This window comes from Nissabacter sp. SGAir0207 (genome assembly GCF_005491205.1).
GTDB lineage: Bacteria > Pseudomonadota > Gammaproteobacteria > Enterobacterales > Enterobacteriaceae > Chimaeribacter.
Map to the genome: position 1 here is coordinate 341077 of NZ_CP028035.1, position 115343 is coordinate 456419.

The 115343-nt window shown below is 58.8% G+C and carries 96 protein-coding genes, 6 tRNA genes and 2 pseudogenes (2 of these 104 only partly in view); 65 read left to right on the forward strand and 39 right to left on the reverse strand.

What is annotated here, in order from left to right; genetic code table 11:
* The 3 genes in view from actP to acs are tightly spaced (at most 52 nt apart) and all read right to left on the reverse strand, a layout consistent with a single transcriptional unit that may run on beyond the window.
* Positions 1-29, reverse strand: partial view of a cation/acetate symporter ActP gene (gene actP / locus C1N62_RS01600; RefSeq protein ID WP_137761979.1) — the start only. Its footprint begins 1624 nt before the window's first position; the window shows 29 of its 1653 coding nt (coding positions 1-29); its start codon is at positions 27-29; its stop codon lies off the left edge, out of view.
* Positions 26-337, reverse strand: coding sequence for a DUF485 domain-containing protein (locus C1N62_RS01605; protein WP_137761980.1), 312 nt, complete (start codon positions 335-337; stop codon positions 26-28). Before C1N62_RS01605 ends, actP begins: the two co-directional genes overlap by 4 nt.
* A 52-nt stretch (positions 338-389) precedes the next feature.
* On the reverse strand, positions 390-2351 hold the full coding sequence (gene acs / locus C1N62_RS01610) for an acetate--CoA ligase (protein ID WP_137761981.1): 1962 nt from the start codon (positions 2349-2351) through the stop codon (positions 390-392).
* An 879-nt stretch (positions 2352-3230) separates the two neighbouring features.
* On the opposite strand from acs, the gene gltP reads away from it, so the two are divergent.
* The 8 genes from gltP (at position 3231) to pqqF (ending at position 11593) form a co-directional block, all read left to right on the forward strand.
* Positions 3231-4547 carry a glutamate/aspartate:proton symporter GltP gene (gene gltP, locus C1N62_RS01615; protein WP_137764873.1) on the forward strand — a complete coding sequence of 439 codons (1317 nt, stop codon included), beginning with the start codon at positions 3231-3233 and terminating at the stop codon, positions 4545-4547.
* 156 nt (positions 4548-4703) lie between these two features.
* Positions 4704-5741: a dipeptidase gene (locus tag C1N62_RS01620; protein ID WP_137761982.1), complete on the forward strand. Its 1038-nt coding sequence runs from the start codon at positions 4704-4706 to the stop codon at positions 5739-5741.
* Between the two features lie 222 nt (positions 5742-5963).
* Positions 5964-6035: a pyrroloquinoline quinone precursor peptide PqqA gene (pqqA, locus tag C1N62_RS01625; RefSeq protein ID WP_071822147.1), complete on the forward strand. Its 72-nt coding sequence runs from the start codon at positions 5964-5966 to the stop codon at positions 6033-6035.
* 57 nt (positions 6036-6092) lie between these two features.
* A complete protein-coding gene (pqqB, locus tag C1N62_RS01630; RefSeq protein ID WP_137761983.1) occupies positions 6093-7004 on the forward strand; it encodes a pyrroloquinoline quinone biosynthesis protein PqqB in 912 nt (303 codons plus the stop codon).
* Positions 7005-7013: 9 nt separating this feature from the next.
* Entirely contained in the window at positions 7014-7778 is a 765-nt protein-coding gene (gene pqqC / locus C1N62_RS01635) for a pyrroloquinoline-quinone synthase PqqC (protein ID WP_137761984.1), read from the forward strand.
* Positions 7775-8056 carry a pyrroloquinoline quinone biosynthesis peptide chaperone PqqD gene (gene pqqD / locus C1N62_RS01640; protein ID WP_137761985.1) on the forward strand — a complete coding sequence of 94 codons (282 nt, stop codon included), beginning with the start codon at positions 7775-7777 and terminating at the stop codon, positions 8054-8056. Before pqqC ends, pqqD begins: the two co-directional genes overlap by 4 nt.
* A complete protein-coding gene (gene pqqE, locus C1N62_RS01645; protein WP_137761986.1) occupies positions 8025-9185 on the forward strand; it encodes a pyrroloquinoline quinone biosynthesis protein PqqE in 1161 nt (386 codons plus the stop codon). Before pqqD ends, pqqE begins: the two co-directional genes overlap by 32 nt.
* Positions 9185-11593, forward strand: a complete 2409-nt coding sequence (gene pqqF / locus C1N62_RS01650; protein ID WP_137761987.1) for a pyrroloquinoline quinone biosynthesis protein PqqF — start codon at positions 9185-9187, stop codon at positions 11591-11593. Before pqqE ends, pqqF begins: the two co-directional genes overlap by 1 nt.
* A 104-nt stretch (positions 11594-11697) precedes the next feature.
* Here the strand turns inward: pqqF and C1N62_RS01655 are convergent, their stop codons facing one another.
* From C1N62_RS01655 to aspA, 8 genes are all read right to left on the reverse strand, one after another.
* The gene (locus C1N62_RS01655) at positions 11698-18942 is read right to left on the reverse strand and encodes an Ig-like domain-containing protein (protein WP_137761988.1); all 7245 of its coding nucleotides are present in this window, start codon (positions 18940-18942) and stop codon (positions 11698-11700) included.
* Positions 18943-20004: 1062 nt separating this feature from the next.
* Positions 20005-27249 carry an Ig-like domain-containing protein gene (locus C1N62_RS01660; RefSeq protein WP_137761989.1) on the reverse strand — a complete coding sequence of 2415 codons (7245 nt, stop codon included), beginning with the start codon at positions 27247-27249 and terminating at the stop codon, positions 20005-20007.
* A 1394-nt stretch (positions 27250-28643) separates the two neighbouring features.
* Positions 28644-28719 (reverse strand) — tRNA-Phe (locus C1N62_RS01665).
* Between the two features lie 141 nt (positions 28720-28860).
* Positions 28861-29436, reverse strand: coding sequence for a transcriptional regulator (locus C1N62_RS01670; RefSeq protein ID WP_137761990.1), 576 nt, complete (start codon positions 29434-29436; stop codon positions 28861-28863).
* A gap of 41 nt (positions 29437-29477) precedes the next feature.
* On the reverse strand, positions 29478-31193 hold the full coding sequence (locus C1N62_RS01675) for a protein-disulfide reductase DsbD (RefSeq protein ID WP_137761991.1): 1716 nt from the start codon (positions 31191-31193) through the stop codon (positions 29478-29480).
* On the reverse strand, positions 31166-31492 hold the full coding sequence (cutA, locus tag C1N62_RS01680; RefSeq protein WP_137761992.1) for a divalent cation tolerance protein CutA: 327 nt from the start codon (positions 31490-31492) through the stop codon (positions 31166-31168). The genes C1N62_RS01675 and cutA overlap by 28 nt, the downstream gene beginning before the upstream one ends.
* A 122-nt stretch (positions 31493-31614) precedes the next feature.
* Positions 31615-32931: an anaerobic C4-dicarboxylate transporter gene (locus C1N62_RS01685; RefSeq protein WP_137761993.1), complete on the reverse strand. Its 1317-nt coding sequence runs from the start codon at positions 32929-32931 to the stop codon at positions 31615-31617.
* 133 nt (positions 32932-33064) lie between these two features.
* Positions 33065-34501: an aspartate ammonia-lyase gene (gene aspA, locus C1N62_RS01690; protein ID WP_137761994.1), complete on the reverse strand. Its 1437-nt coding sequence runs from the start codon at positions 34499-34501 to the stop codon at positions 33065-33067.
* 354 nt (positions 34502-34855) lie between these two features.
* Between aspA and C1N62_RS01695 the strand changes: the two genes are divergently transcribed.
* The 4 genes from C1N62_RS01695 (at position 34856) to C1N62_RS01710 (ending at position 38148) form a co-directional block, all read left to right on the forward strand.
* Complete coding sequence (locus C1N62_RS01695) at positions 34856-35329, forward strand: FxsA family protein (protein ID WP_137761995.1); 474 nt, start codon at positions 34856-34858, stop codon at positions 35327-35329.
* A 238-nt stretch (positions 35330-35567) separates the two neighbouring features.
* Entirely contained in the window at positions 35568-35861 is a 294-nt protein-coding gene (locus C1N62_RS01700; protein WP_137761996.1) for a co-chaperone GroES, read from the forward strand.
* 45 nt (positions 35862-35906) lie between these two features.
* The gene (groL, locus tag C1N62_RS01705) at positions 35907-37556 is read left to right on the forward strand and encodes a chaperonin GroEL (protein WP_137761997.1); all 1650 of its coding nucleotides are present in this window, start codon (positions 35907-35909) and stop codon (positions 37554-37556) included.
* A 247-nt stretch (positions 37557-37803) separates the two neighbouring features.
* Complete coding sequence (locus C1N62_RS01710) at positions 37804-38148, forward strand: DUF4156 domain-containing protein (RefSeq protein ID WP_137761998.1); 345 nt, start codon at positions 37804-37806, stop codon at positions 38146-38148.
* A 53-nt stretch (positions 38149-38201) separates the two neighbouring features.
* Here C1N62_RS01710 and epmB read toward each other — a convergent pair whose 3' ends face one another.
* Entirely contained in the window at positions 38202-39230 is a 1029-nt protein-coding gene (gene epmB, locus C1N62_RS01715) for an EF-P beta-lysylation protein EpmB (RefSeq protein ID WP_137761999.1), read from the reverse strand.
* Between the two features lie 43 nt (positions 39231-39273).
* On the opposite strand from epmB, the gene efp reads away from it, so the two are divergent.
* The 3 genes from efp (at position 39274) to C1N62_RS01730 (ending at position 40256) form a co-directional block, all read left to right on the forward strand.
* Positions 39274-39840, forward strand: coding sequence for an elongation factor P (gene efp, locus C1N62_RS01720; RefSeq protein WP_137762000.1), 567 nt, complete (start codon positions 39274-39276; stop codon positions 39838-39840).
* A gap of 50 nt (positions 39841-39890) precedes the next feature.
* On the forward strand, positions 39891-40022 hold the full coding sequence (locus C1N62_RS01725; protein ID WP_137762001.1) for an entericidin A/B family lipoprotein: 132 nt from the start codon (positions 39891-39893) through the stop codon (positions 40020-40022).
* A gap of 102 nt (positions 40023-40124) precedes the next feature.
* Positions 40125-40256 (forward strand): entericidin A/B family lipoprotein, encoded by a 132-nt coding sequence (locus C1N62_RS01730; RefSeq protein WP_137762002.1) that lies wholly within the window; start codon positions 40125-40127, stop codon positions 40254-40256.
* 47 nt (positions 40257-40303) lie between these two features.
* Here C1N62_RS01730 and blc read toward each other — a convergent pair whose 3' ends face one another.
* From blc to frdA, 5 genes are all read right to left on the reverse strand, one after another.
* Positions 40304-40828, reverse strand: a complete 525-nt coding sequence (blc, locus tag C1N62_RS01735) for an outer membrane lipoprotein Blc (protein ID WP_137762003.1) — start codon at positions 40826-40828, stop codon at positions 40304-40306.
* Between the two features lie 110 nt (positions 40829-40938).
* Positions 40939-41298, reverse strand: a complete 360-nt coding sequence (gene frdD, locus C1N62_RS01740) for a fumarate reductase subunit FrdD (protein ID WP_137762004.1) — start codon at positions 41296-41298, stop codon at positions 40939-40941.
* Positions 41299-41310: 12 nt separating this feature from the next.
* Positions 41311-41703: a fumarate reductase subunit FrdC gene (gene frdC / locus C1N62_RS01745; protein WP_137764874.1), complete on the reverse strand. Its 393-nt coding sequence runs from the start codon at positions 41701-41703 to the stop codon at positions 41311-41313.
* 11 nt (positions 41704-41714) lie between these two features.
* The gene (locus C1N62_RS01750) at positions 41715-42440 is read right to left on the reverse strand and encodes a succinate dehydrogenase/fumarate reductase iron-sulfur subunit (RefSeq protein WP_137762005.1); all 726 of its coding nucleotides are present in this window, start codon (positions 42438-42440) and stop codon (positions 41715-41717) included.
* The gene (gene frdA, locus C1N62_RS01755) at positions 42433-44220 is read right to left on the reverse strand and encodes a fumarate reductase (quinol) flavoprotein subunit (protein WP_137762006.1); all 1788 of its coding nucleotides are present in this window, start codon (positions 44218-44220) and stop codon (positions 42433-42435) included. Before frdA ends, C1N62_RS01750 begins: the two co-directional genes overlap by 8 nt.
* A gap of 254 nt (positions 44221-44474) precedes the next feature.
* Here frdA and epmA point away from each other — a divergent pair, with 254 nt between their 5' ends.
* Complete coding sequence (gene epmA, locus C1N62_RS01760; RefSeq protein WP_137762007.1) at positions 44475-45452, forward strand: elongation factor P--(R)-beta-lysine ligase; 978 nt, start codon at positions 44475-44477, stop codon at positions 45450-45452.
* Positions 45453-45493: 41 nt separating this feature from the next.
* Here the strand turns inward: epmA and mscM are convergent, their stop codons facing one another.
* From mscM to rsgA, 3 genes are all read right to left on the reverse strand, one after another.
* Positions 45494-48790: a miniconductance mechanosensitive channel MscM gene (mscM, locus tag C1N62_RS01765; protein WP_240775755.1), complete on the reverse strand. Its 3297-nt coding sequence runs from the start codon at positions 48788-48790 to the stop codon at positions 45494-45496.
* 59 nt (positions 48791-48849) lie between these two features.
* A complete protein-coding gene (gene asd, locus C1N62_RS01770; RefSeq protein WP_137762009.1) occupies positions 48850-49734 on the reverse strand; it encodes an archaetidylserine decarboxylase in 885 nt (294 codons plus the stop codon).
* 168 nt (positions 49735-49902) lie between these two features.
* Entirely contained in the window at positions 49903-50946 is a 1044-nt protein-coding gene (gene rsgA, locus C1N62_RS01775) for a small ribosomal subunit biogenesis GTPase RsgA (protein ID WP_137762010.1), read from the reverse strand.
* A gap of 175 nt (positions 50947-51121) precedes the next feature.
* Between rsgA and orn the strand changes: the two genes are divergently transcribed.
* The 4 genes from orn to C1N62_RS01795 all read left to right on the forward strand — a co-directional run bounded on the left by orn (position 51122) and on the right by C1N62_RS01795 (position 52183).
* Positions 51122-51667, forward strand: coding sequence for an oligoribonuclease (gene orn, locus C1N62_RS01780; protein WP_137762011.1), 546 nt, complete (start codon positions 51122-51124; stop codon positions 51665-51667).
* Positions 51668-51857: 190 nt separating this feature from the next.
* Positions 51858-51933, forward strand: a tRNA-Gly gene (locus C1N62_RS01785).
* A 55-nt stretch (positions 51934-51988) separates the two neighbouring features.
* Positions 51989-52064, forward strand: a tRNA-Gly gene (locus C1N62_RS01790).
* A gap of 43 nt (positions 52065-52107) precedes the next feature.
* Positions 52108-52183: transfer RNA gene (locus C1N62_RS01795), tRNA-Gly, on the forward strand.
* A 302-nt stretch (positions 52184-52485) separates the two neighbouring features.
* On the opposite strand, the gene queG is transcribed toward C1N62_RS01795, so the two are convergent.
* Positions 52486-53640: a tRNA epoxyqueuosine(34) reductase QueG gene (queG, locus tag C1N62_RS01800; protein WP_137762012.1), complete on the reverse strand. Its 1155-nt coding sequence runs from the start codon at positions 53638-53640 to the stop codon at positions 52486-52488.
* Here queG and nnr point away from each other — a divergent pair.
* From nnr to C1N62_RS01875, 15 genes are all read left to right on the forward strand, one after another.
* Complete coding sequence (gene nnr / locus C1N62_RS01805) at positions 53639-55150, forward strand: bifunctional ADP-dependent NAD(P)H-hydrate dehydratase/NAD(P)H-hydrate epimerase (RefSeq protein WP_137762013.1); 1512 nt, start codon at positions 53639-53641, stop codon at positions 55148-55150. The genes queG and nnr overlap by 2 nt on opposite strands.
* 13 nt (positions 55151-55163) lie before the next feature.
* Positions 55164-55634, forward strand: a complete 471-nt coding sequence (tsaE, locus tag C1N62_RS01810) for a tRNA (adenosine(37)-N6)-threonylcarbamoyltransferase complex ATPase subunit type 1 TsaE (protein WP_137762014.1) — start codon at positions 55164-55166, stop codon at positions 55632-55634.
* Positions 55635-55640: 6 nt separating this feature from the next.
* On the forward strand, positions 55641-57338 hold the full coding sequence (gene amiB / locus C1N62_RS01815; protein WP_137762015.1) for an N-acetylmuramoyl-L-alanine amidase AmiB: 1698 nt from the start codon (positions 55641-55643) through the stop codon (positions 57336-57338).
* Between the two features lie 49 nt (positions 57339-57387).
* Positions 57388-59313: a DNA mismatch repair endonuclease MutL gene (mutL, locus tag C1N62_RS01820; protein WP_137762016.1), complete on the forward strand. Its 1926-nt coding sequence runs from the start codon at positions 57388-57390 to the stop codon at positions 59311-59313.
* Entirely contained in the window at positions 59306-60247 is a 942-nt protein-coding gene (gene miaA / locus C1N62_RS01825; RefSeq protein ID WP_137762017.1) for a tRNA (adenosine(37)-N6)-dimethylallyltransferase MiaA, read from the forward strand. Before mutL ends, miaA begins: the two co-directional genes overlap by 8 nt.
* Before the next feature lie 113 nt (positions 60248-60360).
* Positions 60361-60672, forward strand: coding sequence for an RNA chaperone Hfq (gene hfq, locus C1N62_RS01830; RefSeq protein WP_137762018.1), 312 nt, complete (start codon positions 60361-60363; stop codon positions 60670-60672).
* A 95-nt stretch (positions 60673-60767) separates the two neighbouring features.
* Complete coding sequence (hflX, locus tag C1N62_RS01835) at positions 60768-62048, forward strand: ribosome rescue GTPase HflX (protein WP_137762019.1); 1281 nt, start codon at positions 60768-60770, stop codon at positions 62046-62048.
* Between the two features lie 56 nt (positions 62049-62104).
* A complete protein-coding gene (hflK, locus tag C1N62_RS01840) occupies positions 62105-63346 on the forward strand; it encodes an FtsH protease activity modulator HflK (protein ID WP_137762020.1) in 1242 nt (413 codons plus the stop codon).
* Positions 63347-63349: 3 nt separating this feature from the next.
* Positions 63350-64351, forward strand: a complete 1002-nt coding sequence (hflC, locus tag C1N62_RS01845; RefSeq protein ID WP_137762021.1) for a protease modulator HflC — start codon at positions 63350-63352, stop codon at positions 64349-64351.
* Between the two features lie 58 nt (positions 64352-64409).
* Positions 64410-64610, forward strand: a complete 201-nt coding sequence (locus C1N62_RS01850; RefSeq protein ID WP_137762022.1) for a DUF2065 domain-containing protein — start codon at positions 64410-64412, stop codon at positions 64608-64610.
* A 144-nt stretch (positions 64611-64754) separates the two neighbouring features.
* On the forward strand, positions 64755-66053 hold the full coding sequence (locus C1N62_RS01855) for an adenylosuccinate synthase (protein ID WP_137762023.1): 1299 nt from the start codon (positions 64755-64757) through the stop codon (positions 66051-66053).
* A 222-nt stretch (positions 66054-66275) separates the two neighbouring features.
* The gene (gene nsrR / locus C1N62_RS01860; protein ID WP_137762024.1) at positions 66276-66701 is read left to right on the forward strand and encodes a nitric oxide-sensing transcriptional repressor NsrR; all 426 of its coding nucleotides are present in this window, start codon (positions 66276-66278) and stop codon (positions 66699-66701) included.
* Between the two features lie 44 nt (positions 66702-66745).
* Complete coding sequence (gene rnr / locus C1N62_RS01865) at positions 66746-69184, forward strand: ribonuclease R (protein WP_137762025.1); 2439 nt, start codon at positions 66746-66748, stop codon at positions 69182-69184.
* Positions 69185-69287: 103 nt separating this feature from the next.
* The gene (rlmB, locus tag C1N62_RS01870; protein ID WP_137762026.1) at positions 69288-70028 is read left to right on the forward strand and encodes a 23S rRNA (guanosine(2251)-2'-O)-methyltransferase RlmB; all 741 of its coding nucleotides are present in this window, start codon (positions 69288-69290) and stop codon (positions 70026-70028) included.
* A gap of 111 nt (positions 70029-70139) precedes the next feature.
* The gene (locus tag C1N62_RS01875) at positions 70140-71768 is read left to right on the forward strand and encodes an isovaleryl-CoA dehydrogenase (protein WP_137762027.1); all 1629 of its coding nucleotides are present in this window, start codon (positions 70140-70142) and stop codon (positions 71766-71768) included.
* Between the two features lie 38 nt (positions 71769-71806).
* Here C1N62_RS01875 and C1N62_RS01880 read toward each other — a convergent pair whose 3' ends face one another.
* The 3 genes from C1N62_RS01880 to C1N62_RS01890 form a co-directional block, all read right to left on the reverse strand.
* On the reverse strand, positions 71807-72082 hold the full coding sequence (locus C1N62_RS01880; RefSeq protein WP_137762028.1) for a DUF1471 domain-containing protein: 276 nt from the start codon (positions 72080-72082) through the stop codon (positions 71807-71809).
* A 39-nt stretch (positions 72083-72121) separates the two neighbouring features.
* Positions 72122-72430, reverse strand: coding sequence for a biofilm peroxide resistance protein BsmA (bsmA, locus tag C1N62_RS01885; protein ID WP_137762029.1), 309 nt, complete (start codon positions 72428-72430; stop codon positions 72122-72124).
* 65 nt (positions 72431-72495) lie between these two features.
* Positions 72496-74418, reverse strand: coding sequence for a methyl-accepting chemotaxis protein (locus C1N62_RS01890; RefSeq protein WP_137764875.1), 1923 nt, complete (start codon positions 74416-74418; stop codon positions 72496-72498).
* Between the two features lie 108 nt (positions 74419-74526).
* On the opposite strand from C1N62_RS01890, the gene C1N62_RS23110 reads away from it, so the two are divergent.
* From C1N62_RS23110 to rplI, 5 genes are all read left to right on the forward strand, one after another.
* On the forward strand, positions 74527-74925 hold the full coding sequence (locus C1N62_RS23110) for a hypothetical protein (protein WP_168195781.1): 399 nt from the start codon (positions 74527-74529) through the stop codon (positions 74923-74925).
* A gap of 113 nt (positions 74926-75038) precedes the next feature.
* Positions 75039-75434, forward strand: a complete 396-nt coding sequence (gene rpsF / locus C1N62_RS01895) for a 30S ribosomal protein S6 (protein ID WP_137762030.1) — start codon at positions 75039-75041, stop codon at positions 75432-75434.
* 5 nt (positions 75435-75439) lie between these two features.
* Positions 75440-75757 (forward strand): primosomal replication protein N, encoded by a 318-nt coding sequence (gene priB / locus C1N62_RS01900; RefSeq protein WP_168195793.1) that lies wholly within the window; start codon positions 75440-75442, stop codon positions 75755-75757.
* A gap of 4 nt (positions 75758-75761) precedes the next feature.
* Entirely contained in the window at positions 75762-75989 is a 228-nt protein-coding gene (rpsR, locus tag C1N62_RS01905; RefSeq protein ID WP_005974788.1) for a 30S ribosomal protein S18, read from the forward strand.
* Between the two features lie 41 nt (positions 75990-76030).
* Complete coding sequence (rplI, locus tag C1N62_RS01910) at positions 76031-76480, forward strand: 50S ribosomal protein L9 (RefSeq protein WP_137762032.1); 450 nt, start codon at positions 76031-76033, stop codon at positions 76478-76480.
* Between the two features lie 86 nt (positions 76481-76566).
* Here rplI and C1N62_RS01915 read toward each other — a convergent pair whose 3' ends face one another.
* Complete coding sequence (locus C1N62_RS01915; protein ID WP_370465582.1) at positions 76567-77199, reverse strand: LysM-like peptidoglycan-binding domain-containing protein; 633 nt, start codon at positions 77197-77199, stop codon at positions 76567-76569.
* A gap of 406 nt (positions 77200-77605) precedes the next feature.
* Between C1N62_RS01915 and C1N62_RS01920 the strand changes: the two genes are divergently transcribed.
* Entirely contained in the window at positions 77606-78226 is a 621-nt protein-coding gene (locus tag C1N62_RS01920; protein ID WP_137762034.1) for a peptidylprolyl isomerase, read from the forward strand.
* A gap of 73 nt (positions 78227-78299) precedes the next feature.
* Here C1N62_RS01920 and C1N62_RS01925 read toward each other — a convergent pair whose 3' ends face one another.
* Positions 78300-80249, reverse strand: a complete 1950-nt coding sequence (locus C1N62_RS01925; RefSeq protein WP_137762035.1) for a bifunctional 2',3'-cyclic-nucleotide 2'-phosphodiesterase/3'-nucleotidase — start codon at positions 80247-80249, stop codon at positions 78300-78302.
* Positions 80250-80474: 225 nt separating this feature from the next.
* Here C1N62_RS01925 and cysQ point away from each other — a divergent pair, with 225 nt between their 5' ends.
* A complete protein-coding gene (cysQ, locus tag C1N62_RS01930) occupies positions 80475-81215 on the forward strand; it encodes a 3'(2'),5'-bisphosphate nucleotidase CysQ (protein WP_137764876.1) in 741 nt (246 codons plus the stop codon).
* Here the strand turns inward: cysQ and C1N62_RS01935 are convergent.
* The gene (locus C1N62_RS01935; RefSeq protein WP_137762036.1) at positions 81209-81772 is read right to left on the reverse strand and encodes a YtfJ family protein; all 564 of its coding nucleotides are present in this window, start codon (positions 81770-81772) and stop codon (positions 81209-81211) included. The genes cysQ and C1N62_RS01935 overlap by 7 nt on opposite strands.
* Before the next feature lie 335 nt (positions 81773-82107).
* Here C1N62_RS01935 and C1N62_RS01940 point away from each other — a divergent pair, with 335 nt between their 5' ends.
* Positions 82108-82311, forward strand: coding sequence for a DUF1107 domain-containing protein (locus C1N62_RS01940; protein ID WP_137762037.1), 204 nt, complete (start codon positions 82108-82110; stop codon positions 82309-82311).
* An 83-nt stretch (positions 82312-82394) separates the two neighbouring features.
* On the opposite strand, the gene C1N62_RS01945 is transcribed toward C1N62_RS01940, so the two are convergent.
* Entirely contained in the window at positions 82395-83738 is a 1344-nt protein-coding gene (locus tag C1N62_RS01945) for a hemolysin family protein (RefSeq protein ID WP_137762038.1), read from the reverse strand.
* Positions 83739-83924: 186 nt separating this feature from the next.
* Complete coding sequence (msrA, locus tag C1N62_RS01950; protein WP_137764877.1) at positions 83925-84569, reverse strand: peptide-methionine (S)-S-oxide reductase MsrA; 645 nt, start codon at positions 84567-84569, stop codon at positions 83925-83927.
* Positions 84570-84788: 219 nt separating this feature from the next.
* Between msrA and C1N62_RS23540 the strand changes: the two are divergent.
* From C1N62_RS23540 to C1N62_RS01965, 4 genes and pseudogenes are all read left to right on the forward strand, one after another.
* A pseudogene (locus C1N62_RS23540) lies at positions 84789-85113 on the forward strand (POTRA domain-containing protein); the annotation flags it as partial.
* Between the two features lie 77 nt (positions 85114-85190).
* Positions 85191-86525: pseudogene (locus tag C1N62_RS01955) on the forward strand (autotransporter assembly complex family protein); the annotation flags it as partial.
* Positions 86522-90304 (forward strand): translocation/assembly module TamB domain-containing protein, encoded by a 3783-nt coding sequence (locus C1N62_RS01960; RefSeq protein ID WP_137762040.1) that lies wholly within the window; start codon positions 86522-86524, stop codon positions 90302-90304. The pseudogene C1N62_RS01955 and the gene C1N62_RS01960, both read left to right, overlap by 4 nt.
* A gap of 2 nt (positions 90305-90306) precedes the next feature.
* Complete coding sequence (locus C1N62_RS01965) at positions 90307-90657, forward strand: gamma-glutamylcyclotransferase (RefSeq protein WP_137762041.1); 351 nt, start codon at positions 90307-90309, stop codon at positions 90655-90657.
* 62 nt (positions 90658-90719) lie between these two features.
* On the opposite strand, the gene ppa is transcribed toward C1N62_RS01965, so the two are convergent.
* On the reverse strand, positions 90720-91247 hold the full coding sequence (gene ppa / locus C1N62_RS01970; RefSeq protein ID WP_137762042.1) for an inorganic diphosphatase: 528 nt from the start codon (positions 91245-91247) through the stop codon (positions 90720-90722).
* Positions 91248-91525: 278 nt separating this feature from the next.
* Between ppa and C1N62_RS01975 the strand changes: the two genes are divergently transcribed.
* Complete coding sequence (locus tag C1N62_RS01975; protein WP_137762043.1) at positions 91526-93085, forward strand: methyl-accepting chemotaxis protein; 1560 nt, start codon at positions 91526-91528, stop codon at positions 93083-93085.
* A gap of 65 nt (positions 93086-93150) precedes the next feature.
* Here the strand turns inward: C1N62_RS01975 and fbp are convergent, their stop codons facing one another.
* Positions 93151-94149 (reverse strand): class 1 fructose-bisphosphatase, encoded by a 999-nt coding sequence (gene fbp, locus C1N62_RS01980; protein ID WP_137762044.1) that lies wholly within the window; start codon positions 94147-94149, stop codon positions 93151-93153.
* 170 nt (positions 94150-94319) lie between these two features.
* On the opposite strand from fbp, the gene mpl reads away from it, so the two are divergent.
* On the forward strand, positions 94320-95687 hold the full coding sequence (gene mpl / locus C1N62_RS01985; protein ID WP_137762045.1) for a UDP-N-acetylmuramate:L-alanyl-gamma-D-glutamyl-meso-diaminopimelate ligase: 1368 nt from the start codon (positions 94320-94322) through the stop codon (positions 95685-95687).
* Between the two features lie 110 nt (positions 95688-95797).
* Here mpl and C1N62_RS01990 read toward each other — a convergent pair whose 3' ends face one another.
* The 4 genes from C1N62_RS01990 to argR form a co-directional block, all read right to left on the reverse strand.
* Positions 95798-96031 carry a hypothetical protein gene (locus C1N62_RS01990; RefSeq protein ID WP_137762046.1) on the reverse strand — a complete coding sequence of 78 codons (234 nt, stop codon included), beginning with the start codon at positions 96029-96031 and terminating at the stop codon, positions 95798-95800.
* Between the two features lie 72 nt (positions 96032-96103).
* Positions 96104-96364, reverse strand: a complete 261-nt coding sequence (locus C1N62_RS01995) for a YdgH/BhsA/McbA-like domain containing protein (RefSeq protein WP_137762047.1) — start codon at positions 96362-96364, stop codon at positions 96104-96106.
* A 121-nt stretch (positions 96365-96485) separates the two neighbouring features.
* Positions 96486-96749, reverse strand: a complete 264-nt coding sequence (gene yhcN, locus C1N62_RS02000; protein WP_137762048.1) for a peroxide/acid stress response protein YhcN — start codon at positions 96747-96749, stop codon at positions 96486-96488.
* A 405-nt stretch (positions 96750-97154) separates the two neighbouring features.
* A complete protein-coding gene (gene argR, locus C1N62_RS02005; RefSeq protein WP_137762049.1) occupies positions 97155-97625 on the reverse strand; it encodes a transcriptional regulator ArgR in 471 nt (156 codons plus the stop codon).
* Positions 97626-98079: 454 nt separating this feature from the next.
* Here argR and mdh point away from each other — a divergent pair, with 454 nt between their 5' ends.
* Positions 98080-99018, forward strand: a complete 939-nt coding sequence (gene mdh, locus C1N62_RS02010; protein WP_137762050.1) for a malate dehydrogenase — start codon at positions 98080-98082, stop codon at positions 99016-99018.
* 24 nt (positions 99019-99042) lie between these two features.
* Here mdh and C1N62_RS02015 read toward each other — a convergent pair whose 3' ends face one another.
* Together C1N62_RS02015 and ispB are read right to left on the reverse strand one after the other, a co-directional pair.
* On the reverse strand, positions 99043-99342 hold the full coding sequence (locus tag C1N62_RS02015) for a helix-turn-helix transcriptional regulator (protein WP_137764878.1): 300 nt from the start codon (positions 99340-99342) through the stop codon (positions 99043-99045).
* A 333-nt stretch (positions 99343-99675) separates the two neighbouring features.
* Positions 99676-100647: an octaprenyl diphosphate synthase gene (gene ispB, locus C1N62_RS02020; RefSeq protein WP_137762051.1), complete on the reverse strand. Its 972-nt coding sequence runs from the start codon at positions 100645-100647 to the stop codon at positions 99676-99678.
* 260 nt (positions 100648-100907) lie between these two features.
* Here ispB and rplU point away from each other — a divergent pair, with 260 nt between their 5' ends.
* The 4 genes from rplU to cgtA all read left to right on the forward strand — a co-directional run bounded on the left by rplU (position 100908) and on the right by cgtA (position 103736).
* The gene (gene rplU / locus C1N62_RS02025; RefSeq protein WP_137762052.1) at positions 100908-101219 is read left to right on the forward strand and encodes a 50S ribosomal protein L21; all 312 of its coding nucleotides are present in this window, start codon (positions 100908-100910) and stop codon (positions 101217-101219) included.
* Positions 101220-101233: 14 nt separating this feature from the next.
* A complete protein-coding gene (gene rpmA / locus C1N62_RS02030) occupies positions 101234-101491 on the forward strand; it encodes a 50S ribosomal protein L27 (protein ID WP_072927085.1) in 258 nt (85 codons plus the stop codon).
* A gap of 85 nt (positions 101492-101576) precedes the next feature.
* On the forward strand, positions 101577-102548 hold the full coding sequence (locus tag C1N62_RS02035) for a DMT family transporter (RefSeq protein ID WP_137762053.1): 972 nt from the start codon (positions 101577-101579) through the stop codon (positions 102546-102548).
* A 15-nt stretch (positions 102549-102563) separates the two neighbouring features.
* Positions 102564-103736: an Obg family GTPase CgtA gene (gene cgtA / locus C1N62_RS02040; protein ID WP_137762054.1), complete on the forward strand. Its 1173-nt coding sequence runs from the start codon at positions 102564-102566 to the stop codon at positions 103734-103736.
* A 42-nt stretch (positions 103737-103778) separates the two neighbouring features.
* Here the strand turns inward: cgtA and dacB are convergent, their stop codons facing one another.
* Entirely contained in the window at positions 103779-105212 is a 1434-nt protein-coding gene (gene dacB, locus C1N62_RS02045; RefSeq protein WP_137762055.1) for a serine-type D-Ala-D-Ala carboxypeptidase, read from the reverse strand.
* Positions 105213-105473: 261 nt separating this feature from the next.
* Between dacB and greA the strand changes: the two genes are divergently transcribed.
* On the forward strand, positions 105474-105950 hold the full coding sequence (gene greA / locus C1N62_RS02050; RefSeq protein ID WP_137762056.1) for a transcription elongation factor GreA: 477 nt from the start codon (positions 105474-105476) through the stop codon (positions 105948-105950).
* 108 nt (positions 105951-106058) lie between these two features.
* Here the strand turns inward: greA and yhbY are convergent, their stop codons facing one another.
* Positions 106059-106352 carry a ribosome assembly RNA-binding protein YhbY gene (gene yhbY, locus C1N62_RS02055; RefSeq protein WP_137762057.1) on the reverse strand — a complete coding sequence of 98 codons (294 nt, stop codon included), beginning with the start codon at positions 106350-106352 and terminating at the stop codon, positions 106059-106061.
* Between the two features lie 167 nt (positions 106353-106519).
* Between yhbY and rlmE the strand changes: the two genes are divergently transcribed.
* The 10 genes from rlmE to infB form a co-directional block, all read left to right on the forward strand.
* Entirely contained in the window at positions 106520-107149 is a 630-nt protein-coding gene (rlmE, locus tag C1N62_RS02060) for a 23S rRNA (uridine(2552)-2'-O)-methyltransferase RlmE (RefSeq protein WP_137762058.1), read from the forward strand.
* A 56-nt stretch (positions 107150-107205) separates the two neighbouring features.
* Positions 107206-109137 (forward strand): ATP-dependent zinc metalloprotease FtsH, encoded by a 1932-nt coding sequence (gene ftsH, locus C1N62_RS02065; RefSeq protein ID WP_137762059.1) that lies wholly within the window; start codon positions 107206-107208, stop codon positions 109135-109137.
* 99 nt (positions 109138-109236) lie between these two features.
* A complete protein-coding gene (folP, locus tag C1N62_RS02070) occupies positions 109237-110064 on the forward strand; it encodes a dihydropteroate synthase (RefSeq protein ID WP_137762060.1) in 828 nt (275 codons plus the stop codon).
* Between the two features lie 15 nt (positions 110065-110079).
* Positions 110080-111417 (forward strand): phosphoglucosamine mutase, encoded by a 1338-nt coding sequence (gene glmM / locus C1N62_RS02075; protein WP_137762061.1) that lies wholly within the window; start codon positions 110080-110082, stop codon positions 111415-111417.
* A gap of 239 nt (positions 111418-111656) precedes the next feature.
* Positions 111657-111989 carry a preprotein translocase subunit SecG gene (gene secG / locus C1N62_RS02080; protein ID WP_137762062.1) on the forward strand — a complete coding sequence of 111 codons (333 nt, stop codon included), beginning with the start codon at positions 111657-111659 and terminating at the stop codon, positions 111987-111989.
* Positions 111990-112071: 82 nt separating this feature from the next.
* Positions 112072-112158, forward strand: a tRNA-Leu gene (locus C1N62_RS02085).
* 59 nt (positions 112159-112217) lie between these two features.
* Positions 112218-112294, forward strand: a tRNA-Met gene (locus tag C1N62_RS02090).
* A 212-nt stretch (positions 112295-112506) separates the two neighbouring features.
* Positions 112507-112959 carry a ribosome maturation factor RimP gene (gene rimP / locus C1N62_RS02095; RefSeq protein ID WP_137762063.1) on the forward strand — a complete coding sequence of 151 codons (453 nt, stop codon included), beginning with the start codon at positions 112507-112509 and terminating at the stop codon, positions 112957-112959.
* Positions 112960-112980: 21 nt separating this feature from the next.
* Positions 112981-114468 (forward strand): transcription termination factor NusA, encoded by a 1488-nt coding sequence (gene nusA / locus C1N62_RS02100; RefSeq protein WP_137762064.1) that lies wholly within the window; start codon positions 112981-112983, stop codon positions 114466-114468.
* A 24-nt stretch (positions 114469-114492) separates the two neighbouring features.
* On the forward strand, positions 114493-115343 hold the start of the coding sequence (gene infB, locus C1N62_RS02105; RefSeq protein WP_137762065.1) for a translation initiation factor IF-2. The gene runs 1840 nt beyond the window's last position; only the first 851 of its 2691 coding nucleotides appear in the window; the start codon lies at positions 114493-114495; the stop codon falls past the right edge of the window.

A 115343-nucleotide genomic window follows, 5' to 3' on the forward strand; every position in this document is an offset into this window, starting at 1 on the left:
GCCAGCGAAGCGATCAACTTGGCATTCATGGCTTCACCCCACGCACCAGCTCCTGCGTCAGGCGATCAAACTCGCCATTGGCCCGGAAGACGTAGATCCCAGTCAGGATGAAGGAGATCAGGATCAGCCCGATCCCAACCGGAATACCGCGGGTGATCACCGTGTCCGTCCCGATGGGGGTGCCCAGCCACTGCGGATCGAACGCGATCAGCAAAATAAAGCTGACATACAACACCAGCGTGATGATTGAGAGCAGCCAGGCAAAGCGGCCACGTTTTCGCACCAATTCCCTAAAGCGCGGGTCCTTTTCAATCCCTTGATAAATCGCATCATTCATCGGAGTCTCCTGTGAGGCATTGATTGAGAACACCGCCCTCAGGGCGGTGTAATTACGATGCAGCGTTCATTGATTGTTTTTCTTCCAACAGCTTCTCGACGACGCCGGGATCGGCGAGGGTAGAGGTATCACCTAAGTTAGCGGTGTCACCGGCGGCAATTTTGCGCAGGATACGGCGCATGATCTTGCCGGAGCGGGTTTTTGGCAGGGCATCGGTCCAGTGCAGAATATCGGGCGTGGCAATGGAGCCAATCTCCTTGCGAACCCAGTTACGTACTTCTGTGTAAAGCTCAGGCGAAGGCTCCTCACCATGGTTGAGGGTGACATAGGCGTAGATTGCCTGACCTTTAATGTTGTGGGGAATGCCAACCACCGCGGCCTCTGCAATTTTCGGATGCGCCACCAGAGCCGACTCAATCTCCGCCGTCCCAAGGCGATGCCCGGAGATATTCAGCACATCATCCACCCGGCCGGTGATCCAGTAGTAACCATCTTCATCCCGGCGCGCGCCATCACCGCTAAAGTACATGCCTTTGAAGGTGGAGAAGTAGGTCTGCTCGAAGCGCTCATGGTCGCCAAACAGCGTACGTGCCTGTCCCGGCCAGGAGTCGGTAATCACCAGGTTGCCTTCACAGGCTCCCTCTTGCGGATTGCCCTCATTATCAACCAGTGCGGGCTGTACCCCGAAGAACGGGCGGGTCGCGGAACCGGCCTTCAGCTCTGTGGCGCCCGGCAGAGGGGTGATCATGAAGCCACCGGTTTCGGTCTGCCACCAGGTATCAACGATTGGGCAGTTGCCATTGCCGATCTTGTTGTAGTACCACTCCCAGGCTTCCGGGTTGATTGGCTCCCCGACCGAACCCATGATGCGCAGTGAATCGCGGGAGGTGCCCTCAATCGCTTTGTCCCCCTCGGCCATTAAGGCGCGGATGGCGGTCGGTGCGGTATAGAGGATGTTGACCTGATGCTTGTCGATCACCTGTGCCATACGGTTTACGGTAGGGGAGTTGGGTACCCCCTCAAACATCAGCGTAATGGCGCCGCAGGCCAGCGGCCCATAGAGCAGGTAGCTGTGGCCGGTTACCCAGCCGACATCCGCGGTGCACCAGTAAATCTCGCCGGGATGGTAATCAAACACATATTTGAAGGTCATGGCGGCATAGACCAGATAGCCGCCGGTGGTATGGAGCACCCCTTTCGGCTTGCCGGTCGAACCCGAGGTATAGAGGATGAACAGCGGATCTTCCGCCTTCATCTCCTCCGCCGGGCAATCATCGGACACATCACGGATCACATCGTGCCACCAGAGGTCGCGTCCCTCCTGCCATTCACCCTGCTTACCCGTACGGCGCAGGACAATGCTATGGGTAATGGACGTGACAGAGGCATTCTTCAGCGCGTCATCCACATTCTTTTTCAGCGGGATGGTGCGGCCCGCGCGCAAACCCTCATCGGCGGTGATCACCAGTTTGGCGCTGGAGTCGATAATGCGTCCGGCCACGGCATCCGGTGAGAAGCCACCAAAGATCACCGAGTGCACGGCACCAATACGGGCGCAAGCCAGCATCGCGACAGCCGCTTCCGGCACCATCGGCATATAGATGGCGACCACGTCGCCCTTGCGGATGCCCAGTTTTTTCAGGGCATTGGCGAAGCGGCACACCTGTTGATGCAGTTGCCGGTAAGTGAGGCTCTGGCTCTCCTCCTGCGGATTATCTGCTTCCCAGATAATGGCAGTCTGGTCACCGCGCTCGGCAAGATGGCGATCGAGGCAGTTGGCTGCCAGGTTCAGCGTGCCATCTTCAAACCAGCGAATAGAGATATTGCCCGGTACGAAAGAGGTATTCTTCACCTGGCTATAAGGCGTGATCCAGTCAATGATTTTGCCGTGTTCCCCCCAAAAGGCTTCCGGGTCTTCAACGGATTGTTTGTAATACTGCTGATATTGCTCTGGATTGATCAGGGCATGCTCTGCAATGGCGGCAGGGACAGGGTGCTTATGAATCTGGCTCATCGTCATTTCTCCTTGAGAATGTTAATAGTATGTCAACCATAAGTTAATTGTAGTTTGCCTTGGTTCTTTGTTCTCTTTTTGGGCGACAGATCACGCAACACGTAACTTTTTGTGAAAATCTCAATAAATTAATCACTTCTGTGATGAGAAAGGGCAGATTAATAGGTAAAAAGTTGCTGGGTAAAAACGTGAATAAGCAGGGAAAAACGGGCTATTTAAATGAAAAAGCAGTAAAGCCGCCATTTGACGCTGTTCATTTCTAATTTAGTCAGTACCTATCAATGACATCGATAAAAAGTATCGGCATCTCAGGAATAAATAGGGCGCTGATTTTTTACTCGTCATGAATAAGCATTAGGGCCGCCAAGATTTCCCGCATGAATAGCAGTCAGACAGAGCACGATGGCTAGGGGAAATTATTGTCTTGGCGTGATTTAGTGGAAGTTGAAGCAAAATGGCAGCAAACGCCTATTTGCCCTGTTAATAGTGTGGATATAACGGCGCGAGCTATATTAACATTTTATAAACATAATAGCGGTGGGCGATGGATAAATAGTGAGCGGGAGGGCGACTTTTTTTTAATTCTATTTTCAGAGTGACGCCTATGGATATTTGCGACAAAGAGAAAATTATTTAAGCGATAACATAAACTTATGACAGTATGGTTACTACATAAGCATAATGTATGGCTTTTGTGGGTAAATTGCATACGAAATCAACGCTTGCAGTGCAACGGTGCAAAATGATACTGATTTAGCCGGCTTGCATCTGACGGGAAGTTGCAGCGCCCATCTCATTAACTATAGCCCGTATGTAACGATTAAGTACTCTTTTCACCAAATTAAAATGGGGAAAGGAGGCTTTGAGGACTTTTTCGGTATGAGAAATGTTAAAATCAGCCTCGCCTGGCAAATCCTGATTGCATTGGCATTAGGCATTATTGTTGGTGCCGTACTGCATAACCAACCTGAATCAAAAACATGGTTGGTGGATAATATTCTTAATCCGGCAGGAAGTATTTTTATCCGCCTGATTAAAATGATTGTCGTGCCTATTGTGATTGCCACTCTGGTTGTTGGTATTGCCGGCGTGGGTGACGCAAAAAAACTTGGCCGCATCGGACTGAAAACCATTATTTACTTTGAAGTGGTTACCACCATTGCCATTGTAGTGGGAATTACCCTGGCTAATGTTTTTCAACCCGGTCACGGTATCGATATGTCGACGCTCTCTGCGGTCGATATTTCCCAATATGAAAAAACCACTGAGGCAGTTGAGAGCAGTGGCCACAGTCTGGTAGGGACAATCCTGTCGCTAATTCCGTCGAACATCTTCTCTTCGATGGTAAAAGGTGACATGTTGCCGATTATCTTCTTCTCTGTGCTGTTTGGTCTGGGCCTCTCCTCCCTGCCGACAGAGACTAAAGAGCCGCTGCTGAAAGTATTTAAAGCGGTTTCGGAAACCATGTTCAAAGTGACCAACATGATCATGCGTTATGCACCGATTGGTGTATTCAGCCTGATCGCGGTGACAGTGGCAAACTTTGGCTTTGGTTCACTGCTGCCATTGGCCAAACTGATGCTGTTGGTCTATTTCGCCATTATTTTCTTTGCGCTGGTGGTGTTGGGCGGCATTGCGCGGATGTGTAACTTACGCATTATGACGCTGATCCGTATTTTGAAAGATGAGCTAATCCTCTCCTATTCTACCTCCAGTTCAGAGACTGTTCTGCCGCGTATTATTGAGAAGATGGAAGCCTATGGCGCGCCGAAAGCCATCACCAGTTTTGTGGTGCCGACCGGTTACTCCTTTAACCTTGATGGCTCGACGCTGTATCAGGCAATTGCCGCCATCTTTATTGCCCAGATGTATGGCATTGACCTGTCGCTGAGCCAGGAGATCATTCTGGTGCTGACGCTGATGGTCACCTCCAAAGGCATCGCTGGTGTACCGGGCGTCTCCTTTGTGGTGCTGCTGGCGACGCTGGGCAGCGCGGGCATTCCGCTGGAAGGTCTGGCCTTTATCGCTGGTGTTGACCGCCTGCTGGACATGGCGCGCACCGCGCTGAACGTGGTGGGCAACGCGCTGGCGGTGCTGGTGATTGCGAAGTGGGAGAACCAATTCGACAGCGCCAAAGCGGCCCGTTATGAAAAGCGCATGATGTTGCAAAAAGCGCGTGAGCTGAAACAGTCCTGATTCAGCCTCACCCAGAGAGGGAACTGCCGATGCAGTTCCCTTTTTTATTGGCCGCTGCCAGCGGCTTTTGTTGCATAACTAAAGACTTTCTTACTTGCGCCCCCCTTGGCCTTTCCGTATAACAAAACCGAAATTCCACCTGCCATATTGAATCCTATGCCGAATGCTCCCGCTTTCCCGGTCTTTGATGGCCATAACGATCTCTTGCTGAATCTCTGGCTGCACCATGATGCGCAGCCGGCCGCCGCATTTTTACAGGGGGGCATTCAGGGCCATCTCGACTTGCCGCGAATGCGTCAGGGACGTTTCGCGGGTGGCATGTTTGCGGTATTCGTACCGCCAGCTGAGCACGCTGCCAAAATAAAGCCAGCAGTGGCAGACGCCCCCCACGATCCGCTCGGCATCACTCGCCAGCAGATCGCCATCCTGCAAAAGCTGGAGACGGACTCCGCAGGGCAGGCGAAAATTTGCCGCACGGCAACTGAGATTGAGCAGTGCATGGCCGCCGGTCAGCTGGCGATGGTGCTGCATATCGAGGGAGCGGAGGCGCTGGATGATGAGCTGGCGCTGCTGGATGAGTTCTATGACGCGGGGCTGCGCAGCCTGGGGCCATTCTGGAACCTGCCGAACCGCTACGGCTTTGGCATCAACGGCACCTTCCCCGGCTCGCCGGACACGGGCGAGGGGCTGACCGCCGAGGGCATCGCGCTGTTGCGCGCCTGCAATCGCAAACGCCTGCTGATCGATCTCTCCCATATGAATGAGAAAGCCTTCTGGCAGACCGCCGCTCTTAGCGATGCGCCACTGGTGGCTACCCACTCCAATGCCCATGCGCTCTGCCAACAGCCGCGCAACCTGACGGACAAACAGCTGGCGGCCATCCGCGAAAGCGATGGGCTGGTGGGCGTCAACTTTGGCAACGCATTTTTGCGGAGCGATGGGCAACGCAGTGGAAACACCCCGATAACAGAAATCGTCAAACATATTGACTATTTGATCGCTAAACTGGGTGAAGACCGGGTCGCCTTTGGCTCGGATTTCGATGGCATCAGCGTGCCAGATGAGCTGAACGACGTTACGGGCTTGCCCCGCCTGCAACAGGCGCTGGCAGACGCTGGCTATGGCGCTGAGCTGATTGAAAAAATTTCCTGGCGCAACTGGTTGCGGGTATTGAAACGCACCTGGGGCGAGTAGGGGAGCTGACGTTGCCTGATGCTTCAGCCCGTATTAAGGGTTGATTAACTATTTACATTGGAGCAACATCAGCGCCGCGAAAATTGTTGCGGCCTGGCAGCCTGCCGGGTTGACCCGCCAACAGGTATTTATCCCTGCTGAATTTGACAACCCGCCAGTTGTTTGCCGCAATTACCTGAGCATGTGTGACATGCTTGTTTATGACACCAAGAGGATAACCCCATGTGGACTAAACCTAAATTTGTTGACCTGCGTCTCGGCCTGGAAGTGACTCTGTACATTTCCAACCGTTAATCCCCATGCCCACGGCCTGGCTGTGGGCATCTTCTCTTCTCCCTTCTCGGTCTACACATGCAGATTAAAGTTCTCGGTTCTGCGGCGGGCGGCGGCTTTCCTCAGTGGAACTGTCATTGCAGCAACTGCCAGGGCGTACGTAACGGTACGATTAACGCCTCTCCCCGCACGCAATCTTCCATCGCCGTCAGTGGCAATGGCGAAGAGTGGGTACTGTGCAACGCCTCGCCCGACATCTGCCACCAGTTGGCGGCCTCGCCGGAGCTTCATAAGAAAGGGGTACTGCGCGGCACCGGCATCGGCGCGATTATCCTGACGGACAGCCAGATCGACCACAGTGCCGGTTTGCTCAACCTGCGCGAGGGGTGCCCGCACCACGTCTGGTGCACGCCAGAGGTGCATGACGACCTGACCACCGGTTTCCCGGTCTTCACCATGCTCTCTCACTGGAACGGCGGCCTGATTCACCACCCGATTGCCCCGCAGGAGAGCTTCTCTGTCGCGGTCTGTCCGACCATCCGCTTCACCGCCATCCCGCTGCTGAGCAATGCGCCGCCCTATTCACGCTATCGCGGCAAGCCGCTGCCGGGCCACAACGTCGCGCTGTTCATTGAAGACACCGCCAACGGCACCTCGCTGCTCTATGCACCGGGCCTCGGCGAGCCAGACGACACCCTGCTGGGCTGGATGAAAAAGGCGGACTGCCTGCTGATTGATGGCACGCTCTGGCGTGACAATGAGCTGGCAGACACCGGCGTGGGGCGCAACACCGGGAAGGACATGGGCCACCTGGCGCTGGCGGAGGATCAAGGGCTGGCGGCGCTGCTGCGCAGTATGCCAGCCAAGCGCAAAATCCTCATCCATATCAACAATACCAATCCGATTCTCAATGAAGACTCAGCTGAACGCCACCTCCTGACGGAGCAAGGGGTAGAGGTCAGTTGGGACGGCATGACGATTGCGCTCTAGGAGATCACCATGAGAACAGAGACGCCGGCGCAACTGATGACGCCAGATGAGTTTGAACAGGCACTGCGCGCCAAGGGCGCGTACTACCACATCCACCACCCCTACCATATCGCCATGCACAATGGGCAGGCGACGGTGGAGCAGATCCGTGGCTGGGTGGCAAACCGCTTCTACTACCAGACCAGCATTCCGTTGAAAGATGCCGCCATCATGGCGAACTGCCCGCACCCGGAGACCCGCCGCAAATGGGTACAGCGCATCCTCGACCACGACGGCACCCAGCCGGGCGAGGGCGGCATCGAGGCCTGGCTGCGTCTGGGCGAGGCCGTGGGCCTGCAACGTGAGGCGCTGCTCTCCGAGCAGTATGTGCTGCCGGGCGTGCGCTTCGCGGTTGATGCCTACGTCAACTTTGCGCGCCGCGCCAACTGGCAGGAGGCGGCCTGTAGCTCGCTGACCGAGCTGTTCGCCCCGCAGATCCACCAGTCGCGGTTGGATAGCTGGCCGCAGCACTACACCTGGATTGAGCCAGAGGGCTACGGCTACTTCCGCAGCCGCCTGAGCCAGGCGAACCGCGACGTGGAGCATGGTTTGGCGCTGGCGCTGGAGTATTGCGATACCGTCGAGAAGCAGCAGCGTATGCTGGAGATCCTGCAATTCAAACTGGACATCCTGTGGACCATGCTGGATGCCATGACCATGGCCTACGCGCTGGGTCGCCCGCCGTACCATACTGTTACCCAGCAACCTGTCTGGCATAGCGAGAGACTCGTATGATTGAGATCAAAGAGGCAAGCACCCCGGTTTTCCGCCGTGGCTACCGCCTGCAGTTTGAGAAGGTGCAGGATTGCCACGTGATCCTCTACCCAGAGGGGATGGCCAAGCTCAATGAGAGCGCGACCGCCATTCTGGAGCTGGTGGATGGCAAGCGCACCGTTGCTGACATCATTGCCGCGCTGGACGCGCGTTTCCCTGACGCCGGGGGTGTGGGCGAAGATGTGAAGGAGTTCTTCGTCAGCGCCTATGAACAAAAGTGGATCATGTTCCGTGAGTGAAAAACCGCAGGTCAACCCGCCGCTCTGGCTGCTGGCGGAGCTGACTTATCGCTGCCCATTGCAGTGCCCCTACTGCTCCAACCCGCTCGACTTCGCCAAACAGGAGAAGGAGCTGACAACGGAGCAGTGGATCGAGGTGTTCCGTCAGGCGCGTGAGCTGGGCAGCGTCCAGCTCGGCTTCTCGGGCGGTGAGCCGCTGGTGCGCAAGGATCTGCCTGAACTGATCAAGGCCGCGCATGACATGGGGTTCTATACCAACCTCATCACCTCCGGCATCGGCCTGACGGAGAAGAAGCTGGAAGCCTTCAGCGAGGCGGGGCTGGACCATATCCAGATCAGCTTCCAGGCCAGTGACGAGACGCTGAACGCAGCGCTGGCCGGTTCGCAAAAGGCGTTCCAGCAGAAGTTGGCGATGGCCAAGGCGGTCAAGGCGCAGGGCTACCCGATGGTGCTCAACTTTGTGCTGCACCGCCATAACATCGACCAGATCGATCGCATCATTGAGCTGTGCATCGAGCTGGAGGCGGATGACGTCGAGCTGGCGACCTGCCAGTTCTACGGCTGGGCGCACCTCAACCGCGAGGGGCTGCTGCCGACGCGTGAGCAGATCGCCCGCGCCGAGGCCACCGTGCAGCGCTACCGCGCGAAGATGGCGGAGAGCGGCAATCTGGCGAACCTGCTGTTCGTCACGCCGGATTACTACGAGGAGCGCCCGAAAGGGTGCATGGGCGGCTGGGGTGCCATCTTCCTCAGCGTCACGCCGGAGGGCGACGCCCTGCCGTGCCACAGCGCGCGCCAATTGCCGGTGAAGTTCCCGTCAGTGCTGGAGCACGATCTCCACCACATCTGGTATGAATCCTTCGGCTTTAACCGCTATCGCGGCTATGACTGGATGCCGGAGCCGTGCCGCTCCTGCCCGGAAAAGGAGAAGGATTACGGCGGCTGCCGTTGCCAGGCCTACATGCTGACCGGCAATGCCGACAACGCCGATCCGGTCTGTAGCAAATCCCCGCACCACGGCCAGATTCTGGAGGCGCGGGAGAAGGCCAACTGCACCACCATGCTGATTGACCAGCTGACCTTCCGCAACCGCGCCAACTCGCAGCTGATCTTCAAGGCTGAGTGCTGATGCCGGAGGCGCGCGCGCTGATCCTGCCAAATGGCCTGCGGGTGCACTGCGTTACGCAGCCGCAGGGCGGGCGCGCCGCGGCGCTGCTGCTGGCTGATGCTGGCAGCCACGACGAGCCGGCCGAGTGGCCGGGGCTGGCGCACTTGCTGGAGCATCTGGTGTTTGCCGGCAGTGAAAGCTTTCGCGATCGGGCGCGGCTGATGGCGTGGGTGCAGGCGCAGGGCGGGCGGGTGAATGCCACGACGCTCGCGACCTCCACCGCCTACTTCTTTGAGGTCAATGCTGACCGGCTGGAAGCGGGCGTGGCGCGGCTGGTGGATATGCTGGCCGCGCCGCTGCTGACGCAAGAGGCGCAGCGCCAGGAGTGCGCCATCATTGATGCCGAATATGGCCTGCTCCAGACCCACGCCGAGACGCAGTGCGCCGCTGCCCTGAGTCTGGCGTTCCGTGGCCCAACGGCGCTGCACCGGTTTCAGGTCGGTAGCCGGGAAAGCTTTGGCGACGATGAAGATGCCCTGCAACAGGCGCTGCGCGCTTTCCACCAACGTGTCTATCGCGCCGCCAACCTGACCCTCTGGCTGCACGGCCCCCAGCCGCTCGAGATACTGGAACAGCTTGCCCGACGCTATGGCGGCCGCTTTGCCGCGGGTGAGTTGCCGCGCCCGACGCCGCCCGCACCGCCGGAACTGGCGGCCCAACCGGTCATCGATCTGCGCTGCGCCGGCACCCCACGGCTACGGCTGGGGTTCGCGCTGTCGCCAGTGTCATGGCCGGCGCTCTCCCTATTGCGCCGGCTGTTGGTGGATGAAGCCACTGGCAGCCTGTTGGCTGGCCTGCGGCAGGAGAACCTCTGTGACGAGGCGCGCCTGCTGCTGGAGTATCGCTCCGCCACTGCCGCCATTCTCTCCGTGGAGTTCAGCGGCAGCACCCTGACCCGTAGCGCGCTCCCGCGCATGGCGGCGCTGTTCCAGCGCTGGTGCCAGCGGCTCACCACCTTGACGCCTGCCCAGCGTGCGCACTATGCGCACCTGGCAGAGCAGGAGGCCGGGCGCTTGCCGCCGATGGATCAGTTGCGTGAGCAGGCATTTGGCTTCCCACTGCCCGGCAGGGTGGAGGAGGGGGAGTGGCGCGCGCTGTTGGCGCAACTGACAGACCGGCAGGGCGCCCGGCTGTGGGCGGCACCAGATAACGGTGGGCAGCAGGCCAGCGTACAGGGATTCCCGCTGACGCTCTCGACGCGCCCGTCTGAGCCGTTGCCAGCCGTGGCAATACCTGACTGGCATTTCCACCCGTTGGCGCAACCCTTAGCCCTGCCAGCGTTGCCTGTGAACGCGGCTCCCCTGCCGCAACAGGCGGCTAGCGGCGACCCGGTACTGCTGCTGCGCCCGGCGCGCGGCCACGCCTTCCCGGATGACTGGGGGCACGCCATACAGCGCGCCCTGCGGCCGCTGGCGGGCGATCTGGCCCATCAGGGTGGGGAACTGGCGTTTGGCCGCCAGCAGGGCGTCTGGGCGTTGCGCTGCCGGGCACAACCATCATTGATGCCACAGGCGTTGGCGCACATCTGCGCGCGGCTGCCGTTGTCGGCAGAGGCGGTGGCGCGAGGGCAGCAGGCCGCGCGGCAGGAGCAGCAGGCATGGCACGCGGACATTCCCATTCGTACCCTGCTCAACCGCCTGCCGGGCTGTCTGGCAACGCCAATGGATAGCGCCTTTCCCGGCCACTGGCAGGCCAGCCTGTATGGCGGCGAAGAGCCGTTGCGCCTTACGCTTGCCCGCCAGTTGAGCGCGTTCCCGGCACCGGTCAACGCTGCGGCGAGGATCGTCCCGATCCTGCCGCCAGCCCGGCGGATCTGGCCGATCGCTACCGCCAGTGCAGAGCGTGCGCTCCTGCTCTTCTGCCCACTTGACGATGCGCCGGACGCGAAAGTGGCGGGGCAGTTGCTGGCGATGATCTATGAGCCGCGCTTCTTCCAGCGGCTGCGGGTGGAGCTGAACATTGGCTACGTGGTCAGTTGCCGCTTCCACCAGAGCGCGGATCACGCAGGCATACTGTTTGCGCTGCAATCGCCGCACCTCACCACTCGCCAGCTGCTGCGCCACTGCAAAACGTTCCTCCAGACCATGACGGCGGAGATTGCCGCACTGCCCGCCGCGGCATTGGCGGAGACGCAGGCCGCGCTGATCGACCGTCTCCGCCAGCCAGCGGACAGCCTGCTGGATCGCGCATGGGACAACTGGCAGCATCCCGCCCCTGCGCCCGCGCTGATTGCACAGTGCGACCCTGCCACGCTGCTCATGCACCACCAGCGCCTCTGCCGCCAGCGCACCCGCTGGTGGATATTGAGCAACGAGTGGGCACGCGACCGGGCATTGTCACCGGAAGCCAAAACGAAAAAACCCGCCTGATGGCGGGTTCTCCTTAGCTATGTCGTGTATAAGACGGTCAGCTTAAGAAAGGATAATGCCCGGCTTAACCCATTGGCATTATCCCTCCATCACTACGCGAAAGATTAGTTCACTGTGAGATCAACCGTTAACCGGAATTCAAAAGCGTAAGTTCCGTCAGCCCACTCTTTGCCCATGAAATGGATCAAGCCAGTATAGTGACCTGGGGGTAAATCAGGGTTCTCACTGCGATTGAAGAAGAACTTCGCTGAGTCTGGGGCTGCCGAATTCTGGCATTTCACGGCATCGTTCATCAAGAAAGTGCTGCACGCATTTGCACGCGACCCTTTCACATTGAGTGTGTATTGCTTGCCGGTGCCATCAGTCAGCGTAATGGGCGTGGAAACAGCACTCTTCTGGCCATAGCTCCCTTTCCAGACCAGGTTTGTCGGACCGGTGGTTGGAGTGATTGTCACATAACCCATTGTAGTGTAACCATAAATCGGCGCAGATTTATAGGTTGATTCATCGGATGTGATATACCAGGTGTCGTACATCGTACCGATGAAATTCACCTTATTATCCATTTTGCTCGACGCGTTAATGGAGGCGGTAACCTCTACCTGGCCATTGGTATGCCCTGACAGCGTGACCTTGCCCATACCCTGATTGTCGGTTTGGGACGCGGTTGCTGACAGCTTGTTAATAGACGCTGTCCAGGTTACCGGCGCATTCGGCACAGGGTTGGCATTGGCGTCCTGGATTTGCGCGGTATAGGTCGCCTTATCGCCGCCGTTACTCAGCACCGTGGTTTTATCCACGCTGATGCCCGTGACGACCGCCGTTTTCACATCACCGATGAAAGTGACTTTCGCGGCATTGAGCGTCACAGCAGGGGAGGCAAGGGATGCCGTCATCACCATGTCGCTGGCTTTCAACGTTGTCGCGGTAACTGTCGCTATCCCGCTCGCATCGCTGTTGCTGCTGTTAGCAGACAGTGCCGCGCTGGCATCGCTGCTCTGCCAGTTCACAGCCACCTCTGGCAGCAGGTTGCCGTTGGCGTCTTTCACCAGCACGTTCCAGATGACTTGCTCTACGCCATCCGCGACGGCCTGCGTCTTATCCGCCTGAATATTAGACAGCTTCGCCGTGGTGACATCACCGATATACTCAACGCTGACGCGCTGCTCAGGGTGGTCAATCCCAGCCCCCAGTTGTGTGACCATCGCTTTGGTGGTCGTGAAGGTCATGGTTGCCGTCCCGGTGGTATCCGTCAGGCTGGTATCGCCCGGCGTAAAGGTGCCTGCACTGTTATCGCTTCCCCAGTGAATCTGGACATCAGGCACGAGGTTGCCCTGAGCATCCTGAATCACTGCTCTCAGCGTCACGCTGTCTTTCCCGGCCACCAGCCCACTTGTGCGGTCTGCGGTCAGGCTGACCACTTGCGCAGTCGCTTTATCAGCGTTGAAGCTGATGGTCTGCGTGGTTTCAGAGGGGGTTGCGCCTACCCACGCGACACCTTTATAGGCGATGGCGTGTTGTGAGCGTAACTGCACCGTTGCCGTGCCGGTCGCATCTGTCACAGAGGTGGGTGACGAGAGCGTGAAGGCCGGGTTCTGCGCGGTTGTGGTCGCGTCCCAATGCGTGGTTGCCTGATTTACCGGGTTGCCATAGCTATCCAGCACCGTGGCGATCAGTGTCACCGCATCACTGTTGTTGGCTATTGCGCTGTATTTATCCGCTTTAACCACATCAACGTGCGCGCTTTTCGCATCAGCAACAATATTCAGCGTAAGGACTTTCTGGCTACTGTTGACGCTGCTTGCCTGAACCTGAGTGGCTTGCGCCAGCGTGCCGCTGAAGGTCACGGTTGCGATGCCATCCGGCCCGGTGGTGGAGCGGGCTTCACTGAACTGCCCGGTGGTGTTATCGCTTGTCCAGTTGACCATTACGCCCTGTACTGGGTGGTGATTGATATCCACCACTTCCGCACTCAGGGTAACGGTATCACCTGCGGTAATGTCACCGGTTTTATCTGCCGTCAGCTTAACCAGCTGAGCCGTTGATTTGTCCGCAGTGAAGGTCACGGTCGATGTGGCACTGCTGCCATTGATGCTCATGGTGACCGTGTAATCCCCGGTACCGGCGGAGGTCAGCGATACCACTGCTTCGCCCTGCGCATTGGTCTGGGACGTGGTGTCAGACAAGACGCCATTCCCCGGCGTGACTGACCAGTCAACATCCGCATTGCTCAGCGCATTGCCGTGGCTGTCCGTCACATTACCGGTGAAGGTGATGCTGTCCAGACCGTTCGCCAGCGCGGTATCTTTGCTGAATTTCAGATCAACCGCGGTTGCCGTTTTTATGTCGCCGATAAAGGTGACCACCGGTGCATCGTAGGCAGCGTTGCTTCCTACGGTTGCTGACACGTTGACCTTGCCGGCCTCGGTGGTTTTAGCGGTGATGGAGGCTTTGCCGTTGGCATCCGTGGTAGTGGTTCCGGCAGAGAGCTGCGTTCCGGCTGGCGTGACCTGCCAGTCAACCGCGGTGTTAGCCAACATATTGCCATTCGCATCGGAGACCGTAACGGTATAGGTGACGATGTCCACGCCATCCGCGACGGCCTGGGTTTTATCCGTCTGGAGATCTTTCACTTTGGCCGTCGTAGCGTCAGCCGTGAAGGTCAACGGAACGGATATCTGCGCCGCGCCGGTGGCAGAGCGAGCTGACACCGTAACCTGACCGGCCTGTGTGGCTGTCAGCGTCATGGTGGCGTTGCCCTGTGCATCGCTGGTGCTGTGCGGCGCATTCAACGTGCCCTTGCCGGATGCCACGCCCCAGTCCACGGTCGCGTTAGAGACCGGGTGGTTGTTGGCGTCCACAACGTGGGCGACCAAGGTAATGGCATCGCTATTGTTTGCCACGGCCTGGGTTTTGCTCGCTTGCAGCGACTGCACCGTCGCGGTGGCTGCATCCGCGATAAAGTCGAGCGTTGGCGAAGTACGCGTCTGCCCATTGACGGTCGCGCTGACGGTCATGCTTTCTACTGCCGTGTTTTTCACGGTGATGCTGGCTTCACCCTGCGCATTGGTTTGCACCTTATCAGAGGAGAGCGTCGCCGTGCCGCTGCTGGTGTTCCAGGTCACATCTACACCGGAAACCGGGTTGTTGTTGGCATCCTTCACAAGGAGCGTCAGTGTGGTCGTGTCATTCCCATTGGCCAGAAGGGTGGTTTTACTGGCGTCGATGTTGCCCGGTGTGGCGGTGTTTTTGTCTGCCACAAAGCTGACATCCGGGGCATGACGCGCCACGCTGCTGCCCGCACTGGCGGTCACGCTGACGGTGCCTGCCTGCGTGGTGGAGGCCGTCATCGTGGCCTTGCCGTTGGCGTCAGTGGTGGAGGTGGTGCCTGCAAGCTGGGTTTGCGAAGGCACTGCTGCCCAGGTAACAACCGTATTCGCCAGCGGGTTACCGTTGGCATCATGCACGGTGGCGGTGTAGGTCACCTTATCCTGACCATTGGCCACGGCCTGCGGTTTGTTGACCGTGACGTCGGCAACACCGGCAGTTACGCTGTCGGCGATAAACGTCAGGGAGCCTGACAGCTGCTCAGTCCCCGCGGTCGAACGGGCGGAAACCTTGACCTGTCCTGCCTGTGTGGCGGTAAGCGTCATGACGGCGTTGCCCTGCGCATCACTGGTGCTCTGCGCCGCACTCAAGGTGCCGTTGCCGGAGGCCACGTGCCAATCGACTACTGCACCCACCACCGCGTGGCTGTGTGCATCCACCACATGCGCGGTCAGCGTAATGCGATCGTTGTTGTTGGCGACCGCCTGAGTTTTATCCTGTGTGATTGATGCGACAGCGGCTGTGCTGGCGTCAGCAATGAACTTCAGGAGTGGTGAAGGCTGGGTCTGGCCGTTAAAGGAGGCGTTAGCCACCACGTTTTCGACCGCCGTATTACTGACAGTGATGCGGGCTTCACCCTGCTTATCTGTCTGCACGCGGCTGGCGGAAAGTACCGCCGTGGCGCTGGTGGTGTGCCAGGTGACATCCATACCGGCGACCGGGTTATTGTTGGCGTCAACTGTCCGGGTGGTCAGTGTGGCGCTGTCCTGACCATTCGCCAGTACAGTGGTGCTGCTGGCGTTGACCACGCTTAATGCTGCCGTCGCGCTGTCGGCGGTGAAATGGGCCACCGGGGCACTCACTTCAGCGCCGCTGACTGCCTGAGCAAACACGCTGACATCACCTGCCAGTGTGGTAGTCACTGTCGCGGTGGCTTTGCCGGAAGCATTCGTCTGGCTGGTTGCGGTAATGCGGGTCTGGCCGGGGGCGACGCGCCAATTTACCGGGCTGTTAATCAGCGGGTTACCTGCGGCATCAAGAACGGTAGCCGTGTATGTCACGCTATCCGAACCATTGGCCGTGGCCTGCGTTTTACTTGCTGTGATCTCGGTAATGGTGGCCGAGGTGGTATCCGCGGTGAACGTCAGCGGATTGGAGGTTTTCACCGTGCCAGTCTCGACACTGGCCGTGACCAGCACCTGTCCGGCCTTGGCGGAAGCCAGAGTAATCACGGCGTTACCCTTACTGTCACTGACCGTCTGTGCATCACTCAGGGTCGCGACACCTTGTGCGACAGCCCAATGCACCGCGCTGTTTGCCACCGGGTGTCCGTTGGCATCGCTGACGTGTGCCGTCAAGGTAATGCGATCGCTGTTATTAGCCGTCGCCTGATTTTTATCTTCCTGTACCGTTGCCACATTGGCGGTTGCGCTGTCGCTGGTAAAGGTGATGCTCTCCGATGTTTGCGTCTGCTTGCCAACCGTCGCGCTGACCGTCAGCGTCTCCACGTCAGGGGAGGTGACGCGGACAGTGGCTTCCCCACGGTCATTCGTCTTGCTCTTGCTGGCAGAGAGCACCGCGCTGTGGCTGCTGGTGGTCCACGCGATGTCAACGCCAGTGAGCGGGTTGTTGTTGGCATCCATCAGCGTGGTGGTCAGCGTGGCTGCGTCCTGACCGTTGGCCAGTACACTGACCTTATCGACGGCCAGTGGCGACAGCAGGGCCGTAGAAATATCCACGACGAACGTCAACAGATCGGACTTAACCGGCGTACTGTTTGCTGGCGTAGCGGCAGAGACCACCACTTTCCCGGCTTTTGGCGATTTAAGCGTGAGCGTGGCAATGCCATTCGCATCCGTGGTGCTGGACTTATCCGCCACATGGATCTGGCCATCTTCACTCTCTACCGACCACTGTACCGAGACATTTTCCAAGGGATGGTTGCTGGCATCTTTGACCTGAGCGCTTAAGGTCACGCTCTCCTGGTTATCGGCCTTGATGCGCGTTTTATCCTGTTCGACATCAATCACTTTTGCCGAGGCTGCGTCTGCAATGAAACTCAGCGGCTCGCTGCTCATGCTGGCGCCCTTTTCAATTTGGGCGGCCACGGTGGTGGTCAGGACATCGGCGCTGCTTACCGTTACCGAGGCTTCACCCTCTGCATTGGTGACGCTGATGGCTGAGGAGAGGGCCGCCTTACTGTTATCCGCCGCCCAATGCAGGGTGATGTTACTGGCTGGCGTATTATCCTTTTTGACCACATGCGTGGTCAGGGTAATGGAGTCGTTGCCATTGGCCAGCGCGCGCTGTTTGGACGCCTTCAGCTCAGTGAATTTAAGATCCTTATTCAGGGATGTGAGGGTAATGGGGGTAGCCGCCAGTTTCTGCGTGCCGTGCAGTAACGGCTGGATCAGCACATCGCCGGTAATCGTGCCGCTGGTGAAGGTACTGGTATAAACACCCGCGCTTTTCTCCGTCCAGCTGCTGATTTTTTCTTTCACATCTGGCGTCGCCGCTTTGACACCTTTTACACTGCTCTGGCGTACCAGATCGGTACTCAGGGCGTCAGCCAGCCCGGAGACTTGCTGCCCATTCGCAGAGGCAATGGTAGTGGTGATGGTTGCGGTGCTGACACCGTCGGCAGGCAGCGTGGCCGTATTGGCGCTGCTGTGAGAAACAAACTGTGCTTCGTCAAAACCACCAACGACCACCGACATGTGGCTGGCGTCAGACTGGTTGCCCTGGCTGTCCCAGGCAGTGGCAGAGACCACCCAAGCGTTGTTCTCCTTGCCACCCTGTTGGTATGGGGGAAGCGTGATCACCCACCCATCATTGACCTTGGCAATTTTCCCACCGCGTTTGACAAGGGCATCATCCTGCCAGGTCAGGTGATCGACAGGGTATTTGCTCTTCACTTTGACGTTCACGGGCAGTACTTGCCCCTCTTTCCCTTCAATACGGGAAGGCAGTGAAAGGCTGATGAGTTCCTTTTTACGGTAATCCAGAACAATGTTGTTATTGCGGTTAACCAGCGCCATGCGGGAACCGAGCAGCGAACGTTGTTGTTTTACCTGGCTGGGGTCAATCTGATCCTTCAGTGGGACACCTGCGGCCCAGTTAAGTGACAGGTTGATCTGCGTATCTTGTTGGTCTTCCTTGCCAAATTTTTGATCCAGCCCAACGGTGACCAGCGGGAACGGGGTGTAGTTCAGGCCCGCCGTCAGGGCATGGGGATCTTGTTGCCGATCGTCTTCATCGTCGCCAAACAGCGCCACATTGTCGCCGTAATACTTCTCCCAGGTTAACTTCGCGCCAAGCTGCGGCCAGGCGGGGAAATAACCCTCCGCGCGGATATCGTAACCATCAGCAACCCGTTCTTGATAATCGCCATACTCACGCGAATCCATCCAGCCGGATAAGCGCTTATAGCCATTGGCGCTGATTTTCAGGTTATCCCATCCGAGTTCGCCGCCCACCCCCAGACGTTGGTGCGCATTGTGCGAAATCTGGCGATCGTAAAAGAGGTTGACCCCACCCATCCATTTTTCAGCGAAATAGCGATAGCCAACGCCGAGGTTGATGATGTTTTGATCGTCATTGCGTCTGCCACCAATCTGGCTGAACAGCAGGTTCTGCTTCTTGTCATCATAGAGGGGGAGCAACAGATCCACATCGGCGTTGTTCAGGGAGAGTTTATCATCCACGCCGACGTTGATTGCCGCGGTACCGAACTGTTGCAGCCACTGTTGGATTTCAGCGGTCGCCATTGAGGTACCCGCATTGATCATGGTGCTGCTAAGTGCGTTTGCAGAGTTATCCTGACTCAACATGCTTCCGGCCGTGGAAGCCATTTGCGCCAGGTTCTGTTCAGACTTATTCCCTTGCGTCGGCGGTGTCGCCGAATGGGTATTTCCCGTCTCAGCAGAGGCTGAAAACGAAAACATCCAAGGGTTGATGCTAGTGAAAAAGAGGTAAAGTATTGCCTGGAAGAAAGCAATTATCCTCTTAATGTAAAGATCCATGGTTTATTCCTGTTAAATCGTTTGATTTAAGGTTGAATAACATTTGTGTTTGGTGTTGCTACATGAAAACGGAATATGTTCCGATTGAGTGGGCAGAGGCCTGCTTTTGATCTTTAGATAAGATTTATCTCTCGCGATTTAATAGTTGCTACACATTCATTTTATGAATGATCATAGGTTTAATTATATGGATAATTCTTGCAGCCATGACCGAATGCCAGCATCAAATCTATCTGCATGATTTGATTGGCTGACCTATTAACTCGCTGATTTTGAAAATTATCCAGATCCAAGCTGATATTGACCCATCCATGGGTAATCATATTATGCTATTGATTTGTAGGGTTTTAATGTTGTTCGCTGGCTGGCGTAATAAATCATTATCATTATTTGATAATGGTTTGCGCTGAAAGGTTATCCATCAGGGACTTCAATTGATAACAAGTGAGCGTGCAACAAGTCAGCCTCATGCTAATTTCACTAAAATATAATGCCTGCTGGCGCAAATCAATACTGTATAAAATTTATTCGCCTGCAATCTAAATTTATTCCTAATTAAGCAGGCGGATGGTTGTTGTAAATGAGCTATTGGCTTTGTTAAGGTGTGACTTAATGTTTACTTGGTTGCTGTTTTTTTGGGTGAATAACGTAAATTCTTGCTCCACACTTTTTATTCACTTAATTTATTGTGTAGATGTATTGAATTGAAGTGGCGTTCCGGTGAACTCACATTGACGACGCTGACCCGTTCTGCATTTCACAGCCCAGATCAGTTATTCAGGGGATTTTTCGCGAAGGGTAACCGTTCGTGCAGTCGCTCTTCCGGCCATTCCGGCAGGCGATAAGGCAGCCACCGGGAAGATGGCGGTGATGACGCTACCAACCGGGGCGGGATCAGGTGACGGCTGGATACAGGCGGGCATGGTCACCGGAAGCCAAAACGCAAAAACCCGCCTGATGGCGGGTTCTCCTTAGCTATGTCGTGTAAAAGACGGTGACCCTAAAAAAGGATAATGCCCGGCTTAACCCGCTGGCATTATCCCTCCATCACTACGCGAAAGATTAGTTCACTGTAAGATCAACGGTTAACCGGAATTCAAAACCGAAGGGTCCATCAGGCCACTCTTTGCCCATGAAATGGATCAAGCCAGTATAGTGACCTGGGGGTAAATCAGGGTTTTCACTGCGCTTGAAGAAGAAGCTCGCTGAGTCTGGGTATTTCCCACCTTCACATCGTGTGGCATCGTTCATCAGGAAATTACCGCAAGGATTTGAACGCGACCCTTTCACATTGAGTGTGTATTGCTTGCCAGTGCCATCAGTCAGCACGATAGGCGTGGAAACATCACTCTTCTGGCCATAGCTCACTTTCCAGACCAGGCTTGTCGGACCGGTGGTTGGAGCGATGGTCAAGTAACCCATTGCAGGGTAACCATAAATCGACGCAGATTTATAGGTTGAGTCATCGGATGTGATATACCAGGTGTCATACAACGTGCCGATGAAATTCACCTCCTTATTCGTTTTGCTCGACGCGTTAATGGAGGCGGTAACCTCTGCCAGGCCATTGGTATTGCCTGACAGCGTGACCACGCTCTTGCCCTGACTGTCGGTTTGCGGCGCGGTTGCTGACAGCTTGTTAATAGACGCTGTCCAGTTTACCGTCGCATTTGGTACAGGGTTGTCATTCGCGTCCTGGATTTGCGCGGTATAGGTCGCCTTATCGCCGCCGTTACTCAGCACCGTGTTTTTATCCACGCTGAGGCTCGTGACGACGGCCGTTTTCGCATCACCAATGAAAGCGACTTTCGCGGCATCCAGCGTCATGGCAGGGGAGGCGAGGGATGCCGTCATCACCATGTCGTTGGCTTTCAACGTTGTCGCGTTGACGGTCGCTACCCCGCTCGCATCGCTGTTGCTACTGGTGACAGACAGCTTCGCGTTGGCATCGCTGCTCTGCCAGCCCACAGCCACCTCTGGCAGCAGGTTGTCGTTGGCGTCTTTCACCAATACGTTCCAGGTGACCTGCTCTACGCCATCCGCCACGGCCTGCGTCTTATCTGACTGAATATCAGACAGTTTCGCCGTAGTGACATCGCCAATATATTCTACGTTGATACGTTTTTCAGAGTGATTGATTCCTGCTCCCAGTTGCGTGACCATCGCTTTGGTGGTCGTGAAGGTCATGGTTGCCGTGCCGGTGGCATCCGTCAGGCTGGTGTCGCCCGGCGTAAAGACGCCCGCACTGTTATCACTCCCCCAGTGAACCAGCGCATCAGGTACCGGGTTGCCCTGAGCATCCTGAATCACCGCAGTCAGCGTCACGCTGTCTTTCCCAGCGACCAGCCCGGTTGTGCGGTCTGCGGTGAGACTGACCACCTCTTCAGTCGCCGTATCGGCGGCAAAGCGGATAGTCTGCGTGGTTTGAGACGGCGTTGCATCTACCCACGCGACACCTTTATAGGCGATGGCGTTTTGTGAGCGTAACTGCACCGTTGCCGTACCTGTCGCGTCCGTCAACGAGGTAGGTGACGAGAGCGTGAAGGAGGGATTCGGATCCGTCGTGGTTGCGTCCCAGTTCGTGGTGACCTGATTTACCGGGTTACCATAGCTGTCCAGCACCGTGGCGATCAGCGTCACCGCATCACTGTTGTTGGCTATTGCGCTGTACTTATCCGCTTTGACCACATCAACATGCGCACTCTTCATATCAGCAACAATATTCAGCGTGAGCGATTTCTGGCTACTGTTGACGCTGCTTGCCTGAACCAGCGTGGCTTGCGCCAATGTGCTGCTGAAAGTGACGGTTGCGATGCCATCCGGCCCGGTGGTGGAGCGGGTTTCGCTGAACTGCCCGCTGGCGTTATCGCTCGTCCAGTTGACTATCACGTCCTGTACTGGGTGGTTGTTCACATCCACCACTTCTGCACTCAGGGTAACGGCATCGCCAGCGGTGATATCACCGGTTTTATCTGCGATCAGCTTAACCAGCTGAGCCGTTGATGGGTCCGCAGTGAAGGTCACAGTCGACGTCACGCTGCTGCCATTGATGCTCATGGTCACCGTGTAATCCCCGGTACCCGCAGAGGTCAGCGATACCACTGCTTCGCCCTGCGCATTGGTCTGGGACGTGGTATCAGACAAGACGCCATTCCCCGGACTGACGCTCCAGTCAACATCAACCTTGTCCAGTACGTTGCCGTGGCTGTCTGTCACATTACCGGTGAAGGTGATGCTGTCTAAGCCATTCGCCAGCGCGGTGTCTTTGCTGAATTTCAGATCAACCGCGGTTGCCGTTTTTATATCACCGATAAAGGTGACCACCGGCGCATCGTAGGCAGCATTGCTTCCTACGGTTGCTGACACGTTGACCTTGCCGGCCTCGGTGGTTTTGGCGGTGATGGAGGCTTTGCCGTTGGCATCCGTGGTGGTGGTTGCGGCAGAGAGCTGCGTTCCGGCCGGGGTGACCTGCCAGTCAACAGTGGTGTTCGCCAACATATTGCCATTCGCATCAGAGACCGTGGCCGTGTAGGTCACGATGTCCACGCCATCCGCAACCGCCTGGGTTTTATCCGTCTGGATATCCTTTATCTGAGCCGTGGTGGCGTCAGCTGTAAAGGTGAGCGGAACGGATGTCTGCGCTGCCCCGGCGGTAGCTCGGGCTGATACCGTGATCTGGCCGGCCTGTGTGGCCGTCAGCGTCATGGTGGCGTTACCCTGCTTATCGCTGGTGCTAGACGGCGCATTCAACGTGCCCTTACCGGATGCCACTTCCCAGTTCACGGTCGCGTTAGAGACCGGGTGGTTGTTGGCGTCCACAACGTGGGCGACTAACGTGATCGCATCACTATTGTTCGCCACGGCCTGGGTTTTATCCTCCTTCAACGACTGCACCGTCGCGGTGGCCGCATCCGCGACAAAGTCGAGCGCTGGCGATGTACGCGTCTGCCCATTCACTGTCGCGCTGACGGTAATATTCTCTACCGCCGTGTTTTTCACAGTAATGCTGGCTTCACCCTGCGCATTGGTTTGCACCTTCTCCGAGGAGAGCGTCGCCGTGCCGCTGGTGGTGTCCCAAACCACATCTACCCCGGAAACCGGGTTATTGTTGGCATCCTTCACAAGGAGCGTCAGTGTGGTCGAATCATTTCCGTTGGCCAGAAGGGTGGTTTTACTGGCGTCGATGTTGCCCGGTGTGGCGGTGGTGGTATCTGCCACAAAGCTGACATCCGGTGCGTTACGTGCCGTGCCACTGCCGGCGCTGGCGGACACGCTGACGGTTCCCGCTAGCGTGGTTTTCGCCGTCATCGTGGCTTTGCCGTTGGCGTCAGTGGTGGAGGTGGTGCCTGCAAGTTGGGTTTGTGAAGGCATCGCCGTCCAGTTCACGGTCGTATTCGCCAGCGGGTTGCCGTTGGCGTCCTGCACGGTGGCGGTGTAGGTCACCTTGTCCTGACCATTTGCCACAGCCTGCGGTTTGTCGACCGTGACATCGGTAACACCGGCGGTAACACTGTCGGCGGCAAACGTCAGGGTGCCTGACAACTGTTCAGCCCCGGTGGTTGAGCGGGCGGAGACCTTGACCTGGCCTGCCTGTGTGGCGGTAAGCGTCACGACGGCGTTGCCCTGCGCATCACTGGTGCTCTGCGGCGCACTCAAGCTGCCACTGCCGGAGGCCACGCGCCACTCGACGGTTGCCCCGGTAACGGCGTGGTTGTTTGCATCCACCACATGCGCAGTCAGCGTAATGCGATCGTTGTTGTTGGCTATTGCCTGAGTTTTATCCTCTGTAATTGACGCGACAGCCGCCGTGCTGGCGTCAGCCATAAACGTCAGTGCCGGGGAAGGCTGGGTTTGCCCGTTAAAGACGGCATTGACCACCACATTTTCAACCGCCGTATCACTGACAGTGATGCTGGCTTCACCCTGCTTATCCGTCTGCACGCTGCTGGCGGAAAGGGCGGCCGTGGCGCTGGTGGTGTTCCAGGTCACATCCATATCGGGAACCGGGTTGTCGTTGGCGTCCACTAGTCGGGTAGTCAGTGTGGCGCTGTCCTGACCATTCGCCAGTAGTGTGGTGTTGCTGGCGTTGACTGCGCGTAATGTTGCCGTTGAGCGGTCTGCGGTGAAATGGGCCACCGGGGCACTCACTTCATCGCCGCTGACTGCCTGGGCAAACACGCTGACATCACCTGCCAGGGTAGTGGTCACCGTTGCAGTGGCCTTGCCGGAGGCATCTGTCTGGCTGGTTGCGGTAATGGTGGTCTGCCCAGGGGAGGCGCGCCAATTTACCGGGCTGTTCACCAGCGGGTTACCCGCGGCATCAAGGACAGTGGCGGTGTAGATCACGCTATCCGAACCATTGGCCGTGGCCTGCGTTTTATTTGCCGTAATATCCGTAATGGTCGCCGAGGTGGCGTCGGCAATGAACGTCAGCGGATTGGACGCTTTTGCCGTGCCGGATGCGGTGCTGGCCTCGACCACTACTTGCCCAGCCTTGGTTGAGGTTAACGTAATCAGGGCGTTACCCTTGCTGTCACTGACAGTTTGCGCATCACTCAAGGTTGCCACGCCTTGCTTGACAGCCCAATTGACCGTGCTGTTTGCCACTGCGTGGCCGTTCGCATCGCTCACATGCGCCGTCAACGTGATGCGATCGCTGTTATTGGCGGTCGCCTGATTTTTATCTTCCTGTATGGTCGCCACATTGGCGGTTGCGCTGTCGCTGGTAAAGGCGATGCTCTCCGAGGTTTGCGTCTGCTTGCCAACCGTCGCGCTGACCGTCAGCATTTCCACGTCAGAAGAGGTGACGCTGACAGTGGCTTCGCCATTGTCATTCGTCTGGCTCTTGCTGGCAGAGAGATGCGCAGTTTGACTGCTGGTTACCCATGAAATTTCAACGCCTTTAAGCGGATTGTTATTGGCATCCAGCAGCGTGGTTTTCAGGGTGGCGGCGTCCTGACCGTTAGCCAGCACACTGTTTTTGTCTACGGTCAGCGGCGACAGAATGGCAGTGGAAATATCCACGACAAACGTCAGCAGCTCGGACTTAACCGGCGTACTGTTTGCTGGCGTAGCAGCAGAGACCACCACTTTCCCGGTTTTCGGCGATTTAAGCGTTAGGACTGCAATGCCCTCAGCATTGGTGGCACTCGACTTATCCGCCACATGGATCTGGCCATCTTCGCTCTCTACCGACCACTGTACCGAGACATTTTCCAAGGGATGGTTGCTGGCATCTTTGACCTGAGCGCTCAGGGTAACGCTGTCCTGATTATTGGCCTTAATCAGGGTCTTATCCTGATCAACCTTAACCACTTTTGCCGAGGCGGCATCAGCGGTAAAGCTCAGCGGATCGCTGCTTATGCTGGCACCGTTTTCGATTTGGGCTGTCACGGTGGTGTTCAGTACTTCCGTGCTGCTCACCGTCACCGAGGCTGCGCCCTCTGCATTGGTGACGCTGGTGGCAGAGGAGAGAAGCGCCTTATCGTTGTCTGTTGTCCAGTGCAGGGTGATGTTACTGGCTGGCGTATTATCCTTTTTGACCACATGCGTGGTCAGGGTAATGGTGTCGCTGCCGTTGGCCAGTGCGCTCTGTTTCGACGTATCCAGTGAGGTGAATGTAAGATCTTTGATCAGTGAGACGAGGGTAATGGTGGTGGTCGCTAGTTTCTGCGTGCCTTTCAGTAAGGGTTGAATCAGCACATCACCGGGCATCGTGCCGCTGGTGAAGGTGCTGGTATAAACACCCGCGCTTTTCTCCGTCCAGCTGCTGATTTTTTCTTTCACATCCGGCGTTGCCGCTTTGACACCTTTTACACTGCTCTGGCGTACCAGTTCAGCGCTCAGGTCGCCAGCCAGCCCGGTAACCTGCTGCCCACTCACAGAGGCGATAGTGGTGGTGAGGGTTGCGGTACTGACGCCATCGGCAGGCAGGCTGGTTGCATCTACACTGCTCTCGGAGACAAACTGTGCTTCGTCAAAGCCGTCAACGACCACAGACATATAGCTGTTGTCAGAGTGGTTGCCCTGATTATCCCAAGCAGTGGCAGAGACCACCCAAGCGTTATTCTCCTTACCACCTTGCTGGTAGGGAGGAAGCGTTATCGTCCATCCATTGCCGACCTTATCGATTTTTCCGCCACGTTTAACCAGTGCATCATCCTGCCAGGTCAGGTGATCGACAGGGTATTTGCTTTTCACTTTGATGTTCACGGGCAGTACCTGCCCCTCTGTTCCCTCAATACGGGAAGGCAAGGAAAGGCTGATAAGCTCTTTTTTACGGTAGTCCAGAATGATGTTGTTGTTGCGGTTGACCAGCGCCATACGGGAGCCGAGCAGCGAACGCTGCTGTTTTACCTGATTAGGGTCCATTTGGTCTTTCAATGGAACGCCGGCAGCCCAATTGAGTGCCAGATTGATCTGGGTATCTTTCTGGTCTTCTTTGCCAAATTTTTGATCCAGCCCAACGGTGAGCAGCGGGAACGGGGTGTAGTTCAGGCCCGCCGTCAGGGCATACGGATCTTTTTGCCGATCGTCTTCATCGTCGCCAAACAGCGCCACATTGTCGCCGTAATACTTCTCCCAGGTCAGCTTCGCGCCAAATTGCGGCCAACTGGGGAGATAGCCTTCGGCCCGGATATCGTAACCATCAGCGACTCGCTCCTGGTAGTCCTCATACTCACGCGAATCCATCCAGCCGGATAAGCGCTTATAGCCATTGGCGCTGATTTTCAGGTTATCCCACCCGAGTTCGCCACCCACGCCCAGACGCTGGTGCGCATTGTGCGAAATCTGACGATCGTAAAAGAGGTTAACCCCCCACATCCATGTGTCAGAGAAGTGACGGTAACCGACGCCGAGGTTAATGATGTTTTGGTCATCATGGCGTCTCCCACCGAGCTGACTGAATAGCAGGTTCTGCTTCTTGTCATCGTACAGGGGGAACAGCAGATCCAAATCAGCACTGTCCAGTGAGAATTCATCATCAACGCTGACGTTGATTGCCGCAGTACCGAACTGTTGCAGCCACTGTTGGATTTCAGCGGTCGCCATTGAGGTACCCGCATTGATCATGGTGCTGGTAAGCGCATCCGCCGAGTCATCCTGGCTTAGCATGTTTCCGGCTGTGGTAGCCAGTTGCGCCAGGCTCTGTTCAGTCGGGGTTGCCTGCGTGCTGGGCGTAGCCGAAAGGGTCTGTTCCGTCTCAGCGGAAGCCGAGAACGAAAACATCCAAGGGTTGATGCTAGTGAAAAAGAGGTAAATTGTTGCCTGGAAGAAAGCAACAACCCTCCTAATTGAAGGACGCATAGTTTATTCCTGTTAAATCTTTTGATTCAAGGTTGAATAACATTTGTCTTTTAGGCTTCTACCGGGAAGAGTCTTTTTTGACTGGCTGGCAGAAGTTCGATTTTATCGTTAGATGATGTTTGTCTCTTGTGCCTTAATGACCGCTACACATTCATTTTATGAATGGTAATATGTTTCATCATATGGATAATCTTCACTGCCATGACCGGGTTTCCGCGTAAATCTATCGGCGCAATTCGTCTATTTGACCTATCACCTCTCTAATTTAAATAGAACGCAAGTGTGGCTTGTTCTGTTCTATCCCAGAATTTCTTTAATAATTTATTGATTTATATGATTACATTGGCTGACGATAGGACAAGTGCCATTCTTTCCTCATTGCTCAAGTTCAACCGTTACCCATCAGGGACTGCAATGGATTAGGCAGGCAGGCAACAAGTGAGGTTTATTCTAAGTTGCTTAAAATATAGCGGATATTGGCGAAAATCAACGCTACATAATCATTATCCAGTTGAACTATTTATTTGTTGCCTGATTGGTTAGCACAGCAATGTGTTATTAATTTGTTGTTTCCTTTTGTTGGGGTATATTAATTTTTAACCGGCTGCTCTTCTTTTGGATAAATAATGTGAAATCATTCAGGTCATTTTATTTTTTCTTAATTCATTGTGTGGGCAAATTGAATTAAAAATATTTGGTATAAATATGTATCCACGGGCAGAACGCAAAGTTTATGGTTGGTAGCACTGTGAGGATGTTGTCAAAAGGGAGGGTAAGGAGAAGGGCGCCCGCGCTGCCCGCAGGGCGAGCCGCAGGAGGCGGCGAGTGAATCGAACGCAGTTCGATGGAGAGTCCGGATGCCAGAAAAGCAAAAACCGCCTTTTGGGCGGGTTCTTTGAATAAGGGGTGCCCGGACTCGGACAAAACGCCGGGAGCGTTTTGCACAGCGCGTTAGCGCTGCCCGTAGGGCGAGCCGCAGGAGGCGGCGAGTGAATCGAACGCAGTTCGATGAAGAGTCCAGACGCAGAAAAGCAAAAACCCGCCATAAGGCGGGTTTTCTGAATAAGCGGTGCCCGGACTCGGACAAAACGCCGGGAGCGTTTTGCACAGCGCGTTAGCGCTGCCCGCAGGGCGAGCCGCAGGAGGCGGCGAGTGAATCGAACGCAGTTCGATGGAGAGTCCGGATGCCAGAAAAGCAAAAACCCGCCATAAGGCGGGTTTTCTGAATAAGTGGTGCCCGGACTCGGACAAAACGCCGGGAGCGTTTTGCACAGCGCGTTAGCGCTGCCCGCAGGGCAAGCCGCAGGAAGCGGCGAGTGAATCGAACGCAGTTCGATGAAGAGTCCGGACGCAGAAAAGCAAAAACCCGCCATAAGGCGGGTTTTCTGAATAAGTGGTGCCCGGACTCGGAATCGAACCAAGGACACGGGGATTTTCAATCCCCTGCTCTACCGACTGAGCTATCCGGGCAACGGGGCGCATTAAACCGTATTGGCTGGATGCCGTCAACGGCTTTATGCATATTTCTCCCTGCAAATGATTCGACTGCTCTCTTTTCCATCAATATCCCTCGGTGAGGGCGGATGAGCGCCGCTTTTCATCGGGCGGCCGTCAGGCCAGAGCACCATATTTCCGGCATTGCGCGACCTGCAAAACATCCTCTGCCAGCCGCAATGCCACCGCGACGTCGTGGGCCTGATGTTTTATCAGCAATTTACTCAGGCACCCCTCCAGAATCAGCTCCATTTGCTCGGCCACCATCGGCGCGTCATCGGCGTCCATCTCCTGCAGCAGCGCCAATGTGTAGTCATAGGAGGCGCGCTTTTGCTGCTCCGCCAGCTGGTGCACCGGGTGCTCCGTATCCGGGAAGAAGCTACAGGCGGCGATAAACAGGCAGCCGGGGTAGCGTTGCTGCTCCACATACTCACCGAGCACCTTGTAGCGCGCCAGCAACTTCTGTTGCGGCGACAGCGTCTCATCAAGCAGCAGTTGCCGCCGCCAGGCATCAATCTGTTGGCCGTGGTGGCGCAGGCAGTCATAGAGCAGCGCCTCGCGATCCGGCCAGAAGCGGCTTAACTCTCCCACTGAACTGCCCGACGCCGTGGCCACCATCTCCACGGTGGTGGTGGCCAATCCGCGCTGCTCCAGGAGCGTTAATGCATGGTTCAGCACTTGTTCACGTTGCACGTTGGCGTTCTCCCATTTCCCGTTCAGACAAGTAGTGTCGTTTACTGATCCCGTTTCTGCAAATGCGCCGTGAAGGCCGGCGCATCCATAAACCCAGTAATGCGCAGGGCGGTCTGCTCCTCACCCTGGCGATTGAATAGCAGGATGGTCGGCAGGCCCAGCACCTTCAGCTCGCGCAGCAGGGCCTGCTGCTCCGGCGTATTGGCGGTGACATCCGCCTGCAACAGCACGGTGTCCGCCAGCGCACGCTGCGCCTCCGGCTGGCTGAAGGTGTACTTCTCAAACTCTTTGCAGGCTACGCACCAGTCGGCGTAGAGATCAAGCATCACGCGCTGGCCGTGCGCCTGTTGCAGCGCCTGCGCCAGCTCTGCCCGGCTGCGGATCGGTTGGAACGCCAGCGCGGGCGATTGGGCCGCGGCGGTCGGGGAGGGGAAGGCCCACTCCTGCACCGGGCGCGCCACTACCAGCGCGGCGGCCAACAGCAGCAGTTGCAGCGGCCGGATGCCGCGCCGTGTGCCCTTCAGGCTCAGCAGGAACGCCCAACCGAAGAAGGCGATGCCGAGCAGGCTCCAGAGCCGTTCTCCCCAGGTGTCGCCCACGATCCGCTCCAGCAGGAACACCGGCAGCGCCAGAATCACAAAGCCGAACGCTTCTTTCACATGCTGCATCCACGGCCCGCTGCGTGGCAACAGGCGGTTGCCGAACAGCGTCACCGCCATCAGCGGCAGCCCCATGCCCAGCGCGTAGAGATAGAGCGTGCCACCGCCAGCCAGCAGATTGCCGCTCTGGGCGATGTAGAGCAGGATGGCGCTCAGCGGCGCGGTGGTGCAGGGGGAGCAGATCAGCCCGGCCAGTGCGCCCATCGCAAACACGCCGGGCAGCGAGCCGCCGCGCTGGTGGTTGCTCCACAGCGCCAGCCGGGTCTGGAGGGCGGAGGGCAGTTGCAGGGTGAACAGGCCGAACATCGACAGCGCCAGCAGCACAAACAGCACCGACAGGCCCACCAGCACCGCCGGGCTTTGCAGCGCCGCCTGGAAGGAGAGGCCGGCGGCAGCCACCACCAGCCCCAGTAGGGTGTAGGTCAGCGCCATCCCTTGCACGTAGGCCAGCGCCAGCCAGAAGATGCGGCCACTGCGTTGGCGTTGTTCACGCCCAAGGATTAGGCCGGAAATGAGCGGATACATCGGCAGCACGCAGGGGGTGAAGGCAACGCCAATGCCAATCAGCAGCGCCCAGAGTGGCGAGAAGGGCAGCGAGGCGGGCGGGGCGTCAGGAACCGCCACCGGCGGCGCGGCGGCCGGCGCTGTTTCGCCCGGCGTAACCGCCGTCAGCGGCACGATTTTGGTCTCTGGCGGGTAGCAGAACCCCGCCTCGGCACAGCCCTGATAGGTCACCTTCAGCTGGCTGCCCGGCGCGGCGCGGTCAATCGGCAGCGCCACAGACAACGCATCCTTATAGATTTCGGCAATGCCGAAAAACTCATCCTTATGCGACAGCCCCTCCGGCAGCGTCACTGACCCGAGGGTAGCGTTATCGGCCGTCCACTGGATCTGCTGGCGATAGAGGTAGTAACCGGGCTTGATCTGCCAGTTGAGCGTCAGTTGCGCGCCGCGCTGGGAGAAATCAAAGGCGAACGCCTGATCGGGCGGCACGAATTGCTGGGAAGCGGGCTGCGAAAAGAGTGAGGCGTGCGCAGCCAAAGGGAGCAGCAGCAGGCTGCCCGCCCAGATTATGGCTTTAATGATGCGGTAATCCATGAGAGGTAATCTTTGTCTCCGTCGCGAACCGGTAGCACCAGCAGTTCCGGTGTCTGGTAGGGGTGGTGTTGTTTTAGGCAGGCGAGCAGCGCCTCTTGGTGCGCGCTGTCGCTCTTGATCAGCATCTGCACCTCATACTCCTGTTCAAGCTTGCCCTCCCAGTAGTACATCGAACTGGCGCCGGGCAGCACGGTCACGCAGGCGGCCAGCTTCTCGCCGAGGGCGACGGCGGCCAGACCTTGCGCGCTCCCTTCGTCCGGTGCGGTACAGAGCACGACAATCGCGGTGGGTTCAGTCATCAGGGCCTCGCGTGGGGTAGGGATGAAACAGCAGGAGCAGAGACTATAGCGCGAAGCGTCGGGGGCTTGAAGGCGGGGCGGTGGATTTTACCGCGGGCAGCCAGCGCTGCCCGCGTAAGCCGTCAGAGCAGCAGGCCGCCGATCGCGAAGCTGAAGATGACCGAGAGCGTCACGCCCAGCGTACCGGGGATAAAGAAGGGGTGGTTGAAGACAAAGCGCCCGATGCGGGTGGTGCCGGTGTCATCCATCTGCACCGCCGCCACCAGCGTCGGGTAGGTCGGCAGGATAAACAGGCCAGAGACCGCCGGGAAGGAGGCCAGCGCGGTCAGCGGCGCGACTCCCAGCGCCATCGCCATCGGCATCAGCGCTTTGGCGGTGGCCGCCTGCGAATAGAGCAGGGCGGAGCAGAAGAAGAAGATCACCGCCAGCAACCAGGGGTGGGACTGGATGACGCTACCGGCCGTATCTTTAATCCACGTCAGGTTGTCCTGCACAAAGGTATCGCCCAGCCAGGCAACGCCGAGGATACAGATGCTGGCGCTCATGCCAGCCTTGAAGGTACTGGCGTTAAGAATGGCGGCGGTATCAATGCGGCAGGCCAGGGTGATCAGCGTCGCGACGCTCAGCATGATGATCAGGATGGCGTTGGTGGTGGTGGTCAACGGCTGCGCCGGGGTGCCGAACAGCGCCAAATGGACGCCGTTGCTGTTATAGATGGCGTAGAGCACCACCGCCAGCACGCCGAGCAGGAACAGCAGCACCGAGTGCGCCGCGCGCGGCGGGATGGTCAGGCTATGGCTGCCTCGCAGTGTCACCAGACCCTCCGCCAGCCGCTGCTGGTAGACCGGGTCATCCGAGAGCCGGGCATTGAACAGCCAGCTCACCAGCAGCGACATCACCAGCACCCCCGCCAGCGTGGCCGGGATCATCACGCCGAGCAGCGTCAGGTAGCTGATACCGTGCGGCTCCATCGCCGAGGCCATAAAGACCACCGCCGCCGAGATAGGTGAGGCAGTGATGCCAATCTGCGCCGCCACGACGGCGGTGGAGAGCGGGCGGCAGGGGCGGATGCCCTGCTCTTTCGCCACCTCGGCAATCACCGGCAGCGCCGACAGCGAGATGTTGCCGGTGCCAGCAAACAGCGTCAGGAAGTAGGTGACCACCGGCGCCAACAGGGTGATGTAGCGCGGGTTGCGCCGCAGCAGCTTCTCGGTCTGGTGCACCAGATAGTCCATCCCGCCCGCCACCTGCATCGCGGAGATGGCCGCGATCACGGCCATAATGATGGAGATGACATCAAAGGGGATGGAACCGGGCTTGACGCCCACCAGCGCCAGCGCCAGCACCCCCAGCCCACCTGCAAAGCCAATCCCGATGCCGCCCAGACGGGCGCCGAGGAAAATGGCCAGCAGCACAATGACAAATTCGAGTATCAACATGGTTCTGCTCTCGCGCTTATAGCGCGCTCCTTAGTGAAAAATGAAAACGTATTGTTATTATTTTGTGAGTACCAAAAGAAAAGGGCACGTTATCCGTGGGAATAACGTGCCCTGAAATCAGGTCGGAACAGGTTTACTGTTCATTTTCATCGGTATAGCGTTTGGCTTTATAGGCCGGGAACATCAGGTTCTGCACCGAGAAGATGTCGTCCAGCTCCGCCTCGGTCAGCAAACCGCGCTCCAGCACCACTTCGCGCACGCTCTTGCCGGTCTCCGCACAGATCTTGCCGACGATGTCGCCATTGTGGTGGCCGATGAACGGGTTGAGGTAGGTGACGATGCCGATGGAGTTGAATACGTAGGATTCGCACACCGCTTTGTTGGCGGTAATGCCGTTGACGCACTTCTCCAGCAGGTTATAGCAGGCATTGGTCAGGATGTGGATCGACTCAAACATTGCCTGCCCAATTACCGGCTCCATCACGTTCAGTTGCAGCTGGCCCGCCTCGGAGGCCATGGTGACGCAGGTGTCATTGCCGATCACCTTGAAGCAGACCTGATTCACCACCTCTGGCACCACCGGGTTAACCTTGGCGGGCATGATGGAGGAGCCAGCCTGCAACTCCGGCAGGTTGATCTCATTCAGGCCCGCGCGCGGGCCGGAGGAGAGCAGGCGCAAGTCGTTGCAGATTTTAGAGAGTTTCACCGCCAGCCGCTTCAGCGAACTGTGCACCATCACGTAGGCGCCGCAGTCGGAGGTGGCCTCAATCAGGTCTTCTGCCGGCACGCAGGGCAGGTTGCTCACCTCGGCCAGGTACTTCACCGCCAGCGGCTGGTAGCCCTCTGGCGTGTTGAGGCGGGTACCGATGGCGGTTGCGCCGAGGTTCACCTCCAGCAGCAGTTCGCCGGTGCGCAGCAGGTTTTTGGTCTCTTCCGCCAGCAGCACGTTAAAGGCATGGAACTCCTGGCCGAGGGTCATCGGCACCGCGTCCTGCAACTGGGTGCGGCCCATCTTCAGGATGGTTTCGAACTCTTTGGATTTGCGCTCAAAGCCCTCGCCCAGCTGGCCAATGGCATCAACCAGCTTCAGGATCGAGGCATAAACCGCGATGCGGAAGCCGGTCGGGTAGGCGTCGTTGGTGGACTGGCACTTATTCAGGTGATCGTTCGGGTTCAGGTACTGGTACTCGCCCTTCTGGTGCCCCATCAGCTCCAGACCGATGTTGGCCAGCACCTCGTTGGTGTTCATGTTGAGGGAGGTGCCCGCGCCGCCCTGGAACACGTCCACCGGGAACTGATCCATGCACTTGCCTTTATTCAGCACCTCATCACAGGCCAGGATAATGACATCGGCGATCTTGCGTGGGATGGTTTTCAGTTCTTTGTTTGCCAGCGCAGCCGCTTTCTTCACCATCACCATGCCGCGCACGAACTCCGGGACGTCGCTGATTTTGGTATTGCTGATGTAGAAGTTTTCAATCGCACGCAGGGTATGGATCCCATAGTAAGCCTCTGCCGGCACTTCACGGGTGCCCAGCAGATCTTCTTCGATACGAATAGTGTTAGACATAGAACCTTCTTGTTTGATGCCGTAAATGGATGACTGAATAAATAGTAGTCTTTGAGCTGAATCGTGCCTGCGCCACAGGATAAACCACCGCCCCGCTGGCGGGCACGATCATATGCTGCTTTTCAAGAAATGCACGTGCGCGGCTCACTCCCCACGCAATCCATCCCGCCCAGTTGTATATCTGTGAAGGAGTTCACACTTCCCGCCCGGCCAGAAGAAAAGTCACCGGTACGGTTGAATTCTCCCGCTGGCAGCACCATCTCAAGGTAGTCAGCCCGGTTGCGTGGCAGCCTGGCCCCCATTTTTACGCGTTGGCGACCAACATGCCAGCGCGTTTGCTGAAAGGAGAGTGCGGTGCGTCTGTTACCGTTATTGGTGATATTTCTGCTGGCCTACATCGAAATATCGCTGTTTATCCAGGTTGCCCATGTGCTGGGCGTCTTCCTTACCCTGCTGCTGGTGATCTTCACCTCCGGCGTTGGGATTTCGCTGGTGCGCAATGAGGGGATGAAGACCCTGATGCAGATCCAGCAAAAGCTGGCGCTGGGCGAAAGCCCGGCGGCAGAGATGGTCAAGAGCGTGTCGCTGCTGCTGGCGGGCTTCCTGCTGCTGCTGCCCGGTTTCTTTACTGACTTCCTCGGCCTGCTGCTGCTGTTGCCGCCGGTGCAAAAACACCTGACGCTCAAACTGTTGCCGCACCTCACCTTTAGCCGCAGTGGTTTCCGCGCCGGGCAGGGTGGCGGCGCGACCTTTGAGGGTGAATACCAGCGCAAGGATGAGTACCACGAGCGCTTGGGCCACACCGACCGCGAGAAAGACGACAAGTAGGGCGAAAGCTGAAAAGGCCAGGCTGGGGTGGCGGCGTCCGCCCCGGCGCGTTAGAGTGCGGGCTGGCCTAAGGCGGCCCACCAATTTTGCGGGGCAGGGCAAGAACGAAAAATTTTTTTGGCTCTGTCCCTTGAAGGGGGCGTGAATGCCCCCCATCTAGAAAACCACGAGGCCGGAGGCATACCCCGGCATCTCTTATCCTGAATCAGATATGGACCTTCTCAAAGGAGAGCTATCAATGAAAATTCGTCCATTGCATGACCGCGTTATCGTCAAGCGTAAAGAAGTCGAGTCTAAATCTGCTGGCGGCATCGTTCTGACCGGCTCTGCGGCGGGCAAATCTACCCGTGGCGAAGTGCTGGCTGTGGGCAATGGTCGCATCCTGGAAAACGGCGAGATTAAGCCGCTGGATGTGAAAGTTGGCGACATCGTTATTTTCAACGACGGCTACGGCGTGAAAGCCGAGAAGATCGACAATGAAGAAGTGTTGATCATGTCTGAAAGCGACATTCTGGCGATTGTTGAAGCGTAATTCACGCGCAAATCACTGAACTGAACGAATTTAAGGGAAAGTAAAATGGCAGCTAAAGACGTAAAATTCGGTAATGACGCTCGTGTAAAAATGCTGCGCGGCGTTAATGTGCTGGCTGATGCGGTAAAAGTTACCCTGGGCCCGAAAGGCCGTAACGTAGTGCTGGACAAATCCTTCGGCGCACCGACCATCACCAAAGACGGCGTATCCGTTGCACGTGAAATCGAACTGGAAGACAAGTTCGAAAACATGGGCGCACAGATGGTGAAAGAAGTGGCCTCCAAAGCGAACGACGCTGCGGGCGACGGCACCACCACCGCCACCGTTCTGGCACAGTCCATCATTACTGAAGGCCTGAAAGCCGTTGCCGCTGGCATGAACCCGATGGATCTGAAGCGCGGCATCGACAAGGCGGTCATCTCCGCTGTTGAAGAGCTGAAAAAACTCTCCGTTCCGTGCTCTGATTCCAAAGCGATCGCTCAGGTAGGTACCATCTCCGCCAACTCCGACGACACCGTGGGCAAACTGATTGCCGAAGCGATGGAAAAAGTCGGCAAAGAGGGCGTGATCACCGTTGAAGAAGGTACTGGCCTGCAAGACGAGCTGGACGTGGTTGAAGGTATGCAGTTCGACCGCGGTTACCTCTCCCCTTACTTCATCAACAAGCCGGAAACCGGTTCTGTTGAGCTGGAAAGCCCGTTCATCCTGCTGGCTGACAAGAAGATCTCCAACATCCGTGAAATGCTGCCAGTGCTGGAAGCCGTGGCGAAAGCCGGCAAACCGCTGCTGATCATCGCGGAAGATGTGGAAGGCGAAGCGCTGGCGACCCTGGTGGTTAACACCATGCGCGGCATCGTGAAAGTGGCTGCGGTGAAAGCACCGGGCTTCGGCGACCGTCGTAAAGCCATGCTGCAAGACATCGCTACCCTGACTGCCGGTACCGTTATCTCTGAAGAGATCGGTCTGGAGCTGGAAAAAGCGACGCTGGAAGACCTGGGTCAGGCTAAACGTGTGGTCATCAACAAAGACACCACCACCATCATCGATGGCGTGGGTGACGAAGAGACCATTCAGGGCCGCGTAACCCAGATCCGTCAGCAGATCGAAGAAGCGACTTCTGACTACGATCGCGAAAAACTGCAGGAGCGTGTGGCTAAACTGGCTGGCGGCGTCGCTGTCATCAAAGTGGGCGCAGCAACTGAAGTTGAGATGAAAGAGAAGAAAGCCCGCGTTGAAGATGCCCTGCACGCAACCCGTGCTGCGGTAGAGGAAGGCGTGGTAGCGGGTGGTGGCGTGGCGCTGGTGCGTGTGGCGAATGCCATCGCTCAGAGCGGCCTGAAAGGCGACAACGAAGACCAGAACGTGGGTATCCGTGTTGCGCTGCGCGCGATGGAGTCCCCGCTGCGTCAGATCGTCTCCAACGCCGGTGAAGAGCCGTCCGTTGTGGCTAACCAGGTGAAAGCCGGTGAAGGTAACTTCGGTTACAACGCGGCCACTGAAGAGTACGGCGACATGATCGGTATGGGTATCCTGGATCCGACCAAAGTGACCCGTTCTGCTCTGCAGTACGCCTCTTCCGTTGCTGGCCTGATGATCACCACCGAGTGCATGGTGACCGAGCTGCCGAAAGAAGAGAAAGCAGACATGGGCGCCGCAGGTATGGGCGGCATGGGTGGCATGGGCGGCATGATGTAATCCGTCCCTGACTGTCCCCCACAGTCTGTAGCGAAACCCCCGGCCTTGGCTGGGGGTTTTTATTTATCTGCGCATTAATTCGCAACTAATTGATTGTTGCTGCTATATATCTATCATAGTCTCGCTGAATTAACGTATAAACTGTAGACTACCTGCGCGCAGCCTATCGTCAGGGCAGCGGATGCCTAACCGGCACGGCGCCCCGGCTGGTAAGGTCGGCGAGAGTCTTAACTATATGGGGAAAAAGATGCGGATTAACGTCTTTCTTGGTCTTTCAGCAGCCTTGCTGCTGGCGGGTTGCAGCAGTACCCACCAATTGAGTTCGGCTGGCCAGCAGGTCAAATTTACCGACAGCCAACCGAGCAGCAGCTGCCGGCTGGTGGGTGAGGTGACCGGCTCGCAGAGCAACTGGTTCTCTGGCACCGGTGGCGATGGCAGTTCCATGCGCGGCGCGGCCAATGACCTGCGCAACAAAGCGGCGGAGATGGGCGGTAACGTCATTTATGGCGCCACCAGCCCGAGTGAGGATTTCTGGTCCAGCTTCGTGCCGAAAGACAGCAAAATGGTGGGTCAGGTCTACCACTGCCCCTGACAGGCAGGCAAGCAGTGCCCGGTGGCGAGGTCTCCCTCGCCCTCCTTGGGCCGTCAGGCTTGCTTCAGGTAGAGATCGAGCGGCGTTTTGCTCGGCTCGCCGCCCACTTCCCGCGCCAGCTTCGGCACCATATAGCCGGAGACCTTGGTCAGCAGCGCCTTCACCAGCGCCCGCGCCTCATCATCCCCCACCATAAAGTGCGCCGCACCCTGTACCTTATCCAGCACATGCAGGTAGTAAGGCAAAATGCCCGCGTCAAACAGGGCGTTGCTCAACTGTGCCAGGATCTCCGCGTCATCATTGACACCGCGCAGCAGCACGCTCTGGTTTAGCAGCGTCACGCCAGCGCGCTTCAATTGCGCCATACTCTGACGCAGGGCGTCATCGATCTCCTGCGGGTGGTTGATGTGGGTCACCATCAGCACCTGCAAGCGGGAGCTGGACAGCCGCTGGCAGAACGCCGGCGTGATGCGGGCAGGGATTACCACCGGCAAGCGGCTATGGATGCGCAGCCGTTTCAGGTGCGGAATTGCCTCCAGCTCACCGATCAGCCAATCCAGTTCGTGGTCTTTGGCCATCAGCGGATCGCCGCCGGAGAAAATTATTTCATCCAATTCTTCATGCAGACGGATATACTCCAACGCCCTGGACCAGTTGGCCCGGTTGCCTTGGTTATCCTGATAGGGGAAGTGGCGGCGGAAGCAGTAGCGGCAGTTGACCGCACAGCCGCCCTTGACCAGCAACAGCGCGCGGTTGCGGTACTTGTGCAGCAAACCGGGCACCACGCTCTGCTGCTCTTCCAGCGGATCGGTGGTAAAACCGGGTGCGGCGACAAACTCTTGCTGGGCAGTCAATACCTGGATCAACAGGGGATCCGTCGGATCGCCGGGTTGCATCCGGGCGGCAAAGGCGCGGGGTACGCGCAAGGGGAAGAGGCGACGGGCATCACGTCCCGCCTGCAGCTCCGGATGGTGTTCAAGGCCGAGCAGGGTTAACAGTTCATCCGGGTCAGTAATAACATCGGCGAGTTGCTGCAACCAATCTTCTCTAACCGCCGTGTCTTGGGTTATAATATGTGCCATTTTTTTGGCTAAGCTACCAGTTTACATTATTCAGAGGGCCACTATGGCGACTTATTCTAGCAACGATTTCCGTGCCGGTCTTAAAATCATGTTCGAAGGCGAGCCTTACGCTGTCGAATCCAGCGAGTTCGTCAAACCGGGCAAGGGCCAGGCGTTTGCGCGTGTTAAAATGCGTCGTCTGCTGACCGGCACCCGTGTTGAGAAAACCTTCAAATCCACTGACTCCGCCGAAGGCGCAGACGTGGTCGACATGAACCTGACTTACCTCTACAACGACGGTGAGTTCTGGCACTTCATGAACAACGAAACCTTCGAGCAGCTGGCTGCAGACGCGAAAGCCGTAGGCGACAGCACCAAATGGCTGCTGGATCAGGCTGAGTGCATCGTGACCCTGTGGAACGGCCAGCCGATCTCCGTGACCCCGCCGAACTTCGTTGAGCTGGAGATCGTGGATACCGATCCGGGCCTGAAGGGCGACACCGCAGGGACTGGCGGCAAGCCGGCTACCCTGTCCACTGGCGCCGTGGTGAAAGTACCGCTGTTCGTCCAGCTGGGTGAAGTGATCAAAGTTGACACCCGCTCTGGCGAATACGTCTCCCGCGTGAAGTAATGCCCCTGCCGCTGCGACGCCCGTTGCAGCGGCAATTTTGGATCCCTACCATGCTGAATAAAATCCAGCGCCTTGCCCTGTTCCTGCTGATGCTCACTGCCCTGACCGGCTGCAACACCGCCCGCGGCATGGGTGAAGATATCCAGCACCTTGGCAGCGCCATCTCCCATATCGCCAGCTGATTTGTCCGCTTAAAAAATATCCTGTTGTTTTCCGCATGTTTTCTTTTCTTGGCTACACTAAAGGGGCATGAGCACACTTCCCTGTAGAAGAAGGATATTTTTATGTTGAAGAAAACTCTTTTGGTGGTGCTGTCCCTGGCGTTTCTCTCTTCACTGACAGCGTGCAATACGACGCGTGGGGTGGGGCAAGATGTTGAAGCCGGCGGCGAGGCAATCCAGCGTACTGCTCAGTAATAGGAAGGGTACGGACACGCTGTCTCTGTGGCCGTACCTGATTTTTCTCAGGACTGGTTAACCCAAATCAATTTGCTGGTATCAAAGCCATAGCGTTTGGCAGTCTCCAGCAACCGGCTTTTCGCCACCTCATCCAAAATCGGCGTGCGTGACAAAATCCACAGGTACTTCTTGTTCGGGCCGCAGACCAGCGCGTACTGGTAGTTACGGTCCAGCTCTATCACGTTATAGCCACCATAGAAGGGGCCGAAGAAGGAGACCTTGAGTGCCGCACGCACCGGTGTCCCCAGAAAATAGCCTTTGCCCTCACTCTCCTGCCAGGTTTTCTTTTTGGGATTGTAGCCGCGGTTGATCACCTTGATGCCGCCATCCTGACGGGTGCTGTAGTTGGCGGTGACATGATCCAGCCCACGCTCGAACCCATGATCCATGCGGGCGATTTCATACCAGGTGCCGAGGTAGCGCGGCAGTTCAAAGTTCTCTACCACTTTCACATCCGGTGGCGGCTTCACGCTACATGCTACCGAAAATAGCGCGGTCATCATGACGCCGAGTTTTGACCAAAGATGCATAGCCTTTCCTTTTCTCATCCATCTGCCTTAAGTGTAGGTAATAAAAATGAATAAGAGGCAAGCCGCCAAATAAAAACGGCCCCGCAGGGCCGCTGTCAGTGATAGTGCGCTCAGAGCGCCAGCAGGCCGATGGCGCTGACGATGGTCAAAATGGCGGCCAGTCCATAGAACAGCCACTTGCCCGCCGGGATGTGCAGCTTGAGATCGTGGGTCATGTGGTGCAGGCGATGCAGCCCGCACCACAGCGGCAGCGCCGCCATCAGGAACAGGAATATCCGCCCCAGCCAGCTCTGGCTAAAGGCCAGCACGCGCGCGTAGCTGAATGCCCCGTCTGGTGCCCAACCCAACGGTAGCAGCACGCCGAGCAGCAGGATCACGGCGGGCGCCACCAGCGCCGTCCACATGCCGCCGGCACCAAACAGCGCCCAGAACGGCGGCTCATCAGAGCGTTTCGGTTGTTGGTTCATCAGGTTCTCCCCCTCTTAATAGAGCGCCAGCAACAGAATCGCCAGCGACAGCACCACCATCACGCCCCACAGCAGGGCGACCAGCGGGGCCGGTTTCAGTTTCTCCCCTTTCACGATCAGGGTGGCGGCCTTCGGCGCCAGCTCAAACCAGGTTTTGCTGTGCAGCAGCGCCGCCGCCAGCGCGATCAGGTTGAGCACCATCACCAGCGGGTTTTGCAGCAGCTGGACAAACGCGGCCCACCCCTCTGGCCCGGCCTTCAGCCGGTAGATGCCGTGGATCAGCAGCAAACTGAACCAGACGGCGGGCAGGGCAGTGGCCTCGCGCAGCATGTAGAAGCGGTAGAATGCCAGCCGTTGCCACCAGTCAGGTGTCACCGGGCGGACATAGGGTTTGCGTTGGGTGGTCATCATGGCTCTCCTTATCGCGGCTTCAGCATGGCAATCATGAAATCCTTGCTGCTCTCCACCTTGCCCTGCTGGATGGCGGCGGCCGGGTCTACCTGTTTCGGGCAGACATCTGAACAGTAACCGACGAATGTGCAGCGCCAGACGCCGTTCTCCCCGCTGAGTTGCGGCATCCGCGCGGCCTTGCCGTGATCGCGGCTGTCGAGGTTGTAGCGGTGGGCGAGGGTGATGGCCGCCGGGCCAATGAACTCCGGGTTCAGGCCGAACTGGGGGCAGGCGGCGTAGCACAGCCCGCAGTTGATGCAGCCAGCGAACTGGTGGTATTTCGCCATCTGCGCCGGGGTTTGCCGGTTAGGCCCCTCTTCGGGCTGGCGCGCATTGCCGAGGATGTAGGGCTTGATCGCCTCCAGGCTCTCGATGAAGTGCGTCATGTCGACCACCAGATCGCGCTCGATCGGGAAGTTGCCGAGCGCCTCCACCTCCATGCCCTGTGGGTAGTCGCGCAGGAAGGTTTTGCAGGCCAGTTTCGGCACGCGGTTGACCATCATGCCGCAGGAGCCGCAGATCGCCATCCGGCACGACCAGCGGTAGGCCAGATCCGGCGCAAGGTGATCTTTGATGTAGCCGAGGGCATCCAGCAGCGAGGTCTGCTCATCGTAAGGCACCCGGTATGGCTCCGGGTGCGGCGCGGTATCGATCTCGGGGTTATAGCGCACGATCGTCAGGATCATCTCAGCCATGGGTCTGCTCCTCTGCCGGGTTTTCAGACGCTGCGCCATAGACCCGTTTGGCTGGCGGCAGGGTGGTAATCTTCACCTCGCTGTAGTCAATGCGCGGCGTACCGCCGGGGGTGGCGAAGGCGAGGGTGTGTTTCAGGAAGTTCACGTCGTCACGCTCCGTACAGCCAGGGTCAAGCCGCTGGTGCGCGCCGCGCGACTCACGGCGGGCCAGCGCGGAGTGCGCCATGCATTCGGCCACCTCCAGCCCGTGCATCAGCTCCAGCGTATAGAGCAGGTCGGTATTGAAGACGCTGCCCTTGTCGGTGATGGCGATGCGCTGGCTGCGCTCCTTCAATTCCGCCAGCTTATCGACGGTCTTCTGCATCAGCGCCTCGGTACGGTAGATGCCGCACCCCTCCTCCATCGCCATGCCCATCTCATCACGCAGCGCCCCCCAGCGCTCGCCGCCCTGTTGGTTCATGCGTTGCACCAGCCGCTTCTCAATGTCACGGGCCTGGCTCTCCAGCGCCTGCTGCGGGGCAGGGGCGCTCTCAGCCGCGCGTAGCGCCGCCTGCTCGCCGGCAATACGGCCAAAGACCACCAGTTCCGCCAGCGAGTTGGAACCGAGCCGGTTGGCGCCATGCAGGCCCACGGAGGAGCACTCGCCCACCGCGAACAGCCCACGCAGGCGGGTTTCGCACTGGCCATTGGTTTCGATGCCGCCCATGGTGTAGTGCGCGGTAGGGCGCACCGGGATCGGCTCCTTCACCGGATCGACACCGACGTAGGCTTTCGCCAGTTCGCAGATAAAGGGCAGCCGCTCCAGCAGCTTTTTCTCGCCCAGGTGGCGCAGGTCAAGGTGAACCACCTCGCCACGCGGCGTGGAGATGGTGCGGCCAGCGCGCCACTCATGCCAGAACGCTTGCGACACCTTGTCGCGCGGGCCAAGCTCCATATATTTGTTCTTCGGCTCGCCCAGTGGCGTCTCCGGCCCCATGCCGTAATCCTGCAAGTAGCGGTAGCCATCCTTATTGACCAGCACACCGCCCTCGCCGCGGCAGCCCTCGGTCATCAGGATGCCGGAGCCGGGCAGGCCGGTGGGGTGGTACTGCACGAACTCCATGTCACGCAACGGTACGCCGTGGCGATAGGCCATGCCCATGCCGTCACCGGTGACGATGCCGCCATTGGTGTTGTAGCGGTAGACCCGGCCGGCACCGCCCGTGGCCATCACCACCGCGTTGGCGCGGATCTGCACCCGGCTCCCCTCCATGATGTTGATCGCCACCAGCCCGCGCGCCTCCCCGTCATCCACCAGCAGGTCGAGCACATAGTGCTCGTCGAAGCGGCGGATCTGCGGGTACTTCAGCGAAGTCTGGAACAGCGTGTGCAGCATGTGGAAGCCGGTCTTGTCGGCGGCGAACCAGGTGCGCTCAATCTTCATGCCGCCGAAGCGGCGCACGTTGATGCTGCCATCCGGCTTGCGGCTCCAGGGGCAGCCCCACAGCTCCAGCTGGGTCATCTCCTGTGGGCAGCGCCGGACAAACTCCGCCACCACATCCTGCTCGCACAGCCAGTCGCCGCCAGCAACCGTGTCATGGAAGTGGTACTCCAGCGCGTCATGGGACTGGGTCACCGCCGCGGAGCCGCCCTCCGCCGCCACCGTATGGCTGCGCATGGGATACACTTTGGATATCAGGGCAATCGTCAGGGCCGGATTGGCCTCGGCTGCGGCGATTGCGGCGCGTAACCCCGCCCCGCCGGCACCGATGATGGCCAAATCGGCATAAAAGGTTTGCACGGCACTCCTCCTTCAGGCTTGAAAACAGCCGCTGCCGCCCGACCGGTGCGGGAGCACCCACACAAGGCGGGCCTTGCTGGCAACGGGTTGGCCTACTATTCGTAGGGGAATGTGAGTATATCGAAAGCAAGTAGGGTAAATGTTGATACGATCGAGGGTTTGCCCCACTCTGCGGGCGGCGCAAAAAGCAGCAATTGTTTGCCGCCGCGGTTACAGGTAGACTGCACCCCTTTTTGATTTTGGAGTGAATGACCATGAGCGAAACGGCAAGCTGGCAACCAAGCGCCCCCATCGCCAATTTGTTGAAACGCGCAACCATAATGGCGGAAATCCGGCGCTTCTTTGGCGATCGTGGCGTGCTGGAGGTTGAGACCCCAGCAATGAGCCAGGCCACAGTGACGGACATCCACCTGGTGCCTTTCCAGACCCACTTCGTGGGGCCGGGCGCCGCTGATGGCCTGACGCTCTACCTGATGACCAGCCCGGAATACCACATGAAGCGCCTGCTGGCGGCGGGCAGTGGCCCGATCTACCAGCTGTGCCGCAGTTTCCGCAATGAGGAGTCTGGCCGTCACCACAATCCAGAGTTCACCATGCTGGAGTGGTATCGCCCGCACTATGACATGTACCGCCTGATGAATGAGGTGGATGACCTGTTGCAACAGGTGCTGGACTGCCAGAGCGCGGAGTCGCTCTCCTACCAGCAGGCTTTTACCCGCCACCTGGACGTGGATCCGCTCTCTGCGGACAAGGCGCAACTGCGTGAGGCGGCGAAAAAGTTGGATCTGAGCAACATCGCCGACACCGAAGAGGATCGCGATACCCTGTTGCAGATGCTGTTCACCTTTGGCGTGGAGCCGCACATCGGCATCGATCGCCCGGCCTTTGTCTACCACTTCCCGGCCAGCCAAGCGGCGTTGGCGGAGATCAGCACCGAGGATCATCGGGTGGCGGAGCGTTTTGAGGTCTACTACAAGGGGATGGAGCTGGCCAACGGCTTCCGCGAGCTGACCGACAGCAACGAGCAGCGCCAGCGCTTTGAGCAGGATAATCGCCGCCGCGCCGCGCGTGGCCTGCCCGCGCACCCAATCGACCAGAACCTGCTGGATGCCCTGAGTCACGGGATGCCGGATTGTGCCGGTGTGGCGCTCGGCGTGGATCGGTTGGTGATGCTGGCGCTGGGCGCGGAGCGCCTGAGCGAGGTGATCGCCTTCTCGGTAGAGCGGGCGTAAAGATGAAAAAAGGGGCTGAATCTTCAGCCCCTTTTTTATGGTCAGAGATCGCCCGGCGTGCGCGTTGGGCGGCTGACGGAACTGATCGTCGTGCCTCCCTGCTGGCTGCGGGTCATGGTCTCCATACGCACCTGGAAGGGCGGGAAGGGCAGGGTGATGCCATGCTCACGGAACGCCGCCAGAATCAGCTGGTGGATCTCATGGCGCAGCGGCATACGGTGCGCCATCTCGCCAGCGTGCATACGCATCTCAAACAGCTGGATGCCCTGCTGGATATCCACCAGATAGACCTCCGGCTCCGGGTTATCCAGCACCAGACTGCAACGCCGTGCCGCGCTGAGCAGCAGGTTGGTCACCTCCTCGGTGCTGGCCTCTGCCGGCGCGGGCACGGAGAGCACCACACGCGTCACGGAGTCCGAAAGCGACCAGTTGATGAACTGCTCGGTAATGAACGCCTTGTTCGGCACGATGATCTCTTTGCGATCCCAGTCGGCGATGGTGGTGGCGCGGGTGTTGATCTTGGTGACGCTGCCGGTCAGGTTGCGGATCGTCACCGTATCGCCAATGCGGATCGGCTTCTCAAACAGGATGATCAGGCCAGAGATAAAGTTGGCGAAGATCTCTTGCAAGCCAAAGCCCAGCCCCACACCCAGTGCGGCCACCAGCCACTGCAATTTCGACCACTCGATGCCGAGCATCGAGAAGCCGGTCAGCCCGCCGAAGAACAGCAGCACATATTTGGTGATGGTCAGGATGGCGTAGCCAGTGCCGGGGGTCAGATCCAGGTGCTGGAGCAGCGCCAGCTCCAGCAGGGCCGGCAGGTTACGCACCAGTTGGGTGGTAATGATCAGCACCAGAATGGCGATCAGCACCGATCCCAAGGTGATCGGCTGGACGCTCTCCACCCCCTGCACCGTCTCCGTGACGTCCCACAGGTGGATGTTTTCCAGGAAGCCAAAGGCGGAATGGATCTCCGACCAGAGGAAGATCACCGAGAGCAGCGCGATCAGCGTCAGCAGCGATCGTACCAGCCGCAGTGACTGGGCGCTGATCGCATCCAGATCCACCACCGGTTCGTCGATCTCAATGGTGCCCTCGCTGCTGTTGGCGTGGGCCGGCTCCTCCTCACCACGCGCGCGCTGCGCCAGGATCTCGGCGCGGCGCTGCTTCGCCCGGTCAAAGGCGATGCGCCGGCGCTGGATCAGCATACCGCGGCGAATGATGTGGTAGACGATCAGCAGCAGGAACCAGATGGCGGCGGAGGTCTCCAGCCGCGCCAGCAGTGCCTGCGCGGTCGCCAGATAGCCGATGGCCGCGGCCAGTGCCGCCACCAGCGGCGCGGAGAGGAAGAACCACCACAGCGCGCTGTTCCAGACGTTGTCGCCGGAGCCATCTTTATTGAGGTAGAGCGGGATGCCAGCGCGCTTCAGGCTGTTGGTGACAATGCTTAGCGCCACGCAGATCAGGATGAAGCAGAGCCGCCCCAGCGAGGAGGCGAACTCGCGATCGTTGAGGTTATCGAAGGTGATCACCATCATGATCAGCGGGACGATCAGCCAGACCGACATGGCGTAGTAGCGCATCGCCCGGCTGACGCTGCGCTGCGGCCAGCCAAAGTGGGTGATGAACAGCCCGCGTGAGCGCGCAAAGGTGGCGCTGATCATAAAGGCCCACAGCAGCGGCAGGGTGGCGGTGACGCCATCGCCTATCGCCACCGCCATCGGGTAGGGCCAGGCGTTGCGCAGCCCATAGCCGAGGGCGGCCCACAGCACCGGCAGCGGCAGGGCCACCAAAATTGACCAGAACACCGTACGCAGCGTCAGCCGGAACTGATCCTGCGTCACCTTGCCGACGCGGCTGCTGGAGCGCTCCAAAAACGCCGAGAAGTGGCGGCGTGAACTGATACTGATAATCACCAGAATCAGCGCCCCAAAGATAGGCACCAGCGTCTCGCGGCTGGTGACCATCATCAGGAAGGCCCCGCCCAGTTGCGCCAGCGTGTCCAGCGACAGCAGGCGCGTCAGGTCGTGCGCCACCTGCACCGGGTAGGCGAAGCCAATCGGGCTGACGTCCGCCACCCAGAACAGGTAGCGGTGCGCGGCGTCCTTGATCTCATTCAGGGCATCCACCAGCTGGCTGTTGGCGACCTTCAGCTTGGTCAGCTCCAGAATCAGGCTGTCACAGCCGGAGAGCAGGGAGTTGAGCAGATCGCGCTGGGTGCGCAACTGCGCGTCCATGATGCGCTGCTGCGAGGCCGACAGCGCGCTGCCGTCATCCTGCTTGCCCTGCCGCAGTTGCGACTGACGGTTCAGCAGATCCTCATAGTGCAGCCGCTGCACCCGCAGCTGCGCCATGTCGCGGTCAAGCTGCTGGGGCTTGGGCATCTCCGGCAGGCGGGAGACCTGCGCGCGCAGGGTCTCGCCCAGCACGTTGGAGGAGCCAAGCCACTGCGCCTGCTCTTTGATGGTGCTGAGCGCCTGACGCACCTGCAACGTCTGGGCGGCCGCCTGACGCTGCTGCGAGGAGATGAGATCCATCCGCTGCGCCTGCTCATTCAGCGCCACCGACAGCTCGCGGTTGCTCTGCAACTGGGCATTGATGACGTGCGGCAGGTCACCGCTCTGCTCCGCCAGCATCTCGGTGCGCTCCAGCGCTTGCTCTGCCTCACGCTGGCGCTGGTTGTTGAGCGCGTTACGCAGGCTCTGCAACTGGACGTCCAGCCGGTCGTGGCGGTGTTTGTACAGCTCGGAACGGATGCGCGACAGCTCCTGGCGGTTGCTGGCGGAGAGTTGCGCCAGCTCCAGCTCATCCACCTTGGCCTTGCGGGCCGCGGCCTCCGCCTGCAACGCGTAGAGCTGCGCCTGCGCCAGGGGCGTGGTTGGCGTGCTCTGCGTCTGGAGCTGGCTGTCGATGGTACTCAGTACCCGGCGGGCCTCAGACTGCTGTTGCGGGATCTGGTTGAGGGAGTCGCTGATGTCGCGGGAAGCGTCCTGCTCCTGTTGCAACTGGCGGCTCTGGTCGAGCAGCTGGCTGCTGACCTGGAGGATCTGCTGCTCAAGGTCGGCGGCAGGCTGGTTCTGGTTGATCTCCAGCGGCTTTTCGCTCTCCTCCGCCAGTTGTTGGCGCAGGGTCTGGGTCAGCTGCGGGAAATCATCAATGGTTTTCTGGTATTGGGCGGCGCGGTCAGCCGAGGCTTGCGCCTCGCTAAGCCAGTTGAGGGCGCTTTGCAGCGCCGCCACGATGTCCGCCTGATTAGGCGCGGTTTTATTGGACTCCGCCTGCTTCAGCTCTTGCTCGAGCTGCCCTTTGTCGGGTGCGGACGCCGCGTAGAGCGGCATGGAAACAAGCAGGCCGAGCAGCAGGGCAGCAAAGAGGCGCACAGCAGATTCCTTCAGTGTTACGTAGGCTGTACCGGGGCAGAGAGGATCTCCGCGAATGGCGCGCCCATGCGGGTCACACTGCCGTTGGCCAACTGCGGCTCCAGGCGCAACTTGCCGGCCGGGAACAGGTTGATCACGGTGGAACCCAGCGCGAAGCGGCCCATCTCCTGACCTTTCTCCAGCGTCACGGCACCTTCAATGCCCTGCGGCGCGTAAGTCCAGCGCTGGATGATGCCCGGACGCGGCGGGGTGATGGTGCCAGCCCAGACGGTTTCGATGCTACCGACGATGGTTGCGCCCACCAGAATTTGCGCCATCGGCCCAAACTCGGTGTCGAAAATGCAGATGACGCGCTCATTGCGCGCGAACAGGTTCGGCACGTTGGCGGCAGTCAGCGGGTTCACCGAGAAGAGGTCGCCGGGCACGTAGATCATCTCGCGCAGCGTACCGTCACACGGCATGTGCACACGGTGGTAGTCGCGCGGCGCCAGGTAGGTGGTGGCGAACAGGCCATCCTGGAACTCAGAGGCCAGCATGTGGTTGCCAGCCAGCAGCGCTTCCAGGCTGTAGTAGTGGCCCTTGGCCTGGAAAATCTGGCCATTGTCGATTGGCCCCAGCTGGCTGATGACGCCATCGGCAGGCAGGCAGATCTGCTGCGGCAGGGCCACCACCGGACGCGCGCCATCACGCAGCGGGCGCACGAAGAATTCGTTGAAGGAGCGGTAGGCCGAAATCTGCGGCTGCTGCGCTTCCTGCATGTTCACCTTGTAGTGACGGACAAACAGATTAATGACCAGCTGCGTCAGCGCGCCAGCCTGTTTGTCAGCCCCCCAACCAGCCAGGCGCGTAAGCCACTGTTTGGGAAGAAGGTACTGTAATTTGATTTTGATACGGTCCAGCACAGATGCCTCTCAATAGGATGTGACATGCCTTGGGATTAAAGGGCGCGCATTGTAGCGGCGCAGGGCATGTTGTTCAATATTTGTCTGGTGAACAGACGTTGGCGCGCCGCCCTGTCACAGCGGCGGCGCGCGGCCTGTTCCGTCAGGCGGGAGCTGGCAGGGGATGCCCTACAGCTCGTTGAAGTTTTTGCGGACTTTGACGTCGGCCATGCTTTCCAGGATGCGGTGGTAGTTGTCGAAACGCTCTTCAGCGATCTCGCCACGCTCTACCGCAGCGCGGATGGCACAACCAGGGTCGGTGCCGTGCTTGCAGTCACGGAATTTGCAGCCGCCGAGGTAGTCGCGGAACTCGATAAAGCCCTGCGTGACCTGCTCTGGCGTCAGGTGCCACAGGCCAAATTCACGCACGCCCGGCGAGTCAATCACGTCGCCGCCATACTGGAAGTGGTAAAGGCGCGACGCGGTGGTGGTATGTTGCCCAAGTCCCGAGACGTCGGAAACGGCATTTACCTGAATTTGCTTTTCCTCCGGCGGCAGCAGGGCGTTCAGCAGGCTGGATTTGCCCACCCCCGACTGGCCAGCGAAGATGCTGATGCGATCGGTCAGCGCCTGTTTGAACGCCTCCATCCCCTCCTCGGTCTGGCTGGAGACTTGCAGCACCCGGTAGCCGATGCGGCGGTAGATATCCATCGCCTCATCCACAAAGCGGCGGCCCTCTTCATCCAGCAGATCGATCTTGTTCAGTACGATCAGCGGCTCGATGCCGACGGTTTCGCACGCCACCAAATAGCGGTCGATGATGTTCAGCGACAACTCAGGCAGGATGGCCGAGACAATCGCAATCTGGTTGATGTTGGCGGCGATGGGTTTCACGCCGTCATAAAAATCGGGACGCGTCAGCACGGAGCTGCGCTCATGCACCGCATCCACAATGCCCTTCAGGCTGGCGTTCTCTTCACGGCCCGCCCGCCAGACCACGCGGTCGCCCGTCACCAACGAGGAGATGGTGCGGCGGATATTGCAACGGTGCAGGCTGCCGTCGGCGGCCTCAACATCCGCATGCATCCCGAACCGGCTGATCACGATCCCCTCTTGCGGATCGCCATGCAGCGAATCATCCAGCTCTTTACGGTTGTCTGCTTGCTTCAGACGACGCTGATGATTGGCGGATACACGACGTTGCTGACCTTTAGACAGTTTGTTCTTGCTCACTGCGCCTCACTTAAACCGGCTTTTATCGCTCGTTGCGACCAAAAAGACTATGATACACGCTATTTTATATTAATTAACCGTTCACCGTGTGACCGGTGAATCTCTCCCCGTGAAAAAAGCGCGACGCGCGCGCAGCGGCGATGCCCGTTGCGGCGTATGCGGCTCAGGAAACCTTATGACACCAAATGAAAACAACCTGATCTGGATCGATCTGGAGATGACCGGACTGGACCCGGAACGCGACCGCATCATTGAGATCGCCACGCTTGTCACGGACGCTGACCTGAATATCCTGGCCGAGGGGCCGGTGATGGCGGTGCACCAGAGCGATGAGCAGCTGGCGATGATGGATGAGTGGAACACCCGCACCCACGGTGCCAGCGGCCTGACCGAGCGTGTCCGGCAGAGCCAGTTTAACGACCGTGCCGCAGAGCTGGAAACCCTCGCCTTCCTGCAAAAATGGGTGCCGGCGGGCAAATCCCCTATCTGTGGCAACAGCATCGGCCAGGATCGCCGCTTCCTGTTCAAGTACATGCCAGAGTTGGAATCCTACTTCCACTACCGCTATCTGGATGTCAGCACCCTGAAAGAGCTGGCGCGCCGCTGGAAGCCATCGCTGCTGGAGGGACTCAAGAAGCAGAATACCCATCAGGCGCTGGATGACATCCGTGAATCAGTGGCGGAACTGGCCTACTATCGCCAGCACTTTATTCAGGAATAATTTTTTTCGACGCCGGATCGGTGTATCCGGCGTTTTTTTGCCCACGCGGCGCTTGAATTCTCGCCGCATTGGATATTAAATCAGCACTTGAACAAAAAGAACGTTTTTTTGCTTTCAGGGGCTTGCAGCGAAAAAGAATCCTCGTATAATGCGCTCCCCGTACCGATGAAGAAATTCGTTAGTATGCAGAGCGGGAATAGCTCAGTTGGTAGAGCACGACCTTGCCAAGGTCGGGGTCGCGAGTTCGAGTCTCGTTTCCCGCTCCAATTTCACTGCCTGGCAGTGAACAGCAGTAAGCAGTAAACGTCATACCCATGCGACGCGGGAATAGCTCAGTTGGTAGAGCACGACCTTGCCAAGGTCGGGGTCGCGAGTTCGAGTCTCGTTTCCCGCTCCAAAATTTACTTACCACCATGGTAAGCGCAGTACGTACCTCCTATGCGGGAATAGCTCAGTTGGTAGAGCACGACCTTGCCAAGGTCGGGGTCGCGAGTTCGAGTCTCGTTTCCCGCTCCAAATTTTTTCTCCCTTATCCCAGATAACAGCGCCCAACACCGTCAGGTGCGTTCATGCATTATTACTTCGCAGTGTAATATTCTTTTGAACAGAGTTATCCACAGTTTCCGCGCTTTTTTTGACCAGCCTCTTTTTTGTTCATCCGCAAAATTGCAAAAATAAGTGATTGATTTTATTTCTTAATTTATTTCTACCAAAACGTTAAATCGATCACTTGATGTTTTTTTTACACTTGATTGCCAAGCCGTTTTTGTTTTTATGCACAAACAGTGGATAAGTAAACCGGTGGATAACTGCGCCCATCAGGCATCCCGCGGCAAACCTTTTTCCACCGCGCGCACCAGCCTTTTCTGCTGTGGCAGCTGCACTTCCAACTTATTGGCATCGCGCTTCTGAAACTGTTGTGCAATCGCCCAGTGCAGGTGCTCATCCAGCATCTCGTTCTCTCCCAGCCGCTGTTGCAGCGCCAAAACAATCTCCGCCTGATAGGGCGCGTTGCCCAGTGCGACGGAAACATTGCGCAGCCAGCGCAGGTGGCCAATGCGCCGAATCGCTGAGCCTTCAGTCACACGCAGGAACTTCTCCTCACTCCAGGCGAACAGCTCCAGCAGCTCTGGTGCATGTAGCGCCGCGCGCGGGCTGAAGTCCGCCTCATCCGTTAGTTGGGAGAAGCGGTTCCACGGGCAGATGAGCTGGCAGTCATCGCAGCCATAGATGCGGTTGCCCATCAGCGGGCGGAACTCTTCTGGAATTGCCCCCTCCAGCTCAATCGTCAGGTAGGAGATGCAGCGGCGCGCATCTACCGTATAGGGCGCGACAATCGCCCCGGTGGGGCAGGTGGTCATGCAGGCAACGCACTTGCCGCACTGTTCCGGCTGCGGCTGGTCAACCGGCAGCGGCAGGTCAATCAGCAATTCGCCGAGGAAGAACCATGAGCCGGCCTCGCGGTTGAGGATAAGTGAGTGTTTACCAACCCAGCCGATACCGGCCTTGGCCGCCAGCGGGCGCTCCATGATGGGCGCGGAGTCCACAAACGGCCGGAAGCCTACCTCGCCGCCGCCCTGTTCCGAACACCAGCTTTGGATCATCTCCCCCAGCTTTTTCAGCCGTTGGCGCAGTAGCTTGTGGTAGTCGCGCCCCAGCGCGTAGCGGCTGACGTAGCCCAGTGCCGGGTTCTTCAGCGTCGAGGCGAAGGCCGCCTTGGCTGGCAGGTAGTTCATGCGCACGCTGATCACCCGTAGGGTGCCGGGCAGCAGCTCGTGGGGCCGCGCCCGCAGCATACCGTGGCGGGCCATCCACTCCATCTCGCCATGGTACTGTTTATCAAGCCAATCCTGGAGTTTTGGCTCCTCCAGCGAGAGATCGGTGTCGCAGATACCGACCTGCTGGAAGCCTAGCGATTGGCCCCATTGCTTGATATGTTGGGATAATTGATGGAGATCGAAGGGGAAAGTCATGGCAAACCAACGTGAAGAACAAAACACGCCCAGTTTACCACACTCTGTGTTCGCCGCAGACTGGATTAGATCGGCAGAAGCACAGGCGGCGCAGGAGAGCGGCACCACGCTCTACGGCCTGATGCAGCGCGCCGGGCTGGCAGCCTTCGAACTGGCAAGGAGACACTATCCCCATAGCCGCCACTGGCTGGTGCTGTGCGGGCATGGTAACAACGGCGGCGACGGCTATGTGGTGGCGACGCTGGCGCGCGCCGCCGGGCTGCGCGTCACGCTGATTGCGGTGCCGGGGCAGCGCCCACTGCCGCCTGAGGCGCAGCAGGCACAAGCGGCCTGGCAGGCGGCCGGTGGCGAGATTCACGCCCCCGAGGATGATTGGCCGGAGGAGGGCGATCTGATCATCGATGGCCTGCTTGGCACCGGGCTTTCTGCCGCGCCGCGCGCGCCCTACGATCGGCTGATTGAGCAGGCCAACCGCCATCCGGCATCGCGCATCGCGCTCGACATCCCCTCCGGGCTGCTGGCAGAGAGCGGCCAGACACCGGGGAGCGTCATCCGCGCCGACCACACGCTGGCCTTTATCGCCCTGAAACCGGGCCTGTTAACCGGTCAGGCGCGCGATTGGGTCGGGCAGCTTCACCATTCTGCGCTAGGCTTAGAAGAATGGCTGCAAAAACAACGGGTCACCCTGACTCGTTTGGATGCCAGTTCGCTGACGCGCTGGCTGACGCCGCGCCGCCCCTGTTCGCACAAGGGGGAGCATGGCCGCCTGCTGGTGGTGGGTGGCGACCACGGTTTCGCGGGCGCGATCCGCATGGCCTCGGAAGCCGCCTTGCGCAGCGGTGCCGGGCTGGTGCGAGTACTTACTCACAAAGAAAATATCGCGCCGCTGCTGACCGCACGCCCGGAGCTGATGGTACAGGAACTGGACGATGAGGCGCTGGCGGCAGGCGAAGAGTGGGCCGATGTTCTGGTGATTGGGCCGGGGCTGGGCCAGTCGGCGTGGAGCAAAAATGCGCTGGCCGCGCTGCGCGGCAGCGACAAACCCATGCTATGGGATGCGGATGCGCTAAACCTGCTGGCAAAAGCCCCGGATAAGCGTCAGAATCGCGTCCTCACGCCGCATCCGGGCGAGGCAGCCCGGTTATTGGGCTGCTCGGTCAAAGAGGTTGAGAGTGATCGCTTACTTTCAGCCAAAAAGCTGACAGAGTGCTATGGCGGCGTAGTGGTATTGAAAGGTGCGGGAACGATAATCGCCAGTGAAAGCGGCGAGCGGGCGATTGCCGATGTCGGCAATGCGGGCATGGCATCCGGCGGCATGGGTGATATCCTTTCAGGGATCATCGGCGGCCTGCTGGGGCAGCAACTGTCGCCCTTTGATGCCGCCTGTGCGGGCTGTGTGGTGCATGGCCATGCGGCGGATCTGATCGCCCGGCGACAGGGCACCCGCGGGCTGCTGGCCACCGATTTACTGCCGGTTATCGCGCAAAGTGTTAATCCAGAGTTGAAATAAACGATATAACTTAATGAAAGAACTTATTTTATCTCTGCCGGACGAGGCAGCCACCGTGGCACTGGGCACACAATTGGCCCGTGCCTGTACGCAATCCAGCGTGATCCACCTGTTGGGCGATCTTGGCGCCGGCAAAACCACCTTTAGCCGCGGCTTCCTGCAGGCGCTCGGCCATCAGGGCAATGTAAAAAGCCCGACCTACACCCTGGTGGAGCCTTACATGCTCTCGCCGCTGGCGGTGTACCACTTCGACCTCTACCGGCTGGCCGATCCCGAGGAGCTGGAGTTCATGGGCATCCGTGACTACTTCGCGCAGGATGCGGTCTGTCTGGTGGAGTGGCCGCAGCAGGGGGCGGGTGTCCTGCCGGAGCCAGATTTGGAGTTGCTGCTGGATTATTGCGGGGAGGGACGCCAGGCGACGCTGCGCGCCCTGTCAGGCTATGGCAGTGACATGCTGCAACGCGTTGCTGCTCAGCAGGGATAACCAAAGATGATGCAAGGGAACAGCCGTTTTGCCCGGTGGGCGAGCACCACGCGCCGCGCGCTGTCGCTGCTGGCCGTGCTCGGGTTGCTGGGGCCGCTCGCCGCCCTGGCCTCCAACCTGAAGGATATTCAGGTCACCAATGGCGCGCAGCAATCCACCGTCACCCTCAGTTTTGATGGGGCGCCGGTCTACGCCTTTTTCCCGTTGCATAACCCGGAGCGTCTGGTGATTGACGTCCGCCAGAGCGGCGTGATCTCCGGCCTGCCGCTGGAGTTCAGCGGCCAGAATCTGGTGAAACGCATCCGTACCAGTACGCCGAAAGATGCCCAGAGCATCCGGCTGGTGCTGGAGCTGACCGGCAAAAGCCGCGCCCGCGCCGCCACCCAGCAGGGCGGCGGCCGCCAGAACGTGGTCTTTACCCTCAGCGGGCAGGGCAGTGGCGCAGACAGCCGCATCACCCGCGCTACCCCAGCCGCGCCAGCCGCCCGGCCAGCCAGCCGACAGCCAGCCGCCAACCCGTTTGACGGCAACAAAGTCACGGCAGTCACCAGCGGCACCACCTCTACCCGCCCCGCCAGCCGCAGCACCAGTGCCAGCGACCGCATTGTGGTGGCGATTGACGCCGGTCATGGTGGGCAAGACCCTGGAGCCATCGGCCCCAGCGGACTGAAAGAGAAGAACGTTACCATCGCCATCGCCCGCAAACTGCGTGAGCAGCTGAATAACGACCCGATGTTCCGGCCAGTACTGACGCGCGACGGCGACTACTTCATCTCGGTGATGGGGCGCTCGGACGTGGCGCGCAAGCAGGGCGCCAGTATGCTGGTTTCTATCCATGCCGACGCCGCGCCGAACCGCAGCGCCTCGGGTGCCTCGGTATGGGTGCTCTCCAACCGCCGCGCCAACAGCGAGATGGCCAACTGGCTGGAGCAGCATGAGAAGCAGTCAGAGCTGCTGGGCGGCGCGGGCGACCTGCTCGCCAACAGCGCCGACGATCCCTACCTGAGCCAGGCAGTGCTGGATCTTCAGTTTGGCCACTCCCAGCGCGTGGGCTATGACGTGGCGGTCAAGGTGCTGCGTGAGCTGCAACGCGTTGGCTCGCTGCACAAGCGTCGGCCAGAGCACGCCAGCCTGGGTGTATTGCGCTCGCCGGATATTCCCTCCCTGCTGGTAGAGACCGGCTTCATCAGTAACAGCACGGAGGAGCGGCTGCTGGGCAGCAATGCCTATCAGGAGAAGATTGCCCGCGCCATTCATACTGGCCTGCGCAGCTACTTCCTGACGCATCCCTACCAATCCGGCCCAAAGGTGGAGAACCGGCCGCTGACCGCCTCAGCGACCGGTAGCGAGGCGGCGGACGAACCGGTGGTGCATGGCACCAGCAGCAAGAAGGGAAAGGTGCATGTGGTGAAACGTGGCGAGACGCTCTCCGGCATCGCCCAATCCTACGGCCTCTCCACCAGCCAATTGAGCACGTATAATCACCTGAAGAAGCCGGGCGTCTGGACAGGCCAACGCCTGAAGATCCCGGCCAACTCCAGTACCCATACCGCGCCGGCCCGTCCGGCGCGCCATAAGGTGGTACGCGGGGACACGCTGTCTGACATCGCGTCCCACTACGGCGTCAGCATGGCCGACATCAAACGCGCCAACCATCTCAAATCCGGTGAGGTACAGCTCGGGCAGACATTGATCATCCCCTGATCTGCCCCCATCTGCTTCTCATTGAGTTATTTCCTGTTCAGGAGCACGCATGGCTATTCAGGTTCTTCCTCCCCAGCTTGCCAACCAGATCGCCGCCGGCGAGGTGGTCGAGCGCCCGGCGTCAGTGGTCAAGGAGTTGGTCGAAAACAGCCTGGATGCCGGTGCGACGCGCATTGATATTGAGATTGACCGCGGCGGCGCCAAGCTGATTCGCATTCGCGACAATGGTTGCGGCATCGCCCAGCAGGAGCTGGCGCTGGCGCTGGCCCGCCACGCCACCAGCAAGATCAGTTCGCTGGATGACCTGGAGGCGATCATGAGCCTCGGCTTTCGTGGCGAGGCGCTGGCCAGCATCAGTTCGGTCTCCCGCCTGACGCTGACGTCACGCACCGCCGACCAAAACGAGGCGTGGCAGGCCTACGCCGAGGGGCGCGACATGGCGGTCACCGTCAAACCGGCGGCGCACCCGGTCGGCTCCACGCTGGAGGTGCTCGACCTCTTCTATAACACCCCGGCCCGCCGCAAATTCCTACGTACCGAGAAGACCGAGTTCGGCCACATTGATGAGGTGGTGCGGCGCATCGCGCTGGCGCGCTTTGACGTCGCCATCACCCTCAGCCACAACGGCAAGGTGATGCGCCAGTACCGTGCGGCGAAAGATCCCTCCCAGCATGAGCGGCGGCTTGGCTCGATTTGCGGGCCGCAGTTCCTGCAACATGCGCTGGCGGTGTCGTGGAGCCACGGCGATCTCGCCATCCGTGGCTGGGTGGCTGACCCGGCTGGCTCACGCGCATTGGCGGAGATGCAGTACTGCTACGTCAACAACCGCATGATGAAGGATCGGCTGATCAACCATGCCATCCGTCAGGCCTATCAGGATCAGCTCAAGGATGACCAACTACCGGCCTACGTGCTCTATCTGGATATCGATCCGCATCAGGTGGATGTCAACGTCCATCCGGCCAAGCATGAGGTGCGCTTCCATCAGGCGCGGCTGGTGCATGACTTTATCTATCAGGCGGTGATGAGCGTGTTGCAGGAGGCGGGCACCGCCGCGTTGCCGCTGCATGATGAGCAGGCGCAGGTACCGGAGTTGCCGCGCTGGCAGCCGGAGACACGGCAGGCGGCGGGCACCAACCAGTTCTCCGAACCGGCCCCGCGCCGCGCGCCCGAAACGCCGCCAGCCAGAGAGAACGCGCCGCGTCCTGCCACTGGCCCGGCGCGTAGCGGTGGCTCGGCGCGGGAGCCTGCGGGCCACTATGGCGGTCGGCCACCGGAGCAGCCTGCCTATGACAAACGCGAGGGCGAGCTGTACCGCAAGCTGCTGCAACCGGCGGTGGTGGAGGAGCGCATGGCTGCACCGTCGCCTGCCGCACCGCCTGCTGCCCAACCGGTGCAGGAGGAGGCATTGCAGGGACACAGTCAGAGTTTTGGCCGGGTACTGACGGTGGCCGCGCCCTGCTATGCGCTGCTGGAGCGCGCCAGTGGGCTGGCGCTGCTCAACCTGCCGGTGGCCGAGCGCTGGCTGAAACAGGCGCAACTGATGCCGCCGCCGGAGGGGCTGCGCCCGCAGCCGCTGCTGATCCCACTCAAGCTGACCCTCAGCAAGGCCGAGGCCAGCGCGGCGCAACAGAGCCAGCCGCTGCTGGCGACGCTGGGCATTGAACTGGCGATTGAGCACGGCCGCGCCACCCTGCGCGCCGTACCTTTACCATTACGGCAACAAAACTTACAAAAGTTGATACCAGACCTGTTAGGCTATCTGGCCTCCGCGTCTGAATCGACGGCTGCCCTCGTCGCTGGCTGGCTGGCACGCCACCTCGGCAGTGACCATGAGAAGTGGAACACCGCCCAGGCCATCCAGTTGCTGGCGGAGGTAGAACGACTCTGCCCGTCGTTGGTGAAAGCACCGCCGGCGGGTCTTTTGCAACCTGTTGAATTAGCGGAAGTGATTGCCTCCTTTAGCCATGACTGATCTACATAACAACACCGCACCGACGGCAATCTTTATTATGGGCCCGACGGCGTCTGGCAAGACCGCACTGGCGATGGCGCTGCACCAGCGCCTGCCGGTTGAGCTGATCAGCGTCGATTCCGCGCTGATCTACCGCGGCATGGATATTGGCACCGCCAAGCCGACGGCGCAGGAGCTGGCGGCGTTTCCGCACCGGCTGATCGATATTCGTGATCCGGCGCAATCTTACTCCGCCGCCGATTTCCGCGCCGATGCGCTGCGTGAGATGGCCGCCATCACCGCGCGGGGCAATATTCCGCTGCTGGTGGGCGGAACCATGCTCTATTTCAAAGCGTTGCTGGAGGGGCTTTCCCCCTTGCCGCAGGCGGACGCGGCAGTGCGGCAGGAGATCGAGGCGCGCGCGGCCCGTGAGGGCTGGGAAGCGCTGCATCACCAATTACGTGAAATCGATCCCATTTCTGCTCACCGCATTCATCCGAATGATCCGCAGAGACTCTCCAGAGCACTGGAAGTTTTTTTTATTTCGGGTAAAACTTTAACAGAACTGACAAAAATTTCGGGTGAAACGCTGCCTTATCGTGTCCAACAGTTTGCCATCGCGCCCACGGAGCGCGCGGTATTGCACCAGCGCATTGAGCTGCGGTTCCGGCAGATGCTGGAGGCTGGTTTTGAGGACGAGGTGAGGGCGCTGTTCGCCCGCGGCGATTTGCATACGGATTTGCCTGCCATTCGCTGTGTCGGTTATCGCCAGATGTGGTCTTACCTGGCTGGCAAAATTAGTTACGATGAGATGGTTTATCGTGGTATTTGTGCGACGCGTCAGCTGGCTAAGCGGCAGATGACCTGGTTGCGCGGTTGGGACGACGTGGAGTGGCTGGAGAGTGAAAAGCCTGACGCGGCGCTGGATCGTGTCCTTCAGGTTGTTGGTGCATAGATCGGGTGATTGTGTACAATTGATTGGTACTCAGCGCGCAAATTTTTAAGTCGTTTATTTTAGGGCCGTCAGGCTCTTAGTTACAAACAACAAGCAAATAAGGAAAAGATAGAATGGCTAAGGGGCAATCTTTGCAAGATCCGTTCTTGAACGCTTTGCGTCGTGAACGTGTTCCGGTTTCGATTTATTTGGTGAATGGTATCAAACTGCAAGGCCAGATTGAGTCTTTTGACCAGTTTGTCATCCTGTTGAAGAACACGGTCAGCCAGATGGTGTATAAGCACGCTATCTCTACCGTTGTGCCGTCGCGCCCAGTCTCGCACCATAGCAACAATCCGGGTGGCGGCCAGAACAACAATTATCATCATGGTAACACTCCGTCTGCGCAGCAACAGCCGCAGCAGGAAAGCGATGACGCTGAATAAAGCGTATCGCTGGTCAACCATGACGGGAACTGTGGGCAGCTGGCTGCTTATGGTTCCCGCCCTAGCGGTTTCAGTCCGTTTAAGAGGTTGCACGCTTGTTTGACCGTTATGAAGCCGGTGAGCAGGCCGTACTGGTTCATATCTATTTCTCGCAGGATAAAGATATTGAGAATCTGAGTGAGTTTGAATCACTCGTCTCATCTGCGGGCGTTGAATCTTTGCAGGTCATCACGGGCAGTCGCAAAGCCCCACATCCCAAGTACTTTGTCGGTGAAGGCAAGGCCGAAGAAATTGCGGACGCCGTAAAAGCCACAGGTGCTTCCGTCGTCTTGTTTGATCACGCGCTCTCCCCCGCCCAGGAACGAAACCTGGAGCGCCTGTGCGAGTGCCGTGTCATCGACCGTACTGGACTTATTTTAGATATTTTCGCCCAGCGTGCCCGTACCCACGAGGGTAAGTTGCAGGTTGAGCTGGCCCAGTTGCGCCACATTGCCACGCGTCTGGTGCGCGGCTGGACGCACCTGGAGCGGCAGAAGGGCGGCATCGGGTTGCGCGGGCCGGGTGAAACCCAGCTCGAAACCGACCGCCGGCTGCTGCGTGACCGCATCCGTTTGATCCTCTCCCGCCTTGAGCGGGTCGAGAAGCAGCGTGAGCAGGGCCGCCGCGCGCGTGATCGCGCCGAGGTGCCGACCGTGTCGCTGGTGGGTTACACCAACGCCGGCAAGTCCACGCTGTTCAACCGCCTGACCTCGGCGGAGGTCTATGCCGCCGACCAGCTGTTCGCCACGCTGGACCCCACGCTGCGGCGCGTTGACGTCGCGGACGTCGGCGACACGGTGCTGGCGGATACCGTTGGATTTATTCGCCACCTGCCCCATGACCTGGTGGCGGCCTTCAAGGCTACCCTGCAAGAGACGCGACTGGCGTCACTGCTTCTGCATGTGGTGGATGCCGCTGACATCCGCATGGATGAGAATATTGAGGCGGTCAATACCGTTCTGGCAGAGATCGAGGCAAACGAGATCCCTGTGCTGTTAGTGATGAATAAAGTCGATATGTTGGAGAACATTGCGCCGCGTATCGATCGCAACGAGGAGAATTTGCCGATACGGGTGTGGTTGTCTGCCCAGACTGGTGAAGGCATCCCGTTGCTGTTTCAAGCGTTGACGGAGCGTCTTTCCGGTGAAATCGCGCAATTTGATGTGCGGCTCCCACCCCAGGCAGGCCGTCTGCGCAGCCGTTTTTACCAGCTTCAGGCGATAGAAAAAGAGTGGATTGAAGAGGACGGCAGCATCGGCCTTTCGGTGCGGATGCCTATCGTTGAGTGGCGTCGCCTCTGTAAGCAAGAGCAGGAGCTCACCGGCTTTGTCGTGTGAATCGGACCTGTAAGGCAAGCCTGAAGAACACCAATCATAAAAGAATGGAGCTAAACATGGCGTGGAATCAGCCCGGTAATAACGGACAGGACCGCGATCCGTGGGGGAGCAGCAATAATAATGGCGGCAACTCTGGCGGAAATAATAAAGGCGGTCGTGAACAAGGCCCGCCTGACCTGGATGATATCTTCCGTAAGCTCAGCAAAAAGCTGGGCAACTTTGGCGGCAGAGGGACAGGCAGTGGCAGCGGCGGCACGGGCCGCGGCGTAAGCGGCCGGCTGGCCGGCATCGCGGCAGCTGCCGTGGTGGTGATTTGGGCAGCCAGCGGCTTCTACACCATCAAGGAAGCGGAGCGGGGCGTGGTAACCCGCTTCGGCAAGTTTAGCCATCTGGTCCAGCCGGGCCTGAACTGGAAACCGACCTTCGTTGACAAGGTGCGGGCGGTGAACGTGGAGTCCGTGCGCGAGCTGGCGGCCTCTGGCGTGATGCTGACCGCGGATGAGAACGTGGTGCGCGTGGAGATGAACGTGCAGTACCGCGTCACTGACCCGGAAGCCTACCTGTTCAGCGTGGTCAATGCCGACGACAGCCTGAGTCAGGCCACCGACAGCGCCCTGCGCGGCGTGATTGGCAAATACACCATGGACCGCATCCTGACCGAAGGGCGTACCGTGGTGCGTAATGACACCCAACGCGTGCTGGAAGAGACCGTCCGTCCGTACAAGATGGGCATCACGCTGCTGGACGTCAACTTCCAGGCAGCACGTCCGCCGGAAGAGGTGAAAGCGGCCTTTGATGATGCGATTGCCGCCCGTGAGAACGAGCAGCAGTACATCCGTGAGGCAGAAGCCTACGCTAATCAGGTGCAGCCACAGGCCAACGGCCAGGCACAGCGCATTCTGGAGAACGCCAAGGCGTATAAAGACCGCACCGTGCTGGAAGCGCAGGGTGAGGTGGCGCGTTTCGCCCGCCTGTTGCCGGAGTATAAGGCTGCGCCGCAGATCACCCGCGAGCGTCTCTACATCGAAACGATGGAGAAGGTGCTGAGCGAAACCCGTAAGGTGTTGGTTAGCGACAAGGGCAACAACCTGATGGTGCTGCCGTTGGAGCAGCTGATGCGCGGCGGCAAATCCACGTCTGCCAGCAACGACAGCAATGACAGCCTGATCCGCCTGAACCCTCTGGGCGGCACCAGCGGCCAGGCGGACAACAGCCCGCGCCCGGTGGACAACAATGTGATGGACCAGCGCCGCGCCAACGCGCAGCGTGACGATACCACTCGCGTAGGGAGAGAGTAACCAATGCGTAAGTCAGTTATCTTTATCGTCGTGGTGGTGCTGGTCGCGCTCTATGCCTCCCTGTTCGTGGTTCAGGAAGGCGAGCGTGGCATCGTGCTGCGATTCGGCAAAGTATTGCGTGATGATGAGAACAAGCCGCAGGTGTTCGCGCCGGGCCTGCACTTCAAAATTCCGTTCATTGAGACCGTGAAAACCCTCGACGCCCGTATCCAGACCATGGATAACCAGGCCGACCGGTTCGTCACCAATGAGAAGAAAGACCTGATCGTTGACTCCTACATCAAGTGGCGCATCAGCGATTTCAGCCGTTACTACCTGGCGACCGGCGGCGGCGACGTCTCCCAAGCTGAGGTGCTGCTCAAGCGTAAGTTCAGTGACCGTCTGCGTTCTGAGATTGGCCGGCTGGAAGTGAAGGATATCGTCACTGACTCCCGCGGCCAGCTGATGTCTGACGTGCGTGACCAGCTCAACAACGGTACGGCGGAAGAGGACGCGGCCACCACCGAGGCCGATGACGCCATCGCCTCCGTGGCGAAGCGCGTGGAGCAGGAGACCAACGGCCAGCAGCTGCAGGTGAACCCGAACAGCATGGCGGCACTGGGCATCCAGGTGATTGATGTGCGCATCAAGCAGATCAACCTGCCGACCGAAGTCTCCGACGCCATCTACCAGCGTATGCGCGCCGAGCGTAACGCCGTGGCGCTGCGTCTGCGTTCACAGGGGCGTGAAGAGGCCGAGAAGCTGCGTGCCACCGCTGACTATGAGGTGACCCGCACGCTGGCAGAAGCCGAGCGTCAGGGCCGCATCACCCGTGGTGAGGGCGACGCCGAGGCCGCCAAACTGTTCGCCAACGCGTTCAGCCAGGACCCGGACTTCTACGCCTTTATCCGCAGCCTGCGTGCCTACGAGAACAGCTTCCAGAACAATAATGACGTGCTGGTGCTCAGCCCGGACAGCGACTTCTTCCGCTTTATGAAGTCCCCGGAAAAGACCATTCAGCCGTAAATCGGCAACAGTGACTCAGGCCCGTTGATGCGGGCCTTTTTTATGGGTGAGGAGAACAATGAACACATCAATCTGGCTGGCCGTCGGGCTGGTGATGGTGCTGGAAGGGCTTGGCCCGATGCTGTGGCCGAAGGCCTGGCGGCGGATGATCACCGCCATGACCCAGCTGCCCGACAATGTTTTGCGCCGTTTTGGCGGTGGCATCGTGGTAGCGGGTTGTGTGATTTACTACATGTTGCGTGTCCATAACGGTGGCTGACACAATATTCAGGATCTGCCCCATATGCGGTGTGATCGCCGCTTGATTGGCGAAAATTTTTCAGGCAATCGTGTGCTAAAAACTACTGAAAGCCCGTGAATGAGATGTTAGAATCCTTTTTTAAGCAACCTGGTGATTCTTGAAATGGGTAAGAACGTCGTCGTACTGGGCACCCAATGGGGTGACGAAGGCAAAGGCAAGGTCGTTGACCTGCTGACTGAACGGGCTAAATATGTTGTGCGCTACCAGGGTGGTCACAACGCCGGCCACACACTGGTTATCAACGGTGAGAAAACCGTCCTCCACTTAATCCCCTCTGGCATCCTGCGTGATAACGTCACCAGCATCATCGGCAACGGTGTTGTACTGGCCCCTGACGCCCTGATGAAAGAGATGAAACAGCTGGAAGACCGTGGCATTCCGGTGCGTGAGCGCCTGCTGCTCTCTGAAGCCTGCCCTCTGATCCTGCCTTACCACGTCGCGCTGGATGTTGCGCGTGAAAAAGCCCGCGGCGCCAAAGCAATCGGCACCACTGGCCGTGGCATCGGCCCAGCTTACGAAGATAAAGTTGCCCGTCGCGGCCTGCGCGTTGGCGACCTGTTCAACAAAGAGAACTTTGCCGCCAAGCTGAAAGAGATTGTGGAGTACCACAACTTCCAGCTGGTGCACTACTACAAAGAAGAAGCCGTCGATTACCAGAAAGTGTTGGATGATGTCATGGCGATTGCCGACATCCTGACCGGCATGGTAGTGGACGTCTCCGAGCTGCTGGACAACGCCCGCAAGCAGGGCGAGCTGATCATGTTCGAAGGCGCGCAGGGCACGCTGCTGGACATCGACCACGGCACCTACCCGTACGTGACCTCCTCCAACACCACCGCAGGTGGCGTGGCGACCGGTTCCGGCATTGGCCCGCGTTATGTGGACTATGTGCTGGGCATCGTGAAAGCCTACTCCACCCGCGTGGGCGCTGGCCCGTTCCCGACCGAACTGTTCGACGAAACCGGCGAATTCCTGTGCAAACAGGGCAACGAGTTCGGCGCCACCACTGGCCGTCGCCGCCGTACTGGCTGGCTGGATGCGGTCGCAGTACGCCGCGCGGTGCAGATTAACTCCCTCTCTGGCTTCTGCATGACAAAACTGGACGTGCTGGATGGCCTGAAAGAGGTTAAAATCTGCGTGGCCTACCGTCTGCCGGATGGCCGCGAAGTGTCAACCACCCCGCTGGCCGCCGAAGACTGGGATGGCATCGAGCCGATTTACGAATCCATGCCGGGCTGGAGTGAGTCCACCTTTGGCGTGAAAGAGTTTGATAAACTGCCGCAAGCCGCGCGTGACTACATCAAGCGTGTGGAAGAGCTGACGGATGTCCCGGTTGACATTATCTCCACCGGCCCAGACCGCAGCGAAACCATGATCCTGCGCGATCCGTTTGATGCCTGATTGTCGCATCGTTCAGTGATCTGAATGCCAAACCGGGCCATCGTGCCCGGTTTATTGTTTTTTCCTTCCGTGTTGTGCTCGTTGCATTCCATTCCGGGTTTAAATGATTAGCTGCATTCTTTGTGGCTGGTTTATCATCCAAAGAGTAGTCTTACAGAAGTAAACATTAAGCGTTGTGAGATCAGGTGCCTACAGGCAGGGCCATCGGCCCAGAGGTGTGTTGTGCAGTTAACAAGTTTTACTGATTATGGTTTAAGAGCCCTGATCTATATGGCTTCCTTGCCAGCTGATCAGATGACGAACATCTCTCAGGTGACTGCTGTTTATGGTGTTTCTCGTAACCATATGGTTAAGATAATCAATCAGTTAAGCCGGGAAGGCTTTGTGACTGCCGTACGCGGCAAGAAGGGCGGCATCCGCCTTGGCAGGCCAGCGACACAGATCCGCATCGGTGACGTGGTACGCGCCCTTGAGCCAATGGCGCTAGTGAACTGTGGCAGCGAGTCTTGTCATATCGGCCCCGCCTGTCGCCTGCGACAGATCCTCAACCAAGCGGTGCAGAACTTCCTGAAAGAGCTCGATCAATACACGCTGGCCGATATGGTCAAAGATAATGCGCCGCTCTACAAACTGTTGCTTGTTGAATGAGCACATTTCAGCACAACCCCGCTGATGACAACGGAGGAACCGCAATGTCACAAGATCCATTTTTGGAACGGGAAGCAGAGAAATACGACTCCCCCATTCCCAGCCGCGAGTTTATCCTCGCGCATCTGGCAAAACGTGAAGCTCCGGCCAGCCGCGAAGAGCTGGCCAATGAGCTGGAACTCTCCAGCGAAGAGCAGCTCGAAGCGCTGCGCCGCCGCCTGCGCGCCATGGAGCGCGATGGCCAGCTGGTCTTCACCCGCCGCCAGTGTTACGCACTGCCGGAGCGCCTTGACCTGCTGAAGGGCACCGTCATCGGCCACCGCGATGGCTTTGGCTTCCTGCGCCTGGAAGGCGGCAAGAAAGAGGACATCTACCTCTCCGCCGAGCAGATGAAGATGTGCATCCACGGCGACGTGGTGCTGGCACAGCCGACCGGCACTGACCGCCGTGGTCGCCGCGAAGCGCGCATTGTGCGCGTGGTGGTGCCGAAGACCAGCCAGATCGTAGGCCGCTACTTCACCGACGCCGGCACCGGCTTTGTGGTGCCTGACGACAGCCGCCTGAGCTTTGACATCCTGATCCCACCGGAAGAGGTGAGCGGGGCGCGCATGGGCTATATGGTGGTGGTCGAGCTGACCCAGCGCCCGACGCGCCGCACCAAGGCCGTGGGTAAAATCGTCGAGGTGCTCGGCGACAAGATGGGCACCAACATGGCGGTGGACATCGCGCTGCGCACCCATGAGATCCCGCACATCTGGCCTGAGGCCGTTGAGAAGCAGATTGCTGGCCTGAGCGAGCAGGTGCCGGAAGAGGCGAAAAAAGGGCGCATCGACTTGCGCACCCTGCCGCTGGTGACCATCGACGGCGAGGACGCGCGTGACTTCGATGACGCCGTTTACTGTGAGAAGAAGCGCGGCGGCGGCTGGCGCCTGTGGGTTGCCATCGCTGACGTCAGCTACTACGTGCGCCCCGGCACCGCGCTGGATGACGAAGCGCGCAACCGCGGCAACTCGGTCTACTTCCCCTCCCAGGTGGTGCCGATGCTGCCAGAGGTGCTCTCCAACGGCCTCTGCTCCCTGAACCCGCAGGTTGACCGCCTCTGCATGGTGTGTGAGATGACCATCTCTGCCACCGGCCGTCTCTCCTCCTACAAGTTCTACGAAGCCGTGATGAGCTCCCACGCCCGCCTGACCTACAACAAGGTGTGGCAGATCATCGAGGGCAACCAGGAGCTGCGTGAACAGTACGCGCCGCTGGTGAAGAATCTGGAAGAGCTGCACCACATGTATGAGGTGCTAGACGACGCGCGCGCCGACCGTGGCGGCATCGCCTTTGAGACAGAAGAGGCGAAGTTCATCTTCAACGCCGAGCGCCGCATTGAGCGCGTAGAGCCGACGGTGCGCAACGACGCGCACAAACTGATTGAAGAGTGCATGATCATGGCGAACATCGCCGCCGCGCGCTTTGTTGAGAAGTTCAACGAGCCGGCGCTGTTCCGCGACCACGATCGCCCGAGCGACGACCACATCTCCGCGCTGAAGAGCGTGCTGGGTGAGCTGGGCCTGTCAATGGGCGGCGGCATGAAGCCGGTGCCGAAAGACTACGCCGACGTGATGGACGCCATCGCCGATCGCCCGGATCACGAGATGCTGCAAACCATGCTGCTGCGCTCAATGAAACAGGCGATCTACGATCCTGAGAACCGCGGCCACTTTGGTCTGGCGCTCTCGGCCTATGCGCACTTCACCTCGCCAATCCGTCGTTACCCGGATCTGGCGCTGCACCGCGCGATCAAATATATCCTCGCCAAGCAGCACGGCACGCTGAAAGAGCGCTGGACGCCGACCGGCGGCTGGCACAGCGACTACGAGGACATGCTGCAACTGGGCGAGCACTGCTCCATGACCGAGCGCCGCGCCGATGAAGCAACGCGTGACGTGGCCGACTGGCTGAAGTGTGACTTCATGCAGGATCATGTTGGCTCGGTGTTTGACGGCATCATCTCCAGCGTCACTGGCTTCGGCTTCTTCGTGCGGTTGGATGACCTGTTCATCGACGGGCTGGTGCACGTCTCGACGCTGGACAATGACTACTACCGTTATGACAACATCGGCCAGCGCCTGATTGGTGAATCCTCTGGTCAGGTTTACCGCCTGGGCGACGAGGTGGAGATCCGCGTGGAAGCGGTGCATATGGACGAGCGCAAAATCGACTTCGCGCTGGTCTCCAGCACCCGCCGCCCGCGTGGCGCTGGCAAGACCGCCCGCGACAAGGCGAAGCGTGGCACCCAGCGTGATGATGGCCGCAGCCGCCCGCGCCGCGACAACAGCAAACGCGGCAACTTTGAGCCGGACAGCGCCTTCCGCAAGGATGAGAGCGGCAAAACCGGCGAGAAGAAGCCGCGTCGTTCCCGCCGCCCGTCGGACAAAAAGAGCACCTCTGGATCGCGCTCCCGCCGTGGCCCACGCCGGGGCGATAACTAATCCTGCTGCGGGCATTCTGCCGCCGTCCCTAACGGTGTAGAATCGCCCGCCAACCCGATAGCGCACGGGCCGCAAGGCCCGTCTGAACCCGTTAAAGAGCATCATGAGCGAAATTATTTACGGCATCCATGCCGTCAAGGCCCTGCTGGAGCGCGATCCGCAGCGCTTCCTGGAAGTGTTTATCCTGAAGGGCCGTGAAGACCGTCGCCTGCAACCCCTGATTCAGGAGCTGGAAGCCACCGGCATCGTGATCCAGGTCGCCAGCCGCCAGTGGCTGGATGAGAAGGTGGAAGGTGCGGTGCATCAGGGGATCGTCGCGCGCGTGCGTGAGGGCCGCCAGTACCAGGAGAATGACCTGCCAGCGCTGCTGGAGAGCGTCTCCAGCCCGCTGCTGCTGGTGCTGGACGGCGTGACCGACCCGCACAACCTCGGCGCTTGCCTGCGTACCGCCGACGCCGCTGGCGTCCATGCGGTGATCGTGCCGCGCGACCGCTCCGCCGCCCTCAACGCCACGGCGAAGAAAGTGGCCAGCGGCGCGGCCGAGACGGTGCCGCTGATCCGCGTCACCAACCTGGCACGCACCCTGCGCCTGTTGCAGGAGCACAACGTCTGGATCGTTGGCACCGCGGGCGAGGCTGACCACAGCGTCTACCAGAGCAAACTGACCGGCCCGATGGCGCTGGTGATGGGTGCCGAAGGTGAAGGGATGCGTCGCCTGACCCGTGAGCATTGTGACGAGCTGATCAGCATCCCGATGGCTGGCTCCGTCTCGTCGCTGAACGTCTCCGTGGCGACCGGCGTCTGCCTGTTTGAGGTCGTGCGCCAACGCAGCCAGAAAGCCTGATCCTGCCGCCGGGGCATCTGTCCCGGCGTTTTCCTCTTTGTGATCGCCCCGGCGGCGTCACCCGCCAAAAACGCCATACTTACTCCCTCATCATCTGTGTGAGGAGACGTCATGAGCTGGCAAACGCATACGGTATTCAATCAGCCCAAACCCCTGGCCAACAGCAACCTGTTTCTCTCTGACACGCCGCTGCGCGAGGCGGTGGCACGCTTTCAGGCCGGTTGGGACGCCGACCTGCTGGCTTCAGTGGGGCAACAGCTGGGCAGCGCCGAATCACTGGAGCTGGGCCGGCTGGCCAATGCCAACCCGCCGGAGCTGCTGCGCTACGACGCCTGTGGGCAGCGGATCGACGAGGTGCGTTTCCATCCCGCCTGGCATTTGCTGATGCAGGGACTGATCGCCAACCGCGTGCACAACCTGCCGTGGCAGGAGGAGGCGCGCATCGGCTCCTTTGTGGCGCGCGCCGCCCGCTTCATCCTGCATGGGCAGGTGGAGGCCGGCTCGCTCTGCCCGGTGACCATGACCTTCGGTGCCATCCCACTGTTGCAGCGCGCGCTGCCTGCCCCCTTTGCTGACTGGCTACCGGCGCTGCTCTCGGATCGCTATGACACCCACAGCCAGCCGGGCCACCAGAAGCGCGGCCTGCTGATTGGCATGGGGATGACGGAAAAGCAGGGCGGCTCTGACGTGCTGAGCAACACCACCAAGGCGCGCCCCTGCGCCGCGCGGGGGCCGGGTGAGTGCTACCAGCTGGTGGGCCACAAGTGGTTCTTCTCGGTGCCGCAGAGCGATGCCCATCTGGTGCTGGCGCAGGCGGAGGGCGGCCTCTCCTGCTTCTTCCTGCCGCGCCTGCTGCCGGATGGCACGCGCAACGCCATCCGGCTGGAGCGGCTGAAGGAGAAACTCGGCAACCACGCCAACGCCAGCAGCGAGGTAGAGTTCCAGGACGCCCTTGGCTGGCTGGTGGGCGAGGAGGGCGAGGGGGTGCGGCAGATCCTGACGATGGGCGGCCACACCCGCTTCGACTGCGCGCTCGGTAGCCACGCCCTGATGCGGCGGGCGCTCTCGGTGGCCCTCTACCACGCGCTGCAACGGCAGACCTTCGGCAAACGGCTGGCGGAGCAGCCGCTGATGCGGCAGGTGCTGGCGCGGCTGGCGTTGCGGCTGGAGGGGCAGACGGCACTGCTGTTCCGGCTGGCGCAGGCGTGGGAGCAGCGCCAGCTGCCGCAGCCGCAGATCTACGCCCGCCTGCTGACGCCCGCCGCCAAATATGCCATCTGCCACCACGGCAGTGCTTTCGCCGCCGAGGCGATGGAGGTGCTGGGTGGCATCGGCTACTGCGAAGAGAGCGAAATGCCGCGCCTGTTCCGCGAGATGCCGGTCAATAGCATCTGGGAGGGGTCTGGCAACATCATGTGCCTTGATGTGCTGCGCACGCTGCAAAAAGTGCCGGGGGCGGTAGAGATGCTGCATCAGGAGCTGCATGAGGTGCGCGGCCAGAACCGGCTGTTTGACCGGAGCTGGCGGCAACTGGCCCCGCAGTTGGCGCGGCCCGTCGAGGCGCGTGGCCGTGCCATTACCCAGCAGCTGTTCATGCTGTGCAGCGGCGCGGAGCTGCTGCGTCATGGCTCGCCGCCGCTGGCGGAGGCGTGGTGCCGGATGGCATTCGACCACCGAGGCGATCACCTGTTGCCGGAGGGTCTCTGCACCGACCTGCTCAACCGGGCAACCGGCGCATAAAAAAGGGCGCCCAAAGGCGCCCGGTGTGCATCATGCTGTCAGCGGTAGAGGGTGGCGCTGGCGCGCCAGCTGCTTTTGCTCTGGCTCTCCTGCAGGGAGGTGATACGGTAGTAGCTGGCGTGCTGGGCGTCGGCCTTGGCGGCAATCAACTGCTCTACACGCTGCGGGCTACCGGGGATCCCCTGCACATGCACGCTGCCAGCGGGCTGGAGACGTGCGGCCTGGCTGGCGCTGACGGCGTCAGCCGCCATTGCCGCCGTGCTTGAGAGGCCAGCCAGCAGAACCCACGGAAGAAGAACGTTCACTCTGTTCATTGTCACACCTCATGGTAAGTTGCCTGTTCTCCCGGCGCCCTAGCGATAGAGAATCGCCTGCGAGTACCACATGCCGGGCACCACCGTCTCATCGTTCATCAGCACCACATAGTAACGGGCGCCACTGGCGTCCGCCTTCTGCTGCAGCGCGCGGGCGGCATCCATCGGGCTACCCCGCTCCTGCACGGAGATGGTTCCCATCTTTTGCAGCGAACCGGCCTGGGCACGGGTAATCTCCTGCGCCTTGGCACTCGGCGGCGGCGGTGGCTCTGGGGTCGTGTGCAGGGCACCGCAGCCACTCAACAGCACAGCCAGCATCAGGCTGGTCAAAATACGGGAAAGGTTCATGGCGACTTCTCCTGATAAAGACACTATGAGTGTAGTGCGTATTTTGACCGGTACGCGGATTATCCTCAGTCGAGACGGAACATGCTGACCAGCTTCTTCAGGTGCTGACCCTTCTGGTTCAGCGCGCTGGCGGTCTCTTCCGAATTGCCCACCAGCGCGGCGTTCTCCTGCGTCGCCTGACCAATCTGCACAATGGCAATGTTGACCTGGCCGATGCCAGCGGACTGCTCGTGGGAGGCGATGTCGATGTCGCTGACGATGGTACGCACCTGCTGGATGCGCGACAGGATGTCATTCATCGCCTCGTGGGTCTGGGCGGAGATGCGGTTGCCCTGTTCCACCTTCTCGAGGGATTCGGCGATCAGCGCCTCAATCTCTTTCACCGACTTGGCGCTGCGCTGTGCCAGCGCGCGCACTTCGGCGGCCACCACCGCAAAGCCCTTGCCATGCTCACCGGCACGGGCCGCTTCCACCGCCGCGTTCAGCGCCAGGATATTGGTCTGGAAGGCGATGGACTCAATCACCGTGGTGATGTCCGCGATGCGCTGGGAGGCGTGCTTGATGTCGCCCATGGTCGAGACGGCTGCCGTCACGGCCTCGCCGCCGTTCTGCGCGGCGGACTCGGTCTGGCGTACCAGCTTCATCGCCTCAGAGACGTTCTCGGCATTCTGCTGCACCGTGGCGGTGAGCTGCTCCATGCTGGCGGAGGTCTCCTCCAGGCTACTGGCCTGACGGGAGATCTGGCCGGTGATGTTCTCGCTGTCAGCCGCCAGCGAGGCGGTGCTCTGGTTGATCTCCACCGCCGCCTCACGCACCTGCGCGACAATGCGCGCCAGCCCACGGCCAATGCCAGCCATCGCCGTCATCATGCGGCCCACCTCATCCTGACGCTGGGTGGAGAGGGTGGCGCTCAGGTTGCCGGCGGCATACTCCTCCGCCACTTTCACCACCTCTTCCAGCGGACGGCTCAGCCAGTTGCGGGTGATGGTCATGAACAGGGCGGCGAACAGCAGCACCAGCACCACGCCAATGCCGAGGAACAGGTTCCGGCTGTGGGTCACGCCCGCCAGAATCTCCCGCTCATCGGCGGTGCCTGCCACTACCCAGCCCCAGGCAGGCAGGGCATGGTAGACCAGCACCTGATCGCCGCTGCCAGCCGGCAGGTCATCATCCTGATAGGTGAGGGTGCCACGCGGCTGCGCCAGCACCTGCGTCAGGGTGTCGCCAGACCACGCCGGGGCGCGCCCCTCGGCGGTCGGGTGGAACAGGTACTGGCCACGGCTGCTGCTCTGGCTGGCGTCCAGCACGAAGAAGTGACCACTCTCGCCAATGCGTTTGCCCAAGATGGTGTCACGCATCTGGTTGAATTGCGGCGTAATGTTCACGCCAACAAAGATGATGCCGATGATCTTGCCGCTCTCATCCTTGATCGGCTGGTATTGGGTGATGAACTGCTTGCCGAACAGTGTCGCCAGCCCCTTGAAGGTCTCGCCAGCCATCACCGCACGGTAGGCACCACTCTGGCGGTCAAGGCGGGTGCCCATCGCGCGTGAGCCATCCTCTTTCTTCAGCGAGGTGGTGATACGCAGGAAGTCATCCCCCTCGCGCATAAACAGGGTGGAGATGGCGCCGGTGCGGCTCAGGAAATCTTCGGGAATGGCGGTGTTGTCATTGAGCACGATATCGCCGCTCTTCATCACCGTCTTGCCCTCCTGGCTTTGCAGGCTGAAGCGGGTCGGGATAAAGCTGGCAAAGAGCTGGGTATAGCTGCTGACCTCACTGGTGAGGCTGGCGTCATACATGGTGATCATGTCTTCCACGCCCGTGACCTGATTCTCCATGTCACTCAGGGTCAGATCTTTAAGCTGGTTGCCGGCGGTGCGGGTCAGCGACAGGGTAAAGAGCAAAAAGATTACTGCAAAAGTCACCGAAGCCAGTACCGAGAGCTTGACGCCAAGGCCCCAGCGGCGGAATGAGAGTGCCGTCATCATCGTTATCCCATATAGGTAGAGTTGGAGAAGGCAATAACGGCGGCGCACGGAAAAGGTTTAGGGCAAAAATGTAATAACTTATTTGCCATATTATTGATTTAGATCATGGAAATGTCATATATGGCGGGAATTTGTGCAAGGGAGGGGCAGGGGGCGATCTCCGCCCATAAAAAAACCCCCATGAAGGGGGTCAAGCAGCGTCTGGTATCGGTCTTATTGTATCGGTTTCCCTGGTACTGCATTTTTCTGGTGAGCAACGACGGCTTGCCGGCAGTGGCAACCCGGCAAACCGCCGTGCTTTCACGATGTCATTCTAAACAAGGCTGTTCATCTATAAACCGGCAATTATTGAATGAGCCATTCAAGAAATCTGAACGAAATTTCCGCATTTCACTCTGTTTTTTCACGGCTAACTCTGTTAATGCGGTTTACCTTTCCTGGGCTTCAGGCGCGCCTGCGCCGCGGCGGCTGTTTAATCCCTATTCACTCCTTGTGTTTCCCTGACAGTGCCCCTATAATTGCGCGTCATTTTTCAGCCGCACACAAACACGTTCCTTGCCTCCATGGGCCGCGGTTGACCCTGACAGGAGGCTGAATAATCCGTAAGGAGCAATTCGATGCGTCATTACGAAATCGTTTTTATGGTCCATCCTGACCAAAGCGAACAGGTTCCGGGCATGATCGAGCGTTACACCGGTGCTATCACCGCTGCGCAGGGTCAGATCCACCGTCTGGAAGACTGGGGCCGCCGTCAACTGGCTTACCCGATCAACAAACTGCACAAAGCTCACTACGTTCTGCTGAACGTTGAAGCGCCGCAGGAAGTGATCGACGAGCTGGAAACTAACTTCCGCTTCAACGACGCCGTTATCCGTAGCATGGTAATGCGTACTAAGCACGCGGTTACCGAAGCATCCCCGATGGTTAAAGCGAAAGACGAGCGTCGTGAGCGTCGTGAAGATTTCGCCAACGAAACCTCTGATGATGCTGATGCTGGGGATTCTGAAGAGTAATTGCGGTGATGGCCAATCGCCTGGTGTTAACCGGCACAGTGTGCAAAACACCCGCGCGAAAAGTCAGTCCTTCCGGAATACCGCACTGCCAGTTTGTGCTTGAGCACCGCTCGCAGCAGCAGGAAGCCGGATTTAGCAGGTTGGCATGGTGCAGAATGCCCGTGGTCGCCAGCGGACACACACTACAAGCATTAACTCACAGATTAACGGTCGGTACGCAGATTACCGTGTCAGGTTTCATTAGTTGCCATCAAGGGCGCAATGGACTGAACAAAGTGGTACTGCATGCCGAGCAGATTGAATTGATAGATTCTGGAGACTAGCCAAATGGCACGTTATTTCCGTCGTCGCAAGTTCTGCCGTTTCACCGCGGAAGGCGTTGTAGAGATTGACTACAAAGACATCGCTACGCTGAAAAACTACATCACCGAAAGCGGCAAGATCGTTCCGAGCCGTATCACCGGTACTCGTGCAAAATACCAGCGTCAGCTGGCACGTGCTATCAAGCGCGCTCGCTACCTGTCTCTGCTGCCGTACACTGATCGTCATCAGTAATCGGCCACGGTCCATTAATACGACTTTGAGAGGATAAGGTAATGCAAGTTATTCTGCTTGATAAAGTAGCAAACCTGGGTAGCCTGGGCGACCAGGTCAACGTTAAAGCGGGCTACGCTCGTAACTTCCTGGTACCGCAGGGCAAAGCTGTCCCGGCTACCAAGAAAAACGTTGAGTTCTTCGAAGCACGCCGTGCAGATCTGGAAGCCAAACTGGCTGACGTTCTGGCTGCTGCTGAAGCGCGCGCCGCTAAGATCAACGAGCTGGGCACCGTTACCATCGCGTCTAAAGCAGGCGACGAAGGTAAACTGTTCGGTTCTATCGGCACCCGTGACATCGCTGACGCAGTAACTGCGGCCGGTGTTGAAGTTGCCAAAAGCGAAGTTCGCCTGCCGAACGGCGTCCTGCGTACTCTGGGTGAGCACGAAGTGCACTTCCAGGTACACAGCGATGTGTTCGCACAACTGAACATCGTTGTAGAAGCAGAGTAAGTTTTACTCCACTTCTTGCGAAACGCCGGCCTTGTGCCGGCGTTTTGCGTTTTGGCGGCCGCCACAGCTGCTGAACGGAGGCGCGGTCAACCCGCGCGTCGGTAACTGCCATCCGGCTGGCGCACAAAGCGCACCTGACCGTTATTGCCTTCCACTTCCAACGCCGTCACCACCCCTTGGGCATTGCGCTGAATCCGTACCTGCTGGCCCGCCTGCAAATTGCTGAGTGGCTTGTCCTGCCCCTCAACCTGCGCCATCGCAAACACGTCATTTACCATCAGGTTATGGTCGCGGAACAGCTGCGCCAGCGTCTGGCCAGCGCGGATGCGGTAGGTCTGCCAACTGCCATCACGCGCTTCCACATCGCCGCTGCCCTGCTGCAACTCCGCCTGCAACAGGATGTCACGGCTGCGGGTTTGTTCCGGCGTCGGGTAGCGCGGCTCGCTGTTGGGCCACAGCAGCGCCAGCAGTACCACCAGTGCGGCAATCAGGATGCCCCGGCGGTGCGGCAGCGGCAGCGGCTCCATCCAGCGGCACTGGGCTGGCCACTGCCAGGCGGCCTCCGCCCACGCGCGCACGCGCGGTGGGGTGGCACGGCGCACGGCACGGCGGCGCGGGCGATCGGTGGCCGACCCGCTCGTAGAGTCATGCGGCGCGGCCGTGGCCTCGGCGGGTAGGTGGGGTGCATCCTGCGACGCCGCCGGTGTGGAACCGCTCATCGGCTCCGAGTCCTCGGTCACGCGCCGGCTGTGTTGACGGCGCGGCCATGTTGACCGAAGCGTCGACCACCAGTGGTGCAGCGGCGAAGGAACCTGGGCGGCTTTCTTTCTCCTGGGCGCGATTCTGCCCATGACAACCTCTCTTGCAACGCGGTCTGCCAGAAGGCAGAAGTAATACGGCGCCGTGGTCAGCAACGCTGCCATGACACATTGAGTATAGTCTGATAACTGCTTGAAGCAGAAAGAGACAGCGGGGCGACTTGCGCGGGGGCAGATCGGGGTTTTCCCGGCGCGCCATTGTTTCTGTTTCGTTACCAAAAGTCACCCATCCTGACGCAAGATTTTACCCCAATCCCTTGCGCTGCTATGCTCTGCCTTCGACTTTTTATCGATTTAAGGAAAACGCATGACAACCCCTTCTTATGACAGCGTAGAAGCGCAGGCGAGCTACGCCATCGGCCTGCAAGTGGGACAGCAGCTGCAAGAGTCTGGCCTGGAAGGCCTGCAACCTGACGCCCTGGCCGCTGGCCTGCGTGACGCGCTCGAAGGGATCGCGCCGGCGGTGCCGGTGGACGTGCTGCACCGTGCACTGCGTGAGATGCATGAGCGTGCGGAGTCCGTGCGCCGTGAGCGCCAGCAGGCGATGGCCGTGGAAGGCCAGCAGTTCCTCGAGCAGAACGCGGAGCGTGAAGGCGTGAGCCGTACCGAGTCCGGCCTGCAATTCTCCGTCATCACCCAGGGCGAAGGCCCGATCCCAAGCCGTCAGGACCGCGTGCGCGTGCACTACACTGGCCGCCTGATCAACGGTGACGTCTTTGACAGCTCCGTGGAGCGCGGTGAGCCGGCAGAGTTCCCGGTGAGCGGCGTGATCCCAGGCTGGATCGAAGCGCTGACGCTGATGCCGGTGGGCTCCAAGTGGCAGCTCTACATCCCGCACAACCTGGCCTACGGTGAGCGTGGCGCAGGCGCGTCGATTCCTCCTTACAGCGCGCTGATCTTTGACGTCGAGCTGCTGGAAATCCTGTAAGCTTCATTTTCCCGTTTCATGTGTGTAAGCAAAAGGCAGCGCCGTTACCGGCACTGCCTTTTTTATTGGCGGGTTATTTCGCCTGAAGATCGAGGCGGTAGAGGGCAAACCCGATGTCGTCACTGCCCTGACGGCTCATCGGGTACTGCGCCTTCTGTTTAATGAAGGCCGTCGCTTTGTCGCTGGGTGAAGTCTCGAAGGTGATGTTCAGCGGCTGTGGGCTGGTGATGGGCGCCAGCCGCCAGTTGTTGTCCGCTGATGGGGTAACCTCGCCATGCGCCTGGCTCTCGGCGGTGATGTAGTTGGCCAGCACGCTGCGGTTCTCATCCGGCGAGGCGAAGGCGATGTGGCTGTCGCCGGTGCCAGCGAACTTGCCGCCATAGGCGCGATAGTTGTTGGTCGCCACCAGGAAGGTTGCCGCCGGATCGATGGGCTTGCCCTGCCAGGTGAGCTGGCGGATGCGCTCGGCGTTGGGGTGGATCATCTGGCACTCACCGTCATAGCGCGCCGGTTGGGTGACATCAATCTGGTACTGCACGCCATCGATCACGTCGAAGTTATAGGTGCGGAAGCCCTCCCAGTTGATCAACGGCTGCGGCTGGCTGCTCTGCGGATCGATGCGGTTGAACAGCCCGGCCGAGCACTCGAGCCACTCCTTCACCTCTTTGCCGGTCACTTTCAGCACCACCAGCGTATTGGGGTAGAGGTAGAGATCGGCGGCGTTGCGGTAGGTTAGCTCGCCCTTTTCCACCTCGACATAGCCAGCCGGATCGTTCTTGCGGCCACCGGCCTTAAAGGGCGCGGCGGCGGAGAGCACCGGCAGGTTCGCCAGGTCTGGATCGCCCTGAATAAAGTGCCGGGTGTAGGCGGTCTGGGCATTGTTGACGATCTGCACCGTCGGGTCATCCTGTACCAGCGACAGGAAGCTGACCATGCTGTCACTGGCCTTGCCGATTGGCTGGCTGACAAACTCACGCGTCGCCTTGTGTGCCTCCGCCACCCGGCCGACCAGCTCATGGTCTTCGGCGGCCAGCGAGGCTTTGGCAGCGGTGTCATAGATGGGCCGCGCCTCGGCGCGCGCCTGCACTACCTGCCAGTTGCCGCCATCATTATTCAGTTGCAGATCGACAATGCCGAGGTGATCGCCCCACTGGCCGGGCATCACCGCTGGCGTGCCATTGAGCGTGCCCTGTTTGACATCCGCGCCCTTGATATCGGCAAAGTCACTGCTGGGGAAGACGGCGTGGGCATGGCCAAACATGATGGCGTCGATGCCCGGCACCTGGCTGAGGTAGTAGACAGAGTTCTCCGCCATCGCCCGGTACGGCTCCGCTGACAGCCCGGAGTGCGGGATGGCCACCACCACTTGCGCGCCCGCTTTGCGCATCTCCGGCACCCACTTCTTCGCCGTCTCGGTGATGTCCGCCACCTGCACCTTGCCCGCCAGATTGGCCTTGTCCCACACCATGATTTGCGGTGGTACAAAGCCGATGTAACCGATGCGCAGCGTATGGGTGTTGCCGTCACGATCCTTGACCTGCTTCTCCTCAATCAGGTAGGGCTTGAGCAGCGGCTGGCCGGTGGCGGCGTCCAGTAGGTTAGCGTTGATGTAGGGGAAGGCCGCACCTGCCAGCGCCCGTTTCAGGAAATCCAGCCCGTAGTTGAATTCGTGGTTGCCAACGTTGCCGACCGAGTAACCCAGCGGGTTCATCGCCAGATAGACCGGGTGCACCTCGCCCTGACGCCATCTCTTCTTCGCCATGTAGTCGCCAAGCGGGCTGCCTTGGATCAGGTCGCCGTTATCCACCAGCACGCTGTTGGTGGCCTGCTGGCGCGCCTGTTTAATCAGGCTGGCGGTACGCGCCAGACCGAACTTTTCGGTGGGCGCATCCTTGTAGTAGTCGAAATCCATCATGTTGCCGTGCAGATCGCTGGTTTCCATGATGCGCAGGTCAACCGTGGCTGCCTGAGCGCCAGCGCAGGCGGCCAGCAGGCACAGGGCGAGGGTAGGGTTCCTCATCATTGCTCTCCATGATTAATGAACGAATATCGCAAAACAGGGTGCAAATGCACCATAGCGCACAAAATAAACGTGAAGTATGGGGCAATTCAGCGCGGGAAACTGCGTAAGCGGTCACGCCGGGCGCGGGCAGGGGCCGAAAGGGGAGGATTCAGACAGTGGGACGGTAGATCTTCACGGCAAAAAAAACTAGGCTGCTTAATAAGATTCTGAATGCAGAGGTGCATGATGTTAGAAAATATTTGCCAGCTGGCGCGGGACGCGGGCGCGGCGATTTTGGAGGTCTATGAGGGCCGCCAGCCGATGGATGTAGAGGTGAAAACCGACGACTCGCCGGTGACAGCCGCGGATCTGGCGGCGCACCGTGTGATCAAGCGTGGGCTGGAGGCGCTGACGCCAGAGATCCCGCTCCTGTCGGAAGAGGATCCGCCCGCTTGGGAGGTGCGCCGCAATTGGACGCGTTACTGGCTGGTCGATCCGCTGGATGGCACCAAGGAGTTCATCAAGCGCAATGGTGATTTCACCGTGAACATCGCGCTGGTGGAGGATGGCAAGCCGGTGCTCGGCGTGGTCTACGTGCCGGTGACCGGGGTGATGTACTCCGCCGCCGACGGCAAGGCGTGGAAAGAGGAGAACGGCCAGCGCGTGCAGATCGCGGTGCGTGACGCCCGCCCGCCGCTGGTGGTGGTGAGCCGCTCCCACGGCAGCCAGGAGTTGCAGGACTATCTGGCGCAGCTCGGCGAACACCAGACCGTGGCGGTCGGCTCTTCGCTGAAGTTCTGTCTGGTGGCCGAGGGCAAAGCGCAGCTCTACCCGCGCTTCGGGCCGACCTCCATCTGGGACACCGCCGCTGGCCATGCGGTCGCCGCCGCTGCGGGCGCGCAGGTGCATGACTGGCAGGGCCAGCCACTGCTCTACACGCCGCGTGAATCCTTCCTCAACCCCGGCTTCCGCGTCTCCCTCTACTGATCGGAGTCCAGCAACTGGTGCAGCAGGTTCATGACCTGCTGCGTCGCCGCCATACTCAGCGCCCCCTCCTGCGCAAAGCGCACCTTGCCGTGGCGATCCAGCACCACGATGGCCGAGCTCTGCTCCTGCAACTCCCACGCCTTAAGTACCACCCCCTGCCTGTCCACGATCACTTGTGACCAAGGATATTTTTTCTTGCCCTCACGGATGCTGAGGCGCACAAAAGCCTTGGTGCCGAACATCGTGTCACTGACGTTGACGATTGTCGTCGTTTGGTAACGTTCGGTCGGTAGATTAGCGGCCTTGATGGCGTCAATCAGGGGTTCATTCAGCTCTCTGGCGGCGGTTCGCCCAGCTATGTGCTGGATAACCCGCACTTTTCCAGGGAGTTGGCTACTGCTCCAGCGCTGGTAGTTGAAAACATCTTTTTCCAACAGCAGCTCGCCCAGATCACTGACGTAGACCGCCGGAACGGGTTGCTGAATTGTAAAATTGTGGGCGGAGGCGAAAAATGACGAAGCCGTTAGCACTATAGTTAGCAGACTATGCTTGAACATGCTTTCTCCTTGGTATGAGCCGCGCCTTTAAGAGCGCTCCGATAGTGGAAAGCAGGATCATAAGCTGTAATCAGAGGTCTGTCCTGTCAGGAAACGTGATTGATATCATTTTCCCAACAGATAGCTGGCACCAGACCCAGCACGACAATAAATGGATTCTGATTACGCTCATTTAAGTGTCAGATTCGGTAAAAGCCCCGGAAACGGACTGGCAAATTTAGAATTTACGACTACTTTTAAAGTCTATTACATTGCGTTCATTTGAGTAGCTGCCCCTAGTCTGGTTAATTATCTGGCAGGAACGCGATGAACTCATAGGAAGGAGAGAGTAAGAAATGAGAATTTTTCAGCGTTATAATCCACTTAAAGTGGCTAAATATGTAAAAACGCTGTTTCGCGGCCGTCTGTACATCAAAGACGTTGGCGCATTCGAATTTGATAACGGCAAAATTTTATTGCCGAAGATTCGTGATAAACGCCACTTCAGTGTGATGTCTGAAGTGAACCGCCAGGTGCTGAGCCTCCAGGCGGAGATGTAACCCCCGCTCATTGCATGAGCCAGACATGACAACGGCCCCAGATGGGGCCGTTGTTGTATGTGGCACGGGAGGTGGCGAGGGCCTTACAGGCTCTTCTCGCGCGCCAGCTCCTCTGGGGTTTTCGGCAGCAGCGGCGTGGCGGGTTTGTCGCTCAGCTTGGTGACCAGTAGCTGGTCAATCTTGTAGCTGTCGATATCCACCACCTCGAACTTATAGCCAGAGAACTTCACGAAATCGGTGCGTTTCGGGATCTTGCGCAGCATGAACATCATGAAGCCGCCGATGGTTTCGTAGTTGCCAGACTGCGGGAACTCCTCGATGTGCAGCACGCGCATCACATCCTCAATCGGCGTACCGCCCTCAATCAGCCAGGAGTTCTCATCACGCGCGACGATCTGCTCCTCAAACCCCTGGCCGACCAGATCACCCATCAGGGTGGTCATCACGTCATTCAGGGTGATGATCCCGACCACCAGCGCATACTCGTTCAGGATCACCGCAAAGTCCTCGCCGGCGGTCTTGAAGCTCTCCAGCGCCTCTGACAGCGTCAGGGTATCCGGCACGATCAGCGCTGAGCGGATCTGCACGCCGCTGCTCAGCTTCAGGCTCTGGTTACCCAGCACGCGGTTCAGCAGATCCTTGGAGTCCACATAGCCCACCACCTGATCGATGTTGCCGTCGCACACCAAAAACTTGGAGTGCGGATGGGTAGCGATCTTCTGCTTGATGCTCTCCTCGCTCTCACGCAGATCGAAGTAGATCACGCTCTCACGCGAGGTCATGGAGGAGGGCACGGTACGTGACTCCAGCTCGAACACGTTCTCAATCAGTTCGTGCTCCTGCTTGCGCAGCACCCCGGCCAGCGCGCCAGCCTCCACCACCGCATAGATGTCATCGGGGGTGATGTCGTCATTGCGCACCATCGGCAGCTTGAACAGGCGGAAAATGCAGTTGGCCAGCCCGTTGAACAGCCAGACCAGCGGCCGGAACAGGGCGAGGCAGAAACGCATCGGGTTGATGATCCGGACGGCAACCGCCTCTGGTGCAATCATACCGATGCGCTTCGGGGTGAGGTCAGCGAACAGGATGAACATGCTGGTAACCAGCACAAAGGAGCAGATGAAGCTGATTTGGGCGGCCAGCTCAGGTGTCATGAAGCGGCCAAAGAAGACTTCAAATGCCGGGGAGAAGGCGGCGTCGCCGACGATACCACCGAGGATGGCGACGGCGTTCAGGCCAATCTGCACCACGGTAAAGAACATGCCCGGCGTCTCCTGGAGTTTCAGCACGCGGGCGGCGTTGACGTTTCCTTCGTCAGCCAGCAGTTTCAGTTTAATTTTACGTGAGGCGGCCAACGAGATCTCCGACAGGGAGAAGAAGGCGCTCACGGCGATCAATAGAATTATCAGTAAGATACTGTTTAACATAGTTTATCCGCTTAGTTCCGGTTCCCGACCGGCGCGTATGAGGCAGGGGGTAACGCTGAGTGAAAAAATCCAAAATAACAGATAGAAATGCTGCAAACAGGGTACATTTGCAGCACGCTTAGTATAGCAGTAGCGCCGAGAGCGCCGCCAGCGAAGAAAAAACGGCCGCTGGCGGTCGCGTGACGGTTACTGCGCCAGCTGTGGTGGCAGGCAGACGCCGATGCCACCGATGCCGCAGTATCCTTCTGGGTTCTTGTAGAGGTACTGCTGGTGCTCATCTTCCGCATAGTAGAACGGCAGCGCTGGCGTCACCTCGGTGGTGATGTGGCGGGTGTCGTTCGCCTCCTGCATGGCGCGCTGGAAGGCGGCCAGGCTCTGCTCGGCGGCGGCCTGTTGCGCTGGCGTCAGCGGGTAGATCGCGGAGCGGTACTGGGTGCCGATGTCGCCGCCCTGACGCATACCCTGCGCCGGGTCATGGTTCTCCCAGAACACCTGCAACAGCTGCGCATAGCTGATGACCGCCGGGTCGAACACCACGCGCACCACCTCCGCATGGCCGGTCTGGCCGGTGCACACTTCCTGATAGGTCGGGTTCGGCGTATAGCCACCGCTGTAACCGGCGGCAGTGCTATGGACGCCCTCCAACTGCCAGAACAGGCGCTCCACGCCCCAGAAGCATCCCATTGCAAAAATCGCCTCTTCCATGCCGTCGGGGATGTGGGTCATGGCGTGGCCCGTTACCGCATGGGTGGCCGCCACGGGCATCGGCGTGTTACGGCCTGGCAGGGCATCAGCGGAGGTAACAGGTTGAGTTTTGTCGAAATTTTGCACCACAATGGACTCCAGTCAATTACGGGTTAAAGTGCGTTAGTTGTATCTGATTGCGTCTTTGCACACAATACGTCCTTGTGTATTGATGAATTTGCTTACACTAATCAAAATTTCGAGGTTAAACGGCTACTGGTCGAAAGGATTTCGCCCATACTGAGGCTGTTTTCATGGCCAGAATGATTCGCTTTTACAGGACAGTAAAATTTTCCAGGAGTACGTGTGCGACCAAACCGGACCCTTTGTTTTTTATGTGTACTGCTGGCTTCCCCTCTCGCGCATGCCGCCAAATTGCGCTTGCAGCTTGAGGGCTTGACCGGGGAATTAGAGAGAAACGTGCGGGTGCGGCTTTCAGCGATCGGCAGTGATGAGGTCACAGCCGACGGGCGTTTCCGTGCCAGCGTAGACAAGGCGGTGCGCCAGGGGCTGCGGCCCTTTGGCTACTACGATCCCACCATTGATTTCCAGTACCGCGACACCCCACCGCCGGGGCGGCCGGTGTTGATCGCCCGTGTCACCGCCGGGCAGCCGGTCTTTTTGGCCGGAACCAACGTGGTGATTGAGGGCGACGGGCGCAATGATGAAGAGTTCCAGACGCTAAAGCGCGACAAAGTGCCGCCGGTCGGCACCCAGCTCAACCACGGCGCCTATGACAGCTTCAAAAGCTCCCTGACCAACGTGGCGGTGCGCAAAGGCTACTTTGATGCCGATATGCGCAAAAGCCAGCTCGGCATCATCCAGTCGCAGCGGCAGGCCTTCTGGGACATCGATTTCAACACCGGGCAGCGCTACCGCTTCGGCCATGTCTCCTTTGCGGGTTCGCAAATCCGCGATGATTATCTGCAAAACCTTGTCCCCTTTGAGGAGGGCGACTACTACAGCTCCAACGATCTGGCCGAGCTGAACCGTCGTCTCTCCGCCACTGGCTGGTTCAACTCCGTGGTAGTGGCACCGGAGTTTAAGGACGCCAAAGAGAACAAAGTCTTGCCGTTAAACGCCGTGGTGACGCCGCGCACCCGCAACACGCTAGAGACCGGCGTGGGCTACTCGACGGACGTTGGCCCGCGCATCAAGGCCAACTGGAAGAAGCCGTGGCTCAACTCACGCGGCCACAGTCTGGAGAGCACCCTGAACCTCTCCGGCCCGGAGCAGGAGCTGGAGTTCAGCTATAAGATTCCGCTGCTGAAGAACCCGATCGAGCAGTACTACGTGGTGCAGGGCGGCTACAAGCGCGAGGATCTGAATGACACCGAGTCTGACGGCACCACCGTCAATCTGGCGCGTTACTGGGACTCCTCCTCCGGCTGGAAGCGCGCCATCAACCTGCGCTGGAGTCTGGATCACTTTACCCAGGGCAGCGTGACCAACACCACCATGCTGATCTACCCCGGCGTCAGCGTCAGCCGTACCCGCCAGCGCGGTGGCCTGATGCCTGACTGGGGCGACTCGCAGCGCTACTCGCTGGACATCTCCGACACCAGCTGGGGATCGGACGTGGACTTCGCCGTGATCCAGGCGCAGAACGTCTGGATCCGCACCCTGGCGGAGAAGCACCGCTTTGTGGTGCGCGGCAACCTCGGCTGGATCGAGACCAACGACTTTGACCGCGTGCCGCCGTCGCTGCGCTTCTTTGCCGGTGGCGATCGCAGCATCCGTGGTTACCAGTACAAATCGCTCTCGCCACGGGATGACGAGGGCAAGCTGACCGGTGCCTCGCGTCTGGCCACCGGCTCGCTCGAGTACCAATACAACGTGACCGGCAAGTGGTGGGGCGCGGTGTTTGTGGACTCCGGCGAAGCGGTCAATGACATCAAACAAACCAATGTGAAGACTGGCGCGGGCGTCGGTGTGCGCTGGGCCTCGCCGATTGGCCCGGTGAAACTGGATATTGCCGCCCCAATCAACGATGACGAGGAGCATGGCGTGGAGTTCTACATTGGTTTGGGGCCTGAATTATGAGTCTGTTGAAGAAAATTTCCCTCGGGGTGCTGGTCTTCCTCATCCTGCTGCTGGGTACGCTGGCCTTCCTGCTGGGCACCCAAACCGGTCTGCACCTGGTGCTGAATGGCGCGGCGCGCTGGGTGCCGGGCCTGCAAATTGCCTCCGTCACCGGCGGCTGGCGTGACCTGACGCTGACCGGCGTGCAGTACCAGATGCCGGGCGTGACGGTAAAGAGCGGGCAGTTCCATTTGTCGCTCGATCTCTCCTGCTTCCGCCGTAGCCAGCTCTGCCTGAATGCCGTGACGGCGCAGGATGTGGACGTGGTGGTCAACACCCGTGAGCTTGCGCCCTCCACGGCGCCGGCCGCCGAAGAGGAGCCGGGCAGTGGCAACCTCAGCACCCCCTATCCCATCACGGTGCGGCTGCTACGGCTAAATAACGTCAAGGTCACGGTGGACAACACCGCGATTGCGCTGGGCGAGTTACGCACCGGTATGCAGTGGCAGGAGCGGGCGCTGACGCTGCTGCCGACGCGCATCAACTCGCTGCTGGTGGCGCTGCCGACCGCCGCGCAGTTGGCGCTGGAGCAGGTTGCCGAACCGCAGCCACCGGTGCCGGCCACCCCGGCCGAGCCAGAGACGCCGCTGGGCGAAACGCTCCAACAGCTGTTCGCCAAGCCGCTGCTGCCGGATCTGCCGAGCTTCCGCCTGCCGCTGGATATCGCCATCCCGTCGATCCGGGGCGAGCAGTTGCGCCTGACCGGTGACACCGACATCACCCTTACGTCGCTGCTGGTGCAGGCGCACACCAAAGACCAGCACCTGCAACTCGACACGCTGGATATCGACTCGCCGCAGGGCACGTTGAACGCGCGCGGGCAGGCAACGCTCAGCGACAACTGGCCGCTGGCGATGGAGGTCAACGGTACGCTGAACGTCGATCCGCTGAAGGGTGAAAAGCTGAAGCTGACCGCCAATGGCGGCCTGCGTGAGAAGCTGGACGTGGCGCTCAATCTCTCCGGCCCGGTACGCACCGACCTGAAGGTGCAGACCCAGCTGGCCGAAGCGGGGCTGCCGCTGATGCTCTCCCTGACCAGCGATACGCTGCGCTGGCCGCTGACCGGTGAGGCGCAGTACCAGGTGAAAAATGTGGCGGTGAACTTCACCGGCAAGGCGGTGGACTACCGGCTGGGGATGCACGCGGACGTCAGCGGCGTCGGCCTGCCACCGGCCACCGTCACGCTGGATGGCGCGGGCAACGTCGAGCAGTTCCGGCTGGCGCGGCTGCGGCTGGCCGCCTTGCAGGGCAACAGCGACCTGAGCGGCGTGGTGGACTGGAGCAAGGCGATCAGCTGGAACAGCGTGCTGACGCTCAACGGCATCAACACCGCGCGGCAGTGGCCAGAGTGGCCAGCCACGCTGGAGGGCAAAATTGTCACGCGCGGCAGCCTCTACGGCGGCAACATGCAGCTGCGCGTGCCGGAGTTACAGCTCAACGGCCGGGTGCGTAACAACCGGGTGGAGGCGCGCGGCCAGCTCAGCGGCAACGCCGCCGGACAGTGGGACATTCCGCAACTTCACCTGGCGCTGGGGCGCAACACGGTGGATGTGAAGGGCAAGCTGGATGAGAACTGGAACCTCGACGCCAACATCAACGCGCCGCAGCTGGACAACGCCCTGCCGGGGCTGGGCGGCGTGGTTAACGGCGCGCTGCAACTGCGCGGCAATCTGAAGGCACCGCAGATCCTGGCGGATCTTACCGCCAACCGCCTGCGCTGGCAGGAGCTGCGCATCAATCGTGTCACCCTGAAAGGCGAGGTGCGATCCGGTGAGCAGATCGAAGGCGATCTGGCGTTGCGGGTCGATCAACTGACCCAAGCGGCACTGGCGATCCGCCAGCTGACGCTGCAGGCCAAAGGCAGCGAGAAGCAGCACCAGATGCAACTGCGCATCGACGGCAAACCGGTCTCCGGCCAGCTGGCGCTGAACGGCAGCTTTGACCGCCAAACCCAGCGCTGGAGCGGCACCCTCAACAATACCCGCTTCGACACGCCGGTGGGCGAGGTGCGCCTCAGCCGCGCAATGGCGCTTGAGTACTTCAACCAAGAGCAGCGGGTAACCGTCGGGCCGCACTGCTGGCTCAACCCGAACGTGGAGCTGTGCGTACCGAAAACCATTGACGCCGGTGCGAGCGGGCAGGCAACGGTGCAACTCAACCGCTTCGATTTGGCGATGGTGAAACCCTTCCTGACCGAGGACACCCAACTCTCCGGCCTCTTCACCGGCCGGGCGGATGTCAGTTGGAAAGCCGGTGGCGGCCTGCCGCAGGCGAAGGTGACGCTCTCCGGCAAGGGGGTCAAGGTACGGCAGAATGTGCAGGGCAACACCCTGCCGGTGGACTTCGACACGCTGGATCTCAATGCCGCGCTGGTCAATGGCCGCGCCCAACTGGGCTGGCTGATCCGCATCGCCAACAATGGCCAGTTGGCGGGCAACGTGCAGATTGCCGATCCGCAGGGGCGGCGCAACATCACCGGCAATGTCACCATCAGCCGCCTGTCGCTGGCGCTGCTTAACCCCGCGCTGTCGCAGGGGGAGAAGGCGCAGGGGATGCTGGACGCCAACCTGCGGCTGGCTGGCAATGCCCAGCGCCCGCTGGTCTATGGGCAGATGGCGCTGGATGGCGTGGACGTGGATGGCAGCTGGATGCCGTTTGATATTACCAATGGTCGGCTGGGACTGAACTTCAACGGCAACACCTCGACGCTCAACGGCCTGATCCAGACCTCGCAAGGGCAGATCGCGCTGGCTGGCAACGCGGACTGGTCGCAGATCGATGCCTGGCGCGCGCGCATCGCCGCCAAGGGGGACAAGGTGCGCGTCACGGTGCCGCCGATGGTGCGGCTCGATGTATCGCCGGATCTGGTGTTCGAGGCGACGCCGCAACTCTTCTCGCTGAACGGCAATGTCGATATCCCGTGGGCGCGCATCACGGTGCAGGATCTGCCGGAGAGCGCGGTGGGTGTCTCCTCGGACGAGGTGATGCTGGATGAGCAGCGTCGGCCGATCGAGGCGCAGTCCGCCTCCATCCCGATTGCCAGCAACCTGACCGTCAACATCGGCAACGACGTGCGGCTGGACGCCTTCGGCCTGAAGGCGCAGCTGAAGGGCGCGCTGAAAGTAGTGCAGGACAAGCAGGGGCTGGGGCTGAACGGCCAGATTGACATTCCTTCCGGCCGCTTCCACGCTTATGGACAGGATCTGCTGGTGCGCAAGGGGCAGCTGCTCTTCTCTGGCCCGCCTGACCAGCCGCTGCTCAACATTGAGGCGATCCGCAACCCGGACTCCACGGCGGATGACGTGGTGGCAGGCGTGAAGGTGACCGGACTGGCGGACGAACCGAAGCTGGAGATCTTCTCCGACCCGGCGATGTCTCAGGAGGAGGCGCTCTCCTACCTGCTGCGCGGGCAGGGGCTTGACAACACCGGCACCGACAGCGGCATGATGACCTCCATGCTGGTCGGATTGGGGGTTGCACAAAGTGGTAAACTTGTGGGTAAAATCGGCGAGGCCTTCGGCGTTAGCAACCTGACGCTGGACACCGCTGGCGTGGGCGACAGCTCGCAGGTGGTGGTCAGCGGTTATGTGCTGCCGGGGCTGCAAGTAAAATATGGTGTAGGGATATTTGATTCTTTGGCGACGCTAACGCTACGTTACCGGTTGATGCCGAAATTATACCTGGAAGCGGTGTCTGGTCTCGATCAGGCATTAGATGTGCTCTATCAGTTTGAGTTTTAACGATGCGAATAATTGTCTACGGCAGTTTGCGCCGCAAGCAGGGTAACAGTCACTGGATGACCAATGCCCAATGGTTAGGCGATCATGAGTTAGAGGGGTTCGAACTCTATGATCTGGGACTGTATCCGGCGGCCATCCCCGGTGAGGGCACCGTCTATTGTGAGGTTTATCGCATCAACTCCTCGATCCTGTCAGAGTTGGATGAATTGAAAAGCAATACCAAGGACTACCGCCGGGAGTTGATCTCAACCCCCTATGGCAGTGCCTGGATCTACCTCTACAAGCTCCCCTTGGAGGGGGTGCCGCGCATTGAGAGCGGCGACTGGCTAAAGCGCAATCCGCGCATGGACTGACGCCCAACCGGGCAAAAAAAAACACCGCCCTTGGGCGGTGTTTTTGTTCGGGTGGCGGAAGATTACTTCTTCGCGCGCTCGAAGGAGGCCACGATCTCAGCTTTCGCCGCTTCCGCGTTGTCCCAACCTTCAACTTTCACCCATTTGCCTTTTTCCAGGTCTTTGTAGTGCTCGAAGAAGTGGGCGATCTGGGCGCGCAGCAGCTCCGGCAGGTCGTTCACATCTTTGATGTGGTCATACTCTTTGGTCAGCTTGCTGTGCGGCACGGCCACCAGCTTGGCATCTTCACCGGCTTCGTCGGTCATCTTCAGCACGCCCACCGGACGGCAGCGGATCACGGAACCCGGCTGCAGCGGGTACGGGGTCGGGACCAGTACGTCAACCGGGTCGCCATCCAGGGAGAGGGTGTGGTTGATGTAGCCGTAGTTGCACGGGTAGAACATCGCGGTAGACATGAAGCGGTCTACGAACAGCGCGCCGGTCTCTTTGTCGATTTCATATTTGATCGGATCAGCGTTGGCCGGGATTTCGATCACTACGTAGATATCTTCCGGGAGATCTTTGCCTGCCGGTACGTTGTTCAAGCTCATGGTGGTTTCCTTTCATCGAACCAGAATTAGAGTGTCGGCTATTATAGCCAACTCTTTTATGAAGTCCTGCCCTTTTAACACGCCGCCAGCCCGCCAGACGGCGCCGTTGCTGCCTTCGCCGCCAATTTCAGACTTATCCCTCCACTGCTGTAGTGAGAGCTGCATCACATTTTCCCTCAAGGATTGACGCCCCCTGCCGATAGAAAAGACAAATGATGCGGGAAAAACCCGCAACCCATTGTCTTAACGTCTTTTTTTTCACCACACCAGGATTACGTATGTTCAACAAGATTAGTGTCAAAGCTGGGCTGGTTGCCCTGCTGGGCTTGATGACTCTGCTGTTGCTGCTGGTCAGCATTATCGGCGGCGTGGCCATACAGCAGGATGCACGCTCCCTCCAGCAAATTAACCAGCTTCAGGGCGAGGAGATGAACTCCGTCACCGAGGGCTACAACAATACGCTGCGGGTGCGCACCGCGGCGGCGCTGGCCATCCGGCAGATGGAGACCGGCATGACCGATGATGCCCAGAAGACCACGGGCCGCATTGCCATCTACCTGCAACGTGCCGACCAGAACATGGCCGACTTCAAGGCCTCTGACCACTCCGGCGAGCGCGGCGAGGCGCTGGCACAGGCGGTGGATGCGGCCTACAGCCAATACCGGGAGAAGGGGCTGGCGACGCTGCTGGCTACCCTGCAACAGAGCAAGCCGGATGACTATTATGAGCTGCTGGAGCACCAGATTAGCCAGTACAGCAACCCTTATGATGCCGCCATCGCCAACTTCCGCGCCTTTGGCAAGGATCTGGGGGAGGAGAGCGTTAACCATGCGGTAGGGAGTGCCCACTTCAAGCTGACGATCATCATCATCGCCTGCCTGCTGGTACTGGCGCTGGTGGTACTGGCGTGGTTTGCGCTCAAGCAGATTATCCTGCGCCCGCTGGAGCAAGTGATGGCCCACCTGGAGCACATGGCCGCTGGCGATCTCACCCGCCCGGTGCCGCTGCGGGGGAATACCGAGATTGGCCGCTTGGGCCACGCGCTGGCGAACATGCAGGGGTCGCTGGCGGAGTCGGTCAGCCGGGTGCGCAATGCTGCCAACCAGATTGACACCGGCGCACGCGAGCTGTCCGCTGGCAACATCAATCTGGCGGCGCGCACCGAAGAGTCTGCCGCCTCACTCGAGCAGACCGCCGCCAGCATGGAGGAGCTGACCTCCACCGTGCGCATGAACGCGCAGAATACCGAGCAGGCTAATGCGCTGGCAGAGAGCGTCTCCGCCATCGCCAGCAAGGGCAGTGACGTGGTGAGCGAGGTGATGGAGAAGATGCGCGCCATTACTCACAGTTCGCAACGTATCGGCGACATTATCACTGTAATGGATGGCATCTCGTTCCAGACCAACATTCTGGCGCTGAACGCGGCGGTCGAGGCGGCACGTGCCGGGGAGCAGGGGCGTGGTTTTGCGGTGGTGGCCGGTGAGGTGCGCAATCTGGCACAGCGCAGCGCCCAGTCGGCGAAAGAGATTAAGACGCTGATTGGCGACTCCGAGGCGCGGGTCAAAGAGGGCCGCCAGATGGTCGAGGGCGCGGCACAGACCATGAGTGAAATTGCCGAGGAGGTGGGCCGGGTCACCACGCTGATGCGTGAGATCTCCACCGCCACCCATGAGCAGAGCAATGGCATCGGCCAGGTCAATCAGGCAGTGACGCAGATGGATCAAGTGGCGCAGCAGAATGCGGCGCTGGTGGAGCAGGCTGCCGCCGCCACCGCTTCGCTGGAGGAGCAGGCGCGGCTGCTGGCGGAGATCATGGCGGGCTTCAAAGTAGGCCGATAGGGCTTATCGGCAGGCAGAAAGCAAAAAGGGTGATCGCGAGATCACCCTTTTTTATTGCCGCCGGATCAGTTGTCCGGGTAGAGCTCGATAAAGCGCTCGGCATCTTCCACCATAGAGTGGGTGCCGACAAAGAACGGCGCGCGCTGGTGCAGCGATTCCGGCTCAATGTCCAGAATGCGGCGCACGCCATCGCTGGCCTTGCCGCCCGCTTGCTCGGCCAGGAAGGCCATCGGGTTGCACTCATACAGCAGGCGCAGCTTGCCTTTCGGGTGGCTGGCGGTGCTTGGGTAGATATAGATGCCGCCCTTCAGCAGGTTGCGGTGGAAGTCCGCCACCAGCGAGCCGATATAGCGTGAGGTGTAGGGGCGCTGGGTCGCCTCATCCTGCTCCTGGCAATATTTGATGTACTTCTTCACGCCGAGCGGGAATTTGATGTAGTTCCCTTCGTTGATGGAGTACATGTTGCCCTTTTCCGGGAAGCAGACTTTCTCATGGGAGAGGCAGAACACGCCGAGGGAAGGGTCATAGGTGAAGGCATGGACACCGCAGCCGGTGGTGTAGACCAGCATGGTGGAGGAGCCGTACACCACATAGCCAGCGGCGACCTGGGCGCTGCCCGGTTGCAGGAAATCCTCGGCCTTGACCGGGGTGCCAATCGGGCTGATGCGGCGATAGATGGAGAAGATGGTGCCGACAGAGACGTTGACGTCAATGTTGGAGGAGCCATCCAGCGGGTCCATCAGCACCACATACTTGGCGTTCTCCGCGCCTTCGAAGATGACGATCTCATCTTCCTCTTCGGAGGCGATGCCTGCCACTTCACCACGGGCTTTCAGGGCCGCTTTCAGCTTTTCGTTGGCGAACAGATCGAGCTTCATCTGCACTTCGCCCTGAACGTTCGACACGCCGCTGGTACCCAGAATATCGACCAGACCCGCCTTATTGATATCCCGGTGGATAATCTTGGCACCGAGCTTGATCGCGGAGAGCAACGCCGTCAGTTCACCTGTGGCGTGGGGGAAGTCGTGCTGCTTCTCGACAATGAATTCGCCTAACGTTTTCATGACACAATCCCTGAATCTAATGATGGAAAGTGGTTTCGGTTACAAACCACCAACATAAGCTGAGCCAGTTTAACGTAAAGATATGGACGATTCATAGGCAAATCCATTTCTTCTGGACGATTCCGAGCGGTAGAATACCGGCTGACCCAAAGTGATCAAATGGAAATAATATGCGTATTCATATTCTTGGTATCTGCGGCACCTTTATGGGCGGGCTGGCGATGCTGGCCCGCTCGCTGGGCCATGAGGTAACCGGCTCTGACGACAATGTCTATCCGCCGATGAGCACACTGCTGGAGAACCAGGGCATCAACCTTATCCAGGGATACGATCCGGCACAGCTCGATCCCGCGCCGGATCTGGTGATCATCGGCAACGCCATGACGCGCGGCAACCCGTGCGTGGAGGCAGTGCTGGAGCGTGGCATCCGCTATATGTCAGGCCCGCAGTGGCTGCATGACGATGTGCTGCGTGAACGCTGGGTCATCGCCGTTGCCGGGACGCACGGCAAAACCACCACCGCCGGCATGGTCACCTGGATCCTGGAAGAGTGCGGCTACCAGCCGGGCTTCGTGATCGGCGGCGTGCCGGGCAACTTTGAGGTCTCTGCCCGTCTGGGCGGCAGCCCGTTCTTCGTGATCGAGGCGGATGAGTATGACTGCGCCTTCTTCGACAAACGATCCAAGTTTGTCCACTACTGCCCGCGCACCCTGATCCTGAACAATCTGGAGTTCGATCATGCCGACATCTTCGACGATCTGAAGGCGATCCAGAAGCAGTTCCACCATCTGGTGCGGCTGGTGCCGGGGCAAGGGAAGATCATCCTGCCGGATCACGACTCCCACCTGAAGCAGGTGATGGCGATGGGCTGCTGGAGCGAGCAGGAGTTCGTGGGCGAAGATGGCCGCTGGCGTGCTGCCAAGCTGACGCCGGACGCCAGCAAGTTCGAGGTCTTCCTCGAGGGCGAGCGGGTTGGCGAGGTGAGCTGGGCGCTGGTGGGCGAGCACAACATGCACAATGGCCTGATGGCGATTGCCGCGGCGCGCCACGTTGGCGTAGCACCGGCGGACGCCTGCCGGGCGCTGGGCGGCTTCATCAACGCCCGCCGCCGTCTGGAACTGCGTGGCGAGGCCAATGGCGTAACCGTCTATGACGATTTCGCCCATCACCCGACGGCGATCCTTGCCACCCTGGCGGCGCTGCGCAGCAAGGTGGGCGGCACGGCGCGCATTCTGGCGGTGCTGGAGCCGCGCTCCAATACCATGAAGCTGGGCATGAGCAAAAATGAGCTGGCACCGGCGTTGGGGCGTGCCGATGAGGTCTACCTGCTCCAGCCGCAGAATATCCCGTGGCAGGTGGCGGAAGTCTCCGAGGCGTGCGTGCAGCCCGCCTACTGGAGCGCGGACGTCGATACCCTGGCGGACATGGTGGTGAAAGCGGCGCACGCTGGCGACCATATTCTGGTGATGAGCAATGGCGGGTTCGGCGGCATCCATACCAAACTGCTGGAGAAGCTGGCGGCCAAAGCGGCGCAGTAAATCACCATGCGATAAACAAGGGGCTTCGGCCCCTTTTTTTATGGGCAAGTGCCATAAAAAAGCCCCTGGCAGGCAGGGGCAATGGGGTTCGTCGGAGAGGACGAGGGTATTTATTGGGCAGCGGCGTGGTGCCATGCCTGACTTTCTAGCGTGCCGCTGATGGCGGGGGTGAGGTGTTCACCCTGTGCCGAGGTGCCCATCAACACCTGAGAAAGGCTCAGGGGCAGGGATTCGGCATGTTGCATGGCGGGGGCCGCCTCTGCGCTGCCGGAGGTTTCGGCATGGGCAACAGGGGCGAGGCCCACCAGCATGGCCATCAGGGCTGGGATTAACTTGCTTAACACGATGCTTTCCTGCAGGCGGCCGCCCAATCTGCTCCCATCATCTTGTGGGAGTGGGCCGGGCCGCATCGGCGATTACTGGTAGATTTCCGCTGTCGCGTGGTAGTTGCCGTTGGAGTAGGCTTCCACCACCCGATAGGCTTTCGCGCCTTTGCTGTCGGCGGCATCAGAGAGCGCCTGACGGATGGCGGTTGGTGAGCCATCTACACCGCTGACGCTGACCGTGCCGACCGGGGTCATGTCATGGGTCGGGGCGGTCACCAACTCGGCGGCGGATGCGCCAGCAGAGAGGGCGGAGAACAGGGCCAGGGCGGCAAAGGTTGCTTTCATTTTCATGATTAAAATCCTTAAGGTTGCAGAACAACCGCTAAGGCTACATCACAGTTTCGGCCTATCGGTTGTTACAGGTAAGTCAGCGGGAGCGGGCGCTCCCTCAGCGTGGCGTGGTCGCCAGCGATTACTGGTAGATCTCGGCGGTGGCGTGGTAGTTGCCGTTGGTGTAAGCCTCAACCACACGGTAGGCTTTGGCACCCTTACTGTCTGCTTTTTCAGAGAGTTGCTGACGGATATCTGACGGTGCAGCGGTCACACCGCTCACGGTGATGGTGCCCATCGATTGCAGGCCAGCCGCCTGATTGGCATCAACAGATTGTGCTGCGAATGCGCCGAATGACAGTGCAGATAGAATGCTCAGGGTCGCGATACTTGTCTTAATGTTCATGGTTTGTCCTCGTCGTGCTTTATTATTCGTTAGATTTATGTGATTCACATCACGAAACGAAGTATACGCCTCGTTACATCTAAAAATAAATAGGACGCTAATAGTTTTTGAGGTTACTTTGTATGCGATTGTGATTTTTTTATAACCACAAAGCATAAAAATTGATTAATTTACGTTCGAAGAACGTTAATTTTTCGTAAGATCAGGGACATGACTCGCTTTGACCAAAAGTGCGCTTTCTAGCAGGGCGATATGCTGTGGTCACATTATTTTGTGGTTGGATCGGCGAAAGAGTGGTGCAGAAGCGGGATAATCACGTATGAGGAAGTTCAGGAAGGTAATTTTACCGGCCGGTCAGCGGGCAAGAAAAGCATAACGGCGCACAGGCGCCGTTGGGGGGGCAGATCAGAGTTCCTGCTCAAACAGACCCAGAATGGCATCATAGAGCTGCTTGACGCTGAAGCCATTGGCCGGGGTAGTGAAGATGGTGTCATCCCCAGCGATGGTGCCGAGGATACCCTCGGATTTGCCCAGTGAGTCCAGCAGGCGGGCAATCAGCTGCGCGGCACCGGGGCTGGTGCGGATGACCACCACAGAGTCATTGTAATCCACGTCCAGCACCAGATTCTTCAGCGGGCTGGTGGTGGTAGGCACGCCCAACTCTGCTGGCAGGCAGTAGACCATCTCCATCTTGGCATTGCGGGTACGCACCGCGCCAAACTTGGTCAGCATACGGGAGACTTTGGACTGGTTGATGTTATCAAACCCTTCCTCTTGCAACGCCTGAACAATCTCGCTTTGAGAACTGAATTTTTCTTCTTTCAGCAGCGCCTTAAAGGCCTTGATCAGATCTTCTTGTTTTGCGGGATTACGCATAGTGCACCGTGGAATCATCAGAGTTGAAGTCATTATTATGCATATATATGAATTTTTATGCAATGTCGAGCAGGGGCCTGAATCATTGCAGGCTTACTCTCACAAGGAAAGCCGCGGAGTGTAGCAAAATCGCCCCCTCATGAATATGCCAATTGGCGAAGCTTTTTCCGCGGCTGGCAATAAGTGATATTGATATTAAAATGGTGTTGTACAAATGTTGTTCATCACTGTAATGCAGCTCACGGATTGTGCGGGGCCGGGCATGTCATACTGGAGTCTCGTTCTGTGCACCACACTTTTCACTCACTTCACGCTTTCCTTAATGTTCGGGCTGACCTATCGCACATGCCCGCACAGATCCGGTAAGGATTTGTGGTGGATCTCGCGATGACGTAAAGTATTAATGTTTTGAATTCACGGCATTTTTACGTTTACCATAAAAAAGGAGTATAGGATGAAAGTTGCAATCCTCGGCGCAGCCGGCGGCATTGGTCAGGCGCTCGCCCTTTTGCTAAAGACCCAACTGCCTTCAGGTTCGGAACTCTCTTTATATGACATCGCCCCCGTCACCCCCGGTGTGGCGGTCGATCTCAGCCATATCCCCACAGCCGTCAAGATTGAGGGCTTCAGCGGTGAAGACGCCACCCCGGCACTGCACGGAGCGGACATCGTGCTGATCTCCGCTGGTGTTGCCCGCAAGCCGGGCATGGATCGCTCCGACCTGTTCAACGTTAACGCCGGCATCGTACGTAACCTGATCCAGCAGGTCGCGAAAACCTGCCCGACGGCGCTGATTGGCATTATCACCAACCCGGTCAACACCACGGTGGCGATCGCCGCAGAAGTGCTGAAACAGGCGGGCGTCTATGACAAGAATCGCCTGTTTGGCGTGACGACGCTGGACACTATCCGCGCCAACACCTTTGTCGCTGCCCTGAAGGGCAAGCAGCCCGAGGAGATTGAGGTGCCGGTGATTGGCGGCCACTCCGGGGTGACCATCCTGCCGCTGCTGTCGCAGGTCTCGGGCGTAACCTTCAGCGAGCAAGAGGCCGCCGACCTGACCAAGCGTATCCAGAATGCCGGTACGGAAGTGGTCGAGGCCAAAGCCGGTGGCGGCTCCGCCACACTGTCGATGGGCCAGGCCGCCGCACGCTTTGGGCTGTCTCTGGTACGTGCGCTCCAGGGAGAGAGCAATGTGGTGGAGTGCGCCTACGTTGAGGGCGATGGCCGCTATGCCCGCTTCTTCGCCCAACCGCTGCTGCTGGGTAAAGAGGGCGTGGTCGAGCGCAAAGAGATTGGTGCACTGAGCGATGCCGAACAGCAGGCGCTGGAGGGGATGCTGGAGGTACTGCGCAAGGATATTGAGCTGGGTGAACAGTTCGTTAACCCATAACACCCTGCCTGACTGCCGCTGGCCTTATGCCAGCGGTTCTTCCCGATCGCCCGTCTGTTTCACTCTGGCGGCGCGCAACGGTTTCTGAGCCCTAATCGTTTTAGTGACAGGATCATAGTAACGGCTTGGCCAGATCTGGCCGGGGGAAAGGCCCAGCGCCTCCGCGATGATCTTTTCGCCCTTTGGCCAGGAGCGATAGAGCGCGTTGGAGAGGGTGGATGAGCTTAATCCCGATGCCCGTGACAACGCCGCCAGCGTCATCTTCTTTTTACGTAATGCAGCTACAATGTCCGCTGGATGCCAATCCTGTTTCCTTACCCGCATATCTTCATCCCTTTTTGCTAAATCCCAAATCCACCAGAAACACTCAATTGTTTCAGAAAAAATATCACACCAAATTTCTGATAAATGCGCAAATACCTTTCCAAACGAACTAAACAAAATGTGCGAAAGAGCAACATTTCTTTGCAAAAAAGCTAGAAAAATCGATAATTTGCATGAATAAGGATTGTAAGGGCTAATGCTTTTTCAGAAATAAATTGGATGTTTGAATGGTTGTTTTTTCGGAAAATGCAGGGACGACATCGGGTGGCAGACAGGTAGCCGGGGGAGGGAAGAAGCCCGCCCCCGCAAGCGGGCGACGGGCAGGACAGCGCGTCAGAAATCGCGTTTAACGGCGATATGCGCCAGTCCTTCCAGAGCCTGACGCCACGGGGAGGGCGGCAGAATGCTCAGGCAGGCGATGGCCTTGTCCGCTTCCTCTTCAGCCCGTTGGCGGGTGTAGGCGAGGGAACCCGCCTGATGCATGGTCTCCAGTACCGGCTCCAGCAGGTGGCGGCCATTGCCCTCTTCAATTGCCTGACGGATCATCGCGGCCTGGGCGGGCGTGCCATGCTGCATCGCGTGCAACAGCGGCAGCGTCGGCTTGCCCTCATCCAGATCGTCGCCGGTGTTTTTGCCCAGCGTCGCGCCATCGGCATCGTAGTCCAGCAGGTCATCAATCAGCTGGAAAGCGGTGCCAAGGTAGCGGCCATAATCCTGCAGGGCGCGCTCTTGCTGCTCATCGGCACCCGCCAGAATGGCGGACGCCTGCGCAGCGGCCTCAAACAGGCGGGCGGTCTTGCTGTAGATGACCCGCAGGTAGCTCTCTTCGGTGATGTCCGGGTCATTGCAGTTCATCAGCTGCAATACTTCACCCTCGGCAATCACGTTCACCGCCTCAGACATCAGCGCCAGCACGCGCAACGAGCCGAGGCTGGTCATCATCTGGAAGGCACGGGTATAGATAAAATCGCCCACCAATACGCTGGCGGCGTTGCCAAAGGCAGCGTTGGCCGTGGCTTTGCCGCGGCGCATGTCCGACTCATCCACCACATCGTCATGCAGCAGGGTGGCGGTGTGGATAAATTCAATCAGCGCCGCGACGGTGACATGCTGCTCCCCGTCATAGTCGAGCGCCCGGGCCGCCAGCACCGCGATCATCGGGCGAATGCGCTTGCCGCCGCCGCTGATGATGTAGTAACCCAACTGATTGATGAGGGAGACATCAGAGTTGAGTTGGTCGAGGATTGTCGCGTTCACGGCCGCCATATCTTGCGCGGTTAGGTCGGTAATCTGTTCAAGGTTCATTGTATTTTTTTCTACTGGGATGCTCTTCACCATGAATGGGAGCACCGCGTGCAGCGGCTCATCGTAGTAACAGTGAGTATGATTGTACTTGAAAAATGGCATAGATAAACGTCGCGAAATGAGCTGTGCTTTTTTTCTTCTTTTGACTTTATTCTGCTCTTGTCATGCGATGCTTTTTTGCGTAGAATTCGCGCCCTATTGTGAATATTTATAGCGCGCTCTGAACTACAAAGGCGAGTGCGCGGAAAGCGGAGTTTTATATGTACGCGGTTTTCCAAAGTGGTGGTAAACAACACCGAGTAAGCGAAGGTCAAACCGTTCGCTTGGAAAAGCTGGACATCGCAACTGGTGAAGCTGTTGAGTTTGACCAAGTGCTGATGATTGCCAATGGTGAAGAGATCAACATCGGCGTTCCTTTCGTCAATGGCGGCAAAGTTACCGCTGAAGTTGTTGCGCACGGTCGTGGCGAGAAAATCAAAATCGTTAAGTTCCGTCGTCGTAAACACTACCGTAAGCAGCAGGGCCACCGTCAGTGGTTCACTGATGTGAAAATCACCGGTATCAGCGCTTAATAGGAGAGCATTAAATGGCACATAAAAAGGCTGGCGGCTCAACTCGTAACGGTCGCGATTCTGAAGCTAAACGTCTGGGCGTGAAACGCTTTGGCGGCGAAGCAGTACTGGCAGGCAGCATCATCGTTCGTCAGCGCGGGACTAAGTTCCACGCAGGCACCAACGTAGGTTGCGGCAAAGACCACACCCTGTTCGCACTGGCTGACGGTAAAGTTAAGTTCGAAGTTAAAGGCCCGAACAATCGTAAATTTATCAGCATCGTTGCTGAATAAGTTTCTCGAGCCTAACTGGTAGATGTAAGCCCCGCAATTATGTTGCGGGGCTTTTTACATTTTAGAGAGGACGGCAGGGCAGGTTATGGACACCAGACAGCAGGCAGGCATTGGCATCTCACTGGCGCTCACCACCGCCGTGTTTTGGGGCGCGCTGCCCATCGCGATGAAGCAGGTGCTCCAGGTGATGGACCCGTTTACGATTGTCTGGTATCGCTTCAGCATGGCGGCGCTCGGCTTGGGTACGCTGCTGGCGGCCCGCCGTCAGTTGCCGTCGCTGCGCCTGTTCGGCCGGCCGCGCTGGCTGCTGTTGCTGGCGATTGCCACTGGCGGCCTGCTGGGGAACTTCCTGTTCTTTAGCTCCTCGTTGCAATACCTCAGCCCGACCGCCTCGCAGGTGATCGGCCAGCTCTCCCCGGTTGGCATGATGGTCGCCAGCGTGTTCATCCTGAAAGAGCGGATGCGCATCACCCAGATAATTGGGGCCGTGATGCTGATCTGCGGGCTGATGATGTTCTTTAACCGCAGCCTGATGGAGATCTTCACCCGGCTGACGGACTACACGCTGGGCGTGTTGCTGGGCGTCTGCGCGGCTTCAGTATGGGTATGCTACGGCGTGGCGCAAAAGGTTCTGTTACGCCGATTGGCGTCGCAACAGATCCTGGTCTTGTTGTACACTTTATGTGCAATCGCGCTCTTCCCCCTGGCGCATCCGGGGGCGATCATGCAACTGAGTGGCTGGCAACTGGCTTGCCTGCTCTTTTGCGGGGCCAATACCCTGATTGGCTATGGGGCGCTGGCAGAGGCAATGGCACGCTGGCAGGCGGCACAGGTAAGTGCTCTGGTGACGCTGACGCCGCTGTTTACCCTGCTATTTTCGAATTTACTGGCATTGGCCTGGCCGCAACTCTTCGCGTCGCCTGCGCTGAATGTGGTGGGATACCTCGGGGCGATGGTTGTGGTGTCAGGGGCAATGTTTTCCGCGATCGGTCACCGTTGGTGGCCGGGGCGGACAGAAAAAAGTCTGGTGGCTTCACTCAAGCAGCCGGACGAATGATTTACGGAGACGCAAATGAAGTTTGTAGATGAAGCCACGATTCTGGTGGTAGCAGGTGATGGCGGTAACGGCTGTGTCAGTTTCCGCCGTGAAAAATATATCCCGAAGGGCGGCCCGGACGGCGGTGACGGCGGCGACGGCGGCGATGTCTACCTGCTGGCGGATGAGAACCTGAACACCCTGATTGACTACCGTTTTGAGAAGTCCTTCCGCGCCGAGCGTGGCGAGAACGGCCAGAGCCGTGACTGTACCGGCAAGCGCGGTAAAGATGTCACCATCAAGGTGCCGGTCGGTACGCGCGTGCTTGATCAGGGCACCGGCGAGGTGCTGGGCGACATGACCCGCCACCAGCAGCGCCTGATGGTCGCCAAGGGCGGCTTCCACGGCCTGGGCAACACCCGTTTCAAATCCTCGGTCAACCGTACCCCGCGCCAGAAAACCATGGGGACACCGGGTGAGAAGCGCGATCTGAACCTGGAGCTGCTGCTGCTGGCCGATGTGGGGATGCTGGGCCTGCCGAACGCCGGCAAATCCACCTTCATCCGCGCAGTATCCGCGGCTAAGCCAAAAGTGGCGGACTATCCGTTCACCACGCTGGTGCCAAGCCTGGGTGTGGTGCGTATGGACAGCGAGCAGAGCTTTGTGGTCGCGGACATCCCCGGCCTGATTGAGGGCGCCTCTGAGGGCGCGGGCCTCGGCATCCGCTTCCTGAAGCATCTGGAGCGCTGCCGCGTGCTGCTGCATCTGGTGGACATCGCGCCGATCGACGAATCTAACCCGGTGGAGAACGCCCGCATCATCATCAATGAGCTGCATCAGTACAGCGAGAAGCTGGCTGGGAAGCAGCGCTGGTTGGTCTTCAACAAAGTTGACCTGCTGGATGACGAAGAAGCCGAAGCGCGCGCCAAGGCGATCGTCGAGGAGATGGGCTGGGAAGGCAAATACTACATGATCTCGGCAGCCAACCGCGCTGGCGTCAACGCGCTGTGCTGGGATGTCATGAGCTTCCTCAACACGCAGCCGCGTGAGATGGCGATCGAAGAGATCAAGCCGGAGAAAGCGGAGTTCATGTGGGATGACTACCACCGTGAACAGCTGGCCGAAGCAGAAGCGGAAGCCGAAGAGGAGTGGGATGACGACTGGGATGAAGATGACGACGAAGGCGTCGAGATCATCTACCAGCGTTAATCGCACACAAAAAAGGCTGCCTGAGGCAGCCTTTTTTTATGGCTAGTTGTTTTGGTAGATGTCGCGATAGAGGCGGCTCTCAAACCTTACCAGCGGCGCACGGCGGGTGCGCTGATCCTCTGGCGGCACGGCATAGCCGGAGAGGTACTGCACGAACGCCATCTTCTGACCGCTGGCGGTCGTGATAAAGCCAGCGAGGTTATAGACGCCCTGGAGCGCGCCGGTCTTCGCCGACACCTTGCCATCCACCCCGGCCTCATGCAGGCCGCCACGGTAGCGTAGCGTGCCGTCATAGCCAGCCAGCGGCAGCATCGAGATGAAGTCCAATTCATTGTCATGCTGGGCGATATATTGCAGCGCCTGCATCATGGTGGCAGGGGCGAGCAGGTTATGGCGCGACAGGCCGGAGCCATCCACCACCATGCTGTTACCCAGATCGACACCGGCCTTCTGGCGCAGCACCTGACGTACCGCGTCCGCCCCGGCACGCCAGGTACCCGGCACGCCAAAGCGCTCATGGCCGATGGTGCGGAAAACCGTATCGGCAATCATGTTGTCAGACTTCTTCAGCATAATCTTCAGCAGGTCATGCAGCGGCAGCGACTGGGTTTGCGCCAGCACCGTGCCCGCCGGCGACGGCTGGGTGCGGCGCTTCAGCGTGCCGTCAATCTGGATGCCCGCCTCCTGCAACTCATCCTTCAGGATCGCGCCAGCATAGGCCGCGCCATCCTGGATGGCGAAGGCCAACGGCAGCGGATCGGCACGCTGGGTCAGGCAGCCGGTCAGGGTGAAGCGGTTAAGCTCGCCCGGCACCACATCCAGCTCGCAATACTGGGCATCGGGTGAGCCTTTCGCCAACGTGCGTACCTGGCTGAACATGTGCACCGGATAGTAGGAAGCCACGCGGATAAAGGCGATGTCATTGGGCTTGGGCGCGCTATAGAGCGAGACGGAGAAGCAGTTGCGATCGACAATGGCCGCCGCTGGCGGGGCGCTGAAGCACTGCGTGATGTCATTCCACGGCCAGCCGGGCGCCTTGTCATGGCTGGCAAATACCGAGGTATCCACCAGCACGTCGCCGCGGATCTCCCGGATCCCCTGCTTGCGCAGGGCGGCCACCATATTGCGCAGATGCTGGCGCTTCAGGGTTGGATCGCCATCAAAACGCGCCACCAGATCGCCCCGCAGTACGCCATCTGCGATAGATGCGTCGCTCTCGAAGGTCGTATTGAAGCGGAAATCCGGCCCCAGTTGCAGCAGCGCCGCCAAGGCAGTAAGCACTTTTTGGGTACTGGCTGGAAGAGCCATATGCTGGCCGTGGTAATCAATGGCCGGCGTAGGGGAACCGACTTTTTGCACCAGCAGCGCGAGGTTGGCGCCGTCAGGCAGGTACTGAGTGTACTCCTCAACCGACCCAGCATGGGCAGACAACATAAACGCGCAGGTCAATCCGCTGACAATTCGTGAAAAACGCATAATTTCGGAATAACAGAGTGATAACGTGCCGCCATACTACGGTGCAATGTGGGAAAAAGTAAACGATGACCCATAATGAACTCTACGTTAAAATGCGTATCAAAATGCAAAACCGATCCTGAGCCAGCAAAACCCTGCCGGCTCAGGATCCTTTTGTTTCTCGCCGGGAGACGAAAGGCTTGAAGGCACCCTGCGCCTTTCGTTTTACATACGTCAGGAAGGCGGATTTTTAAACAGGATTGAAGTAGAGGTAGTGTAACTATGAAACAGATTCCGATGACACTGCGTGGCGCCGATAAGCTGCGTGAAGAGCTGGATTACCTGAAAACCGTACGCCGTCCGAAGATCATCTCGGACATTGCTGATGCCCGTGAGCATGGCGACCTAAAAGAGAACGCCGAATACCACGCCGCGCGCGAGCAGCAAGGCTTCTGTGAAGGCCGTATCCAGGAAATTGAGGCCAAGCTCTCCAATGCCCAGGTGATCGACATCACAAAAATGCCAAATAATGGCCGCGTCATCTTTGGTTCGACCGTTAAAGTATTGAATCTGGACACCGATGAAGAGCAGACCTATCGCATCGTGGGCGATGATGAGGCGGACTTTAAACAGAACCTGATCTCAGTTAATTCCCCGATTGCGCGTGGCTTGATCGGCAAAGAGCAGGATGATGTGGTGGTGATCAACACCCCAGGCGGTGATGTGGAGTATGAAATCCTGCACGTGGATTACCTGTAAGCGTTTGGGTTTTCCTCTCCCGCCTTATTTGTAAAGAAAAGAAAAAGGCCGCATGCGGCCTTTTATCAGAGCAGTGCCCATGGCACCTTTTCAGCAGATCGCGGAAACTTAACGCGGTAAACTGATTTTCCGGTCTTCGGACGGGCGGTAGAGCACCAAGATATTGCCGATGACTTGTACATTGGCAGCGCCGGTCTCACGCACGATAGCATCAACGATTAAGGCCTTCGTTTCGCGCTCTTCAGCGGCGATCTTCACTTTAATCAGTTCATGGTGCGCAAGCGCCTGCTCAATCTCGGCCAGCACCCCTTCGGTGAGCCCGTTATTACCCAGCATAACGACCGGTTTTAACGGATGCGCCAGGCCTTTCAGGTGCTGTTTTTGTTTATTACTCAGATTCATTGTGTTTTTTGCTTAGGTTGGGATTGAAAACGGTTCATTCTACCGCCATCTCAACAGTATCACCAACCCGGTATCTGCCTGTCTGCGGCCACCGTGCGCAAAGCAATCAATGTTATGACACTAAAAGCCTGTAAAACGGGCTTAAATTCAAGATAGTTGGAAAACCGATGACCAATAAAAAGCGTTCTGCCAGTTCGAGCCGCTGGTTACAGGAACACTTTAGCGATAAATATGTACAGCAGGCGCAGAAAAAAGGGCTACGCTCCCGTGCCTGGTTTAAACTTGATGAGATACAGCAGAGCGACAAGTTATTCAAACCGGGCATGACAGTGGTTGACCTCGGCGCGGCACCGGGTGGCTGGTCACAATATGTGGTAGGCCAGATTGGCGGCAACGGGCGGATTATTGCCTGTGACCTTTTGCCGATGGATCCTATCGTCGGTGTCGATTTCCTGCAGGGGGATTTCCGTGATCCACTGGTGCTCAAGGCGCTGATGGAGCGGGTCGGCGAGAAAAAAGTTCAGGTGGTGATGTCTGACATGGCCCCGAATATGAGCGGTACACCGGCGGTCGATATTCCTAAATCGATGTATCTGGTTGAATTGGCGCTGGATATGTGTCGTGATGTATTGGCACCAGGCGGAAGTTTCCTGGTGAAGGTGTTTCAGGGAGAAGGTTTTGATGAGTACCTACGCGAAATTCGCTCCCTGTTTACGAAGGTTAAGATTCGTAAGCCAGACGCTTCCCGGGCGCGTTCCCGCGAAGTGTACATCGTAGCGACAGGGCGCAAACTGTAGTACCCTAACGCTGTTTGTTAACACAGTTGTAATATGAGGTTAATCCCTTGAGTGACATGGCGAAAAACCTAATTCTCTGGCTGGTCATCGCAGTCGTGCTGATGTCTGTGTTCCAGAGCTTTGGGCCCAGCGAGTCGAATGGCCGTAGGGTAGATTATTCTACCTTCATGTCCGAATTGACCCAAGACCAGATTCGTGAAGCACGTATCAACGGACGTGAAATCAACGTTACCAAGAAAGATAGTAACCGATACACGACTTATATCCCCGTTAACGATCCTAAGTTGCTGGATACCCTGTTGACGAAGAATGTGAAAGTTGTCGGTGAACCGCCGGAAGAGCCGAGCCTGCTGGCATCTATCTTCATCTCCTGGTTCCCGATGCTGTTGCTGATTGGGGTCTGGATCTTCTTTATGCGACAGATGCAGGGCGGGGGCGGCAAAGGTGCGATGTCCTTTGGCAAAAGCAAAGCCCGTATGCTGACAGAAGACCAGATTAAAACGACCTTTGCTGATGTGGCTGGCTGTGACGAAGCGAAGGAAGAGGTGAGCGAGCTGGTAGATTACCTGCGTGAGCCGAGCCGCTTCCAGAAACTGGGTGGCAAGATCCCGAAAGGCGTCCTGATGGTCGGCCCGCCGGGGACCGGTAAGACCCTGCTGGCGAAAGCCATCGCGGGTGAGGCCAAAGTGCCGTTCTTCACCATCTCTGGTTCTGACTTCGTGGAAATGTTCGTGGGTGTCGGCGCATCTCGTGTGCGTGACATGTTTGAACAGGCGAAAAAGGCTGCGCCTTGCATTATCTTCATCGATGAGATTGATGCCGTGGGCCGTCAGCGTGGCGCTGGTCTGGGCGGGGGCCACGATGAGCGTGAGCAGACCCTGAACCAGATGCTGGTTGAGATGGATGGCTTTGAGGGCAACGAGGGCATTATCGTCATCGCGGCTACTAACCGTCCTGACGTACTGGACCCGGCTCTGCTGCGTCCGGGCCGTTTCGACCGCCAGGTGGTGGTTGGCCTGCCAGACGTACGTGGCCGTGAGCAGATCCTGAAAGTTCACATGCGCCGTGTGCCGCTGTCACCGGACATTGATGCCTCCGTAATTGCACGTGGTACGCCGGGCTTCTCCGGTGCTGACCTGGCTAACCTGGTCAACGAAGCCGCCCTGTTTGCCGCCCGTGGCAGCAAGCGCGTGGTGTCGATGGTGGAGTTCGAGAAAGCGAAAGACAAAATCATGATGGGTGCAGAGCGCCGTTCCATGGTGATGACCGAAGCGCAGAAAGAGTCCACCGCGTACCATGAAGCAGGCCACGCCATTATTGGCCGTCTGGTGCCTGAGCATGACCCGGTACACAAAGTGACGATCATTCCGCGTGGCCGCGCCCTGGGCGTGACCTTCTTCCTGCCGGAAGGGGATGCCATCAGCGCCAGCCGCCAGAAGCTGGAGAGCCAAATCTCCACCCTGTACGGTGGCCGTCTGGCGGAAGAGATCATCTACGGGCCGGAAAAAGTGTCCACGGGTGCGTCGAACGATATTAAAGTCGCGACCAACCTGGCGCGTAACATGGTGACCCAATGGGGCTTCTCTGAGAAGCTGGGGCCGCTGTTGTATGCGGAAGAAGAGGGCGAGGTGTTCCTGGGCCGTTCTGTGGCGAAAGCCAAGCACATGTCCGATGAAACTGCCCGCATCATCGACCAGGAAGTGAAGTCGCTGATTGAGCGCAACTACACCCGCGCTCGCAAGCTGCTGATGGAGAACATGGACATCCTGCACTCAATGAAGGATGCCCTGATGAAGTATGAAACCATCGACGCGCCGCAGATCGACGACCTGATGAACCGCAAAGATGTCCGTCCTCCGGCGGGCTGGGATGATGTCGTGAAGAACACACCAAACGACGGTGGCTCGCCAAAAGCGCCGACGCCGGTGGATGATCCACGCACGCCAAATCCTGGCAATACCATGTCTGAACAGCTGGGCGATAAATAAGCCCGCGTTGGACTGTAGGATGACAGCACAATACCAACCCCGGGCTTGCCCGGGGTTTTTTGTTATTTGGAACTCAAGATAAGGTGGAGACAACAACCTATGCAGCTTACCGCTGGCGACCGCACCCTTAACCTGACCTACCCACAGGTGATGGGCATCCTGAATGTGACGCCTGACTCCTTTTCCGATGGCGGCAAACACAACACCCGCGATCAGGCGCTGCGCCATGCCCAGAGCATGATTGAGGCTGGGGCCACCATTATCGATATTGGCGGCGAATCTACCCGGCCGGGGGCGGCGGAGGTCAGCGAGCAGGAGGAGCTGGATAGGGTGGTGCCCATCGTCGAGGCGATTGCGCGCTATTTTGATGTCTGGATCTCAGTTGATACCTCTAAGGCCGCGGTAATCACCGCCAGCGCGGCGGCCGGTGCTGATCTGATCAATGACATCCGTTCGCTCCAGGAGCCAGGTGCGCTGGAGGCGGCGGCCCGCACTGGCCTGCCCGTCTGCATCATGCATATGCAGGGACAGCCACAGACGATGCAGCAGGCCCCGCATTATGATGATGTGGTCAGCGATGTCATCAGCTTCTTCCATCAGCACATCGCTCGGTGCGAGCAGGCAGGCATCGCCCGCGATAAATTGGTGCTCGACCCCGGCTTTGGTTTCGGTAAGAATTTGTCGCATAACTATCAACTGCTGAATCGACTGCCTGAGCTGCATGGGTTCAATTTGCCGCTGCTGGTAGGCATGTCACGTAAATCGATGGTGGGACAACTGCTGAACATTCCCCCGGAGCAGCGCGTGACAGGCAGTGTCGCCTGCGCCGTGATTGCTGCCATGAAAGGCGCCAGAATCATCAGGGTGCATGATGTCAAAGAGACCGTCGAAGCGATGCGCATTGTCGAAGCAACACTTTCTGCTTAGGAATCACAATTCATTATGAGTAACCGTAAATACTTTGGTACTGATGGTATTCGTGGCCAGGTTGGCCAATCCCCCATCACCCCTGATTTTGTACTGAAACTGGGTTGGGCAGCTGGCAAGGTGCTGGCGCGCAACGGCTCACGGAAAGTGATCATCGGCAAAGACACGCGTATCTCTGGCTATATGCTGGAGTCAGCGCTGGAGGCCGGTCTGGCCGCGGCTGGGCTGTCTGCGGCCTTCACCGGCCCAATGCCGACCCCGGCGGTGGCCTACCTGACGCGTACCTTCCGTGCGGAAGCAGGCATTGTGATCTCCGCGTCCCATAACCCCTTCTACGACAACGGCATTAAATTCTTCTCCAATGCTGGGGAAAAACTGCCGGATGAGGTGGAAGAGGCGATTGAAGCAGAGATGGAGAAGCCGCTCTCTTGCGTGGAGTCTGCTGAACTGGGCAAGGCGAGCCGGATTGTTGACGCCGCGGGGCGTTACATTGAGTTCTGTAAGGGTACTTTCCCGAGTGAGCTGAGTCTTAGCGGGCTGAAAATTGTGGTCGACTGTGCCAATGGCGCTACCTACCACATCGCCCCCAGCGTGCTGCGCGAGCTGGGTGCCAAGGTGATCGCCATCGGCTGCCAGCCAGATGGCATGAACATCAATGAAAAATGTGGCGCGACCGACGTGGCGGCCCTGCAACAGCGCGTGCTGGCAGAGAAAGCGGACGTGGGTCTGGCGTTTGATGGTGACGGCGACCGCGTGATGATGGTGGATCACCTTGGCAATAAAGTCGATGGCGACCAGATCCTCTACATCATCGCCCGCGAAGGGCTGCGTCAGGGGCAGCTGCGCGGTGGCGCGGTTGGCACCCTGATGAGCAACATGGGGCTGGAGCTGGCGTTGAAGCAGCTTGGCATCCCGTTTGTCCGTGCCAAGGTCGGTGACCGCTATGTACTGGAGATGATGCAGGAGAAGGGGTGGCGCATTGGGGCGGAAAACTCCGGCCATGTCATCCTGCTGGACAAGACCACCACCGGCGACGGCATCGTGGCAGGTTTGCAAGTACTCACTGCCATGACACGCAATCACATGAGCCTGCACGACCTGTGCAGCGGCATGAAGCTGCTGCCGCAGATTCTGGTAAATGTGCGCTTCGCAGGCAACCATGACCCGCTGCAATCCCCAGAGGTCGTGAGCGTGACCGCCGACGTGGAGAAGCAGTTAGCAGGCCGTGGACGGGTACTGCTGCGTAAGTCCGGTACAGAACCGTTGATCCGCGTGATGGTGGAAGGGGAGGATGCCGTACTGGTGGAGTCCCTGGCTAACCGCATCGCGGACGCGGTAAAGGCGGCAGGTTAACGGTAAAACATGGCGTTTACCGGCCAACACCACGGTGTTAGCCGGTAAATCGCCGGGGTTTTGAGCAGGGTGGCGCTTTTTTCTGCAAACGGTTCGGTTGGTGAAAATTGCCCTTGCAGGATACCCAGCCTTTGGTTAGTATTCACACCCGCTTCAGTAGGTAAGTGAATTGACCTGACCTGCTTGATTAATGCGAAGCAATTGGCATGCGGTGAAGCCGCGAGGATACAGGTACGTTTATGTACGAAGCTCTTCTGGTAATTTTCCTGATTGTAGCGTTGGGCCTGGTAGGCTTGATTATGCTTCAGCAGGGTAAAGGTGCGGATATGGGCGCTTCTTTTGGCGCAGGTGGATCTGCCACGCTGTTCGGTTCGAGCGGCTCCGGCAACTTCATGACCCGCATGACGGCGATTCTGGCAACACTGTTTTTCGTCATCAGCCTGATCTTAGGCAACCTGAGCAGCAACCAGAGCCATAAAGGCAGTGAGTGGGAAAACCTGGGTCAGCCAGTAAAATCTGAGCAGCAGACCGCACCAGCGGCGCCGGCTCAGAACAGTGACCTGCCGCAGTAAGCGGAGCGTCACACAGCAGTAAACGCTTTTCAAAGAGTGGTCAACGTTCGTAAGCAGCAGAGACCACTTTTTAAAAAAAAGTGCCGAGGTGGTGGAATTGGTAGACACGCTACCTTGAGGTGGTAGTGCCCGATTGGGCTTACGGGTTCAAGTCCCGTCCTCGGTACCAATCCTTTTATAAATTTGCGTTTTCGCGAATTTCGGCGTAGTATTCGCCACGTTTTCGGACGCGGGGTGGAGCAGCTTGGTAGCTCGTCGGGCTCATAACCCGAAGGTCGTCGGTTCAAATCCGGCCCCCGCAACCACTTTCCCTTAAAGTCTTTTTTCAAATATACTGTGAGTCAGTCAACAGTGTTTCTCAGGGCAATTTGAAAACATTCTTGCCGAAAGTGCACCGAAGCCGCCATGCGGCAAATAGGGTCCAGTTACAAAAAGCCCCGATTTATCGGGGTTTTTTGTTATTTGACAACAGAATCACTGGGCTATTAAGCCCTTTTTTTATGTCTTGGGGGTGGGCTTGTCCACATTAGAGCAAAAATTGACAGAGATGATTACTGCGCCGGTAGAAGCATTAGGCTATGAACTGGTCGGTGTCGAATTCATCCGTAGTCGCCAATCAACGCTACGCATCTATATTGATAGTGAAGACGGCATCACTGTCGATGATTGTGCTGATGTCAGCCATCAGGTGAGCGCAGTGCTTGATGTTGAAGATCCCATCACTGTGGCTTACCACCTGGAAGTCTCCTCTCCGGGCCTTGATCGTCCTATGTTCACTGCTGAGCACTATACCCGTTATCTTGGTGAAGAAGTGAGCATTGTCTTGCGTATGGCGATGCAAAACCGCCGTAAATGGCAGGGTATTATCAAAGCCGTAGATGGTGAGATGATCACGGTGACTGTGGATGGGAAAGATGAAGTGTTCGCGCTGAGCAACATCCAGAAAGCGAACCTGGTACCCCACTTTTAAAGTTAGGACGAGGCAACTAGGATGAACAAAGAGATTCTGGCTGTTGTAGAGGCAGTCTCGAACGAAAAAGCCCTCCCGCGGGAAAAGATTTTTGAGGCGCTGGAAACAGCCCTGTCAACAGCGACCAAGAAAAAGTACGAGCAAGAGATTGACGTACGTGTCAGCATCGACCGTAAAACCGGTGACTTTGATACCTTCCGCCGCTGGTTAGTGGTCGAAGAAGTGACGCAACCGACGCGTGAAATCACGCTGGAAGCGGCCCAGTTTGAAGATCCTTCCATTGATGTTGGCGGCTTCATCGAAGACCAGATTGAGTCTGTGACCTTCGACCGCATCACCACCCAGACCGCCAAACAGGTTATCGTGCAGAAAGTGCGCGAAGCCGAGCGCGCAATGGTCGTTGACCAGTTCCGTGAGCAGGAAGGCGAAATCGTCACTGGCGTGGTGAAGAAAGTTAACCGCGACAGCATCTCCCTGGATCTGGGCAGCAACGCTGAAGCCGTTATCCTGCGTGAAGATATGCTCCCGCGTGAAAACTTCCGTCCAGGCGACCGCATCCGCGGCGTACTGTACGCCGTTCGCCCGGAAGCGCGCGGCGCGCAACTGTTTGTCAGCCGCTCCCGCCCGGAGATGCTGGTCGAACTGTTCCGCATTGAAGTGCCAGAAATTGGCGAAGAAGTGATTGAGATCAAAGCCGCTGCGCGCGATCCAGGCTCCCGTGCCAAGATCGCTGTGAAAACCAACGACAAGCGTATCGATCCGGTCGGCGCCTGCGTAGGGATGCGTGGCGCACGCGTTCAGGCCGTCTCCAGTGAGCTGGGCGGTGAACGCATTGACATCGTGTTGTGGGATGATAACCCGGCGCAGTTCGTCATCAACGCGATGGCGCCGGCGGATGTCGCCTCTATCGTCGTTGACGAAGACAAGCACACGATGGATATCGCTGTTGAAGCCAGCAACCTGGCTCAGGCGATTGGCCGTAATGGTCAAAACGTGCGTTTGGCTTCCCAACTGAGCGGTTGGGAACTGAACGTGATGACGGCAGATGACTTGCAGGCTAAACATCAGGCTGAGGCGCACGCTGCTATCGACACCTTCACCAAGCACCTCGACATTGACGAAGACTTCGCTACCGTTCTGGTGGAAGAGGGCTTCTCTACTCTGGAAGAGCTGGCCTATGTGCCGATGAAAGAGCTTCTGGAGATCGACGGTCTGGATGAAGAGACGGTAGAAGCGCTGCGTGAGCGCGCTAAAGCTGCACTGACCACCCTGGCACTGGCGCATGAAGAGAGTCTGGGCGATAAGCAGCCCGCAGAAGACTTACTGAATCTGCCAGGTCTGGAGAGCAGCATGGCCAGCAAATTGGCGGCGCGTGGGGTTTGTACGCTGGAAGATCTTGCCGAGCAGGGTGTCGACGATCTGTCAGATATTGAAGGGCTTGATGATGAGAAAGCCGGCGAGCTGATTATGGCTGCGCGTAATATCTGCTGGTTTGGCGACAATGCGTAATAAACTGTAGCAGGAAGGAACAGCATGACAGATGTAACCGTAAAATCACTGGCCGCAGAGATTCAGACTTCGGTTGATCGCCTGGTACAGCAATTTGCTGATGCAGGGATCGACAAGTCCGAAGCTGACTCTGTGACCCAGCACGAGAAAGAGACATTACTGGCGCATCTGAACCGTGACAATGGTAATGCGTCAAACAAGCTGACACTGCAACGCAAAACGCGTAGCACCTTGAATATTCCGAGCACCGGCGGTAAAAGTAAATCGGTGCAAATCGAGGTCCGCAAGAAACGCACTTATGTTAAACGCGACACGTCAGAGGCCGAACAGGCTAAGGCTGAAGCGGAAGAGCAGGCACGGCGTGAAGCGGAAGAGCAGGCACGGCGCCTAGCAGAAGAGCAAGCTCAGCAAGAAGCTGCTGAGAAAGCGAAGCGTGCAGCCGAAGAGCAAGCCAAACGTGAGGCCGCTGAAAAAGCGAAGCGTGACGCAGCGGAAAAAGAAAAAGTGACTAATCAACATACCGACGATATGACCAAGCCAGCGCAGGCAGAAAAAGCACGACGTGAGGCCGAAGCCGCCGAACTTAAGCGTAAAGCGGAAGAGGAATCGCGCCGTAAGGTCGAAGAGAACGCCCGCCGCGTTGCAGAAGAGGCCCGTAAAATGGCTGACTCTGGCGTGTGGACCGAAACCACCGAGGCGCCTGAGTCTGAAGCGGCTGACTATCATGTCACCACCTCTCACCATGCGCGTGAAGCGGAAGACGAGAACGATCGTCAGGTTGAAGGCGATCGCCGCAGCCGTACCCGCACCGCCAAAGTGACCAAGCAGAAGAAAGGCAGCAAGCTGTCTGAATCTAAAGCTGATCGCGAAGAAGC

Bases quoted from the DNA above. Each gene is read 5' to 3' on its own strand.
- C1N62_RS01605 (WP_137761980.1), bottom strand. From the start codon at position 337: ATGAATGATGCGATTTATCAAGGGATTGAAAAGGACCCGCGCTTTAGG.
- acs (WP_137761981.1), bottom strand. From the start codon at position 2,351: ATGAGCCAGATTCATAAGCACCCTGTCCCTGCCGCCATTGCAGAGCAT.
- gltP (WP_137764873.1), top strand. From the start codon at position 3,231: ATGAGAAATGTTAAAATCAGCCTCGCCTGGCAAATCCTGATTGCATTG.
- C1N62_RS01620 (WP_137761982.1), top strand. From the start codon at position 4,704: ATGCCGAATGCTCCCGCTTTCCCGGTCTTTGATGGCCATAACGATCTC.
- pqqB (WP_137761983.1), top strand. From the start codon at position 6,093: ATGCAGATTAAAGTTCTCGGTTCTGCGGCGGGCGGCGGCTTTCCTCAG.
- pqqC (WP_137761984.1), top strand. From the start codon at position 7,014: ATGAGAACAGAGACGCCGGCGCAACTGATGACGCCAGATGAGTTTGAA.
- pqqD (WP_137761985.1), top strand. From the start codon at position 7,775: ATGATTGAGATCAAAGAGGCAAGCACCCCGGTTTTCCGCCGTGGCTAC.
- pqqE (WP_137761986.1), top strand. From the start codon at position 8,025: ATGAACAAAAGTGGATCATGTTCCGTGAGTGAAAAACCGCAGGTCAAC.
- pqqF (WP_137761987.1), top strand. From the start codon at position 9,185: ATGCCGGAGGCGCGCGCGCTGATCCTGCCAAATGGCCTGCGGGTGCAC.
- C1N62_RS01655 (WP_137761988.1), bottom strand. From the start codon at position 18,942: ATGGATCTTTACATTAAGAGGATAATTGCTTTCTTCCAGGCAATACTT.
- C1N62_RS01660 (WP_137761989.1), bottom strand. From the start codon at position 27,249: ATGCGTCCTTCAATTAGGAGGGTTGTTGCTTTCTTCCAGGCAACAATT.
- C1N62_RS01675 (WP_137761991.1), bottom strand. From the start codon at position 31,193: ATGGATTACCGCATCATTAAAGCCATAATCTGGGCGGGCAGCCTGCTG.
- cutA (WP_137761992.1), bottom strand. From the start codon at position 31,492: ATGACTGAACCCACCGCGATTGTCGTGCTCTGTACCGCACCGGACGAA.
- C1N62_RS01685 (WP_137761993.1), bottom strand. From the start codon at position 32,931: ATGTTGATACTCGAATTTGTCATTGTGCTGCTGGCCATTTTCCTCGGC.
- aspA (WP_137761994.1), bottom strand. From the start codon at position 34,501: ATGTCTAACACTATTCGTATCGAAGAAGATCTGCTGGGCACCCGTGAA.
- C1N62_RS01700 (WP_137761996.1), top strand. From the start codon at position 35,568: ATGAAAATTCGTCCATTGCATGACCGCGTTATCGTCAAGCGTAAAGAA.
- groL (WP_137761997.1), top strand. From the start codon at position 35,907: ATGGCAGCTAAAGACGTAAAATTCGGTAATGACGCTCGTGTAAAAATG.
- C1N62_RS01710 (WP_137761998.1), top strand. From the start codon at position 37,804: ATGCGGATTAACGTCTTTCTTGGTCTTTCAGCAGCCTTGCTGCTGGCG.
- epmB (WP_137761999.1), bottom strand. From the start codon at position 39,230: ATGGCACATATTATAACCCAAGACACGGCGGTTAGAGAAGATTGGTTG.
- efp (WP_137762000.1), top strand. From the start codon at position 39,274: ATGGCGACTTATTCTAGCAACGATTTCCGTGCCGGTCTTAAAATCATG.
- C1N62_RS01725 (WP_137762001.1), top strand. From the start codon at position 39,891: ATGCTGAATAAAATCCAGCGCCTTGCCCTGTTCCTGCTGATGCTCACT.
- C1N62_RS01730 (WP_137762002.1), top strand. From the start codon at position 40,125: ATGTTGAAGAAAACTCTTTTGGTGGTGCTGTCCCTGGCGTTTCTCTCT.
- blc (WP_137762003.1), bottom strand. From the start codon at position 40,828: ATGCATCTTTGGTCAAAACTCGGCGTCATGATGACCGCGCTATTTTCG.
- frdC (WP_137764874.1), bottom strand. From the start codon at position 41,703: ATGACCACCCAACGCAAACCCTATGTCCGCCCGGTGACACCTGACTGG.
- C1N62_RS01750 (WP_137762005.1), bottom strand. From the start codon at position 42,440: ATGGCTGAGATGATCCTGACGATCGTGCGCTATAACCCCGAGATCGAT.
- epmA (WP_137762007.1), top strand. From the start codon at position 44,475: ATGAGCGAAACGGCAAGCTGGCAACCAAGCGCCCCCATCGCCAATTTG.
- mscM (WP_240775755.1), bottom strand. From the start codon at position 48,790: ATGCCGCTCTACGCGGCGTCCGCACCCGACAAAGGGCAGCTCGAGCAA.
- orn (WP_137762011.1), top strand. From the start codon at position 51,122: ATGACACCAAATGAAAACAACCTGATCTGGATCGATCTGGAGATGACC.
- nnr (WP_137762013.1), top strand. From the start codon at position 53,639: ATGGCAAACCAACGTGAAGAACAAAACACGCCCAGTTTACCACACTCT.
- queG (WP_137762012.1), bottom strand. From the start codon at position 53,640: ATGACTTTCCCCTTCGATCTCCATCAATTATCCCAACATATCAAGCAA.
- tsaE (WP_137762014.1), top strand. From the start codon at position 55,164: ATGAAAGAACTTATTTTATCTCTGCCGGACGAGGCAGCCACCGTGGCA.
- amiB (WP_137762015.1), top strand. From the start codon at position 55,641: ATGATGCAAGGGAACAGCCGTTTTGCCCGGTGGGCGAGCACCACGCGC.
- mutL (WP_137762016.1), top strand. From the start codon at position 57,388: ATGGCTATTCAGGTTCTTCCTCCCCAGCTTGCCAACCAGATCGCCGCC.
- miaA (WP_137762017.1), top strand. From the start codon at position 59,306: ATGACTGATCTACATAACAACACCGCACCGACGGCAATCTTTATTATG.
- hfq (WP_137762018.1), top strand. From the start codon at position 60,361: ATGGCTAAGGGGCAATCTTTGCAAGATCCGTTCTTGAACGCTTTGCGT.
- hflK (WP_137762020.1), top strand. From the start codon at position 62,105: ATGGCGTGGAATCAGCCCGGTAATAACGGACAGGACCGCGATCCGTGG.
- hflC (WP_137762021.1), top strand. From the start codon at position 63,350: ATGCGTAAGTCAGTTATCTTTATCGTCGTGGTGGTGCTGGTCGCGCTC.
- C1N62_RS01850 (WP_137762022.1), top strand. From the start codon at position 64,410: ATGAACACATCAATCTGGCTGGCCGTCGGGCTGGTGATGGTGCTGGAA.
- C1N62_RS01855 (WP_137762023.1), top strand. From the start codon at position 64,755: ATGGGTAAGAACGTCGTCGTACTGGGCACCCAATGGGGTGACGAAGGC.
- rnr (WP_137762025.1), top strand. From the start codon at position 66,746: ATGTCACAAGATCCATTTTTGGAACGGGAAGCAGAGAAATACGACTCC.
- rlmB (WP_137762026.1), top strand. From the start codon at position 69,288: ATGAGCGAAATTATTTACGGCATCCATGCCGTCAAGGCCCTGCTGGAG.
- C1N62_RS01875 (WP_137762027.1), top strand. From the start codon at position 70,140: ATGAGCTGGCAAACGCATACGGTATTCAATCAGCCCAAACCCCTGGCC.
- C1N62_RS01880 (WP_137762028.1), bottom strand. From the start codon at position 72,082: ATGAACAGAGTGAACGTTCTTCTTCCGTGGGTTCTGCTGGCTGGCCTC.
- bsmA (WP_137762029.1), bottom strand. From the start codon at position 72,430: ATGAACCTTTCCCGTATTTTGACCAGCCTGATGCTGGCTGTGCTGTTG.
- C1N62_RS01890 (WP_137764875.1), bottom strand. From the start codon at position 74,418: ATGACGGCACTCTCATTCCGCCGCTGGGGCCTTGGCGTCAAGCTCTCG.
- C1N62_RS23110 (WP_168195781.1), top strand. From the start codon at position 74,527: ATGGAAATGTCATATATGGCGGGAATTTGTGCAAGGGAGGGGCAGGGG.
- rpsF (WP_137762030.1), top strand. From the start codon at position 75,039: ATGCGTCATTACGAAATCGTTTTTATGGTCCATCCTGACCAAAGCGAA.
- rpsR (WP_005974788.1), top strand. From the start codon at position 75,762: ATGGCACGTTATTTCCGTCGTCGCAAGTTCTGCCGTTTCACCGCGGAA.
- rplI (WP_137762032.1), top strand. From the start codon at position 76,031: ATGCAAGTTATTCTGCTTGATAAAGTAGCAAACCTGGGTAGCCTGGGC.
- C1N62_RS01915 (WP_370465582.1), bottom strand. From the start codon at position 77,199: ATGAGCGGTTCCACACCGGCGGCGTCGCAGGATGCACCCCACCTACCC.
- C1N62_RS01920 (WP_137762034.1), top strand. From the start codon at position 77,606: ATGACAACCCCTTCTTATGACAGCGTAGAAGCGCAGGCGAGCTACGCC.
- C1N62_RS01925 (WP_137762035.1), bottom strand. From the start codon at position 80,249: ATGATGAGGAACCCTACCCTCGCCCTGTGCCTGCTGGCCGCCTGCGCT.
- cysQ (WP_137764876.1), top strand. From the start codon at position 80,475: ATGTTAGAAAATATTTGCCAGCTGGCGCGGGACGCGGGCGCGGCGATT.
- C1N62_RS01935 (WP_137762036.1), bottom strand. From the start codon at position 81,772: ATGTTCAAGCATAGTCTGCTAACTATAGTGCTAACGGCTTCGTCATTT.
- C1N62_RS01940 (WP_137762037.1), top strand. From the start codon at position 82,108: ATGAGAATTTTTCAGCGTTATAATCCACTTAAAGTGGCTAAATATGTA.
- C1N62_RS01945 (WP_137762038.1), bottom strand. From the start codon at position 83,738: ATGTTAAACAGTATCTTACTGATAATTCTATTGATCGCCGTGAGCGCC.
- C1N62_RS01960 (WP_137762040.1), top strand. From the start codon at position 86,522: ATGAGTCTGTTGAAGAAAATTTCCCTCGGGGTGCTGGTCTTCCTCATC.
- C1N62_RS01965 (WP_137762041.1), top strand. From the start codon at position 90,307: ATGCGAATAATTGTCTACGGCAGTTTGCGCCGCAAGCAGGGTAACAGT.
- ppa (WP_137762042.1), bottom strand. From the start codon at position 91,247: ATGAGCTTGAACAACGTACCGGCAGGCAAAGATCTCCCGGAAGATATC.
- C1N62_RS01975 (WP_137762043.1), top strand. From the start codon at position 91,526: ATGTTCAACAAGATTAGTGTCAAAGCTGGGCTGGTTGCCCTGCTGGGC.
- fbp (WP_137762044.1), bottom strand. From the start codon at position 94,149: ATGAAAACGTTAGGCGAATTCATTGTCGAGAAGCAGCACGACTTCCCC.
- mpl (WP_137762045.1), top strand. From the start codon at position 94,320: ATGCGTATTCATATTCTTGGTATCTGCGGCACCTTTATGGGCGGGCTG.
- C1N62_RS01995 (WP_137762047.1), bottom strand. From the start codon at position 96,364: ATGAAAATGAAAGCAACCTTTGCCGCCCTGGCCCTGTTCTCCGCCCTC.
- yhcN (WP_137762048.1), bottom strand. From the start codon at position 96,749: ATGAACATTAAGACAAGTATCGCGACCCTGAGCATTCTATCTGCACTG.
- argR (WP_137762049.1), bottom strand. From the start codon at position 97,625: ATGCGTAATCCCGCAAAACAAGAAGATCTGATCAAGGCCTTTAAGGCG.
- mdh (WP_137762050.1), top strand. From the start codon at position 98,080: ATGAAAGTTGCAATCCTCGGCGCAGCCGGCGGCATTGGTCAGGCGCTC.
- C1N62_RS02015 (WP_137764878.1), bottom strand. From the start codon at position 99,342: ATGCGGGTAAGGAAACAGGATTGGCATCCAGCGGACATTGTAGCTGCA.
- ispB (WP_137762051.1), bottom strand. From the start codon at position 100,647: ATGAACCTTGAACAGATTACCGACCTAACCGCGCAAGATATGGCGGCC.
- rplU (WP_137762052.1), top strand. From the start codon at position 100,908: ATGTACGCGGTTTTCCAAAGTGGTGGTAAACAACACCGAGTAAGCGAA.
- rpmA (WP_072927085.1), top strand. From the start codon at position 101,234: ATGGCACATAAAAAGGCTGGCGGCTCAACTCGTAACGGTCGCGATTCT.
- C1N62_RS02035 (WP_137762053.1), top strand. From the start codon at position 101,577: ATGGACACCAGACAGCAGGCAGGCATTGGCATCTCACTGGCGCTCACC.
- cgtA (WP_137762054.1), top strand. From the start codon at position 102,564: ATGAAGTTTGTAGATGAAGCCACGATTCTGGTGGTAGCAGGTGATGGC.
- dacB (WP_137762055.1), bottom strand. From the start codon at position 105,212: ATGCGTTTTTCACGAATTGTCAGCGGATTGACCTGCGCGTTTATGTTG.
- greA (WP_137762056.1), top strand. From the start codon at position 105,474: ATGAAACAGATTCCGATGACACTGCGTGGCGCCGATAAGCTGCGTGAA.
- yhbY (WP_137762057.1), bottom strand. From the start codon at position 106,352: ATGAATCTGAGTAATAAACAAAAACAGCACCTGAAAGGCCTGGCGCAT.
- rlmE (WP_137762058.1), top strand. From the start codon at position 106,520: ATGACCAATAAAAAGCGTTCTGCCAGTTCGAGCCGCTGGTTACAGGAA.
- ftsH (WP_137762059.1), top strand. From the start codon at position 107,206: ATGGCGAAAAACCTAATTCTCTGGCTGGTCATCGCAGTCGTGCTGATG.
- folP (WP_137762060.1), top strand. From the start codon at position 109,237: ATGCAGCTTACCGCTGGCGACCGCACCCTTAACCTGACCTACCCACAG.
- glmM (WP_137762061.1), top strand. From the start codon at position 110,080: ATGAGTAACCGTAAATACTTTGGTACTGATGGTATTCGTGGCCAGGTT.
- secG (WP_137762062.1), top strand. From the start codon at position 111,657: ATGTACGAAGCTCTTCTGGTAATTTTCCTGATTGTAGCGTTGGGCCTG.
- nusA (WP_137762064.1), top strand. From the start codon at position 112,981: ATGAACAAAGAGATTCTGGCTGTTGTAGAGGCAGTCTCGAACGAAAAA.